106 protein-coding genes and 1 pseudogene (1 of these 107 running past the window's edge) are annotated in these 115343 nt (G+C 68.4%); 43 read left to right on the forward strand and 64 right to left on the reverse strand.

Features of this window, described 5'->3' with window-relative positions; translation table 11 throughout:
- Positions 1-125: 125 nt before the first annotated feature.
- From AB0J66_RS38040 to AB0J66_RS38070, 7 genes are all read right to left on the reverse strand, one after another.
- Complete coding sequence (locus tag AB0J66_RS38040; RefSeq protein WP_364671710.1) at positions 126-1562, reverse strand: MFS transporter; 1437 nt, start codon at positions 1560-1562, stop codon at positions 126-128.
- A 152-nt stretch (positions 1563-1714) separates the two neighbouring features.
- The gene (locus tag AB0J66_RS38045) at positions 1715-4012 is read right to left on the reverse strand and encodes a xanthine dehydrogenase family protein molybdopterin-binding subunit (RefSeq protein WP_364671713.1); all 2298 of its coding nucleotides are present in this window, start codon (positions 4010-4012) and stop codon (positions 1715-1717) included.
- Positions 4009-4494, reverse strand: a complete 486-nt coding sequence (locus AB0J66_RS38050) for a (2Fe-2S)-binding protein (protein WP_364671716.1) — start codon at positions 4492-4494, stop codon at positions 4009-4011. The genes AB0J66_RS38045 and AB0J66_RS38050 overlap by 4 nt, the downstream gene beginning before the upstream one ends.
- Positions 4484-5344, reverse strand: coding sequence for an FAD binding domain-containing protein (locus tag AB0J66_RS38055; RefSeq protein ID WP_364671719.1), 861 nt, complete (start codon positions 5342-5344; stop codon positions 4484-4486). The genes AB0J66_RS38050 and AB0J66_RS38055 overlap by 11 nt, the downstream gene beginning before the upstream one ends.
- 1 nt (position 5345) lies before the next feature.
- Complete coding sequence (locus AB0J66_RS38060; RefSeq protein WP_364671722.1) at positions 5346-5795, reverse strand: ester cyclase; 450 nt, start codon at positions 5793-5795, stop codon at positions 5346-5348.
- Positions 5796-5821: 26 nt separating this feature from the next.
- Positions 5822-6520 carry an AAA family ATPase gene (locus AB0J66_RS38065; protein WP_364671725.1) on the reverse strand — a complete coding sequence of 233 codons (699 nt, stop codon included), beginning with the start codon at positions 6518-6520 and terminating at the stop codon, positions 5822-5824.
- A 50-nt stretch (positions 6521-6570) separates the two neighbouring features.
- Positions 6571-8025: an MFS transporter gene (locus tag AB0J66_RS38070; protein WP_364671728.1), complete on the reverse strand. Its 1455-nt coding sequence runs from the start codon at positions 8023-8025 to the stop codon at positions 6571-6573.
- Between the two features lie 59 nt (positions 8026-8084).
- Between AB0J66_RS38070 and AB0J66_RS38075 the strand changes: the two genes are divergently transcribed.
- The 3 genes from AB0J66_RS38075 (at position 8085) to AB0J66_RS38085 (ending at position 9434) form a co-directional block, all read left to right on the forward strand.
- Positions 8085-8417 (forward strand): helix-turn-helix domain-containing protein, encoded by a 333-nt coding sequence (locus AB0J66_RS38075; RefSeq protein WP_364671731.1) that lies wholly within the window; start codon positions 8085-8087, stop codon positions 8415-8417.
- 146 nt (positions 8418-8563) lie between these two features.
- A complete protein-coding gene (locus AB0J66_RS38080; RefSeq protein WP_364671734.1) occupies positions 8564-8782 on the forward strand; it encodes an alkaline phosphatase D family protein in 219 nt (72 codons plus the stop codon).
- Positions 8783-9032: 250 nt separating this feature from the next.
- The gene (locus AB0J66_RS38085; RefSeq protein ID WP_364671736.1) at positions 9033-9434 is read left to right on the forward strand and encodes a hypothetical protein; all 402 of its coding nucleotides are present in this window, start codon (positions 9033-9035) and stop codon (positions 9432-9434) included.
- A gap of 328 nt (positions 9435-9762) precedes the next feature.
- Here the strand turns inward: AB0J66_RS38085 and AB0J66_RS38090 are convergent.
- Positions 9763-10024, reverse strand: a pseudogene (locus AB0J66_RS38090) (helix-turn-helix domain-containing protein); the annotation flags it as partial.
- Between the two features lie 33 nt (positions 10025-10057).
- Between AB0J66_RS38090 and AB0J66_RS38095 the strand changes: the two are divergent.
- Genes AB0J66_RS38095 through AB0J66_RS38105 form a run of 3 tightly spaced genes read left to right on the forward strand, consistent with a single transcriptional unit; the run spans position 10058 to position 11784 of the window.
- A complete protein-coding gene (locus AB0J66_RS38095; RefSeq protein WP_364671739.1) occupies positions 10058-10309 on the forward strand; it encodes a hypothetical protein in 252 nt (83 codons plus the stop codon).
- Entirely contained in the window at positions 10306-10485 is a 180-nt protein-coding gene (locus AB0J66_RS38100; protein ID WP_364671742.1) for a hypothetical protein, read from the forward strand. Before AB0J66_RS38095 ends, AB0J66_RS38100 begins: the two co-directional genes overlap by 4 nt.
- A 36-nt stretch (positions 10486-10521) precedes the next feature.
- The gene (locus AB0J66_RS38105; protein ID WP_364671744.1) at positions 10522-11784 is read left to right on the forward strand and encodes an EAL domain-containing protein; all 1263 of its coding nucleotides are present in this window, start codon (positions 10522-10524) and stop codon (positions 11782-11784) included.
- Here the strand turns inward: AB0J66_RS38105 and AB0J66_RS38110 are convergent.
- The 3 genes from AB0J66_RS38110 to AB0J66_RS38120 form a co-directional block, all read right to left on the reverse strand.
- On the reverse strand, positions 11771-11974 hold the full coding sequence (locus AB0J66_RS38110; RefSeq protein ID WP_364671747.1) for a hypothetical protein: 204 nt from the start codon (positions 11972-11974) through the stop codon (positions 11771-11773). The genes AB0J66_RS38105 and AB0J66_RS38110 overlap by 14 nt on opposite strands.
- An 89-nt stretch (positions 11975-12063) precedes the next feature.
- Positions 12064-15114, reverse strand: coding sequence for a glycoside hydrolase family 9 protein (locus AB0J66_RS38115; protein WP_364671750.1), 3051 nt, complete (start codon positions 15112-15114; stop codon positions 12064-12066).
- 152 nt (positions 15115-15266) lie between these two features.
- The gene (locus AB0J66_RS38120) at positions 15267-16007 is read right to left on the reverse strand and encodes an SDR family NAD(P)-dependent oxidoreductase (RefSeq protein WP_364671753.1); all 741 of its coding nucleotides are present in this window, start codon (positions 16005-16007) and stop codon (positions 15267-15269) included.
- An 86-nt stretch (positions 16008-16093) separates the two neighbouring features.
- Between AB0J66_RS38120 and AB0J66_RS38125 the strand changes: the two genes are divergently transcribed.
- Entirely contained in the window at positions 16094-18316 is a 2223-nt protein-coding gene (locus tag AB0J66_RS38125) for a helix-turn-helix domain-containing protein (protein ID WP_364671756.1), read from the forward strand.
- A gap of 939 nt (positions 18317-19255) precedes the next feature.
- Here AB0J66_RS38125 and AB0J66_RS38130 read toward each other — a convergent pair.
- The 3 genes from AB0J66_RS38130 to AB0J66_RS38140 all read right to left on the reverse strand — a co-directional run bounded on the left by AB0J66_RS38130 (position 19256) and on the right by AB0J66_RS38140 (position 21564).
- Positions 19256-19474 carry a hypothetical protein gene (locus AB0J66_RS38130; protein ID WP_364671759.1) on the reverse strand — a complete coding sequence of 73 codons (219 nt, stop codon included), beginning with the start codon at positions 19472-19474 and terminating at the stop codon, positions 19256-19258.
- 205 nt (positions 19475-19679) lie between these two features.
- Entirely contained in the window at positions 19680-20192 is a 513-nt protein-coding gene (locus AB0J66_RS38135; RefSeq protein ID WP_364671762.1) for a hypothetical protein, read from the reverse strand.
- 166 nt (positions 20193-20358) lie between these two features.
- Complete coding sequence (locus AB0J66_RS38140; RefSeq protein ID WP_364671765.1) at positions 20359-21564, reverse strand: cytochrome P450; 1206 nt, start codon at positions 21562-21564, stop codon at positions 20359-20361.
- 195 nt (positions 21565-21759) lie between these two features.
- Between AB0J66_RS38140 and AB0J66_RS38145 the strand changes: the two genes are divergently transcribed.
- Both AB0J66_RS38145 and AB0J66_RS38150 read left to right on the forward strand, forming a co-directional pair.
- Positions 21760-22473: an SDR family oxidoreductase gene (locus AB0J66_RS38145; RefSeq protein ID WP_364671768.1), complete on the forward strand. Its 714-nt coding sequence runs from the start codon at positions 21760-21762 to the stop codon at positions 22471-22473.
- A 148-nt stretch (positions 22474-22621) separates the two neighbouring features.
- The gene (locus AB0J66_RS38150) at positions 22622-24175 is read left to right on the forward strand and encodes a GMC family oxidoreductase N-terminal domain-containing protein (RefSeq protein ID WP_364671771.1); all 1554 of its coding nucleotides are present in this window, start codon (positions 22622-22624) and stop codon (positions 24173-24175) included.
- Between the two features lie 386 nt (positions 24176-24561).
- On the opposite strand, the gene AB0J66_RS38155 is transcribed toward AB0J66_RS38150, so the two are convergent.
- The 8 genes from AB0J66_RS38155 to rpmG form a co-directional block, all read right to left on the reverse strand.
- The gene (locus AB0J66_RS38155; protein ID WP_364671774.1) at positions 24562-25698 is read right to left on the reverse strand and encodes a glycosyltransferase; all 1137 of its coding nucleotides are present in this window, start codon (positions 25696-25698) and stop codon (positions 24562-24564) included.
- 79 nt (positions 25699-25777) lie between these two features.
- Positions 25778-27424, reverse strand: a complete 1647-nt coding sequence (locus AB0J66_RS38160) for an AMP-binding protein (RefSeq protein WP_364671776.1) — start codon at positions 27422-27424, stop codon at positions 25778-25780.
- A gap of 61 nt (positions 27425-27485) precedes the next feature.
- Positions 27486-28514: an LLM class flavin-dependent oxidoreductase gene (locus AB0J66_RS38165; RefSeq protein ID WP_364671779.1), complete on the reverse strand. Its 1029-nt coding sequence runs from the start codon at positions 28512-28514 to the stop codon at positions 27486-27488.
- Positions 28515-28578: 64 nt separating this feature from the next.
- A complete protein-coding gene (locus tag AB0J66_RS38170) occupies positions 28579-29331 on the reverse strand; it encodes an MBL fold metallo-hydrolase (RefSeq protein WP_364671782.1) in 753 nt (250 codons plus the stop codon).
- Positions 29332-29354: 23 nt separating this feature from the next.
- Entirely contained in the window at positions 29355-30782 is a 1428-nt protein-coding gene (locus AB0J66_RS38175; protein ID WP_364671785.1) for a mercuric reductase, read from the reverse strand.
- The gene (locus AB0J66_RS38180; protein ID WP_364671788.1) at positions 30779-31576 is read right to left on the reverse strand and encodes an ATP-binding cassette domain-containing protein; all 798 of its coding nucleotides are present in this window, start codon (positions 31574-31576) and stop codon (positions 30779-30781) included. The genes AB0J66_RS38175 and AB0J66_RS38180 overlap by 4 nt, the downstream gene beginning before the upstream one ends.
- An 18-nt stretch (positions 31577-31594) precedes the next feature.
- Positions 31595-32002 carry a hypothetical protein gene (locus tag AB0J66_RS38185; RefSeq protein WP_364671791.1) on the reverse strand — a complete coding sequence of 136 codons (408 nt, stop codon included), beginning with the start codon at positions 32000-32002 and terminating at the stop codon, positions 31595-31597.
- Positions 32003-32198: 196 nt separating this feature from the next.
- Positions 32199-32363, reverse strand: coding sequence for a 50S ribosomal protein L33 (gene rpmG / locus AB0J66_RS38190; RefSeq protein WP_364671793.1), 165 nt, complete (start codon positions 32361-32363; stop codon positions 32199-32201).
- 200 nt (positions 32364-32563) lie between these two features.
- On the opposite strand from rpmG, the gene AB0J66_RS38195 reads away from it, so the two are divergent.
- From AB0J66_RS38195 to AB0J66_RS38225, 7 genes are read left to right on the forward strand one after another with little or no spacing between them, the layout of a single operon-like run.
- Positions 32564-33802 (forward strand): beta-propeller fold lactonase family protein, encoded by a 1239-nt coding sequence (locus tag AB0J66_RS38195; protein WP_364671796.1) that lies wholly within the window; start codon positions 32564-32566, stop codon positions 33800-33802.
- Positions 33803-33857: 55 nt separating this feature from the next.
- Positions 33858-34160, forward strand: coding sequence for an urease subunit gamma (locus AB0J66_RS38200; RefSeq protein WP_364671974.1), 303 nt, complete (start codon positions 33858-33860; stop codon positions 34158-34160).
- 9 nt (positions 34161-34169) lie between these two features.
- Entirely contained in the window at positions 34170-34550 is a 381-nt protein-coding gene (locus AB0J66_RS38205) for an urease subunit beta (protein ID WP_364671798.1), read from the forward strand.
- A complete protein-coding gene (gene ureC, locus AB0J66_RS38210) occupies positions 34547-36265 on the forward strand; it encodes an urease subunit alpha (RefSeq protein ID WP_364671800.1) in 1719 nt (572 codons plus the stop codon). The genes AB0J66_RS38205 and ureC overlap by 4 nt, the downstream gene beginning before the upstream one ends.
- Entirely contained in the window at positions 36265-36978 is a 714-nt protein-coding gene (locus AB0J66_RS38215) for an urease accessory UreF family protein (protein ID WP_364671803.1), read from the forward strand. Before ureC ends, AB0J66_RS38215 begins: the two co-directional genes overlap by 1 nt.
- Positions 36979-36994: 16 nt before the next feature.
- Positions 36995-37690, forward strand: a complete 696-nt coding sequence (ureG, locus tag AB0J66_RS38220) for an urease accessory protein UreG (RefSeq protein ID WP_364671806.1) — start codon at positions 36995-36997, stop codon at positions 37688-37690.
- A gap of 50 nt (positions 37691-37740) precedes the next feature.
- Positions 37741-38625 carry an urease accessory protein UreD gene (locus tag AB0J66_RS38225; protein WP_364671808.1) on the forward strand — a complete coding sequence of 295 codons (885 nt, stop codon included), beginning with the start codon at positions 37741-37743 and terminating at the stop codon, positions 38623-38625.
- 40 nt (positions 38626-38665) lie between these two features.
- Here AB0J66_RS38225 and AB0J66_RS38230 read toward each other — a convergent pair whose 3' ends face one another.
- Positions 38666-39181 (reverse strand): sigma-70 family RNA polymerase sigma factor, encoded by a 516-nt coding sequence (locus AB0J66_RS38230; protein ID WP_364671810.1) that lies wholly within the window; start codon positions 39179-39181, stop codon positions 38666-38668.
- Positions 39182-39470: 289 nt separating this feature from the next.
- Between AB0J66_RS38230 and AB0J66_RS38235 the strand changes: the two genes are divergently transcribed.
- A complete protein-coding gene (locus AB0J66_RS38235; RefSeq protein WP_364671976.1) occupies positions 39471-40418 on the forward strand; it encodes an aldo/keto reductase in 948 nt (315 codons plus the stop codon).
- A gap of 130 nt (positions 40419-40548) precedes the next feature.
- Positions 40549-40725 carry a hypothetical protein gene (locus AB0J66_RS38240; protein WP_364671812.1) on the forward strand — a complete coding sequence of 59 codons (177 nt, stop codon included), beginning with the start codon at positions 40549-40551 and terminating at the stop codon, positions 40723-40725.
- Between the two features lie 8 nt (positions 40726-40733).
- Here the strand turns inward: AB0J66_RS38240 and AB0J66_RS38245 are convergent, their stop codons facing one another.
- Positions 40734-41213, reverse strand: coding sequence for a MarR family transcriptional regulator (locus tag AB0J66_RS38245; RefSeq protein WP_364671814.1), 480 nt, complete (start codon positions 41211-41213; stop codon positions 40734-40736).
- Positions 41214-41565: 352 nt separating this feature from the next.
- On the opposite strand from AB0J66_RS38245, the gene AB0J66_RS38250 reads away from it, so the two are divergent.
- Positions 41566-42456 (forward strand): carotenoid biosynthesis protein, encoded by an 891-nt coding sequence (locus tag AB0J66_RS38250; protein WP_364671816.1) that lies wholly within the window; start codon positions 41566-41568, stop codon positions 42454-42456.
- Here the strand turns inward: AB0J66_RS38250 and AB0J66_RS38255 are convergent.
- Positions 42416-42742 (reverse strand): helix-turn-helix transcriptional regulator, encoded by a 327-nt coding sequence (locus AB0J66_RS38255; RefSeq protein WP_364671818.1) that lies wholly within the window; start codon positions 42740-42742, stop codon positions 42416-42418. The genes AB0J66_RS38250 and AB0J66_RS38255 overlap by 41 nt on opposite strands.
- Before the next feature lie 379 nt (positions 42743-43121).
- Between AB0J66_RS38255 and AB0J66_RS38260 the strand changes: the two genes are divergently transcribed.
- Positions 43122-44687 carry an MOSC and FAD-binding oxidoreductase domain-containing protein gene (locus AB0J66_RS38260; RefSeq protein WP_364671978.1) on the forward strand — a complete coding sequence of 522 codons (1566 nt, stop codon included), beginning with the start codon at positions 43122-43124 and terminating at the stop codon, positions 44685-44687.
- Here AB0J66_RS38260 and AB0J66_RS38265 read toward each other — a convergent pair.
- The 11 genes from AB0J66_RS38265 to AB0J66_RS38315 all read right to left on the reverse strand — a co-directional run bounded on the left by AB0J66_RS38265 (position 44682) and on the right by AB0J66_RS38315 (position 57354).
- Positions 44682-45116: a VOC family protein gene (locus tag AB0J66_RS38265; RefSeq protein ID WP_364671979.1), complete on the reverse strand. Its 435-nt coding sequence runs from the start codon at positions 45114-45116 to the stop codon at positions 44682-44684. The two genes, AB0J66_RS38260 and AB0J66_RS38265, sit on opposite strands and share 6 nt — an antisense overlap.
- Positions 45117-45118: 2 nt before the next feature.
- Positions 45119-45832 carry an SDR family oxidoreductase gene (locus tag AB0J66_RS38270; RefSeq protein ID WP_364671821.1) on the reverse strand — a complete coding sequence of 238 codons (714 nt, stop codon included), beginning with the start codon at positions 45830-45832 and terminating at the stop codon, positions 45119-45121.
- Positions 45833-45877: 45 nt separating this feature from the next.
- Positions 45878-46744: a DUF427 domain-containing protein gene (locus tag AB0J66_RS38275; protein ID WP_364671824.1), complete on the reverse strand. Its 867-nt coding sequence runs from the start codon at positions 46742-46744 to the stop codon at positions 45878-45880.
- Entirely contained in the window at positions 46699-48642 is a 1944-nt protein-coding gene (locus tag AB0J66_RS38280; RefSeq protein WP_364671827.1) for a Na+/H+ antiporter NhaA, read from the reverse strand. The genes AB0J66_RS38275 and AB0J66_RS38280 overlap by 46 nt, the downstream gene beginning before the upstream one ends.
- A 78-nt stretch (positions 48643-48720) precedes the next feature.
- The gene (locus tag AB0J66_RS38285) at positions 48721-51498 is read right to left on the reverse strand and encodes an AAA family ATPase (RefSeq protein ID WP_364671829.1); all 2778 of its coding nucleotides are present in this window, start codon (positions 51496-51498) and stop codon (positions 48721-48723) included.
- 232 nt (positions 51499-51730) lie between these two features.
- Positions 51731-52627 (reverse strand): LysR family transcriptional regulator, encoded by an 897-nt coding sequence (locus AB0J66_RS38290; RefSeq protein WP_364671831.1) that lies wholly within the window; start codon positions 52625-52627, stop codon positions 51731-51733.
- Between the two features lie 25 nt (positions 52628-52652).
- Positions 52653-54566, reverse strand: coding sequence for an anthranilate synthase family protein (locus tag AB0J66_RS38295; protein ID WP_364671833.1), 1914 nt, complete (start codon positions 54564-54566; stop codon positions 52653-52655).
- An 8-nt stretch (positions 54567-54574) separates the two neighbouring features.
- A complete protein-coding gene (locus AB0J66_RS38300; RefSeq protein ID WP_364671836.1) occupies positions 54575-55120 on the reverse strand; it encodes a sigma-70 family RNA polymerase sigma factor in 546 nt (181 codons plus the stop codon).
- Between the two features lie 83 nt (positions 55121-55203).
- Entirely contained in the window at positions 55204-56103 is a 900-nt protein-coding gene (locus AB0J66_RS38305; RefSeq protein WP_364671838.1) for an alpha/beta hydrolase, read from the reverse strand.
- 170 nt (positions 56104-56273) lie between these two features.
- Positions 56274-56567: a hypothetical protein gene (locus tag AB0J66_RS38310; RefSeq protein WP_364671840.1), complete on the reverse strand. Its 294-nt coding sequence runs from the start codon at positions 56565-56567 to the stop codon at positions 56274-56276.
- 13 nt (positions 56568-56580) lie between these two features.
- Positions 56581-57354, reverse strand: a complete 774-nt coding sequence (locus AB0J66_RS38315) for an SDR family oxidoreductase (protein ID WP_364671843.1) — start codon at positions 57352-57354, stop codon at positions 56581-56583.
- 215 nt (positions 57355-57569) lie between these two features.
- Between AB0J66_RS38315 and AB0J66_RS38320 the strand changes: the two genes are divergently transcribed.
- On the forward strand, positions 57570-60137 hold the full coding sequence (locus AB0J66_RS38320; RefSeq protein ID WP_364671846.1) for an AAA family ATPase: 2568 nt from the start codon (positions 57570-57572) through the stop codon (positions 60135-60137).
- Here AB0J66_RS38320 and AB0J66_RS38325 read toward each other — a convergent pair.
- From AB0J66_RS38325 to AB0J66_RS38360, 8 genes are all read right to left on the reverse strand, one after another.
- Positions 60097-60426, reverse strand: coding sequence for a DUF6510 family protein (locus tag AB0J66_RS38325; protein ID WP_364671849.1), 330 nt, complete (start codon positions 60424-60426; stop codon positions 60097-60099). The two genes, AB0J66_RS38320 and AB0J66_RS38325, sit on opposite strands and share 41 nt — an antisense overlap.
- Positions 60423-61178 (reverse strand): ferredoxin reductase, encoded by a 756-nt coding sequence (locus tag AB0J66_RS38330; protein WP_364671851.1) that lies wholly within the window; start codon positions 61176-61178, stop codon positions 60423-60425. Before AB0J66_RS38330 ends, AB0J66_RS38325 begins: the two co-directional genes overlap by 4 nt.
- Entirely contained in the window at positions 61148-61756 is a 609-nt protein-coding gene (locus tag AB0J66_RS38335) for a sulfite oxidase-like oxidoreductase (RefSeq protein ID WP_364671853.1), read from the reverse strand. Before AB0J66_RS38335 ends, AB0J66_RS38330 begins: the two co-directional genes overlap by 31 nt.
- Entirely contained in the window at positions 61753-63222 is a 1470-nt protein-coding gene (locus AB0J66_RS38340; protein WP_364671855.1) for an NAD(P)/FAD-dependent oxidoreductase, read from the reverse strand. Before AB0J66_RS38340 ends, AB0J66_RS38335 begins: the two co-directional genes overlap by 4 nt.
- Positions 63223-63363: 141 nt before the next feature.
- Entirely contained in the window at positions 63364-63957 is a 594-nt protein-coding gene (gene aroQ / locus AB0J66_RS38345; protein WP_364671858.1) for a gamma subclass chorismate mutase AroQ, read from the reverse strand.
- A 71-nt stretch (positions 63958-64028) separates the two neighbouring features.
- Positions 64029-64871 carry a TIGR03621 family F420-dependent LLM class oxidoreductase gene (locus AB0J66_RS38350; RefSeq protein WP_364671861.1) on the reverse strand — a complete coding sequence of 281 codons (843 nt, stop codon included), beginning with the start codon at positions 64869-64871 and terminating at the stop codon, positions 64029-64031.
- Positions 64872-64882: 11 nt separating this feature from the next.
- Complete coding sequence (locus tag AB0J66_RS38355) at positions 64883-65734, reverse strand: menaquinone biosynthesis protein (RefSeq protein WP_364671981.1); 852 nt, start codon at positions 65732-65734, stop codon at positions 64883-64885.
- Positions 65735-65909: 175 nt separating this feature from the next.
- Positions 65910-66530, reverse strand: a complete 621-nt coding sequence (locus AB0J66_RS38360) for an RNA polymerase sigma factor (RefSeq protein WP_364671864.1) — start codon at positions 66528-66530, stop codon at positions 65910-65912.
- Positions 66531-66613: 83 nt separating this feature from the next.
- Here AB0J66_RS38360 and AB0J66_RS38365 point away from each other — a divergent pair, with 83 nt between their 5' ends.
- Positions 66614-68599, forward strand: coding sequence for a BTAD domain-containing putative transcriptional regulator (locus AB0J66_RS38365; RefSeq protein ID WP_364671866.1), 1986 nt, complete (start codon positions 66614-66616; stop codon positions 68597-68599).
- On the opposite strand, the gene AB0J66_RS38370 is transcribed toward AB0J66_RS38365, so the two are convergent.
- On the reverse strand, positions 68553-68882 hold the full coding sequence (locus tag AB0J66_RS38370; RefSeq protein ID WP_364671869.1) for a hypothetical protein: 330 nt from the start codon (positions 68880-68882) through the stop codon (positions 68553-68555). The genes AB0J66_RS38365 and AB0J66_RS38370 overlap by 47 nt on opposite strands.
- 149 nt (positions 68883-69031) lie before the next feature.
- Entirely contained in the window at positions 69032-70135 is a 1104-nt protein-coding gene (locus AB0J66_RS38375; protein ID WP_364671871.1) for a hypothetical protein, read from the reverse strand.
- Between the two features lie 241 nt (positions 70136-70376).
- Here AB0J66_RS38375 and AB0J66_RS38380 point away from each other — a divergent pair, with 241 nt between their 5' ends.
- Complete coding sequence (locus AB0J66_RS38380; protein WP_364671873.1) at positions 70377-70925, forward strand: ABATE domain-containing protein; 549 nt, start codon at positions 70377-70379, stop codon at positions 70923-70925.
- Positions 70922-73675, forward strand: coding sequence for an AAA family ATPase (locus AB0J66_RS38385; RefSeq protein WP_364671876.1), 2754 nt, complete (start codon positions 70922-70924; stop codon positions 73673-73675). Before AB0J66_RS38380 ends, AB0J66_RS38385 begins: the two co-directional genes overlap by 4 nt.
- 39 nt (positions 73676-73714) lie before the next feature.
- Here the strand turns inward: AB0J66_RS38385 and AB0J66_RS38390 are convergent, their stop codons facing one another.
- Positions 73715-74149: a hotdog domain-containing protein gene (locus AB0J66_RS38390; protein ID WP_364671878.1), complete on the reverse strand. Its 435-nt coding sequence runs from the start codon at positions 74147-74149 to the stop codon at positions 73715-73717.
- Positions 74150-74245: 96 nt separating this feature from the next.
- Entirely contained in the window at positions 74246-74923 is a 678-nt protein-coding gene (locus tag AB0J66_RS38395) for a haloacid dehalogenase type II (RefSeq protein WP_364671881.1), read from the reverse strand.
- Between the two features lie 182 nt (positions 74924-75105).
- Here AB0J66_RS38395 and AB0J66_RS38400 point away from each other — a divergent pair, with 182 nt between their 5' ends.
- The 4 genes from AB0J66_RS38400 to AB0J66_RS38415 all read left to right on the forward strand — a co-directional run bounded on the left by AB0J66_RS38400 (position 75106) and on the right by AB0J66_RS38415 (position 80757).
- Positions 75106-77886, forward strand: a complete 2781-nt coding sequence (locus AB0J66_RS38400) for an AAA family ATPase (protein WP_364671883.1) — start codon at positions 75106-75108, stop codon at positions 77884-77886.
- 21 nt (positions 77887-77907) lie between these two features.
- On the forward strand, positions 77908-78873 hold the full coding sequence (locus AB0J66_RS38405; RefSeq protein ID WP_364671886.1) for an alpha/beta hydrolase: 966 nt from the start codon (positions 77908-77910) through the stop codon (positions 78871-78873).
- Positions 78874-78959: 86 nt separating this feature from the next.
- Complete coding sequence (locus AB0J66_RS38410) at positions 78960-79919, forward strand: class I SAM-dependent methyltransferase (protein ID WP_364671890.1); 960 nt, start codon at positions 78960-78962, stop codon at positions 79917-79919.
- A 172-nt stretch (positions 79920-80091) separates the two neighbouring features.
- Positions 80092-80757, forward strand: coding sequence for an alpha/beta hydrolase (locus tag AB0J66_RS38415; protein WP_364671892.1), 666 nt, complete (start codon positions 80092-80094; stop codon positions 80755-80757).
- Positions 80758-81082: 325 nt separating this feature from the next.
- Here the strand turns inward: AB0J66_RS38415 and AB0J66_RS38420 are convergent, their stop codons facing one another.
- The 5 genes from AB0J66_RS38420 to AB0J66_RS38440 all read right to left on the reverse strand — a co-directional run bounded on the left by AB0J66_RS38420 (position 81083) and on the right by AB0J66_RS38440 (position 84635).
- Positions 81083-81442 carry a GMC family oxidoreductase N-terminal domain-containing protein gene (locus tag AB0J66_RS38420; RefSeq protein ID WP_364671982.1) on the reverse strand — a complete coding sequence of 120 codons (360 nt, stop codon included), beginning with the start codon at positions 81440-81442 and terminating at the stop codon, positions 81083-81085.
- Positions 81342-82004, reverse strand: coding sequence for a GMC family oxidoreductase N-terminal domain-containing protein (locus AB0J66_RS38425; protein ID WP_364671894.1), 663 nt, complete (start codon positions 82002-82004; stop codon positions 81342-81344). Before AB0J66_RS38425 ends, AB0J66_RS38420 begins: the two co-directional genes overlap by 101 nt.
- A gap of 50 nt (positions 82005-82054) precedes the next feature.
- Positions 82055-82771, reverse strand: a complete 717-nt coding sequence (locus AB0J66_RS38430) for a GNAT family N-acetyltransferase (protein WP_364671895.1) — start codon at positions 82769-82771, stop codon at positions 82055-82057.
- Between the two features lie 10 nt (positions 82772-82781).
- Positions 82782-83624, reverse strand: coding sequence for a TIGR03621 family F420-dependent LLM class oxidoreductase (locus tag AB0J66_RS38435; RefSeq protein ID WP_364671897.1), 843 nt, complete (start codon positions 83622-83624; stop codon positions 82782-82784).
- A gap of 174 nt (positions 83625-83798) precedes the next feature.
- Entirely contained in the window at positions 83799-84635 is an 837-nt protein-coding gene (locus tag AB0J66_RS38440) for a helix-turn-helix transcriptional regulator (RefSeq protein WP_364671898.1), read from the reverse strand.
- 409 nt (positions 84636-85044) lie between these two features.
- On the opposite strand from AB0J66_RS38440, the gene AB0J66_RS38445 reads away from it, so the two are divergent.
- Positions 85045-85965, forward strand: a complete 921-nt coding sequence (locus tag AB0J66_RS38445) for a TIGR03619 family F420-dependent LLM class oxidoreductase (protein WP_364671900.1) — start codon at positions 85045-85047, stop codon at positions 85963-85965.
- 170 nt (positions 85966-86135) lie between these two features.
- Here AB0J66_RS38445 and AB0J66_RS38450 read toward each other — a convergent pair whose 3' ends face one another.
- Positions 86136-86669, reverse strand: coding sequence for a CGNR zinc finger domain-containing protein (locus tag AB0J66_RS38450; protein ID WP_364671901.1), 534 nt, complete (start codon positions 86667-86669; stop codon positions 86136-86138).
- A 64-nt stretch (positions 86670-86733) separates the two neighbouring features.
- On the opposite strand from AB0J66_RS38450, the gene AB0J66_RS38455 reads away from it, so the two are divergent.
- The gene (locus AB0J66_RS38455) at positions 86734-87606 is read left to right on the forward strand and encodes an alpha/beta hydrolase (RefSeq protein ID WP_364671903.1); all 873 of its coding nucleotides are present in this window, start codon (positions 86734-86736) and stop codon (positions 87604-87606) included.
- A 141-nt stretch (positions 87607-87747) separates the two neighbouring features.
- A complete protein-coding gene (locus AB0J66_RS38460; RefSeq protein WP_364671905.1) occupies positions 87748-88464 on the forward strand; it encodes an SDR family oxidoreductase in 717 nt (238 codons plus the stop codon).
- Positions 88465-88504: 40 nt separating this feature from the next.
- Here AB0J66_RS38460 and AB0J66_RS38465 read toward each other — a convergent pair whose 3' ends face one another.
- Positions 88505-89932, reverse strand: a complete 1428-nt coding sequence (locus tag AB0J66_RS38465) for an MFS transporter (protein WP_364671906.1) — start codon at positions 89930-89932, stop codon at positions 88505-88507.
- Between the two features lie 259 nt (positions 89933-90191).
- Between AB0J66_RS38465 and AB0J66_RS38470 the strand changes: the two genes are divergently transcribed.
- Positions 90192-91223 carry a VOC family protein gene (locus AB0J66_RS38470; protein ID WP_364671908.1) on the forward strand — a complete coding sequence of 344 codons (1032 nt, stop codon included), beginning with the start codon at positions 90192-90194 and terminating at the stop codon, positions 91221-91223.
- Here AB0J66_RS38470 and AB0J66_RS38475 read toward each other — a convergent pair.
- The 5 genes from AB0J66_RS38475 to AB0J66_RS38495 form a co-directional block, all read right to left on the reverse strand.
- The gene (locus AB0J66_RS38475) at positions 91220-92815 is read right to left on the reverse strand and encodes a GMC family oxidoreductase (RefSeq protein WP_364671909.1); all 1596 of its coding nucleotides are present in this window, start codon (positions 92813-92815) and stop codon (positions 91220-91222) included. The genes AB0J66_RS38470 and AB0J66_RS38475 overlap by 4 nt on opposite strands.
- Positions 92812-93576: an SDR family oxidoreductase gene (locus AB0J66_RS38480; protein ID WP_364671911.1), complete on the reverse strand. Its 765-nt coding sequence runs from the start codon at positions 93574-93576 to the stop codon at positions 92812-92814. Before AB0J66_RS38480 ends, AB0J66_RS38475 begins: the two co-directional genes overlap by 4 nt.
- 19 nt (positions 93577-93595) lie before the next feature.
- Entirely contained in the window at positions 93596-94351 is a 756-nt protein-coding gene (locus AB0J66_RS38485) for an SDR family oxidoreductase (RefSeq protein WP_364671913.1), read from the reverse strand.
- 3 nt (positions 94352-94354) lie between these two features.
- Positions 94355-94843: a peroxiredoxin family protein gene (locus AB0J66_RS38490; RefSeq protein WP_364671915.1), complete on the reverse strand. Its 489-nt coding sequence runs from the start codon at positions 94841-94843 to the stop codon at positions 94355-94357.
- A 174-nt stretch (positions 94844-95017) separates the two neighbouring features.
- Entirely contained in the window at positions 95018-97744 is a 2727-nt protein-coding gene (locus AB0J66_RS38495) for a LuxR C-terminal-related transcriptional regulator (RefSeq protein ID WP_364671917.1), read from the reverse strand.
- A gap of 347 nt (positions 97745-98091) precedes the next feature.
- Between AB0J66_RS38495 and AB0J66_RS38500 the strand changes: the two genes are divergently transcribed.
- The 8 genes from AB0J66_RS38500 (at position 98092) to AB0J66_RS38535 (ending at position 107683) form a co-directional block, all read left to right on the forward strand.
- Complete coding sequence (locus tag AB0J66_RS38500; protein ID WP_364671918.1) at positions 98092-98520, forward strand: cupin domain-containing protein; 429 nt, start codon at positions 98092-98094, stop codon at positions 98518-98520.
- Between the two features lie 160 nt (positions 98521-98680).
- Positions 98681-100471 (forward strand): glycoside hydrolase family 15 protein, encoded by a 1791-nt coding sequence (locus AB0J66_RS38505; protein ID WP_364671920.1) that lies wholly within the window; start codon positions 98681-98683, stop codon positions 100469-100471.
- 7 nt (positions 100472-100478) lie between these two features.
- Positions 100479-101903 (forward strand): DHA2 family efflux MFS transporter permease subunit, encoded by a 1425-nt coding sequence (locus AB0J66_RS38510; RefSeq protein WP_364671921.1) that lies wholly within the window; start codon positions 100479-100481, stop codon positions 101901-101903.
- Positions 101904-102254: 351 nt separating this feature from the next.
- Entirely contained in the window at positions 102255-103256 is a 1002-nt protein-coding gene (locus AB0J66_RS38515) for a hypothetical protein (RefSeq protein ID WP_364671923.1), read from the forward strand.
- Positions 103257-103277: 21 nt separating this feature from the next.
- On the forward strand, positions 103278-104096 hold the full coding sequence (locus AB0J66_RS38520; protein WP_364671924.1) for a GNAT family N-acetyltransferase: 819 nt from the start codon (positions 103278-103280) through the stop codon (positions 104094-104096).
- A gap of 87 nt (positions 104097-104183) precedes the next feature.
- The gene (locus AB0J66_RS38525; protein WP_364671925.1) at positions 104184-105566 is read left to right on the forward strand and encodes an FAD-binding oxidoreductase; all 1383 of its coding nucleotides are present in this window, start codon (positions 104184-104186) and stop codon (positions 105564-105566) included.
- A gap of 144 nt (positions 105567-105710) precedes the next feature.
- A complete protein-coding gene (locus AB0J66_RS38530) occupies positions 105711-106418 on the forward strand; it encodes an alpha/beta hydrolase (RefSeq protein ID WP_364671926.1) in 708 nt (235 codons plus the stop codon).
- A 281-nt stretch (positions 106419-106699) separates the two neighbouring features.
- The gene (locus AB0J66_RS38535; protein ID WP_364671928.1) at positions 106700-107683 is read left to right on the forward strand and encodes a zinc-binding dehydrogenase; all 984 of its coding nucleotides are present in this window, start codon (positions 106700-106702) and stop codon (positions 107681-107683) included.
- A 128-nt stretch (positions 107684-107811) separates the two neighbouring features.
- Here the strand turns inward: AB0J66_RS38535 and AB0J66_RS38540 are convergent, their stop codons facing one another.
- Positions 107812-108294 carry a carbohydrate-binding protein gene (locus tag AB0J66_RS38540; RefSeq protein WP_364671983.1) on the reverse strand — a complete coding sequence of 161 codons (483 nt, stop codon included), beginning with the start codon at positions 108292-108294 and terminating at the stop codon, positions 107812-107814.
- Positions 108295-108895: 601 nt separating this feature from the next.
- Here AB0J66_RS38540 and AB0J66_RS38545 point away from each other — a divergent pair.
- From AB0J66_RS38545 to AB0J66_RS38555, 3 genes are all read left to right on the forward strand, one after another.
- The gene (locus AB0J66_RS38545) at positions 108896-109681 is read left to right on the forward strand and encodes a DsbA family protein (RefSeq protein ID WP_364671930.1); all 786 of its coding nucleotides are present in this window, start codon (positions 108896-108898) and stop codon (positions 109679-109681) included.
- 218 nt (positions 109682-109899) lie between these two features.
- A complete protein-coding gene (locus AB0J66_RS38550) occupies positions 109900-110751 on the forward strand; it encodes a helix-turn-helix transcriptional regulator (protein ID WP_364671931.1) in 852 nt (283 codons plus the stop codon).
- Positions 110752-110804: 53 nt separating this feature from the next.
- Positions 110805-111380 (forward strand): NAD(P)H-dependent oxidoreductase, encoded by a 576-nt coding sequence (locus AB0J66_RS38555; RefSeq protein WP_364671932.1) that lies wholly within the window; start codon positions 110805-110807, stop codon positions 111378-111380.
- A 113-nt stretch (positions 111381-111493) separates the two neighbouring features.
- On the opposite strand, the gene hemE is transcribed toward AB0J66_RS38555, so the two are convergent.
- The 3 genes in view from hemE to hemG are tightly spaced (at most 25 nt apart) and all read right to left on the reverse strand, a layout consistent with a single transcriptional unit that may run on beyond the window.
- Positions 111494-112525, reverse strand: a complete 1032-nt coding sequence (gene hemE / locus AB0J66_RS38560; protein WP_364671933.1) for a uroporphyrinogen decarboxylase — start codon at positions 112523-112525, stop codon at positions 111494-111496.
- Positions 112522-113964, reverse strand: a complete 1443-nt coding sequence (locus AB0J66_RS38565) for a M20/M25/M40 family metallo-hydrolase (RefSeq protein ID WP_364671934.1) — start codon at positions 113962-113964, stop codon at positions 112522-112524. Before AB0J66_RS38565 ends, hemE begins: the two co-directional genes overlap by 4 nt.
- Positions 113965-113989: 25 nt before the next feature.
- A protein-coding gene (gene hemG, locus AB0J66_RS38570; protein ID WP_364671936.1) for a protoporphyrinogen oxidase crosses the window boundary here: on the reverse strand, positions 113990-115343 show its 3' portion. 32 nt of this gene lie beyond the right edge of the window; 1354 of the gene's 1386 nt are visible here — the last part of the coding sequence; its start codon lies beyond the right edge, outside the window — the gene reads right to left on this strand; the stop codon is at positions 113990-113992.

Genomic DNA, 115343 nt, shown 5'->3' on the forward strand with positions numbered 1-115343 from the left:
GCCCCTGAAACCGCGCCATCTGCGAACCCACAAACTCGACGCCGGTCCGGCCGACGCGATTCTGGGCCGCCGCCCGCTCATGGCCAACGACCGGGGCCGGGTCCGCCGATCGGCGATCGCGTCGCTCAGCCGGCCACGATGGGCACTTCGAGCATGTCCTCCGGCTTGGCCGAGGCGGTCACACGCTTCGGCAGGGCCAGTGCGAACAGGGCGGTGATCGCGATGAGCGCGGCCGAGACGTAGGTCGCGGCCTGCAGCCCGCCGGACATCTCGGCCGGGGACGGCTCGGCCCCGGAGACCGCGGCGGCCACGGCCACCAGCACCGACAGGCCGACGGCGGCGCCGACCTGCTGGCCGCTCTGAGCCAGGCCGGAGGCCAGGCCCTGCAGCTCGTTCTCCACGCCGGAGGTGGCGGCGGCGAACATGGCCGTCCACACCACGCCCTGGGCCAGGCTGAACACCACGATGCCGGGCGTCATCTGCAGGAACGTGTCGCCGTCGCCGAGGAACATGGCGAACAACGCGGTGCCGGCGGCGCCGATGATCAGGCCGATCAGCAGGGTCGACCGCACGCCGATCGAGGTCGACAGCTTCCCGCCGATCAGCGAACCGATGAGGATCAGCCCGCACGGCAGGATGAACGCGAGGCCGGTGCTCAGCGCGTCCCAGCCGCGGACGGTCTGCAGCGCCAGCGTGATGAAGTAGGCGCTGGCCCCGAAGGTCGCCATGAACATGAAGGTGATCAGGGTGCCGTAGCGCAGGCTGCGGTTCTTGAAGACGCGCAGCGGCACGAGCGGGTCGCCGGTGCGGCTCTCGATGAGCACGAAGGCGCCGAGGAACAGCACCGCGCCCGCGAAAGCGGCCAGCGACAGCGGGTCGGTCCAGCCGGCCTTGGGGCCGTTGACCAGACCGAAGACCAGCAGCAGCGCGCCCGCGGTGACGGTGAAGCCACCGGGGAAGTCGAGGCCGCCGCGCCGCTCGGTGCCGTGGTCGGCCGGGACCGCGTACAGGGCGAGCAGGCCGACGCCGACGGCCAGGGGCACGTTGACGTAGAAGACCGCCTCCCAGCCGAAGGCCTGGGTGAGCACGCCGCCGAGCAGCGACCCGAGCACCATGCCGCTGCTGCCGGTGGCGCCCCAGACGCCCAGGGCGCGGTTGCGCTCCTTACCCTCGGCGAACGCCGTGGTGATCAGCGACAGGGTGGCCGGCGCCAGCACGGCGCCGCCGCAGCCCTGCACCGCGCGGGCCAGGACCAGCAGCGCGGGCGACTCGGCGAGCCCGCCGATCAGCGAGGCGACGGCGTAGAGCACCAGGCCGGTCATGAAGAGCTTGCGGCGGCCCAGCAGGTCGGACAGGCGCCCGCCGAGGAGCAGGAAGCCGCCGAAGGTGACCGCGTAGGCGCCGATGACCCACTGCAGCTCCTGGTCGGAGAATCCGACGCTGGATCCGATCTCCGGCAGCGCGACGAACACGATGCTGTAGTCCAGGGCGATGATCAGCTGGGCCAGGGCCAGTGACATGAGGACCAGCGTGGGGTGCCGCACGGGTTGGGTCGATGTCATGACGTGCCGTGTCCCTTCCGGGTCGCTCGGTGCACCCGCACCGAAAATGTGAAACTCGGATATTGCTAGCTCGAAGCAAATCCTAAAGGCGCGAACGACGCCAGATCAAGCAGATCCACTGTAAACATTTCGAGTCAGAACATTTCTAATTTTTAAGAGTTTCGGAGCAGCCGGAGAACGCGGGACGGCGTGAGCGGAAGCTCGCCGACGTCACCGGCCAGCCCGATGGCGTCGCGTACGGCATTCGCGATGGCAGCCCCGGCGCCGGCGTTGCCACCCTCGCCCGCGCCGCGTACGCCGAGCGGGTTGCCCGGGGCCGGCGCGTCCTCGAAGAGCTCGACCCGCACGTCGGGCACGTCCGTGGCCCTGGGGATCAGGTACTCCCCGAATGTCACGTCCCGCGGGCAGCCGGACTCGTCGTACCGGAACTCCTCGAGCAGGGCCCCGCCGATGCCCTGCACCGTGCCGCCCCGCAGCTGGCCGCGGACCAGCTCGGGATGGACCGCGCGGCCGATCTCGTACGTGACCGCGTACCGCAGGGTGGTGACCCGGCCGGTGCCCGGGTCGACCCGGACCTGGGCGAAATGCGCCCCGTACGGATACGTCATGGTGTCCGCGACGAACGTGCCGCGGCCGATGAGCCCGGTCTCCTCCCCCGTGCGCGCCTCCCGCGGCGAGTAGCACTCGGCGGCGACCTGGCCGAGCGAGACGCGAGCGTCCGGCCGGTCCGGGTCCTCGAAGCCGCCCTGCCGCACGAGTAGCCGACCGGGTGGGACCTCGAGCATCCGGCCCGCCACCCGCCGGGCCCGGGCGATCACCTGGTCGGCCGCCATCTTGACCGCGGAGCCGCCGACGACGGTCGAGCGGCTCGCGTACGAGCCGCCGCCGTCGGGCAGGATGTCGGTGTCCGACAACACGACGGTGACGGCGCCCGGGTCGACGTCGAACTCGTGCGCGGCGATCTGCGCCATCACGGTCTCGATGCCCTGCCCCACGTTGGCGCCGCCCATGGCGACCCGGATCGCGCCGGCCGCGTCCACCTGGATCACCGCGCTGTCGTGGCCGAGACCGGCCTTCTCCAGGATCGCCGCGCATCCGCAGCCGACCAGCTCGCCGGCCGCGCGGGCCTGCTCGGCCTCCTCGCGCCAGGCGGCGTACCCGACCCGGTCGTGGCCCTTGACGAAGTGCCCTCGGTGGTCGGCCCCGTCCAGCAGCATCGGAGCACCGAAGATCTGCATCGGCCGGCGGTGCGGCAGTTCCTGCGCGCCCATCAGATTGCGACGGCGTAGCTCGACCGGGTCGATCCCGAGCCGGCCGGCGGCCACGTCCAGGGCGTGCTCGCGGACGAAGTTGTTCTGGAACCGGCCGGGCGCGCGGTACGTGCCGACCGGGGTCTTGTTGGTGGTCACGATGTGCACCCGGGACCGGAAGGCGGGCAGGCGGTACGGCCCGCCGAGCATCGCACCGGTCAGCACGGCCACGACTGCTCCGTGCGTCCGGATGTAGCCCCCGGTGTCCAGCCAGGCCTCACCCCGCAGGCCGGTGAGCCGGTACCCGCCGTCGAAGGCCAGCTCGATCCGGTGGATCTGCTCCCGCGCGTGGTTGGCCGCGACCATGTGCTCGGCGCGGTCCTCGACCCATTTCACCGGTCGCCCGGTGCGCAGCGCGAGGTACGGCACGAGCAGGTCCTCGGGATAGAACTCGCCGCGGATGCCGAAGCTGCCCCCGGCGTCGGTCTCCGGCATGTGGATCCGGTGCTCGGCCAGCCCGAGCATCCGGGCCGTGACCCGGCGGTTGTGGTGCGGGACCTTGGTGGCGCCGTGGATGGTCATCCGCCCGGTGCGCTCGTCCACGGCGGCGAGCAGGCCCCGGGTCTCCAGCGGCACGCCGCTCTGCCGCCCGGTGCGCAGGTCGACGGCCACCACGTGGGCCGCCGCCTCGAGGGCGGCGTCCACGTCGCCGTAGCCGAATTCCACCGTGCCGACCTGGGCCGGGGCGTCGCCGAAACTTCCCGGGATCAGACCGGCGCTGTCGCGGGCGTCGAGCGCGACGGGCAGTTCCTCGATGTCCAGACCGACCCGGGACGCGGCGTCCTCGGCGAGGTACGGATCCTCGGCCACCACCGCCGCCACCGGGTCGCCCACGTACCGGACGAACCGGCCGGCCAGGGGCGCCTGCAGGTAGGGGGTGAAGTCGAGGCCGGGGGCGAGCTGGCGCACCGGGATGGTCCCGGCCGAGGCGACGTCGGCCGCGGTGATGACGGCGACCACGCCGGGCATCGCCTCGGCCTGCGCGGTGTGCACGGCCCGGATCCGCCCGTGGGCGACCGGCGAGCGCACCACCCGCATCCACGTCTGCCCGGGCAGCTCCAGGTCGTCGAGGAACCGGCCGCGCCCGAGCAGCAGCCGCTCGTCCTCCAGGCGGGGCACGGCCCGCCCGATCGCGCTCACGCCGCGTCCCGCAGGACGGATTCGACCGCGTCGACGATCGGCGTGTAGCCGGTGCAGCGGCACAGGTTCGCGGCGAGGTGTTCGCGGATCCGCTCCCGGTCCGGCGGCCCGCCGGCGCGGACCAGCGCGGTGGCCAGCATGAGGAAGCCCGGGGTGCAGAAGCCGCACTGGAGTCCGAAGTGGTCGGCCAGCGCCTTCTGCAGCGCCGACAGTCGCCCGCCGGCCGCGAGCGACTCCACCGTCTCGACGCTCGTGCCGTCGGCCGACGCGGCCAGCGTGAGACAGGACCGGATCGGGTCGCCGTCGGCCAGCACCGTGCAGGTGCCGCAGACGCCGGTCTCGCAGCCGACGCGCGTGCCGGTCAGGCCGAGCTCGCGGCGCAGGACGTCGGCCAGGGACCGGCGGGCCTCCACCGTCAGCTCGCGCTTCTCGCCGTTGACGCTGAGCCGTACGGGTATGTCGGTCGCGGGTTCAAGCTGCATCGTCGTCTCCCTCCGCGGGCCAGGCCCGCTCGATGGCGGTTCGTACCGCCCGCGCGACCAGCGCCCGGGCCACGTCGAGGCGATAGCCGGTGTCCTCTCCCCCGTCCGCCGGGAAGGCGTCCGGGGGCAGCCGATCGGCCGGCGCGCCGCCGGCGAGAGCTTGCTCGGCCACGCCCAGCCGCCGCGGCCGGTCGCCCAGCCCGCTGACGGCCACCCGGGCCGCCCGCACGCTGCCGTCGGCGGCCAGGTCGACGGCGGCGAAGGCGGCCACGACCGGGAAGTGCCCGGCCTGCGGCGCGTGTTCCACGACCGCCGCCGCGGGCGCCGGCCGCGGGAAGCGCACCTCGGTCAGCATCTCGCCGGGCCGCAGATCGGTCCGGAAGGCGCCGGTGAGGAACTCGACGGCCGGCACGACCCGCGTGCCGCCGGCCGAGCGGAGTGTCACCTGGGCGTCGAGCCCGACCGCGACCAGGCCCCACTCGGCGGTGGGGTCGCCATGGGCCAGGCTGCCGCCGATGGTGCCGCGTACCCGCACCGGGAGATGCCCGATGAGGGCGGCGGCCTCACGCAGCACGCCGTAGCCGGAGCCGATCGCCGGGCCGGTGTGGCGCTCGATGTCGGCGTGCCGGGCCAGCGCGCCGATGCTCAGCGCACCGAGCGGGTCGCGGCGCACGTACCGGAGCCCGGCCAGGCCGGACACGTCGATCAGCGTCGCGGGGGCGGTCCGCCGGCGGTTCAGCTGCGGCAGCAGGCTCTGGCCGCCGGCCAGCACGCGGCTGCCCGGCTGCAGCAGGCGCAGGGCCGTGTCGAGATCCGGCGGTCGCGCGTACGAGAAAGGCGCGGGCCGCATGTCAGGGCCGGTTCTCCGCCGGAACGGCCAGGTGCTCGTGGCCGAGTTGGCGCATCAGGTCGACGATGTCGAAGTGCGCCGACCGCTCGACCACCTTCTCGCCCTGAAAGTGGTCGATGCCGATGGCGGTGAACGTGGCCTTGCGGCCGCTGGGCGGCAGGCCGCGGAACGGGCCGAGCTGGGTGCCGATGCACTCGACCCGGGTGACCACTGTGTCTCCCTCGGCCACCTGCTCCTGGACGAGGTCGCTGATGTCGGGGAAGGCGGTGCGGAACGCGCGGACCCAGGTGCGCACGCCCTCGGGGCCGCGCAGGCCGAACTGCGGCCAGAAGAAGTCGGCGGCGAACAGCTCGTCGGCCAGCTCCAGCCGGTTGTTGGTGATGATCTCTTCGAACAGCAGGGCGATGCGCTGCTTGCGGGCCTGCGGTGTGGTGCCGGACGGGATTCGCATGGCGGTGCCCTTTCGTCGTGCGGGTGTCAGGCGGCGGCGCGCTGGGTCTCCAGTCGCAGGTCCTGCCGGGCGTACTCGGCGTTGGCGCGCTCGACGGCCACCTCGACCGGCAGCACGCGCGGCAGGTCCAGCAGCTCGGTGATGGCGGTGAGGCGCTCCTCGATCGAGCCGCGGACCACGTGGCAGGGGATGCGCAGCTCCTCGAGCGTGGCCAGCAGCATCTGGTCGATCGTGGTGCGGAACGCCTCGTTCATCGGGCGGTGCCCGTCGTCGCGGATCGGCAGCTCGTGCCGCAGGTGGACGAAGACGTCGTAGGTGGAGCTCACGTGCTGCTTGAAGGCTATTCCGAAGCGGGCCACGACCTGCTCGAAGAAGGCCATCTCGCCGGCGCCCGGCTGCGGTGCGGACGGATCGAAGGCCGCGTTGGGGTTCATGCCGTGCACCACGCGGGCGGCGCCGTAGAGCCACTCCTGCAACGAGGAGCCGTCCGAGACGAAGCCGTCGGCCAGGATCGCCTCGTGCGCCACCCGCCCGGCGTGGCGCTGAACCATGAGCTGGAGGAACTCGGCCGGGGTGACCTCGTCGAGACGCTTGCCCGGCACGGCCTCGGGCAGGATCTCCCGGATGGTGCGGGCCAGCGTGCGGGGGATGCCGGTGTAGTGCGACAGCGCCATCACCGTCCGGGTCTTGCCGGACGAGTACGTGCCGGAAACGGAAATCTTCATGGACCTCGGTCCTCTCGGTACGGTCGTGAGGTTGTCGGGCGGAACCGTGATCAGGCCGGCCGTCCCGGCCGCGGCAGGCCGTAGGCGACGACCGCGGTGAGCAGACACAGGGCCAGCGAGCAGACAATCTCCCAGCGCAGGGCGATGGCGTAGGCGCCGGCCGAGACTCCCTCGCCCAGGGCCACGAAGAAGACGGTGCCGAGCACGGCGATGCCCACGGCGCTGGCGAACTGCTGCGAGGTGGTCAGCACGCCCGCGGCGGCGCCGGCGTGCCGGCTGTGCACCCCGGCCAGCACCGCGCCGATGAGCGCGGGGACAGCCAGTCCGTTGCCGGCTCCGACCACGGCCACCGGAACGATGACGCGCAGCGCGCTCGTCTGCTCCCCCGAGGCGGCCAGCACCGCGTACAGGGCCGCGAGCCCCGCCCCGGCGATGAGCGCGCCGGCCACGATGACCAGCGCTCCGTACCGGCGTACCAGCCGCTGGGCGATGATCGAGGCGGTCGCGAAGGCGACGCCGAGCGGGCCGAAGGTGAGACCCGCCTGCAGAGGGCTGAGGCCGATGCCGGCCTGCAACACGAGAGTCAGGCAGAACAGGAAGCTGTGGAAGGCGGCGAACGCGCCGACGTTGACCAGCAGGCCGCGGGTGAAGATGCGGTCGGCGAACAGGCCCAGCTCCAGCAGCGGCTGATCGCCGCGGCGGCTGAGCCGGCGCTCCCAGGCCAGCGTCGCCACCAGCACCGGCACCGACAGCACCAGACACACCCAGCACCAGGCCGGCCAGCCGCGGTCGCGGCCGAGCACCAGCGGGATCAGCGCCAGGGCCAGGCCGGCCGAGAGACCGATCGCGCCCAGCGGGTCGAGCTTCGGCCGGGTGGTGGTCTCGCGCCGGGGCAGCAGCCAGGCCCCGGCCAGCACCGCGGCCAGCCCGATCGGCAGGTTGACCAGGAACGCGACGCGCCAGCCGAGCCCGAGGACGTCGAGCTCGAGCAGACCACCACCTAGCACCTGCCCGGCCACGGCGCCGACGCCCATCGTCACCCCGAACCAGCCCAGCGCGCGCGGCCGTTCCGCGGGCGGGAAGACCGCGGTGATCAGGGCGAGGACCTGCGGAACCATGGCGGCGGCGGTGACGCCCTGGACCAGCCGGGCCGCGACCAGCTGGCCCGGGGACTGGGCGAGCCCGCAGAGCAGGGACGCGATGGTGAAGGCGACGGCGCCCGCGAGGAACATCCGGCGGTGGCCGAAGATGTCGCCCAGCCGCCCGCCGGTGATCAGGCCGCTCGCGTAGGTGAACGCGTAGCCCCCGATGATCAGCACGAGCATCGCCGGACCGGCCCGCAGATCGACAGCGACCGATTCGGCGGCCACGTTGACCACGAAGAGGTCGAACTGGGCCATGAACATGGCGGCCAGGACGACCGGGAGCATCCACCATCGGCGCGGGAACGGGACCGCCTCCGCGAGAGCTGGCGACTGTCCGCTACTCGTCGAAGTGTTCGTCATGCGTCGAACATTATGGGACCCGTCGTACCGGAGCAAGTTGCCACGACTACTATGAAGAGATGGTTGATTCGCTGGAGGTGGACGGCGCCCCCGACCGGGCCGATCTCGACCTGGCGACGGTTCTCGGTGCGCTGGCCGACCCGATCCGGCTCACATATGTGCGGATCCTGGCCCGCACACCGGGCGAGATCCGCTGCGGCGACGTCCTCAAGGACACCGACATCACGATCTCGAAGTCGACGCTGTCCCACCACTTGAAGGTGCTGCGCGAGGCGGGCTTGACCCACACCCGGGTCATCGGCGTCCGCCGGTTCATCACCTTGCGGCGCGACGACCTGTCCGCACGCTTCCCCGGCCTGATCGAGGCGGTCTCCGTCCCGGCGGAGGACTGAGCGCAAGCAAACACCGCACAGCACCTCCGCCGCCGCCGGTTACCTCGATCGGGCGCGCGGCGAACCGCTCGGCGCTGCCGCCACCCGCTCCCACGAATTCGCCGTCCGCTACGAAGTCACCTTGCACATGACGCGACCCGCTCGTGTTGACCGGCGACGTACACGCGGCGTGGGCCCACGACCTGAAAACTGACTACGCCAACCCGAACTCCGCGACCATCGGTACGGAACTCGTCTGCACTTCGATCGCGTCGGGCGGGAACGGCTCGGCGACCACCACGATCCCGAATGCCGCGACGAACCCGCACCTCAAGTTCTACTCCAACCGCCGCGGATACGAGCTCACCACGATCAGCCCGGCCTAGTGAAGGCCGACTTCCGCTCGATTCCCGTGGTCACCGAGTAAGGCGCGGCCGTGGCCGCCCTGCGCTCGTTTCGTCATCCAGGACGGCGTTCCCGGCCTCGAACTGCTTCAGGAGCTACGGATGCCCGCCATCATCTCAGCCCTCGTCGCGGTCGCCCCCGCCGCGACGCCGGTCACCTTCACCGCCGCCAACAGCGTCGCCACCGGCGACCAGAACGCTCGGCACCGGCCGACACGCCGAGGTGCACGTCTTGACCACGACGGGCGCAGCCGCCCCGGCGGTCGGGCTCGACGATCAGGCGCAGGCGGTAATCGGCTGGACGGTGAGCGGCATCGACGGCTGGCTGCGCGGGCTCAACCCGGACGGCAGCTTCACCGGCCGCCTCGGCGCGCAAACCTTCACCAACACGACGACCGGGCGGCAGGACAAGTTCGTGGTGGCCGTCTCCCCCTGGGGCGAAGTGCCGGTCGCCTACACCGACGGCAACCGGTTCGATCAGATCTGCTCGGTCTCGGCGCCACCAACTCCGCCTAAGCGAGCAACCGCACCACCAGGCGCGATCCGTACGGGGTCACGGCCACCACGCTCACCACACCCAGTCCTCGCACCGCGATCCGGCGTGGAACGTCACCCCGTACGGGCGCGACCCTAACCGGCGGGCCCGCACCATCAGCTCCGCGAACTCGGCATCATGCCGAACTTTCCGAACGGCGGCATTCAACAGCCGCTGTCATCAAGCCGCAGCCGCACGAAAACCGCCGCACGCGGCTTGTGCGGCAAGCTTGGCGCACTCTCCCGGCCTGTCGACGGCGAACCGCCACATCCCGGCCGCGGACGGGCCCGCGACAGGCGCCGGCGGTCTAATCGTTGCGGCTCGGAAGTTGCTACTGGGAGTAGTGGAAGAAACCGTGCACCCGGCCTTCGCTTCCCTGTCCCCGCCACCCTAGGGCTGGCAGGTACGGGCCGGGTACGAGCAGCACTCAGGTTTCGAAGCGGCGGCCGGCGGACTCGATGCTGCTGAAGTACTGGTGGGTCCAGTCACAGATCAGATCGACTGTCACGCGTAGGGCCCGCCCCGGCTCGGTGAGGGTGTACTCGACGCGCAGCGGCACCGTCGGGTGCACCTCTCGCACGGCGAGGCCGTTGCGTTCCAGCCTGCGCAGATTCTGGGGTGAGCATCTTGTGGCTGATGCCCTCGACCTCGTTGCGCAACTGGCTGAAGTGAACAGTGCGCTCTCCGAGAAGGTGGGGACAGCTCTGGCCGATTGACAGGATGTGACCGTTCTAACCCGTTTTCGGTTGGGCTGGCGGCTGGCGGCGGCGTTTGCTGTGGTGGTGCTGCTTTTGCTGGTGGTGATGGTGGTGGCGTTAGCGACGTCGTCCCGGCAAGAGCAGGCGGCAGCCCAGATGGAACGCGCCGAGACATTTGTCGCCCTGGTGAAGGATGCGAAGTTCACTGCGGCTGATCTCAACGGGTGGCAGACAGCGTACGCGTCGAAGAACAGACGGCCACCAGCGCCGAGATGAACCGCAGCGTCGCCGACACCGCACGCACCGCCGAGCAGATCGCCCTGAACGTCGCTACCGTCGCACAAGCCGCGCAGCACACCACCGAAGGCGTCGCCCAAGCCCAGCAGGCCACCACCGAACTAGCTCGCATGTCCGCCGACCTGCATACTCTGGTCTCGCGTTTCCGCTACTGAACTCAGATCAGCGGCCCAGATGCCGAAGCAGGAATCATGGGTGCCGTGCACACACAAGACCAGGCGGCAAACCGATCCGCGATCGGGTTGGACGACGTACTACGCGGCGAGTTGCACTGCGTGTATCAGCCGTTCGTCGATGTCGACAGCGGCACGGTGCTGGCCTTCGAAGCGTTGCTGCGCGGACCGGTGAACACCACCTTGCAGTCGCCGATGGCGCTGCTGGACGCCGCCCGAGCGACGGGCCGGCTGGCCGAGCTCGAACAGGCGTCGTTGCAGGCCTCACTCGCCGATGCCGCATCGTTTTCGTCGGGGCGGCCGGTGACGCTTTTCGTCAACGTCGAGCCCTCCACGTTGACACAGCGCCTCGACGTCGTCCTGCAGGCGCTGGCCGGCCGCGCCCAGCATGTTCAGGTGGTTGTGGAAATCACCGAGCGGGCTCTGGCCGAGGACCTGGCGGCCGTGCTGACCGCGGCCGAACGGCTCCGCGCCGCGGGATGCGCGATCGCCTTGGACGATGTGGGTGTGTATCCGGAGTCGTTGGCGTTCATCCCGTTGCTGCGGCCGGAGGTGGTCAAGCTTGACCTGAAGCTGCTGCGCACGGTCAAGGATCCCGCCACCGTCACCGTGGCGGGTGCGGTGCGCGCCTACGCCGAACAGGCCGGTGCCGAGGTGGTCGCCGAAGGCATCGAAACGCCGGAGGATCTCACCCGGGCGCTGGTGCTGGGTGCCACGTTGGGGCAAGGCTGGCTGTGGAGCCGCGGCGAGCGCCAGTTCACTCCGTCGACGTTCCGGCCGGAACGCTTCGCCGCAAAGCCGATCGGCGCAGCTCTCAAGGCGACACCATACGAGTTGATCGGTGCCGGACGGCAGATCCGGCACGCCCCCAAACATCTGCTGGTGCCGTTGTCGAAGACGCTGGAACTGATGGCCTCGCAGGCCGCCGTGCCGCCGGTGTTGTTCGCCGCGTTCGAACACGCCCAGTTCTTCCGTCCGTCAACCACCCGCCGGTTCACTGAACTCGCCGCCCAGCTACCGTTCGTGGCCGCGCTCGGAGTGGACATGCCCGCCCAGCCCGCACCGGGCGTCCGCGGCGGCGCGTTGTCCATCCAGGACCCACTGGCCAGCGAATGGACCGTCGTGGTCCTGGGCGCGCACACCGCAGCCGCGTTGATGGCGCGCGATCTCGGCGACATCGGACCAGACCCCGACCGGCAGTTCGAGTTCGTGGTCAGCTACGACCGAAGCCTGGTCACCGCCGCCGCGCACTCCATGATCGGACGTCTCACCACACCGTGATCGCCCGAGCGATCGCAATCTGCCCCTCGCGGGTCTGCCGAAGGTCCACGCTCAACTCGGTGTCGCCGGCCTGCTGTGGCGCACCGGGCACATAGACGAACGGCGGGACGATCACCTGCGGCGACGCGGACGGCAGGTCCCGGTCCGGTGGCGACAGGCTGCTCTCATCGGTCGGTGGTGTCGTCACCATGCGCAGCAGTCTATGCACGACCGACAACGCGGGTCTTCTCCCATGTTGCCGCCCGGCCGGCTGGCTGCCGGCCGGGCGACACCGTCAGGTCAGGTCAGGCCGCAGGCCGCTCCGTTGAGCGTGATCAGCTCCGGTGACGGGTTCGGGCCGCCCGGTGTGGTGGCGTTGAAGCCGAAGTACACCGTTGCTCCGGGCTGGAGGCGCCGGTTCGTGGTGGTGTTGCCGGCCGTCACCGTGGCGCCGGACTGCGCCGCCTCGGCCGACCAGGCCTCGCGCAGGCGCTGGCCGCCGAGGAAGGCGAAACGCGCGGTCCAGCCGTCGATGGCCGTGGTGCCGGTGTTGGTGATGGCCAGTTGCGCGGTGAACCCGCTCTTGTCCGCCCAGTCGCCGTAGTTGCTGTAGCTCGCCCGGCACGACACCGCCGCGGCCGGCTGACTCCGGCCCTGGTCGGCCAGGAAGGACGCCACCCAGGCCAGGGCGGAATTCCAGTTGATGGCCACCTCGTTGGTCGCGTACGACTCGATGTCGTCGACGTAGCAGAACATCGGCTTGCAGCCGGTGAGCAGGGCCTTGGCGTACGGGTCGTCCAGTCCGGCGTTGGCGCCGCCGGCCAGTGATCCGGCCGGTGGGTGGGGCAGCGTGGCGTCCTTCTGGTGGGCGTAGATCCGGGTGTGCTGGTTCTGCGACGCCTTCTCACCCCAGCCCGTGACGTACGACTGGTTCAGCGCGTTGCGGCCGAAGATGTAGTCGACGCCCTGCAGCGCTCCGTCGCGGTATTTCGCCGCGCTGGTCATGTCGAACGCGGTCGCCAGCACCTGGACGTTGTTGAGGATGTTGCTGTTGGCGCCCCAGAAGTAGCTGCCCGCGTTGCCGGGCATCGGCAGTCCGTAGGCCTGAGCGTTGAGGGTCGCCAGATAGTTGTCGGCGGCGGTCACCACCGACTGGCGGACCCGCTGCCGGTCGGCCGCCGGGAGCGCGCTCGGCACCGTGGCCAGGTCGAGCCGGCCCAGCGCCGCGGTGTTGGCCCAGCCGAAGCCGGTGGCCGCGAAGACGTCGCCGGTGTGGTGCCGGGACGCGGTCACGTCGGTCAGGAACGCCGCCTCGCCGGTGGTCAGGTACAGCTCGGCCGCGGCCCAGTAGAACTCGTCGGAGACGTCGTCGTCGCCGTAGCTGCCACCGCCGCCACCCAGGTCCTGCGCGATCTTCGCCGGGTTGGCCTTGGCCGCGGCGTACGCGGTACGGGCCGCGGTGAGGCACTTGGCCGAGAACGCCGCGTCGTACGGCGCGAACAGCCGCGCGCACTGGGCCGCCGTGGCCGCCAGGTTCAGCGTGGCCGCCGTCGACGGTGGCTGCAGCTCGCGCTGCTCGGGGTCGTCCTGGGGCTGCATCGGAAGGCCGGTCCAGTTGGCGTCGTGCATCTTGTGGTGGGCCATCCCGGCCAGCGGCTGGCCGGCCGGCACCTGCATGCGCATCAGGAACTCGAGCTCCCAGCGGGCCTCGTCGAGGATGTCGGGAACCTTGTTGCCCCGCTCGGGCACCCGCAGGGTGCTGTCGGCCAGGCCGGCGCCGTGCGCGGCGGTGACGGCGGTCTTGGTGCGTTCGAAACTGCTCATCAGCTGCTGTACGGCGATACCGCCGTTGACCACGTACTTGCCCTGGTCACCCGCGTCGTACCAGCCGCCGCGCACGTCCAGCCGGTAGTCGCAGGAGCCGGCCCGGCAGGGCACGCTGGTGTCGCCCTTGTTCGGGGCCACGCCGAGGTGACCGGCCGGCCGGGCGTACTGCTCGCCGACCAGGTTGCCGTCGATCGCGATGCCGCTGCGCTGGATGTAGAAGAACTGCAGGGCGTCCGAGCGCAGCTGCTGGTAGACGGTGGCGGCGATGTCGAACGGATGGCTGGTCTGCCCGTCGGCGACGAGCGTGTAGCCGGTTCCCGCGGTGGTGTAGGCGGAGAAGTCGATGGTGTGCACGTTCTGGCCCGAGGCGGCGTCGGTGCCGCGGGGCGTGCTCCGGCCCGACGTGACCACCTTGCCGGCGGCGTTCTCGAGCCGCCAGTCCAGGGCCTCGGTGGCCTCGGTGACCAGCGTCGCCTTCTTCGGCCCGTCCGGCAGATAGCCGACCTGGTTGACCCGGACCCGCGGCCCGGTCTCGGGCACGTACGGCGGTTCCTCCTCGCCGCCGATCAACGAGACGTTGTCCAGGCACAGCCGGTATTCCCCGGCGGCGCCGCCGACCTGGAAGGCCACCTGACCCGCGGCGGTGTCCTCGGAAGCGGTGAACGTGTACTCCAAGTGCTGCCGGGTGGAGGTCAGGGCGACATCGCGGCTGAAGTACGACGTGTACGGGTCGGCGCCGAGCTGGACGGCCGCCCGTACGGTGGCGCCGGGCGTGGCCGTGGCGTCGAACGACAGCGTGTACGACGACCCGGCCTTCAAAGCGACGTTGTTCTGCCCGATGCCGGCGTCCCAGGGGTTGGCCAGCCCGGACGGCACGGTGGCGCACAGCTGCCCGTCGTCGACCCCGGTGGCCGTGGTGCCGTAGGAGTACCAGCCCGCGGTGCCGTCGGCGAAGTCGCCGTTCTCCAGCTGCTCGGGGCCGGCCGGCGGGGCGGTGGCGTCGCTGGTCAGCGAGACGTCGTCGAGGCAGAACTCGAACGCCTCGGGGCTGCCGCCGAGCTGGAACGTCAGCGTGCCGTCGGCCGAGTCCAGGGCGGAGGTGAAGGCGTACTCGAAGGTCTGTGTCTGGGTGGTCAGCGCGACCGCCTGGGACAGCGCCGTGGTGTACGGCGCCTCGTTGAGCTGCACGTTCGCCCGGACGGTGACCGGCGTGCTGCTGTGGGCGCGGAAGCTGAGCTGGTAGGCGTCGCCGTCCGCGAGAGGAACGCCGTTGTAGCCGAGGCTGACGTCCCAGGGGTTGGTGGTGCCGCCGGGAACCTCGGCGCAGAGTTGCCCGCCGGTGGCGGACAGCGGTGCGTTGTCGGTGGACCACCAGCCGGTCGTCCCGGTGGTGAAGTCGCCGTTGGTGATGTGCTGCGCCGGTTCGGCCGACGCCGGTTGAATCGTCAGGGACGTCAGCGCCAGCGTGGCCGCCGCGGCGGCCGAGACGAGGACGGTGACCCGCCTACGCAGGAGTGGAGTCACGAAGGGTCCTTCCAGGACTCTGCGGGGGAATGGGAGCGCTCCCAGACATTCATTGTTAACAATGAATTACGCCGAGTCAATCAGAAGGCGGATCGAGCCGGCCGGGGCTGCGCCCCGGCCGGCTGTCATCTCGTGCAGGTGTCCCCCGCGGTTCAGCTCTGCTGCTCGGTGCTCCAGAGCTGCCACACCGTCGTACGCACCGAACGAGGCTGCTCGAGCACGACACGGATCGTGTGGGCGACGTCCTCGGGACGCAGGTAGGCGTCCAGGTCAGGGGAGCCTTCGGTGCGGCCCGCGCCGATGGCGAACTCGGTGGCCGTACCGGCCGGGCAGATCAGCGTGACGCGGGTGCCTTCGGCCCGCAACTCGCGGTCGAGGGAGCCGGCCAGCCCCACTTGGGCGTGCTTGGTGCCGGCGTAGACGGCCTCGTCGGCGCCGCCGCGGAATCCCGCCACCGAGGAGACGATGATGATGTCACCGCCACCGTCCTGCGACCGGAACTGCTTGACGGCCGACCGTACGTTCCAGATTGTGCCCAGGTAGTTGGTCTGCACCATTTCGGTCAGGGTGTCGTCATCGAGGTCGAGGATGCCGCCGTAGGCGCCGATGCCCGCGTTGGCGACCATCGTGTCGAGCCGGCCCCACTTGTCGACGGCCGCCTTGACCAGGGCGTCGCTCAGAGCGGGGTCACGGACGTCGCCGACGACGGGCACGACCTTGTCCTCGCCGAGATCACTGATGATCTTGGCGAGACGATCCTCGCGGCGAGCCGACACGGCGACCCGCGCGCCCGCCTCGACCAGCGAGTAGGCGGAGGCCGCACCGATGCCGGCGCTGGCGCCGGTGATCGCGACGACGGTGCCGTCCAGGGAGCGGGTGGTGGCATGAGGCATGAGGCTCTCCCGGCTGATGTAATGATCTTGTCAGGCTCTGCAATACCCAGCTTGCGCCGAAGGACGCCTCGGCGAACGGAGATCCGATGAGCTCGACCGGCCACGTCCCGAACACCTCGTTCGGCAGTCTTCTCCGCCGTCACCGGCATGCCGCCGGGCTCAGCCTGGCCGAGCTCGCCGCCGCGTCCGGGGTCAGCGTCCGCGGCATCGGGGACATGGAGCGCGGCCGCAGCCGCCGCCCGCAGAACCGCACCGTTGTGGCCCTGGCCGACGCCTTACGGCTGGACGAGGCGGCCCGCCATCAGCTGACCGCCGCGGTCCAGGGAGACGCCGGGCCGGCCGCGGGAAGCCTGCCGGCCGGAGCGGACGACTTCACCGGCCGCGACGCCGAGATGGCCGCCCTCGCGCAGTACGCCGCCCGCACCGACGCGGTCGTCGTGGTGATAGCCGGACCAGCCGGAACCGGCAAGACGACCCTCGCGATCGAGGCCACCGGCCGGTTCGGCGACCTGTTCCCCGACGGCGTGCACTTCGCCGACCTGCGCGGGATGGACGCGCAGCCGGCCGGCAGCGGACAAGTGCTGGCCGGGTTGCTCACCGGCCTAGGTGTGCCCCGGCACGGGATGCCGGCGAACGCCGAGGCCCGGGCCGAGCTGTTACGCACCACCCTGGCCGGCAAGCGCGCCCTGATCGTGCTCGACAATGCCGCCGGCGAACAGCAGGTGCGGCCGCTTCTGCCGCGGGTCGGTGGCTCGGTCACCCTGGTCACCGCCCGCCGCCCGCTGGCCGGTCTCGAAGCGGTGCACCGCATCCACCTGGACGCTTTCGACACGCAAGAAGCGATCACCATGCTCGACGTCATCCTCGGTGACGAGACGGACCGCGACAGCGTACGTGCGGTGACCGAGCTCTGCGGGCGTCTGCCGCTCGCCCTGCGCATCGCCGGTAACCGGGCCTCGGGCGGAAACCTGCGGGAGTGGGCTGATCGTCTCGCCGACGAGCGGGCCCGCCTCGCCCATCTGAGCCCGGACGATCAGGGGGTGGCCGCCGCCTTCCAGCTCTCCTACCGGCAGCTCGGTCCCGCCGCGGCCCGGGTGTTCCGGCGGCTCACGCTGGTGCCCGGCGCCGACGCGGGCCTGGAACTGGCCACCACGCTCGCCGGGCTGCCCGCGGACGACACCGAGGACGCCCTGGACGAGCTGTCGGACCTCGGCCTCCTGCGTTTCTCGGCGACGTTGCGCTACGGCTTCCACGACCTGGTCCGGCTCTTCGGCGGCCGGCAGCTGACCGCCGAGGAGGACGACCTCGACGAGCTGACCGCCACGATGGTGACCTGGCTGCTGGACGTCGCCCGCAAAGCCGGTGGCTTCTTCGCCGAATCGGCCACCGAAGCGGACGCCGTGGCCGCCGCCCGGACCCTCACCGGCATCCGCTTCGGCAGCACCGCCGAGGCCGAGACGTGGCTGCGAGCCGAGTCCGGCAACTGGCTCGGCGCGATGGCCCTCGCCGAGCGGACCGGCCGCCATCGCGAGGTGCTGGAAACGGCCGAGGCGATGCACTGGTTCTCCGACCGCTGGCCCTTCTGGGGCCACTGGGGCGAGGTCTTCGAGCGGGGCCGGCGGGCGGCGTCCGCCCTCGGTGACCGGGCGATGGAGGCGACCCAGATCAACTATCTGTCCTGGGTGGCGTACAGCCTGGACGAGCAGCCGGAACGGGCGGCTGATCTGGCGCGGGAGGCCGGCGCGATGGCCGAGACGGCCGGCGACCGTGTCCAGCACGCCTGGTCGCAGTTCTACCTGTCCGGCGCCGAAGGCAACCGGGGCCGCTGGGAAGACGCGTCGGCGGCGGCCGACCGCGCGGCCACCCTGTTCCTCGCTTACGGCGACGCGTCCGGTGCCTGCACCTCCCTCAACCAGGCGGCCTTCGCCCAGGTCTCCCTGGGCCGCCCGCAGGAAGCCCTCACGCGGGTCGACCGGGCCCTGGCGATCATCGACAACGCCGAGCTGCCGAACCCGAACATCGCCGCGATCCTGCGACTCGACAGCAACCGGGCCCGCGGGCGGATCCTGACCATGCTCGAACGCTACGGCGAAGCGATCGAACTGCTCCAAGACGTCGCCCGGCAGTCGCAGGAGATGGGAGCCGGCATGTACGACTCGGTCATCCACGACGTGGCACGCGCCCAGATCGGCGCCGGGCGCACGGACGAGGCCAGGACGAACCTGCGCCTCGCCATCGACCTGGCCGAGAAGAGCGGCGGCAACGAACGCGCGGCGGTCTACCGCGAGCGGTTGGCGGCACTCGGCTGACCCTGACCGAACCTCAGGGTGCTGCGGCTGACTGTGGACCGCCGTTCGACCTCGCCGACGGTGACCGCGTCCCACCCACCCTTCATGAGATGCGCTCGAGCTTCTCGCGGCAGCCTGAAGATCCGCTGGGTCGTGTGCGGCATGGGCGGTTCCCTGCTGGAGGTGGCCGATCAGGGAGTTCATGCTGTCCGGGCCGGCGGCGCCGGGCAGCAGCACTATCGGGTCGCCGTGCCTGGGTTCACGCACTATCAGCATCGAGGATCCGTCCACTTTCAGTGGACTTCGGCGTCGGGGGCGCCGAAGGAGGCGAACATGCCGACCCGCGACTGGGGCGCGTTGTCGTCGAGGATGACCTCGAGACTGTCGGCGGACTCCGGGGCCCGGCCCAGGTGCCAAATCCGCGGCCCAGGCAGCGTCCAGGCCGCGCGTGTCCGCCCCTGGAACTCGCCGCAGCGGGCAGCTAACGGCAGGCCTGGATGCGGTCAGCGATGCCAGCGGGAAGGGTGCGCCGACCACGGCCGTGACGGGTGACGCTATCGGCGGCCGTGCGCACGAGCCGCCACGAAATGGTGCCGATCGGCTGCGATCCCGCGACGGAGAGCTCTCGCCGAGCCGCCTCGAGTCGCACTTTCATAATCCACTGAGTGAGGCTGAGGGCGGGGTGTTGCCATAGGTTGTTGAGGGTGCGCACCGATATGTCGTGCGCTGCGGCGATCTGTGCGGGGTCGGCTCGCCGAGATGCTGGATGATTCAGTGGCGGATGCGGGCCAGCCGGTGGTCCGGGACATTACGGGTTCGTCGGCCGCGGTCATGATCAGTGCGCGGACCAGGTCGGCGGTGGCGGTGCCGACCAACGCCGCCGGGCTGGGCCGGGAAGGGCGTCGATGCCGGCGACGTCGCGGCGTAGCTGGGTGAGGTGGTCGCGCAGCATCCGGTAGGTCACCGGGTCGCGGCCGAGGTGCTGTGCCGCACGTCGGATGCTGGCGGCCGGCAAGCCGAGGCGACTGCGCTCGACCTGGACGGCGAAACATCCGCCCGTGCGCTCCAGCGGTAGTCGTAGGGGGCGGTCAGGTCGACAAGCATGAGCTCGCCGGCTTGTACGGTGCGTTCGGTGTCGTGCTGCCGGTAGTCGCCGCGACCCGAGGTCTGGATGGCCATGGCAACCAGATCGGGCGCGGCCCGGCGCAATCATGAAGTCTTCGTGCACCTGACACGAGGTCGAGGACCCCGCGGGCTGCAGAGAGACCGCGCAGCGCTGCGCTCAACAGTCTTAGGGTGCCGGCCCGGTCATCGAGTGAGGTCCGGGCTGCGCTCGCCCGACCAGGCGGTGGCGCGTACGCGAAGGCGTCCGCATGAGCGCGGGTCAGTTCATATGCGCGGACCAGCTCATGGGTGACGGCCAGCTCGTGCACGTGATGGAGGCCGCCGTGAACGATCCAGTGACCGCCCCCGTGATCACGAACTCCGGCTCGGCAATCAGTTCGGTCGACGCCTCGTACACACGGACGGGGTGGCCGCGCCGGGTCAGCGCCGCGTGCAGATCGGCGCCGATCCCGGTGGCCGACAGCAAGGTGACCGAATCGACCGGGTCGTCTTCGCGCAGGAAAGAAGGGTCGGCTGTAATGCGTTGAGCGGGCTGGTCTGCTCCTTCGTGTTCGCCGGCTTTCACGCCCAGTGTGTGCCTGTCACCGGCCCACGGTGCGGTGACGTCGATGTGACCGCCTACGCCGAGAAGCCGGGTGTGGGCGCGGTCGCAGTCTCGTAGGCGCTGAGCGATGACAGCGGGAACTGCCGCAAGCGACGGCGCGGTGGTAGCGGTCCGACCACCGAAGTTTGCAGGCGTGTTGCGGGCGAGCAGCGGCGCACACCAGGGCACGGCTGGATCATCGTCACCAGCCGGTGTGATCTAGCTGGCCTCTACTCTGACGCGCGATTGCGTTCAACTCCAGCGCCTCGCCGCTGACCTCGCCGTGCATACGGCGGAGTTCACCGGATCCATCTTGGGTGGTCAACTCCGGTCCGGCGGGTGGGAAGTCCACGAGTCAGCCTTGCAGGTGGACCGGAAGTTCGAGGTGGCCATTGCCGAGGATGCTCGGAACAGGCTCAAGTTCGGAGGCCGGCTGAGCCAACCGCATCCGCGGAAAGCGCCCGAAGAGCCCGGCCAACGCGGTCGCGCCTTCGGCGCGAGCCAGCGGCGCTCCGAGGCAGAAGTGCACACCGTGGCCGAGGGCGACGTGTGATTTATCGGCCCGGGTCACGTCGAAGACCCCCGCGGTTCCCTCTGGCTGGTGTCGCGGGTGGTTGGAGGCGGCCCCGAACGACGGCAGGATCGCGTCGCCTTGCCGGATGATCGTGCCCCCGGGCAGTTCGATGTCGGAGACGGCATATCGCATAGGCATGTGGCTGACCGGCGCCGCGAACCGCATGGTTTCTTCGACCACGTCACTCCACGTGGCCCGGCCCTCGTGGACGTGTCCCAATTGGTCGGATTCGGCAAGCAGAGCGGTGATCGCGTTGTCGATCAGGTTGACGGTGGTTTCGTACCCCGCCGCGACTATCAACAGCAGCGTGTCGATCAGCTCTCGGTCGGTGAGTTCGGGTGTCTGTACGAGTCCAGAGGTCAGGTCTTCACTTGGGGCGGCTCGTTTGATGTCGATGAGTCGCCTGAGCATGGCGTAGACGTCCTGGGTGGCGGCCATCGCGTCTTCGCTGGAGGACGTCGTGTTCCAGATACGGTCGATCGTTTGCTTGAACGGCGCCCGCATGTCGACCGGGATGCCGAGGAGGTCGCTCATCACCCGTACCGGCAGCTGCACCGCGTAGGACCGTCGCAGGTCGACGGGGGTATCGGGGCTGGCGGCCAGCTCTTCGAGCAGTTCGTCGGTGTTCTGCTTGATCGACGGGAGCAGAGCGTCCAGCCGCCCTGCGGCGAACACCGGTGATACCAGGCGCCGCAGGCGACGATGTGCTTGCCCGTATGCAGTGAACATGTTGTCCACCGATACCTGCAGGTAAAGCGGCCACTTCCCATCGATGTGTCCCTCGATGAACCTCGGCCAGTGCTGCCGTGGGTCCTTGGAGACGCGCGGATCGGACAGCAGTTGCCTGAGAAGATCGGGATCACCGACCGCCCACGCCAACTCGCCGAGGATGTCGACCAGCACCGGGCCGGCCACCGCATGGAGTACGGCCTCTTCCTGCCCGCGCCGTTGTGCTGTCGGGTCGAGCACCAGTTCCGCAGAATTCACGACTTGACGTTAGTCGGCTTTAATCAAGAATGCACATGCGAATAGTTGATAGATTCCATCGAATTTACTCATCAGACGCACTAATACCGCTGGTTCACCTTCAACCGGGGTCATGGCCTGGGTATTTACGGAAGCGAAGAACCTCATCAGCGGATGACATGTAGTCGTCGAACGACGTTTCGAAGGGAGCAAGAGATGACCTACACCCTCGACGGCAAGACCGTGGTAGTCATCGGACGTCCTAGTGGCATCGCGGCGACGGTTATCGATCGGGCCGTGGCGGCGGGCGGAAACGTCGTTGCCGCCGGCCGGGATGCCGAAGCCATCCGCGCGGCGCTTGGAGACTCCGTCCGCGCCGAGACCCTCGACATCACCGACGACCAGTCGATCAGGGACTTCGGCGCACGCGTCGGTCAGATCGATCATCTCGTCACCACGGCGTCGGCGCGGGCCCGAGGGAAGCTTTCCGAACTGACCCGAACCGCAATCCTTAGGTCTTTGGACACCAAGGTTGTAGGTCCGCTCATGCTCGCCAGCATTCTCGGGCCCTCGATCAGCCCGAACGGATCCCTGACGCTTTTCTCCGGGGTCGCGGCGTTCAAGCCGGCTATCGGTTATCTCGGCGTCGCATTGACCAACGGCGCCGCCGACTTCTTGACACGTTCCCTCGCCCTGGAGCTCGCCCCGATCCGCGTCAACGCCATCTCGCCTGGAGTGGTCGACACAGGCATCTGGGACAATCTTGGCGAAGCGGGCAAGGCCACCTATTTCACATTCCTACGCACCCATAATCCGGCACGGCGAATCGGAACGGTCGAGGACATCGCCGACGCTGTGCTGTTCGCTATGACCAACAGCTTCCTCACCGGAGTAACGCTCCGAATCGATGGCGGCGAACCCCTCACGTAGCCGGCTTTGGTGTCACGCATCACCTCCGTGAACCTGCTGGTGAAACCGGCGTGTCCCCTGACATGGCTGGTGATCTCCATACCCGCCGGTCAGCGGATCGCGCGTCGAGTGAAGGCCCTCAACGGCCGTCTGAAGAGTAAGGAGTTCCGTGGACAAGCCATACAGCGGGTACACCGTCATCAACGACGAGATCGAGGGCTTCACTCCCGAGGTGATCGTTGTCGGCGGCGGATCAGCCGGTGCTGCCGCGACCCGGCGCCTCATCGATCGCGGCGTCAAAGTCTTGCTACTGGAGGCGGGGGCGGCGGACGTCAACCCGGCAATTCACGATCCGGGTCGACTCTTCGAGCTGTGGAACTCGCCAGAGGACTGGGCGTACCACACCGTGCGGCAACGCCATGCGGCCGGGCGCCGCTTGTTCTGGCCGCGCGGGCGAGTGCTCGGCGGCTCGAGCGCCTTGAACGGGATGATCTGGGTGCGTGGCGCCCCCGCCGACTACGACACATGGGCCTACCTCGGCGCGGACGGCTGGTCCTGGAACGACGTGAAACCGGTCTTCGAACGCATCGAACGGCGCACCCCACAGGACGGCGGCATCGTCACCATCCATTCCTCCTACGATCTCGACCCGATACACAAGGCCATTGTCGCCGCCGCCCAGGAATGCGGGATCTCGTTCAATCCCGATTACAACGGCGAGACCCAGGACGGCATCTCAGCCATCCAGTACAGCATCGCCGATGGGGTGCGCAACAGCGTCGCGGCCGCATATCTTCACCCTATCTCCGCGCACCCTAACCTTCGGGTCGTCCTGCACGCACGAGCGCGGCGGCTTCTGCTCGAGCGCGGCCGGTGCATCGGCGTTGAATGGATACGAGACGGGCGGCTGGAAAGCGCTTTCGCCACCGAGGTCGTCGTGTCCGGCGGTGCGATCGGGTCGCCGCAACTCCTGATGCTCTCAGGTATAGGGCCGGCGGAGCATCTACGCGACCAGGGAATCAACGTCGTCGCCGATCTGCCGGGCGTCGGAGAGAATCTGCAGGACCATCTTCTGTCGTCAGTGATCTTCAGCGCTGAACGCGAGATCGGACCTCCGTCCCGCGGGCTCTCGGCCTCCCAGACTCATCTCTTCTGGAGATCGCGTCCTGGCCTGCCTGTGCCCGACATGCAACCCATTCACTTCGCACTGCCGCTTTACGACGAGAACATGACCGGACCGGCCAACGGCTTCACGCTGATGGCAGGTATGATCCGCCCTCAAAGCCGCGGCGCGATCCGGCTCACCGGGCCGTCACCGGAGGATGAGCTCGAGATCGACCCCAATGTGCTGGCCTGCGAGGCCGATGTGGAAAGCCTCGTTTCGGCGGTGGAACTCTGCCGGCGGATCGGAGCCGCTACGCCGCTGAAAGAATGGGGAGCAGTCGAAAGGTATCCCGGGCCTACGGCGATGAGCCGGGACGACCTGCGCCGCTACGTACGCGAGACCGTCGTCACATATCATCACCAGTCCGGCACCTGCAAAATGGGTCGCGACGCGCTGTCGGTGGTCGATCCGGAATTACGCGTGCACGGTGTCGCCGGACTTCGGGTCGCCGATGCATCGATCATTCCCATAGTGCCGACCGGAAACATCAATGCGCCATCGATCATGATCGGTGAGCGAGTCGCTGAATTCATCTCCGGTCCGACGCTACATCCATAGCACGGATACATGAGTGGCGTGATCCACGGGAGTAACTACTCCGGAGGAATCAACTGCCGGTGCCGGTTCAAGCCGTGTCGGCCGGTACCGGCATCACCCTCTTGTAGCAACAGGAACGGCACCGGCGACATACCATTTCCAACCTCGAGAAAAAGTTCGCCATGATTCTCGGCCTTCACGCTTACGCTGGCAGGTCGTGAACGAACCCGGCGGCAACCCTTTGCCAGAGCTGCCCGCTCGGCACAGGCGACGAAGTCCCGGCCACGGCCACTTCCCGGATCCGGTGGAATCAGTGGCGTTATATGCTCATAGCCGTCGCGCCAAGGTCCCCCTCGCACTGCGCATAGACCCGAGCCGGCCCGCAGACCTGCCACGGCACGGACCGATCATCGGCGGCCCCTCCGCCCGGCAAGGGCTTCGAGTCGCGGAACGAGCGCGGCCGGGGTCGGCAGTTGCGCGTTGTTCGCAGAAATCCTTTCGGCGCCTTCCCGGAGTCCGCGGTCGGTCAGCAGCCGATGGATCAGTGGCTCGTCGATCTGCGGAACCGAGCCTGCGCTGACCGCGAAGCCGTGCTCACGGCCGACTCGCGCGTTCCAGAACTGGTCACCGAAGTGGGGCACGATCAGCTGTGGCACTCCAGCGACGACGCCGGCCATAAGAGTTCCGGCGCCGCCGTGATGAATGACGGCGTCGCTGCGGTGCAGCACGTCGGTCAGCGGCGCCCACGGGATCAGCCGTACGTTGTCGGGCAGGTCCTGCAGGCCGTTGGCCTCCGCCCCCGCGGCCAGCAGGAACTCGGCGTCGTAGCGGCCGAGCACCGGGAGCAGGACGGCGAGCTCGGCGTTCCGGATCTCGGCGCTCAGCACCGTGCCGAAGCTGATCAGGACCCGCGGCCGGGCCGATCGCACGGTCAGTTCGGGTGGCAGCATCGCCGAGCCGTGTGCCGATACATACCGCGTCGAGAAGCTGCGGGCATCCTCCTCGCGCAGCCGCGGCGGACCGATCTCGATGCTGACGGCGGGCCTGGGACCGGCCACACCGTACAGTCCATAAAGGTCGCGGAGGTGTTCGGCGAGCAACCGGGCCATCGTTCGGCCGCTGACGATTCCGGTCTGATGTTCCACCGCCGGGATCGCGGTGATCGCGGAGATCAGGGGTATCGCTGCCTGGAAGGGGTCGTAGAGCAGCAGATCAGGTCCCCAGTCGCGGGTGAGCGCGAACAGCCGGGGAAGAGTGCGCCGGCTGAGTTCCCCGTTGGCCAGCGACGGGAGCCGGAAGATTGCCTCTTTGGTCTCTCCCGGATAGCCGAACCGGTGCCCCGGAGCATGCTTCTCGTACATCTCCGCCAGCTCGGTCCGGTCGCCCACGTCCACGGCCGAGAGGCCGAGTTGAAGGTACGGGGAGAGCTGCCCGCCGTAGGCAGCGATGAGAACATCGTGACCGGCGGCGCGCAACGCCTGCAAGGTCGGTAGGACCGGGAGCAGGTGCCCGGCCGACGGCGGAGCCGAAAACAATACCTTCATGTCCTCATATACGCCTCCGGCCAAGCCGGGTTCCCTTGACTGCACGGCAATTTCGACGGCCTTGAGATGCTCTCGATGGTCAGGCGTTCTGCAGGGAGTCCTGGACTCTTTTCCGGAGCAGGTCCTTGCGAACCTTGCCCGCGGAGTTGCGCGGTAGGCGGTCGATCACGAGCAGGTGGGTTGGCTGATATAAGTCCGTCATTCCGCGCGCGCTCAGAAAGGCACGCAGATCAGCCAGCGCCGGCGGGGCGCCACGCGGCACCACGACGGCGCTGCCGGATTCTGCGCCGGACTCGTCCACGTAGCCGACCACGGCCACATCAGCGACTGCGGGGTGCCGCAGTAACTCGCTCTCCACGTCGTTGACCGGAATCATGAAGATCCCGCCTATCCGGTCGGCAGCGCGGCCCACGATGCGGATGCCGTCCCGGCCGTCGGGGATCGCCAGGTCGCCCGTGTCGTACCAGCCGTTGTCGTGGGCCGCGAGCACGTTCAAGGTTCCGCTGTCACGTCCGAGGGTGGCCAGGGCGACTCCGGCCCCGCGTACGTGGAGCTCGGCCGGGTGCTCGCGGGTCACCTCGTGGTCGGCCCGAAGCTGGATCTCCAATCCGGGGCCGGGTGAGCCGTCGCTGCGAGTGGCCCAATCCGGGGGGTCGTCCGCTCGTGTCCAGGTTTGTGCGGCCAGCTCGGTCATGCCCCAGCTCGCGCGCAGAAAAGTGCCGAGCACTTCCCGGACCTGGTCCACCAACGGCTGCGGAATGGCTGTGGCGCCGGCCAGCGCCATTCGCAACCGCAGCGGCATCGTCGGCGGGGTCATGACAAGGTCGCGGAAGAAGACCGGCGCACCGAACATCATCGTGACACCGGCCTCCGCCAACAGACGCGCACCGGTCGAGGCATCCCAGCGGTCCAGCAGCACCGTCGTCGCACCCGAGAGCAAAGTCATGGTGATGTCGGCCTTGAACCCGGCGAGGTGCGTGATGGCGTGCGGTATGAACATCACGTCCTGCGGGCCCATCCTCTCCGCGTCGACGATGGGTTTGATCCCGGCGTGCAGCGTGTTCAGGCTGTGCATCGCAGCCTTCGGCCGCCCGGTGGTTCCTGAGGTGAAGAAGACCACGGCCAATCGATCCGGGTCTTCGTCGGCTTCTCCCAGCCCCATCGGATGCGTCATCTCCCAGGGCGTCCGCTCGAAGAAGTCGGTCAGGTCCAGATCGCCGGGATCGCGGGCGCCGAGGACGACCCGATGCCGCAGCGCCGGCAGCGCCGGAGCGACACTGGCCAGCGCCGCGGCCAGGTCGTAGCCGTCCCAGTCCTGGATGGTCACGCAGACAACCGCTCCCAGGCGGTCGAGCATCCGGGACAACTCCCGTGGCCGGATCGTCGGCATGACCGGTGCGAGAACCGCTTTGACTCTCGCGCATGCCACCATCAATACGCTGGCCTGCCACAGGTTCGGTAGCTGGACGGCGACGACATCGCCGGGACGCACTCCCAACTCGTGAAGCGCGGCCGCGAAACGCTCCACCTTGGCGGCGTACTGCTCGTACGACATCCGCACTGTCTGAACGCCGTCGTTGTACTGGACGATCGCGATGCCATCGGGACGTACCCGCCGCCACCGTTCGAGGTCGGAGACGGGGCCGGTGGAGCGCCACAGTCCAGCGGCGTGATACCGGTCGACGAGTGCCTGGGGGGCGCGGAAGTCACCAAGATTCTCCCTCATACAGGGCCTCACGACCGGGGGCCGCCGATGTTCACGGATGTGTGAATGCTGACCCCGCCGATCAGGACAGCTGGACCTCCTCGGCGATCAACTCGAACGAGCGCGACCGATCCTGGAAGTCACTGATCATCGCGGTGAGCATCAGCTCGTCGGCTGCGGTGCGTTTCTGCAACTCCTCGAGGCGTTCGCGGACCACGGACGGTGATCCGACCACGGCGTCGTCCAGCGAGCCGTTTACGAATCTCTTCTCGTCCGCGGTGTAGTCGTAGTTTTCGGCGGCCTCCGCCGTGGGGATCGTCGTGATGTCGCCTCGGCTGAGGAAGAGCCGGCCCAAAGCTCCAGGCCGGGCGATCCGCAGCGCCGCCTGCTCGGTGTCGGCGCACACCGCCGTCACCGAGACCATGACGTACGGCTTGCTCAGCGCGACGGACGGCCGGAATGTGCTGCGGTACTGATCGATCGCTGCCGTTGCCTGAGCTGCGTTGATGTGCAGCGCGGCGACGAAGGGCAGGCCGAAGGACGCGGCAATTTGCGCGCCGGTCGCACCGGAGCCCAGCATCCACACCGGGACGCCAGATGCCGGAGGCATGGCGAAGACCCGGGCCTGCGCGTACGGGTGATCCGCGGGAAAGCCCCGCCCGAGGAAACCCAACAGGTCCGACACGCGCCGGCTGAACGCCTCCGGGCTGTCGTCGGGGCTGCGTTCGAGTGCCTGCGCCATGGCCGGCAGGGTTCCTGAGGCTCGTCCGACGCCCAGGTCGACACGTCCGGTGAGGAATGCGTCCAGGACGCCGAACTGCTCGGCCACCACTAGAGGCGCGTGGTTGGTCAGCATGACGCCACCGGAGCCGAGCCGGATCCTGCTCGTGCGGTGGCCGAGGTGGGACAGGAGCACAGCGGGCGACGAAGTGGCGGAGGCGGGGAAACTGTGGTGCTCGGCCACCCAGTAACGGTGGTATCCCCAGCGGTCGGCCGATTCCGCGAGGGCCGCGGTCTCGCGAAGCGCGTCGGCCGGCTTGGCCCCGTCACCGACGACGGCCAAATCCAGGATGGACAGAGAAAGCGGTGTATTGACCATGGGACTCGTCATGGCTGTCCTGTGATCATTGCTTGCATCTGATGCTCCTCGGTGGCGATGGGGACTGCGGTCGGGTTCAGGGCACCTGGCCGTCGTGGGCGAGGTTGTCGACGACGGCGCGCAGAGACCCCCGGTATACGGGGCCGTGGCCCGGGACGAGGGTGTCCGCCGGTAGCGCGCCCAGGATCGGCAGGCTGGCGGTAGCCTGGGCGCCGTTCTCGGTGAAGACGTCCGGCAGCAGGCGTGGGCGTGACGGTCCGGTGAGCAGGGGGTGGTCGGTGACGAGCGCGTCGCCGCTGAACACGATCCCGGCCGACGGCATCAGGTAGGCGGTGTGCCCGCTGGTGTGACCGGGGGTGACGACGGGCACGAGGCGCCCCGGGACGTCGAGGGGAACTCGCTCGGGGACCGGTGCCGCTTGCGGGATCGCCATGGCCACGTGCGGGAGCACAGCCCGCAGTGTCTGGGCGACCCAGACAGCGCCGGCCCATCGGCGGCACTGACCGAGCATCTGGACCGGGGAGATCTGTTCCAAGTAGTCGCGATGAGCGTGGCGGGCCTCCTGCTCGCCGGTCAGCACGGGCACCTGGTGCTGCTTGAGCAAGGTGGGGATGCCGCCCATGTGGTCGAGATGTGCATGGGTGAGCACGACGGCGCGCACGTCCTGCGGGCGACGGCCGATGCCGGCGAGTGAGGCGATCAAGGCCGCTCCGTCGTTGGGATAGCCGGCGTCGACGACGGTGACCGCGGTCCCCTCGGTGATCAGGGCCCAGTTGACGTTGGTTCCGGTGACCAGATGGACGTCGTCGGAGACGGTGGTGATGCGCATTGCCCAGCCCTTCCGGCCGCCGATCAGCTGTCGAACTGGGCGAACAGGCTGTTGAGGCCCTCGGCCAGCAGCGGGTGCGTGAAGATGGCATCGGCCATGTCGCTCCAGGTGAGCCTACCGAGCATGGCGACCTGGATGATTGTCATGATCTCGCCGCCCTCGGCGCCGAGAACGGCGCAGCCGAGGATCCGTCCGTCGTCCGCGTCGATGACAGCCTTCATGAAGCCGCGCGTCTCCCCCGTCTCAATGGCCCGGGGCACCGCGCCCATCGACAGTTTGGCCACGCGGACCGCACGTCCCTGCTGCCGAGCCTCGCGTTCAGTCAGGCCGACGCGGCCCAACTGCGGGTCGATGAAGACGGTGTACGGGACGACACGGTCACGGATGCTCGCGTGCTCGTGCTTGACCAGGGCCGCGTGCAGCACGCGGTAGTCGTCGTAGGAGGCGTGGGTGAACGCGGGGCCGTTGCGCACATCGCCCATCGCGTAGACGCCCCTGACGGAGGTCTCCAGGTGTTCGTCGACCCGGATGTAGCCGTCGTCGTCGAGCTCGATACCGGCTGCCTCGGGGGTCAGCGCCTCCGTGTTCGGAATGCGGCCGCCGGCCGACAGCAGATGGGATCCCTCGACCTGCTGCTCACCGTCCTCGGTGCGTACGGTCAGCCGCACGCCTCCGGTCCCGGTCGGCTCCACCCGCACCGGCACCGCCGAGGTGAGGACGTCGATCCCCTCGTCCCGCAGCACCGCGGCCACCTCGTCGGCGACATCGTCGTCCTCCAGCATCAGCAGCCGCGCCCGACGCTGGACGATCGTCACCCGGCTGCCGAACCGGCGGAACATCTGGCCGAACTCCAGCCCGATGTAGCCACCGCCGATGATGACCAGATGCTCCGGCACCTCGGTCAGATCCAGGATCGACGTCGAATCGAGCACGGCCACGTCGCCGGTGCCGGGGATGTCCAGTGGCTTGGGCCGACCGCCCGCGTCGATGACCACAGTCGGGGCGCTGAGCTGCCTCGTACCGCCGCCGGTCAGGGCGATCTCGACCTTCCTGGGGCCGGTGAAGTGAGCCTCGCCGGCGATCACGTCCAGGTTGTCCGGCGTCAGCCGGCTCACGTAGTTCTCCCGGGCACCGCCCACGATGGCGTCCTTTCGCCGGCGCACGGCGGCCAGATCGACCGAGACCGTCCCTACGTGCACCCCGAACTCTGCCCCGCGGCGGCTCTGATATGCCAGGCGAGCGCTGGCAAGCATCGTCTTGGTCGGTGTGCAGCCCGTGTTCACACAGACACCGCCGAGGCTGTCACGCTCGACGAGCGCCACCCTCTTGCCCGCCTTCGCCAACTCGAGAGGCAGCAACCGGCCTCCCTGGCTGGTCCCGATCACGATTGCGTCGTACTGCTCTTCGACCATGGACTTTCTCCTGTCGTGGACGGCCGTGCGTTCGGTCATTGCGCGCGTTCTGGTCGCCGGGGTTCCACGGGCTTCGCTGAGGGCAGGCCGACATTTCCGCTGCGGCCCAGAGTGATCAGCTCGACAACCTGCGCGTGCGTCAGCTCGGAGGTCTTCACCTCGGCTGCCATACGGCCGAGGTAAAGCGCGGCGACGCGGTCGGAGACCGCGAACACGTCGTTCATGTTGTGCGAGATGAGTAGGACTCCGAGGCCGTTGTCAGCCAGGCGGCGCACCAACTCGAGGACCTGAGCGGTCTGTGATACGCCGAGGGCGGCCGTCGGCTCGTCGAGGACGACGAGCTTGGAGTTCCAGAGCACGGCCTTGGCGATCGCCACGGTCTGCCGTTGCCCGCCGGAGAGGCTGGCGACAAGCTGCCGCAACGACTTCACCGTCCGCACCGACAGCTTGGCCAGCGTCTCGCCGGCCAGCCGTTCCATCGTCGGCTCATCGAGGACGATGCCGCGCTTGCTTTCCCGGCCGAGAAACATGTTCTGGACGATGTCGAGGTTGTCGGCGAGCGCGAGGTCCTGGTAGACGACTTCGATACCCAGCGCGGCGGCGTCACGGGGACTGTGCACCGCCACTTTCCGACCGTCGAAGGTGATCGTGCCGGAGTCGATCGGATAGATGCCGCTGATGCATTTGACCAGGGTCGACTTACCGGCGCCGTTGTCACCGACGAGGGCCGTGACCTCACCGGCGTAGATGCTCAAGTCCACGTCGTGCAGAACCTCGACCGGGCCGAAAGCTTTGTTGATCCCTTTGAGCTCCAGCAGGGGTGTCGCGGCCATCAGGTTCTCCTTCGGTGTTCAGGGACCGGTCAGCGACTCGACGTGCCCGACCCCGAAGTAAAAGACCGCATGACCACCGTTGCCGGCCATCAGCCGGGCCAGCTCCTCACGGTCCTCGTACGACGCCGGAACGACGACCAGCGACTCGCCCCGGCGCAGTCCTTCGTCGAAGAGCTTGATGATCTCGGACTGATAGCCCCAGCTCTCGAAGAACTTCTGGACCCGCTGCCCGATCCCCCGCGGCTCCGGATCGAGGATGCGCAAGCCGTCGGCGCCGTGCAGAACCCCGACAACCTCCGTGGCGAGACCCAGAACGGGAAGACCCTCCATGACCGACACACAATGCGTGCCGCCAGGGAGCAGGCCCGCCACCGCCTGCACCGGGCGAAGGCCGAAGATCTTCACATTTTCGCGTGGCGCCGTCATGGCACAACACCTAACCGATAGAGGAGACATCAATGGCAGCCCTTCACCCCTAGACACGAGGCGAAGAAGGGATTGTTCGCGCAACCGTGGTGACGTCGATCACCAAGGCCGCGGATCGCCACCGCACACGGCACAGCGGCCGCCACCAGTGGGGTGACGGCCGCTGTGCGGACGAACTACGAGGAAGACGCCGGCGTCATCGCTCTTCACGGAACTCGGTGTGCCGGCGCAGAACAGCGTCGTACTTGCGGAGCTGGATCCGGTCGGGATCGTTACGACGGCTCTTTCGGGTCACATAGGTGTACCCGGTTCCGGCCGTACTGCGCAGCTTGACGATAGGGCGGAGGGCCTGGCGAGCCATGGTCTTTCCTTTCCGGGCATCGCAACGATGCACGCCCTGATAGAAGGAGCGCGACGGCGCGGAAATTCCTGAGCCTCAGCCGGACCGATCGCTACCACCCCCGTGAACCGGACCCGGGCGCGTCCCCAGGGCATTTACTGACGCGAGCCACCGGAGGTCATGGCCAAGCTCCGAGCATCCAACGAAACGGAGAGGCAGTAATGGAGCAGGACATGCGGGCCGGTGGCCACCTCTACACTCAGACGAACGAGGTCAAGAACTTCGTCATCCACTTCGCCCGTAACGCTGACGGCACGATCCACGAGGTGGAGCGGATCGCCACCGGCGGAGCCGGTTCGGGCGTATACAAGCCGATCAGCGGCCAGGAGAGCGCTCCGAACGCGTTCGAGGCCGCGGGCAGCGTCATCGTGTCGAAGGACAAGCGGTTCCTGTTCGCGACCAACGGCGGCGACAACTCGGTGTCGAGCTTCGCTGTCGGCGAGGACGGCAAGCTGACGCTGATCGACGTCAAGCGGACCGGCAACATCGTCGACGGCCGTAGCGGCACGGCGAAGTCACTGGCGTACGTGCCGGGCACGGGCACCCTTTACGTGCTGCATTCCTTCGGCCCGGACCACGTCCGGCTGATGACGGTCGACGCCAACGGCAAGCTCAAGGCCCGTCCCGAGGGTTACACGATCAACACCCCGGACAAGCAGCGCCGGGTGTCGACGATGGTCGTGCTCTCGCCGGACGAGAAGTACATCATCGTCGGCACCACTTTCGACCAGCCGGCCGCGGCCAACCCGGACGGCTCGCCGATCCTGTGGGCCGACCTGCCCGACGGCTCCAAGAAGTCGGTCGCGTCGAACGCCCCCGACCCCGACGGCCTGATCGTGTTCCCGGTGCAGCAGGACGGCTCGCTCGGCGAGGGCCTGTTTCAGGACGGTGGCGGCGGTTCGCCGTTCTACCCGGCCTTCCTGCACCACCGTTCCCAGCACTTCGTCATCGGCTACGCCGTGGCCGACGGCGTCGCGCTGGCCACCCTGGGCGAGGACGGCAAGATCGCCACCGGGCCGGTGGTGAAGATCGACACCAGCGCCGGCCTGCCGTCCGAGCTCTGCTGGGTCGCCGTCTCGCCCGACGACCAGTGGATCTTCGCCACCAACTTCGGCTACAGCAACATCAGCAGTTTCCGCATCGACGGTGACGTCATCTCGCTGGCGCACACCTCGGCCTGCCCTAAGGTGCCCGGCGACGGTCGCTTCCGCGCGCTCAACGGCACTGTCAGCAGCGGCCCGAGCGACAACTGGCTCAGCCCGGACGGCGGGTTCCTTTACCAGATCTACGCCAACGCGTCCAAGCTCGTCGGATACGCGGTGCAGCCCGACGGCACGCTGAGCGAGGTGACCAGCGCGCAGATCCCGTACAACAGCCCGCAGGGCCTCGCCGGGATCTGACGAGATGACCGACAACGGCTCCGGGCAGCCGCGCGTCGAGACGTGGTTGTCGTCGCTGATGCTGAGCCCCCGGGAGACCGAGAAGCTGGTGATCTATCAGGTCGCCGATCTGGCCCGCCGGCGCCGCGAGCGTGGCCTCAAGCTCAACTTCCCCGAGTCGATCGCTCTGATCACCGAGGCGCTGCTGGAGGCGGCCCGCGACGGTAAGTCGGTCGCCGAGGTGACCGAGTTGGGCAAGCAGGTGCTGGCGCGGGAGGACGTGCTGCCCGGGGTGCCCGAGATGGTCAACGTGGTCCAGGTCGAGGCGACCTTCCGGACGGGCACCCAGTTGGTGTCCGTGGCGAACCCGATTCCCTAGAAGGACGAAATGATTCCAGGCGAGTGGCTGCTGTCCGACGAGCCGATCGAGATCAACAGCGGCCGGCGCACCGCGCGCCTTTCCGTGCGCAACACCGGTGACCGGCCGATCCAGGTCGGCTCGCACTATCACTTCTTCGAAGTCAACCGGGCCCTGGGCTTCGACCGGGCGGCGGCGCTGGGAATGCGCCTGAACGTCCCGTCGGGCCAGTCGATCCGTTTCGAGCCGGGCGACGAACGTGACGTCGACCTGGTCGAGTTCGGCGGATCGGCCCGCGTTGTCGGGTTCAGCGGCCTGCTCGACGGGGCGGCGTCCAACCCGCGTTCGAGGGCCCGGGCCATCAAGCGGGCCCTCGAACGCGGCTTCACCGGCACGGAGGAACAGTCATGACGACGGTGTCGCGCAGGCAGTACGCCTCGCTGTACGGCCCCACGACCGGCGACCGGTTCCGGCTGGCCGACACCGAGTTGATCGCCCGGGTCGAGCGCAGCCTGATCCGGCCCGGCGAGGAGGCGATCTACGGTGGCGGCAAGTCGATCCGCGACGGCATGGCCCAGATTCCGGGCCTGCGCAACGCCGACGGCGCGCTGGATCTGGTCATCACGTCGGTGATCGTCATGGACGCGGTGATCGGGATCGTGAAGGCCGACATCGGCGTCAAGGACGGCCGGATCGTCGGGATCGGCCAGGCCGGCAACCCGTTCGTGCAGGACGGCGTCTCGGCCGACCTGCTCATCGGGCCCGGTACCGAGGTGATCTCCGGCGAGGGTCTGGTCGCGACGGCCGGCGCCATCGACACGCACATCCACTTTCTGACGCCGGCGCAGGTCCCGCATGCGCTGTCCAGCGGGACGACCACTCTGTTGGGGGGCGGGACCGGCCCGGCCGACGGCTCCAAGGGGACGACCTGCACGCCGGGTCCGTGGAACATGGCCCGAATGCTGGAGGCGACCGCGACCCTGCCGGTCAACGTCGGCTTCATGGGCAAGGGCAACAGCAGCCGTCCCGAAAGCATGCGGGAGCAGATCGAGGCGGGTGCCTTCGGGCTCAAGGTGCACGAGGACTGGGGCGCCACCCCGGCCGCCCTGGACTGTGCGCTGACCGTCGCCGACGAGTACGACGTCCAGGTGGCCCTGCATGCCGACACGCTCAACGAGGGCGGCTACCTGGGTGACACGCTCGACGCGATCGACGGCCGGGCGATCCACAGCTATCACACCGAAGGCGCGGGCGGGGGGCACGCACCGGACATGATGGCCATCGCGTCGCTGCCCAACGTGCTGCCGTCGTCGACCAACCCGACCCGGCCGTACACCACCGACACGACCGACAACCTGTTCTACATGACGATCGTGACGCACCACTTGAACCCGGACAATCCCGAGGACGTGGCGTTCGCCCAGTCCCGGATCCGCGCCGAGACCGAGGCCGCCGAGGACGTGCTGCACGACATGGGTGTGCTCAGCATGTACTCGTCGGACTCGCAGGCGATGGGCCGGGTCGGGGACACCGTGGCGACGTGCTGGCGGACCGCGGACAAGATGAAGCGGGTGACCGGCGCTCTCGAGGGCGAGACGGCCGGTGACGACAATCAGCGGATCCTGCGCTACCTGGCCAAGCTGACCATCAACCCGGCCCTCACGCACGGCATCGGGCACGTGGTCGGTTCCCTGGAGCCGGGCAAGCTGGCCGACATCGTGCTGTGGCCGACGAACACGTTCGGCGTCAAGCCGAAGTACGTGATCAAGGGTGGCATGGTGGCCTGGTCGGTGATGGGCGACGCCAACGCGTCCATCCCGACGCCGGAACCGGTGCTGCTGTCGCCGATGTTCGGCGGCCTGGGCAAGGCCGTGGGGCAGACCTCGGTCACCTTCGTCTCCCAGGCCGCGGCCGAGTCGAAAGTGATGGAGCGGCTCGGCGTGGACCGCCGGACCGAGGCGGTGCGTGGCTGCCGTACGGTCGGCAAGGCGCAGATGATCCGCAACAACCTCACGCCGGACATCAAGGTGGACAGCGAGACCTACCAGGTGACGGTGGACGGCCGTCCGGCGGTGGTGCCGGCCTCCAGCGAGGTGTCGATGTCCCAGCTCTACTACATCGTCTGATGCCCGCCCATCTGGCCGGCTTTCTGTCCGTGCTGCAATTGAGCGACTCCGCGTTCCCGAGCGGGCGCTACACACTGTCGTACGGCCTGGAGACCCTGGCGCAGTCGGGCCGGCTCACCATGCCGAGCGATCCGGCGGTCCTGACCGCGCTGTTGCGGGACTACCTGCGGCTTGCGGTCGGGCCGTCGGAGGGCGCCGGTCTGGCCTGCGCGCATCGCGCCACCAGCGGCCCGGACACGATCGACCTGGAACTGGCCGTCCGGGCCGATCAGCGGCTGACCGCGGTCAAGCTGTCGCGGGAGGCCAGGGAGACCTCGGCTCGTACGGGACGGGCCTTGTTGCGAGTGGCGACGACGGCTTTCGGCCCGGGGGCGCTCGGGCAGTACGCCCGGGAGGTCACCAAGAAACGGACGCCGGGCAATCACGCTGTGGTTCTGGGCGTGCTGAGCGCGTGCCTGGGCGTACCGCGGCTGGAGGCGGTGGCCGGGGAGCTGTTCGCCTTCGCCGCCAGCTGGATCGCCGCCGGGGTCCGGCTGGCCGTCACCGATCACGGCACCGCCCAGGCGGTGCTGCACAACGTGCGGGACGACCTGGACGCGGCCGCCCACGATGCCGTCGATCGGGATGTCCCCGACATCAGCAGCTGCACACCGCTGCTGGACATCATGGCGATGCAGCACGAGGAAACCGAGCTTCGGCTGTTCGCCAGCTGAAAGGAGAGACAGCTTCATGCAGGCCCATACACATCCGCACAGCCACGACCACGACCACGGGTTCGGCCAGGTTCGGGCGCCCGGAATCCCCCGCATCGGCATCGGCGGTCCGGTCGGCTCGGGTAAGACCGCGCTCATCGAGGCACTGGTACCGATGCTCATCGCGGCCGGCCACCGCCCGCTGGTCGTCACCAACGACATCTTCACCAGCGAAGATGCCAAGCATGTACGCCGTACGCTGGCCGGCGTCCTCGCCCCGGAACGGGTGGTCGGGGTCGAGACGGGCTCGTGCCCGCACACGGCAGTACGCGACGACCCGAGCATGAACCTCGACGCGGTCACCGAGCTCACCGACCGCTTCCCCGACGCCGACGTGGTGCTCGTCGAGTCCGGCGGCGACAACCTGACCCTGACGTTCAGCGCCGCGCTGGCCGACTATTTCATCTTCGTGATCGACGTGGCCCAGGGCGACAAGATCCCGCGCAAGCGTGGCCCGGGCGTGACGCACTCGGATCTGCTGGTCATCAACAAGGTGGATCTGGCCGATCTCGTACGCTCCGACCTGTCGGTGATGGACCGCGACGCAAGTGCGGTCCGCGAAGGCCGCCCGTTCGTCTTCACCAACTGCTTCACCGGCGACGGGCTCAGCGAGGTTGTCAGCCGCATCGCCGAGGTCATCGCCCGGCCCGCCCTGGCCGCCGGCCCGGCATGACCAGGCGGGACGACCGGGCCTGGTGCACCCCGGCCGCCCTGCCCCGCGAGGTGCTGGCCCTGAGCGCGGAGGTACGCGACGCGCTGGGGGTCGGCGCCGCCGGAAAACTGGGCGTGCTGGATGTGGAGCTGGCCCCGCGCGCGGGCAGCACCCGTGTCGTCCGGCAGTACCAGAAGTCCCCGCTGTACATCTACCGGCCGGTCTATCTGGATGCCGCGCGACCCGACATGGCATTCGTTTTCTTGCAGCAGCAAGGGGACGGCCTTGTGCAAGGCGACCGCTACCGGATAGACATCGACTGCGCACCTGGCTCGGCCGTCCACATCACGACTCAGGCCGCTACTAAGGTGTTCCGGGCTCGTGATGATTTCGCGACGCAACTGGTCAATCTGCGGGCCGGTTCCGGCACGATCCTGGAGTACCTGCCGGATCCGATCATCCCGTTCAGCGGATCTCGGCTTTTTCAGCGGACGACCGTCACGATGGCCGATGACGCCACGGTGATCCTCGGCGAGATCTTGCTGCCGGGCCGGGTGGCGCACGGCGAAGCGCACGCCTATGACCTGTTCTGGGCCGAAACCGAGGTCCGCGATCCCGGCGGGGCGCCGATCCTGGCCGACACCTTGCGGCTACGGCCGGGACAGGCCGACGACCCCCGGTCGCCGGGAGTGCTCGGCGGGTACGACGTTCTCGGCAGCCTCTACGTGATCGCGCCCGGCTCGACCGGGGACGAGTTGGTCGATCTGCTGCGGAAGGCGCTGGCCGGGGCACCGGACGTGCTTGCCGGGGTGACCGAGCTTCCCGCCGGCCGCGGCGCCGGGCTGCGGCTGCTCGGCCCTTCCTCGAAAGCCGTGCAAGCCGCCATGCGCCTGGGCTGGGACCGAATCCGGACCCATTTGCTCGGTTCGCCGACACCCGAGCTGCGCAAAGGCTAAGGGCAGCGTCGGCGTCTTCCCCGGGAACTCACCGACCTGTTCACGGCATTTCGGCCGCGGCGAAGTGCCGGGCGTGACGGTCACGCAGTGCGCGTAGCGCGTAGAACGAACGCGATTTGACGGTGCCCGCCGGTATGCTCAACGCCGCCGCGGTCTCACGGACGGTGTTGCCGCGCAGGTAGATGTGCTCGAGGACTTCGCGATGCTCCGGCGACAACTGCTGCAACGCCTCGTACACGACCATCGCACTGGTGACCTGCTCGGCAATGTCGCCCTTCGAGGGCAAGTCAGGCGGCTCCGTACGACTCTCCCGCGCACGCGCGTTTCTCGCCCTGACCTGGTCGGTGACGATGTTTCGAACGACGGTCAGCAGCCAGCCGCGCACGGACCGGCCGCCGCTGTGCAGGCAGCCGCCGTGCAGACTGCCCGAATGAAGCCAGGCCCGTACCAAAGCCTCTTGGACGGCGTCCTCGGCCGCCATCCGGTCGTGGGTCAGCTGGGTCGCGTACGCCAGCATGACCGTGCCGTGCTCTCTTGACAGCGACTTGATCAACACTGCCTCTGCGGTCTCCGAACGCCGCCGGCTCCTCAGTATCGCCATCCCGCCCCGTCTTCGGTATCGCAGCGACAGCGTTGTCGCCTCAGCCCGCCCCTGTCCGTTAACACGCCAGCCAGGTGGCCGAGTTCAGAACGGTGAGGTGCCTGACGGAGGTGCCGCTCCCCTGATGTGAGCCGATCTACTTTGCTGAACGAAGTCGCCAACGCGACGTAGCCAGTTTTGGGAGTACGGCGGCGAACCGATCGCCCGGGACCGGTTCGGATACGACGGTGGAAGGGTGACAGGAATGGAGCGGATCGGCCCGGACGGACCGGCAGTTTTCCCTTTGGCTCTCAGCGGCAACAGATTCGGCTGGACCAGCGATGAGAACGTCGCTGTGAAGATCCTCGACGAGTACGTAGCGGCGGGCGGCAACTTCATCGACACCGCGGACGGCTATTCGGCCTGGGCTCCTGGAAACCTCGGAGGTGAATCGGAGTCCATCATCGGCCGCTGGGTCGCGGCCAGGAGGAACCGGGATCGTGTTGTTCTGGCCACGAAGGTCGGCACGCATCCGCGACACCCGGGATTGGCGCCGTCCGGCATCCGCGCGGCGGCGGACGCGTCCCTCGCCCGCCTGCAGACCGACCGCATCGACATCTATCACGCCCACTCCGACGATCCGAGAGTGCCGATCGAGGAGATCGCGGCCGCCTTCGACGCCCTGGTCAAGGCAGGAAAGGTACGTCTGGTCGGAGCGTCGCAGTTCCGCGCCGAACGGATCCGCGAGTGGATCCGGGTCGCACGCGACAACGGCTTCACAGCGCCGACGGTCATGCAGCCGCGGTACAGCCTGGTGCGACGGGACGCCGACGAACAAGACCTCGTCGACCTCGCCGCGGACGAAAAGCTCGCCGTCGTTCCGTACTTCACGTCGAGCAGCGGATTCCTGCTGGGTCATTACCGCCCGGCCCCGGCCGCCGACGTGGTCCCCCGGCCGCCTCGTGCCGGGGCTTACTTCTCGCACAACGGTCTGTGGGCGTTCGACACCCTCGAGACCATTGCCATGGCTCGTGGCGTGCGGCCGGCGACAGTGGCGCTGGCCTGGGTGAAAACCAGGCCGGGAGTCGTAGCGCCGATCATCAGTCCGCGCACTCCCGAACACTTGGCCGGCCTGGTCGAGGCGATCTCGTTCCGGCTCGAGGACAAGGAACGGGCGGCCCTGGACGAGATCTCGACTCAGGTGCTCGACTGATCACGTTCAGGATCGGTCCGGGCGCGCATCCGTCCAGCCGGCCGTCTTACCGTCTCCTGCAGAATGGTGAGTAATCAGTCGATCCATCGCGTCCCTGTTTGGCGCCGGCGCAGCCGGAAACATTGATGTCATGTCTTTTTGGAGCAAGCTCAAGCGCAAGCGTGACGAACAGCTCGAGCGGACACGCCAGGAGGCGTACCTCAAAGCGACCGCGCGAGGCGCCACCCCGGAAGAGGCCCGCAAAGCTGCCGATCGCGCTGCACGAAGCGGAACCAACTCGGCGATCAACGGCGCGATCAACAGCTGACAGACCACTCAGATCTTCGGGTGCTCGAGGCCGCCGGCATCGACGTCAGCCATGGCCTCGAACGCCCCTCTCAGCCGGTTCAGGCTTATCCCCTCCAAGTTGGCCAAGACGGTGCGCCGCAGGCAGGACGTCTGCGCGGCGTGGCCGGCCCGAACCACCTCGACACCATCGTCGGTCAGACTGACCAGGACCCCCCGGCGGTCCTCGACCGAATTTTCGCGGCCCACCAGTCCCTGCCGAAACAACCGATCGACCAACCGCGATACGCCGCTCAGAGACAGCGACCCAGCGGCCGCGAGATCCGTGACGCGGCAGGTCCGGGCCGGGGATGCGGCCAGGACGCTGAGAACGTTGTACTCGTTCAGACTCAGATTGGTCGAACGCACGAGTTCGGCGTCCAACGCCCGGGGCAGGCTCACCAGGGCTCGGGCGAACGCCTGGCACGCGGCCTCCTCATCGGGCAAGGAGTGCCCGTCGACCAGCTCCATGAACTTCTCCTCAACCTCGGCCGGCTCGATCCGGCCAAATTAACCGCGGCGACTATTGCTGTCATATCTATCGCTCTACTATCCGGGTTGCACGGGAGGGAGTAGTAAGTCACATTAAAACGACATCATGAGTACCGATCATTCATTTTCTGAATGACGGCGATAGATAGAGCGACGGTCGCATGTGGCTCACGTCATGATGTCGGTTCGGAAGAACGTGAGCCGCCATGTCGGCACGGGGTGATCCTTCGCACCTGATGAACTCGGCAGTCCGCCCGGCGTATCCCTGATCGTGACCAGCTCAGTACTAATGTCCGAAAGCCGCAACCGGACGAGCCGCTTCCTTGTCCTGATGTGGATAGCCGTGGCCGTCGACGCGGTCGCCAACCTCGTCCCACTCCCCCTGACTGGCAGCCTCGTGACGGCGGTCAGCGTGCTCGCTGAACTGACCTTCGCACTGGTGCACGGCGCCGTGGCGTACCGCTGGCGGGGGACCTTGATCTTTCTCGGCCTGGCTCTGGTTGTCAGCAACGTCATCGAGGACATCGGCGTGCTGACCGGAGTTCCTTTCGGTCATTACCACTACACCGATGTTCTCGGCCCGAAGGTGTTCGAGGTTCCTCTGCTGATCGGGCCTGCATACTTCGCCGTCGGGTACATGGCGTGGACGATCGCCACGATCCTGCTCCGCCCCGTGCACCGGCACAGCGAGTGGCCGGCGGTACTCGGCACACCCGCGGTCGCCTCGTTCGTCATGGTCGCCTGGGACCTGGCCCTCGACCCGTCCTCGGCGACCCTGCGCGGACGCTGGATCTGGGAGCACGGCGGCGGTTACTTCGGCGTGCCGCTCACGAACTTCCTCGGCTGGAGCCTGACGGTCTACATCATCTACCAGCTCTTCGCCCTGTACCTGCACAGGTGGGGACCCACCGCGGACACGCTCGAGTCGCTGCCACGTCGCTACTGGGCCGTGCCCGTGGTGGCCTACGTCGTCGTGGCCGGCGACTACGTCGTCACCTGGCTCAGTGGCGGCCATGACGGTGTGCCGGCGCGGGTGACCGACGCGACCGGCCACCTGTGGCGGGCTGCCGACGTCTACGCGAGCTCAGCCTTGATCGCCGTGTATGGCATGGTCTTCCTGGCCCTGCTCGCCGGGCTGCGTCTAACCGTCCGGCGGCCTTCTCACCTACGCCGGCAAGCGATCAATTCTCGAACCAAGCCTCGGGCGATGCCGGGGAATTGATGGTCAGTTCGGTCAACTTCCCGAGAGTGTTCATCCACAACGCGAGGCCGACAAGATGATCAGTCGTCGCCAGGTCGGTGCCGTAGTACTCGCACATATCGTGGACAATGCATACGTTCGCCCGTACCAGCCCGGCCTCGTACCTCAATAATTCATCGACGGGCAGCAGACCCGCTTCGAAGACGTCGATCGGCCGCTTGCGCGCCTGGAGTCGCAGCTGCCGGAGACGGTCACCCAAGGCTTCCTCCGGCGGCAATCGCCCACTCACCACGTCACGCCCCTCCATCGAAGTCTCGGCCGAGCCAGGTGGAACAGCTCGCCCGGATGGTCGCTCAGGGCAAGCCCTCGCCTACCTTCACGTCACGACCGACCCCGTGTTCACGGCACCGACAGAATTCTCCGCCGGTCGGCCGGAACGCCGCAATGCCATGACGCGTTCGGGTGAGTTGTTGCACACCCGAAGACCGACGGCAACCGGAACGTTCATGCCGATCAGGCGTATGACCTGTTGAGAGGGGCGTTCGTCGAGGATCGGAGATGTGGTGAGTCCATCCGCTGGGCCCAGACTGCTGTCAGTCAACGTGGGTCTGCCCAAGGACGTGCTGTGGCAGGGCCGGACGGTATTCACCGGGATATTCAAGACCCCGGTCGACGGCCCACGGTTGGTGCGCCGGCTCAATGTCGACGGCGACGGCCAGGGTGACCGGGACGGCCACGGGGGCGAGCAACGCGCGGTACTCGTCTATCAACGCGAATCCCTTGAGCACTGGCGGCGGTTCCTGGGTCGCGACAGCTACGAGTACGGCCAGTTCGGCGAGAACTTCACCGTCGAGGGTCTGCCCGACGACGAGGTCTGCATCGGCGACCGCTACCGCATCGGTGAGGCGGAGTTCGAGGTCACTCAGCCCCGGGTCACCTGCTACCGCGTCGGCCTTCGTTTGGACGCTCCCGCCATGCCCGCCCTGCTGGTCGCCCATCGCCGTCCCGGTTTCTATCTGCGGGTGATCGTCGAAGGCCGAGTCCAGGCCGGTGATGAGATCATCCGGATCCGTCACGGCCGGCATGCCATGACCGTCGCCGAGATCGACGCGCTGCTCTACCTCCCCGGCCGTGACATCGCCCGGCTCCGCGACGCCGTCGACATTCCCGCGCTCAGCCCTGGTTGGCAACAGTCCTTCCGCGACCTGTTGGCCGGCGGCGCCTCGCCACCCGTCGGCGTCGAACCCGGCTGGAAGGGATTTCGCCCGCTGACGGTCACCGGAATTCATCAGGAGAGCTCCACGGTCATCTCCGTCCGGCTGGCCGCCGCTGAGGGTGCCGCTCTTCCGGACGCGTTGCCCGGCCAATACGTGACGGTTCGTGTTGCCGGGGCTGCCGAACCGGCCCCGGTTCGGAGCTATTCCTTGTCCTCGGGCCCTAGCGAGACAACGTACCGGATCAGTGTCAAACGCGACGGCCTGGCCAGCACTCACCTCCACACCAAGCTCAGTGTCGGGGACGTGCTGGAAGTCGCGGCCCCCCGGGGCGACTTCGTGCTGGCCCCCGGCGCGGGGCCCCTGCTGCTCGTCTCGGCCGGTATCGGTGTCACCCCCGTGCTGGCCATGCTGCACCGGCTTGCCGCCGACCGTTCGCCGCGCGAGATCTGGTGGCTGCACGCCGCTCACGACGCCGACGAGCAAGCCTTCGCCGCCGAGGCCCATGACCTGCTGTCGTCGCTACCGAATGCCCATGAGCAGATCTTCCTGAGCGATTCCCGCCGGTTGACCGCCGACTGCCTGACCGGCCTCGGGCTGCCCCGCGACGCGACGGCGTACGTCTGTGGTCCCGAGGCTTTCATGGCCGACATCGGCCGAGCGCTGACCGATCACGGCGCCGACGTGCACACCGAGTTGTTCGGCGGCCGCGAGCGCCTCAACCCGGGCGTCGCCGGCGCTGCAGGCGCCCTGCCGCATCAGCCCGGCGGAGAGCCGGGACGCGGACCTCTGGTGACCTTCGCGCGCAGCGGTCTGGCCGTGCGCTGGCGTGACAACGAGACGTCGCTGCTGGAACTGGCCGAGGCGTCCGACGTTCCGACTCGCTGGTCGTGCCGCACTGGCGTCTGCCACAACTGCGTCACTCCCCTGCTGAGCGGGGAAGTCGAATACCGGCCGGAGCCGTTGGAGTCGCCGGCCGGAGGCGAGGTGCTGATCTGCTGCTCGCGCCCGGCCGGCGATGTGGTTCTCGACCTATGAAGCCGAAGCCGGGAAACCGCGCTCCTGCAGCGTCCAGCGGTTGCCGTCGGGATCCCGCAGGTCGGCGAAGCTGGCGTAGTCGCGCCGATCCGGATCGAGACCCGGGACGAAATCGCCCTGCCAGTCGACCGACTTCTTGTGGCGGATCGGTTCCACCGGCACACCGGCGGAGCTCCACCGCCGGTGAACCTGGGCGAGGTCGTCGACGACGAGGCTGAGCCCCTGGAGCGAGCCCGGTGACGCCGTCGTCAGGCCGACGCCGATCTGTATCGAGCAGGAGGAGCCGGGCGGGGTGAGCTGGACGACCCGGAACCGGTCGTTCGGACGGTAGTCGACGTCGAGGTGGAAGCCGAGGCCGTCCCGGTAGAACGCGAGGGAACGGTCGACGTCGCTGACCGGGACTACGACGACCTCGAGCCGGATGTCCATGTTCACACCAGCACTTCGCCGCCGTCGACGGCCAGCGTCGTACCGGTCGTGAAGGTGCTCGTCAGGGCGTAGAGGACAGCGCGTGCGGCGTCGCTGGGATCGCCGACCCGGCCGGCCGGGTTACGTCCCGCGCGGGACGCGAACAGCTCAGCCTTGCGCTGCTCACCCAGGGCGTCGTAGGCGCCGCTGTCGATGGTGCCGGGTGCGATCGCGTTCACCCGCAGCGGGGCGACCTCGACGGCCAGGGCCCGGGTGACGGCGTCGACCCCACCGTTGGTGGCGGCGACCGCCAGCATCCCGGGCGCGGGCTTACGCGCGGTGGCCCCGGAGAAGAAGACGAAGCTGCCGTCGCGGGGCATCCGCGGCGCGAAGTGCTTGGCCAACAGGATCGGGCCGAGCACCTTGGTCGACAACGACTGCAGGACGGCGTCCGGCTCCAAATCCCCCAGGTTCCCCCGGGCCCGGGCCGAGGCGGTCGACACGACGTGATCGACGTGGCCCAGTCGCTCGGCGAGCGCGGCCACACTCGCCTCGTCGGTGACATCCACGCTCTCCAAGCTCAACTCATCGCCGTAGGCGGAGATGAGCGCGTCACGGTTGCGCGAGGCGGCGATCACCGTGGCACCCGCCTCGCGGACACCGGCGACGACGGCGCGGGCGATGCCGCTGCCCCGTCCGATCACCAGTACGGTCCGGTCCTTCAGTTCACTGTTCATTATTCGGTTCCTCTCGAGAAGTTGCTCGTGAGCGGCAGGTGCGGCTCACTCGCGGGGCCGCTTGATCTCATCGACATCGAGCCCGCGGTCGAGGCCGTGCGGGATCACGTTCTGGCCCGGCTCCAGATGCAGGCGCTCGCCGTCGAGATAGACCTCGATCTTGTCGGGCTCGAAGGAGAGATGTCCGGCGATCCGGGCGACTTCAGGCCACGCCTCGGGATAGCTCCACGCGGCGCCCGCCCGCGCGCCGATGTCGTAGTAATTGGCCAGGCCCTTGTAGGGACAGAACGTCTGGACGTCGGTCTCGGTCAGGGCGAAGTGGCTGACGTCTTCCCGGGGCACATACCAGCGCGGCGCGAATCCCGACTCGTACAACACCAGCGGCCGCACGCTGTCGGCGATCACCTCATCGCCGTCGACCACCCGCAGGTGACGCGACGTTTGACGAATGTCGATGCGGTGATAGGGATCGGCGGCATGCCCGACGATGCGCTCGTCCTCTTCGTAGAAGGCGTCCATCGCCCGCCAGCCGAACGCGATCCGTCCCTTCAGCTCGCCGGCGTGTCCCGGTGGCTCGGTGTGCTCCCAAGCCGCTCGCTCCGCGCGCTCGCCGCCTGCTTCGACCGTGAACCAGGAGGTGTCGCCGAGCTCGCGGTGCCGGGTGCTGCGGGTCGTCGGGACCAGCACTCCGTCGCGAACCGAGGCGAGCGGGAAATAGGCCACCGGGTAACGGCCGGGTTCGTGCAGCAGCAGAACGTCCTCGCTGTCAGCGATCCAGGCACCGCCGAAACGAACTCGCATGCGACGGCGCAGCCGCTCGGCGAACAGCATCCGTTCGGGTAGTGGCTGCGGAACCAGGAATCGTCCTACCGCGTGCCCGGACAGCGGGCCTTGTTGCCACGCGAGTCCCATGTCGTCCCCTTAAGGTCGTCGGATGTGATGGCCAGGGCCCGGGCCTCGCCGATGACCCGGTTGAGGGTGGCGAGGTCCTGAGGCCCGTCGTGGCGCCGGCCGTTGATGAAGAAGGTGGGCGTGCCGGCCACGCCGCTGCGGTCGGCCGAGTCCACGTCGCGGCGGACCCGAGCGGCGTGCCGGTCGCGGGCCAGGTCGTCGCGGAACTGATCGACGTCCAGGCCGAGCTGCTCGGCGTAGCCGGTCAGGTCGTCGGTCGTGAGCTGGTCCTGCCGGTCGAGCAACAGGTTGTGCATGGGCCAGAAGGCGCCTTGACCGGCGGCGGCCTCGGCCGCCTCGGCCGCCTTCTGCGCATAGGGATGGACGTCGGGCAGCGGAAGATGCCGCCAGACGTACCGCAGGTCGGTGTTCTCGACGAGCAGCTCCTGCGCGGTAGGCCCGACCATCGCGGTCCACGGGCATTCGAAGTCGCCGTACTCGACCACGGTGACAACAGCTCCGACGGGGCCTTGGACGTGGTCGCGTTCACCGTCGACCGGCTCGGCCAGATCGACCAGCCCGCCGGAGGTGCCCAGCAGAGCACGTGCCCTCCGGTCGGCTGGAAGGGCTTCGATGACGCGGTAGATCACGAAGCTGAGCAGCGCCGCGGCGAGCGCGGCGGCCAGCGTGCCGATCTTGGCCTGGTCGAGCGCGGCGCCGGTGAAGGCCAGGTTGGCGATCAGCAGCGAGACGGTGAAGCCGATGCCGGCGATGCTGCCGCTCTCGAGCACAGCACCCCACCCGACCGGGGGCCGCAGCGAGCCGCCGCTGAGCCACCGGGCCAGCCAGGACGTGACGACAATGCCGACCGGCTTGCCGACGACGTAGGCGAGGAAGATTCCGATCGTGATCGGCGACCGCGCCGCCTGACGCAGCAGATCACCGTCGATCACGATGCCGGCGTTGGCCAATGCGAACAGCGGAACGATGACGTAACCGGTCGCGGCGTGCAGAGTGTGCCGCAGCCGCGAGTTGGCCGACAGCGCACCGGTCAGGCTGCGGGTGGCCGAGGCCGCCAGCTTCGCCGTCGGCTGTTCCCGGAACAGCCGGACCAGCCGGATCGCTTCCTCCAGTTCGCCCCGGCTGGGGGTGTAGGCGGTGGTGGCCAGGCCCGCGGCCAGCCCGGCGACCACCGGGTCGATACCTGCCGCCAGCAGCCCGGCCCAGGTCACCATCGTCAGGACGGCGAAGCTCCAAGCCCGGAAGCGTTGCGGAAGACGCCGCCCGGCGAGCAGAGCGGTGTAGGCGACCACCGCCACGATCAAGCCCGGTGTCTCGATGTGCTCGCTGTAGGCGAAGGCGATCACGACGAGGGCGACGAGGTCGTCGACGACGAAGACAGTCAGCACGAAGGTGCGGATGCGTTCAGGCGCGTGCGCGGCGACCAAGGTGAAGGCGCCGAGGGCGAGGGCCGTGTCGGTGGACATCGCCGCGCCCCAGCCCGCGGCGCCGGCGCCACCCCGGTTGACGGTCAGATAGATCAGCACCGGTACAGCCATCCCGGCCGCTCCGGCGAGCACGGGAAGGGCCAGCCGGCGCCGCTCGCGGAGATCACCGAGGTCGAATTCGCTGCGCGCCTCGAGGCCGACGACGAGGAAGAACAATGTCATCAGCCCGCTGTTGACCCAGTCGCGCAGCTCCAGGTGGGCCGACCACGGGCCCAGTTGCACGGTGCCGACCCAGGACCAGATGAGGTCGTACTGCAGCGCAGGAACGTTCGCCCAGAGCAGGGCGAGAACTACGGCGGCGATGAGAAGGACGGCGCCGCCGGACTCGGCGCCCGGCCAGGTCCGCCGCCGAACGTGCGGACGTCTCGCCGACATCGCCATGTCCATGGGCATGGTCTGAACCTCTGGCATCGCCTCTCCTCGTCAACAGTCACGCCGGCTGCCAGCCTGGCTGTTCGGAGTGTCGGTTCGCCTCCGCAAGTCCACGGGTCAGCCCCAGGGCAAGGCCCCGGTGCCACCCGTGGTCGAGCCCGGGGTCCCGGCCCGGCGAAGCTGACGACGGGAGATGATCCCGAGCTTGTTGAAGATTTTGCTCAGGTGCCATTCCACGGTGCGGGGGCTGATGAACAGCCGAGCTGCGATCTCGACGTTCGACAGGCCGTCACGGGTCAGTTTGACGATCTGGGTCTCCTGAGCGGTGAGTTGGCCCGACGAATCCTCGGCCCGCCGGCGGCTCGTGGGTCCCACCCGGACAGCGGCCAGGGCCGCGAAAGCATCCATGCCCATTGCCGTGAACATCTCGTGGGCGGTGCGCAGCTGTTCCCGGGCCGAGCTGTGGCGTCCGGCGTGCCACAGCCACTCACCGAAGTACAGGACGGCGCGAGCCAGATGGCTGCGTATCCGGGTTCGTTCCAGGCGCTCGATCGCCTCGCGGAAGGCGGATTCCGCGCTGTCGCGGTCGCTGAGCAAGGCCCGGCAGTACGCCTCGACGCCGAGCGCCCAATCGGTGCCGCACGCCTGCGTCATGGAGGTGAGGCGTTCCAGCGCCTCGGCCGCTGTGTCCGCGCGTCCGGTGCGTGCGGCGGCCACCACCAGTTCGGCCAGCGGCGCCCAGGTCAGAATGCCCAACTCCTGGCTCGACGAGGTCGCCTTGCGGGCGGCCTCCAGCGCCTCCTCGAAACGGCCGGTCCCGTTGCAGAGCACCGCCCATGCCCAGCCGGACGTGATCGGGCTGATCCCCTCGCCGCGCCGGCCGGCTGCGTTCCCATCGACTCGGACGAGTTCAGCCGTCCGCTCCTGCTGCCCGGCCGAGGCAGTCAGCAACTGGGTCGCGTAGGCGGACCAGCGAGTGCCGGTGCTCTGCCCGACGTTCTCCAGCTCGTCGGCGAGCGCCGTGGCGTCGGCCAGGTCACCGGTGAGCACGAGCATGATGATGCGTTCGATCAGGGCCAGTGGAAGCGCGGCCATGTCACCGGCTTCGCGGGCCGATCGCAGGAAGTTGGCCGTCAGCTCGTCGGCGGCGACGTCGTCGCACAGGTCAGCCGCGACCGAGCAGGCGAACCAGGACCACCGCCGGGCATCGTCGGGTGACAGTTGCGGGTCGTGGAACGCCCGCAGCACCGGCTTCAGCATCGGGACCCCCGCGGCGAAGCCCTTGGTGTAACGCACTGTCAGCCCTTCCAGCAGTAGGTCGGACGGGCGTGGTGGCGTGACAGTGGCCGGTGCCGGAGTGGCGGCCTCGGCCACGTCGCGCAGCGTCGCGCTGCCGGCCTGATCAGTGGCGTACCACGCGGCCCGCATGGCCTCGAGGTAAGTCGTCCGGGCCAGCGGCGGATCGATCGGCCGCAGCCGGGCCGCAGCCCGGAGCAGCAGGCCCGGGACGTCGTGCCCACTATCGACGGCAAAGGCTATACGCGCCCGCAACAGATCGGCCCGAGCATGCGACAACTCGTCTAACGGCCCCGCGTCGGCCAGCGAAACCAGGCGCAACCCGGCGTGCGGCATCCCGGCCATGTGCTTGGCCCAGGCGGCGCCGAGGAAGCGCCGCCCACGACGCTGCGGGTCGGAAGTCAGTTCGGCCGCCCGTTCGAGGAAGGCAGCCGCCGCGGCCGGCCCGCCCCGGGCTCGAGCTTGTCCGGCGCGTTCCTCCAGTTCCGCGGCGACTTCCTCGTCGAGGCCGCAGATGGCCAGGGCACGCTGCCACGCCCGGCGGTCTGGATCGGTGACCTGGTCGATGACTTCGGCCAACGCGGCGTGTACGCGGCGGCGCTGCGCACCGGTAGCGCCGTGATACACCGCCGAGCGCAGCAGCGGGTGGCGAAACCGTACCCGGGCGTCGAACTCGACGAAGCCGGCCTGGGCCAGAGCGGTCGCAATGGCGCCATCGGACTCGATGCCGAGCCGGTCGACCGCTCGCCAGACAAGCACCGGGTCGCCGGTCGGCTCGGCCGCGGCCACCAGCAGCACCTGCTGCGCCGATGGTGTCAGGGTGGCCATCTGACGGCGGTAGCTCTCCTCGATGCGTCGCGGCAAGGCCGCCCCGCTGAGCAGGCCGAAACCACCGGCCAGCTCGGCGGGGGTGAAGCCACGAGGCAGTTCGAGCAGAGCCAGTGGATTGCCGTAGCTCTCGGCGACCACCCGGTCGAGTACCGGACCGTCGATCGGGCCGATGAGCGTCGAAGTCGCCAGCAGCTTGCGAGCTTCGACGTCGGGCAGACTCTGGACCCGCAACGTCGGCAGGCCGGCGAAGTCCGAGTGGTCGGTGTCGGTACAACCGCGTGTGGCCAGCACAATGGCCAGCGATTCCGCCCGCAGCCGGCGAGCGGCGAATCCGAGAACTTGAGCCGACGCCCGGTCCAGCCATTGAGCGTCGTCGATCAAGCACACGACCGGCTGGTCCCGGCCCAGGTCGGCGAGGAGCCCGAGAACAGCGAGGCCGACCATGAACGGGTCCGGGGGCGGGCTGCCTCCGTTCATGCCGAACGCGGTGCGCAGAGCTGTGCGCTGCGGGCCGGGCAACTGAGTAAGCCGGTCGAGCATGGGGGCGCAGATCAGATGCAGGGCCGCGAAGGCGAGCTCCTGCTCCGCCTCGACACCGGAAGCGCGCACGACATGGCACCCGGTCGCCTCCGCCGCCACATGGTCGAGCAGCGCCGTCTTACCGATGCCGACCTCGCCTCGCAGCACCAGCGCCGCACTTTCACCGGTGCGGACGGCGGCGAGCAGCCGGTCCAGTGCGGCGCGTTCAGCGTTGCGGTCCAACAGCATCTAAAGAGAAACCGATCCGTCATGGCGATCAAACCCGGCGCCGACGCTGGACAAATGAGGATCGCCTACACGTCCCGGGATCGAAGCGAGCTTAGATCGGACATTCCCGCATTCCGCTCCAACTGCCATGCAATTTCCCGCGTGCCAACAATAGGAAAAACGAATAACTGATGGCCGGGCCGCCCGGCTTACCGGCGGTGGCTCGCCTCACACCATTGGGGGATAGCGCAGATCACACGAAGGCGGCCCGGCCATCATCGGGCAGACCCCGAGCGTGCAGGTCGGTGACGAAGCGCTTGCTCAACTCGTCGGTCGGCGAAGCCACCGTGACTATGATGTCGCGCAGATTCCGCGGACGCAGTGGCCGGATCGTGCCTTCGTTCCGCCCGGCGAGGGCGGACACCGGCACCAGGGTGACACCGATGTTCGCCGCGGCCAGGCCGGCGGCTGTTCGCGGACTACGCGTCCGCAGCACCGGCTCGAAGACGATGTCGTGGTCCAGCGCCAGCTCGTCGGCCCAGACGGAGAGGCCGTTCTCCGCCACATAGTGGATGAACGGCTCCTTCGCCACCTCGGCCAAGCTGATCGACGCCTCATCGGCGAAGTGGTGACCGGAGGCGGCCACGACCACCATCTCCTCACGGCCGAGCAGCTCGACGTGGTGATTCGTCGCCGTGGGCCGTGGCCCCACGACCAGATCGGCATTTCCACTGCCGAGGAACCTGTCCATCGCATCAGCGCTGATGAACTCGCTCAACTCGAAATGAACCTCGGGATGCTCCAGCCGCCACTGTCGCATCGTCGGCGTCAGCAGCCAATTGGTCATGGTCTCGGCGCAGGCGATCCGTAAGCGACCGAGCTGACCTCGCCCGACCCTGCGGCCGAGCGAGACGGCCAGACTCGCATGATGCAGAGCGCCCCGCGCTTCCTGAGCCACAGCCTGTCCCGCCGGAGTGAGGCGGACCCCTCGCGCCAAGCGCTCCACCAGCGGTGCACCGATCTCCCTCTCCAAGGAGGAGATCTGGTGAGACAACGCCGGTTGCGACATGTGCAAGGCGATGGCGGCCTGAGTCACCGAGCCGGACTGGGAAAGAGCGACCAAGCACTGGAGCGCACGAAGTGTGGCCATAAGTCCTCCCGTGACTTGGTCATGGTTACCCGTTCGAGGGTCGATTGCGGGCGTAGAGCAGACCCCCGATCAGCTCTTCCAGCACCACCAGGCCGTCCTGGCTGAGCACCGACTCGGGGTGGAACTGCACCCCGGCGAAGCCCGGCCCCTTCATGGCGTGCAGGGAGCCGTCCCGGCCGTCGCGCGAGTAGACGACCTCGCCGTAAGGCGTGCTCTCGCCGTCGCGGTCCGTGACTGCCGTGTAGGTCGAATAGAAGCCGAGTCTGCGCACCTGGCCGAACAGGTCGACGTCGCGCTGCATGCCCTGGTAGGGCGATTCCCTGCGATTGAGGGGCAGACCGAGCATCCCGCTGAGCAGCTGATGCGACAGGCACACGGCCAGGGTCGGCCGATGCTCGATGAGAAGCCGGCTCAGCAGTGCGCGCAGCGCCGTCATCTTCGGGTCGCCGGCGTCGGTCGGGTCGCCGGGCCCCGGTCCGCACACCACCAGGTCGTACGCGTCGAGGTCCTGACCGGTCCGCCGCCACGAAGTCACCGTCACCCGGAGTCCGAGACTGCGCAGCTGATGGGCGAGCATGCTGGTGAAGGTGTCCTCGCCGTCGACGATCAGCGCCGTGCGCCCCGCGAACGGCTGCCGGGCGGGAAGGCTCCGCCGGTCGTCCAGCCAGAACCGGGCCAGGTGCGCGTTGCGTCCCGCCAGAGCACGCTGCACTTCGGGAATCTCGAAGACGGCGGCGCCGGCAACCTGGTCCGGGGCCGCGGACGCACGCTGCGGGCGCAGACCGAGGGCGGTGAGCACACCGGCGGCCTTGGCGTGGGTCTCGGCGACCTCACCCTGTGGTGTCGAGTGCCGCACGACCGTGGCGCCGACGGACACCCGCACCGATCCGTCGAGGCCCATCTCCGCCGTGCGGATGAGGATAGGGGCATCCAGGGTCTGCGCTCCCTGGCTGTCCCGCCCGAGCAGCGCCAGCACGCCGGCGTAGTAGCCGCGGCCACGCTGCTCGCGGCGCGCGATCACGCGGCACGCGTTCTCCAACGGGCTGCCGGTGACCGTGGGCGCGAACATCGTGTGCCGCAACACGTCCCGAACGTCGAGGCTGGTGGCGCCGGCCAGCAGATATTCGGTGTGGGTCAGGTGCGCCATCGGCTTGAGGTACGGCCCGACGACCTGACCACCGGCCTCGGCGACCTCGGCCATCATTTTGAGCTCCTCGTCGAGCACCATGAACAGCTCGTCGGTCTCCTTGCGATCGCCCAGGAACTCGAGCAGTTCGAACGCCGAGGGCAGGCGGCCGGGGTGCCGGAGGGTACCGCTGATCGGATTCATCATCACCATGCCGTCGGCGACGCTGACGTGCCGCTCCGGCGTGGCACCGATCAGGATCCGCTCCCCGGTGAAGACAGCGAAGGTCCAATAGGCGCCCTTACCCGACAGCAGCAGCTGACGGAAAGCAAGAAGGGCTGCGGTGAGCGGGCTGCCCTCGATCGACGCACCGAACGTCCGCGCGATCACGAAGTTGGCGCCCGCGCCGCGTCCGATCTCCTCGTGAACGACTCGTTCCACCAGGTCGGCATAGTCATCGTCGGAGACGTCGAAGCCCTCCACGGACGCGATACCGACGGATCCGGCCGGCAGCGCCGCCACCACGTCGGCCAGGGGCACGCTCGATGACCGCTCGATCCGCAGACACTCCAGCGGAGCGCCGTCATCGTGATGGGCGAATCCCCGTTCGGCGATCTGACGGTAGGGGATCAGCGCGAGTGTCTGAGGCCCGTGACCGTCCGCCGGCAGCGGAATGTCGGCCAGTCGATCCACGACGGTGACGGTGCCGGTGAGCACCTTGACGTTTTCCGCGTCCTCGTCGCGGATCAGGGCGAAGGGACCGGGGTCAGTCCCAGCAGCGACCGCCGCGAGAATGTCGGTGAGGGTGTTCATTCGGTTCGTCAATGGGAGAAGACCGCCGTTCGAAGGGAGTCCATCGCATAGAAGGCCCGCGACTTCGCGGTGCCGATCGGGACGGACAGAAGGTCTGCCGCATCGCCCGCGCTGCGGCTCTTCAGATAGATCTCCTCAAGTGCACGCCGGCGCTCAGGACTCAGTTTGCGAAACGCGTCGAGCATCGTCTCGGTCGCGATGACGACATCCATCGGATCGACCGGGGTGGAATAGTTCTGCAATTCCCGCTCACCGTGATATTCCTGCGGCCGGCGGCCGCGCTTGCGCGCCTCATCGGCCGAGACATTGCGCGCTACGGTGAACAGCCAGGACTGGATGTGGTCTTCGTCGGACGGCACCTCGTCGATGTGCCGCCAGACTTTCAGCATGGTCTCCTGCAGCAAATCCTCGACAATCTGGGGCCGACATGAGTTGATTCTTTTGAGGAAACGCAACAGTGAACCGGATCGTTCCTCGAATATCTGTCGCAGTTTCTCCACGTCGCTGCGCGGGGAACCGTCCGGACTGTCGATGTCGGCGGTGCGAAAGGCCATCACATGCTCCTAGCGGCGTTGTGAAGTAAGCGGCCGGCCGCCGCCGACGTGAAACCCGTGGCGGCGGCCGGCTGGCTCGCCGGTCAGGCCGAGGCCATGGCATCGGGCGAGACGTTGCCGGGAAGCCTGCGACCGAGGAAGTCGCGGATGATCGACGTGACCGCCTCGCCCGCGTTCTCGAGGAGGAAGTGACCGCCCTCGAGCAGGTGGATCTCGGCATCGGCGGCGTCGGCGGCGAACGCCTTCGCCCCGGCCGGGCCGAAGATCTCGTCGCCCTGCCCCCACACCGCCAGGACCGGCACGCCGCTGCTGCGGAGGTATTCGTGCAGGCGCGGGTAGATCGGCGGGTTGGTGGCGTAGTCGCGGAACAGGGCGAGCTGAATCCGGTCGTTGCCCGGCCGGCTCAGCAGCGCGTAGTCGTGGTGCCAGGTGTCCGGGCTGACCACGGATTCGTCCGGCACCCCGGTGACGTACTGCCAGCGAGTCACGTCGAGCGTCAGAGCCGCGCGGATGGCCGCCTCGTTCTCCGGCGTCTGGGCCTTCTGGTAGTTCCAGACCGTCTGCCAGAAGGACTCGACGAAGCCCGCGTCATACCCGTTGCCGTTCTGAGTGATGATCGCGGTGATGGCCTCCGGGTTCCGCAGGGCGAGCCGGAAACCGATGGGGGCGCCGTAGTCCTGGACATAGATGGCGTACCGCGCGACGCCGAGCTGCTTGAGCAGCCCGGCGGTGAGGTCGGTCAGCGCCTCGAAGGTGTAGTCGAACTCGTCGGCCGACGGCGCGTCCGACAGCCCGAAGCCGAGGTGGTCGGGAGCGATGACGTGATAGCGGTCGGCCAGCGCCGGGATTAGATTGCGGAACATGAACGACGACGTCGGGAAACCGTGCAGGAGCACGATCACGGGCGCGTCGTCCGGGCCGGCCTCCCGGTAGAACAGGCGCTGCCCGTCGATGGAGGCAAACCGGTGGTGAACGTTCGGCATCGCCCCTCCTTCATATTGGTGGATGAACCGTCGGGACGGTCTTGAACTCTGGGTGTGAGCTTTTCTCGACATCTGGTGGCTTCGCCTCCGAATGACCACGGGTCGACCCCCGGCCCGTTCCCCGGGACGACCGGGGCACCGTCCGTCCCGGCCACGGGCCGGGGCCGCCGTCACCCGGCCTGTCGGTGGATCGCCCGCACGTCGAAGCCGAGCGCCGCAAGGACCTTGACCGCGCCTGACCTGCCACCTTCGAAGTCGGCCGAGGCCAGCCGGTGGCCGGTCGCAAACTCGTAAGCCACGCCGAGAATCGCCTTCGGTGGGTAGCTACGGCCCTTGACAACCAACTCGTAGGTCGTGGTCGGCGCGAACCCGTGCCGGGCGAAGAAGGACTCCGGCCCCAGCCGGTCGTACTCCGCCACCGCTCGTTCGACGTCGGCGCGGTTGACGTTGTCCCACTTCGGCATCGCAGCGGCCGCTCTAGTTGCGGCCGGCCATGACGCCGCCGTCGACGTTGAGAATTGTCCCGGTCACCCAGCTCGCCTGGTCGGAGAGCAGGTAGTTGATGGCGGCGGAGATGTCCTTCGGCGTTCCGACGCGACCGAGCGGGTGCAGGCCGGCGAAGCTCTCGATCGTCGCCGCGATCTGGTCGTGCGGGATGAAGGCTTCGTAGATCGGTGTCGCCACGACAGCGGGAGCCACCGCGTTGACCCGGATCTGGTGGGGGGCGAGCTCCAGGGCCAGATTATGGGTGAGGGCGTGCAGGCCCGCCTTCGCCATGGAGTAGGCGCTGGAGGGCGTCGCACCGATCGCCTGGTGTGCCCACATGCTGCCCACCGTGACGATCGCGCCGCCGGAGCCTCCGTCGATCATGCCGCGGGCGACGGTCTGGGTCAGAAAGAAGATCGCGCGATTGAGCTCGTGGTACGAGTCGTAGGCGTCGCCGTCGTGGTCGAGGAAGGGCTGAGGCCGGAAGACCCCGGCCGCGTTGACCAGCAGGGTGGCGTCGGAGTGCTCGGCGGCCAGCTGTTCCTGGACCCGGCGGACATCGTCACGGTCGGTGAGGTCGGCGGTGATACCGAAGACCTTGCCCTGAGTTCCCAACACCATCGTGGTTTCGTTTACTTTGTCGGTATCGCGGCCGATGATGACGGCACTACCCCCGTCGGCCACGAAGTCCGCGGCGACCTGCCGTCCCATCCCGCTGCTGCCGCCGACCACAATGAGTTTGCGGTCACCGAAGCCTGCAGTCATGATTGTTCCTCCCTGGGTACGCCGGTTATGCGGGTGCACACCCGACCGGCTCACTGGTCACTTTCGCCCCAGGCCCAGATCCGTCGCGTCAGAGAATCGACCGGTTGGACCCCGGGGTCCCGGGTCATCGGCCCGGGGTACGCCGGCCGATACCGGGGGTGTCACCGGGGGTCGACTCGGGCGTCGTTCGGCCCGGCGGAGGGCACGATCGGCACATGGGCGTCAACGCATCCGCCGAAACCGCGCCGCCGGTTCTGTTTCCCTGCCTGCTGGGAGTCGACGAACGCGCCCGGCTCGACGAACTCGCGCGCCACGCCACGGGTGGCCGTGGCGTGGCATTGCGCATCGAGGGGGAACGCGGCATCGGGAAGTCCTCGGCTCTGGACTACGTCATCGACCGGATCACCGAATTCCGCGTTGTGCGCATGCGAGCGGTCGCGGCCGAACAGGAGATCGCGTACGCGGGCTTGCACCTGCTCTGCGGCGACCTGCTCGACGACCTCGCATCCGTGGCCGACATCCGGGCCGGCTCGCTGAGCGCCGCGTTCGGCCTGACCGACGAGCCCCGGCCGGACGCCGCCGCGGTCGGTTCGGCCGTGCTCGAGCTGTTCGATGGCCTCACCCGAGCACAGCCCATGTGCCTGGTGATCGACGATGCGCAGTGGCTCGACCGGGCCACTGCCGAGGTGTTGTCCTACGTCGCCGCCCGGGTGGACAGCCGGCCGCTGATGATCCTTGTGGCCGGCGACGGCATCGAACAGCCGGGCACGCCGGCCGGCTTCCCGTCCATGCGCCTGCGCCCGCTGAGCCCCAGCGAGGCGCGCACCCGGATCGCCTCGATCTCGGCGGGACCGATCGACGACGTGGTCACCGACCGCCTCCTCGCCGAGTGCCGCGGCAACCTCCGCCGGCTGGCCGAATCGCTCGAAAGCTTCGCCGGCGCCGAGCCGGCCGGAGGATTCGGCGTCCCGGCCATGCGGCCCGGCCATTCCTGTACGCACGCGCCCACGCGTCCATGTCGCAGCCGAACGGCGCGTCTCGCGTCGCAGGCGCGGCGGCTGCTCCTGGCCGCCGCGGCCGACATGACCGGCGACGTCGCCCTCCTCGAGCGCCTCGCCACGGAATTCGGGTCGAGCGTCGAGGAGCTCACCACCGCGGGTCTCGTCGCGACCGGCGACCGAATCACCTTCACCTGCCCGGAGTTGAGGTCGATCACCTACTACTCCGCCGCGGCCGCGGACCGGCGGCTGGTCCATCGCATGATCGGCGAGAACACCGTCGGCGATCCGCCGCGGCAGGCGTGGCATCTCGGCCTGGCCGCGCCCCGCCCTGACAACCGCCTCGCCGATGAACTCGAAAGGCACTCGGCGGCAGCCCGGTCCCGTGGCGGCGCCCCCGCACATGCGGCGTTCCTGGAGCGGGCAGCCCTGCTCACCGGCGACCCTGAGAAGCGCTACGACCGGGCGCTGACCGCGTCGACGGCCATGTACGACATCGGCGATCTCGCCGCGGCTCAGCGGCTGCTGGCGATCGCGCCGCCGGACCCGCAGGACACCACGCGTTCGGCCCGTCAGCGATGGCATCGGGCCCGGATCGACACCGTGATCCGGCCCGGTGCCGAGTCGGCACGGTACCTACTCGAGTCGGCTCGGCAACTGCGACCACTCGACCCGGCCGACGCCCGCGAGGCGTACCTGGAAGCCCTGCTGGCAGCGATGTCCGCGGCCAAGCCCGCGGACCGCAGTCTGCTGATCGTCACGGCCACCGAGGCCCGGGCGGTCACCGCCGGGGGCACCGGTGATCCGGCCGATCAGATTCTGCACGGCCTGACGATCCGGATTCTCGAGGGCTATGCCCCCTCGGTGGAGCCGCTTCGAGCCGCCGTCGCGGCATTCGACGATCAGCGTCTCGCCCCTCGGTCGGCCCGATGGGTGGGGCTCGCCGGTCTGATCGCCGGCGATGTCTGGGACAGCCGGGCCTGGCACGAGCTGGCCCGGCGTCATCCGGTCGCCGGGCGCGGTCCTGGGCTCGAGGACCTGCTCATGCAGATCTCTCGACGGGCCCGCAGCCACGACTCCGAGATCGCCGAAGCCGTCGCGGCCGCGATCCTGCACAACGCGGCCGGGCTTTACGATCAGGCTGTCGACGCCGCCCGCACGGCGGTACGGACGGAACACCCCTGTTTCACCGGCTGGGCATTGGCCGAGTTGGTCGAGGCGGCGGTACGGGCCGGCAACGACGGCCTTGCCGCTGAGGCGGCGACCCAGCTCTTCCGGCGCACCACGCCGGCCGGAACCGACTGGGCCCGGGGTGTTCAGGCCACGGCCGAAGCGCTGCTCAGCGACGGGCCGGAGGCCGAAGACCTCTACCGGGAAGCTGTCCAGCGGCTCAGCCGCACCGGTCTGCTCTACCGACTGGCGCGAGCGGAGCTTCTCTTCGGCGAATGGCTGCGCCGGCGGAACCGCCGCATCGACGCGCGCACCCAGCTCCGCTCCGCGAGCGAGCACTTCACCGAGCTGGGTGCGGCGGCGTTCGTCGAGCGGGCCCGCCGCGAACTGCTCGCGACGGGCGAGGCTTCGCGCAAACGCAGCTATGCCAACCGCCACGAGTTGACCCCTCAGGAGGCCCGGGTGGCCGCCCTGGCCCGCGACGGGTCAACCAATGCCGAGATCGCCGAGCGGTTGTTCGTGAGCCCTCGTACAGTGGAATATCACCTCTACAAGGCCTTCGCCAAGCTCGGGGTCAACTCGCGGGCGAAGCTCCAGCGGATCCAGGAGCTGTGACACCGGCGTGGTTCAGGTCGGCCACCAGCATCGGCTGCGGAACCCTGACCGCGAGTGCGGAGAAGCCTTCCGCGTCGACGCAAGCGACGCCTTCGCGGTCCACGATGACCATCAGCCGTCCGTCGCAGCCGGAGCAGAGCAGCACCGTTCCGGCCCCTCGGAACACCTTCACCCGGGCCAGAACAGACTTCTTTGCGCAATGCGCGCATGTGGCCGCGACCCCGGTCATCTCCTGCCCGAACAAGTCGTGCAGCAAAGTCGCCACGGCGTTGCCGTCCAGAGCGTTCATCTTGCTCCTCCTGTACCACCGAATCTCTCTGTGTGGATGCGTTCCGGCGCGTGTCCAGCGGTGACGAGCAGTGACGCCGCCGTCTCTACGAACACAGTCGGACCACATATGAAAGTCAAGGGTTTATCCGCCGGCGCCCAACTCACATCCGCGAGCATCATGTCGTCGAGGCGGCGGTGGTAGCCGTTCCAGCCGGCCGGAGCCGATCGCGTATAGGTCAGGCTCACGTCGATCTCGTCCGACGTCGCGAACCGCATGATTTCATCGCCGTAGATGAAGCTGTCCGGGCTCCGCATCGAGTACAGCAGCCGCACCGGCACCCGACTATGCATGGCCCGGTGATGACGGAGCATCGAGCCCAGTGGCACGATGCCCGACCCACCGGCGATCAGCAGCAGCGGACCCCCCAGTGATTCCTCCCAGACGAAGTCACCGCCCACCGGCCCCCGCAACTCCAGCTGGTCGCCTTCACGCAAATCCTCGACGAGGTAGGGCGACACCTCACCGTCTGATATCCGTTCAACCGTCAGCTCCAGGTAGACCGAACCCGGCGCGGAGGCGATCGAATAGCTGCGCTCGGCCTGGTATCCGTCCTCCGCGGTCAATCTGATGTCGACGTGCTGGCCGGCACGATGCCCCGGCCAGCCCGGGACCTGCAGACCGATCGTCCTGGTCTGGGCGTTCTCCCGCACCAGTTTGACGACACTGCCGGTCAGCCAGTTCAGTCGCCGGAGTAACGCTGTTCCTGCCATGGGTCTCCGTAGTTGTGATAGCCGTACCGCTCCCAGAACCCCGGCGCGTCCTCGTCGCGCAGCTCCAGTTCGCGGATCCACTTGGCGCTCTTCCAGAGATACAGATGGGGTACGAGCAGCCGGGCCGGTCCGCCGTGCTCGGGTTCGAGCGGCTCGCCCTCGTAGGTGTACGCGATCATCGCCTGATCGCCTCGGAGGTCGGCCAGCGGCACGTTGGTGGTGTATCCGCCGTCGCAGTGCGCGAGCGCGTAGGTCCCGGTAGCGCCCACGAAGCGCAGCAGCGTGTCGATGCTGACGCCGGTCCACGTGGTGCCGAGCTTGGACCACTTGGTGACGCAGTGGATGTCGACGGTTCGGGTCGTGCTGGGCAGTGCCCGGAACTCCTCCCACGTCCATGACATCGGCTGCTCGACGGCGCCGCCGACCCGGAAAGTCCAGTCACGCAGTGGCGTCCGCGGCGTCGGGCCGGCCGACAGCACCGGAAAGCTCGTCGTCACATGCTGTCCGGGCGGAATCCGCGCGGAGTCGTCGCCGACCGGTCGCCGGCCGTGGAAGCCCCGTGCGATCGGGGAGGTCATCCCTGGGTCCTGCTCTGGTACGCCTCCAGGAGCCGCAGCCACACCTCACTGATGGTCGGGAACGACGGAACAGCATGCCACAGCCGGTTGACGGGCACCTGGCCGGCGACGGCAACAGTGGCGGAGTGGAGCAGCTCGGTGACGCCATAGCCGGCGAACGTCACGCCGAGCACTGTCTGGGTCCCGTTGTCGACGACCATGCGGGCGCGTCCCTGATAGTCGTCGGCGAACAGCTGCGCCCCGGCGACCGTCGCCGCGATGTCGACGTCGACGACCTCGACGTCGTGACCCCGGCGGCGCGCCTGGTCAGCCGAGAGCCCGACGGCGGCGACCTCGGGGTCGGTGAAGATGACCTGCGGCAGCGCGTCCACGTCGGCGGTCGCCGCGTGCTGACCGTAGTGGGAGGTGTCCAGCGTCTGGCCGCCGGCGAGGGCAGTGATCGCGGCGCCGACGATGCGGGCCTGGTATTTGCCCTGATGAGTCAAGAGAGCGCGATGGTTGACGTCGCCGATCGCGTAGAGCCAGTTGCCGTCGACCCCTCGCACTCGGCACGTGTCGTCCACGTCGAACCACGAGCCGGGCGTGAGTCCTACCGTCTCCAGACCGATGTCACCGGTCAGCGGGACCCGGCCGACGGCGACGAGCACCTCGTCCGCCTCCAGATCGCTGCCGTCCTCGATCACCAGTGTCACGGGACCCGACGGTGACGGCCGGCGCATGGCGGTGACGGCGGCGTTGTGCCGGACGTCGATGCCGGCCTCCTCGAGCGCGGCCCCGACCATATCGCCGGCGAACGGCTCGAACTGCGGGAGCAGCCGCGACTCGCGAGACAGCAAGGTCACCGCGGCACCCAGGCCCTGCCAGGCCGTCGCCATCTCCACACCGACCGCGCCGCCGCCCACAACGGCCAGGCGGGCGGGCACCGTGGAGGTGTCGGTCGCGGTCCGGTTCGTCCACACACGCGCCTCGGCGATGCCGGGCATGTCAGGCAGCGCCGCGCGGCTCCCGGTGCAGACAACGACGGCGTGCCGGGCGGAAAGCACGATGATCTGGTCCTGCGCTGTGTCGACGGCCACACGGCGCGCACCGTCGATCCGGCCGTGACCACGGAACAGGTCGGCTCCGATGTTCTTCACCCACTGCGCTTGCCCGGAGTCATCCCAATCAGTGACGAACCGGTCACGTCTGCGAAAGACCCCTGAGGCGTCGACCGGGCCCGTCACGGCCTGCCGGGCACCGTCGAGCCTGCGGGCCTCGCCGACGGCCACGACCGGGCGCAGCATCGCCTTGCTGGGAATGCACGCCCAGTAGGAACATTCGCCGCCGACGAGTTCCTTCTCGACCACGGCCACGGAAAGACCGCCCGCGCGGGCGCGCGCGGCGACGCTCTGGCCGACCGGACCGGCACCGATGACAATCACGTCATAGGTGGTGTCCTTGGGAAACTCTGGTGCGGAAGTGCTCATCGTTCTCGCCTCTCGAAATCGCGTGCGGGCCGGCTTCCCTCACGGTCGCAGCCGATCCGGTCGAGCGAGTCCGTATTCACCCCGGGCCCACCCCGGGATCCCCGGGAGTCCCGGCACCTCAGCCGGGGAACCCCCGGCACGTCAGTCATCACAGGAACTGTCGCCACGGCTTCCGAGCGCCGGGTCGGCGCCGGCGCCCTCCCGGATCGGCTTCAGAGCGATCCGAAAGGCTTCCTCGTGCAGATCGTGCAGCGATTCCCGCAGCGGATTGCCGAGGCGATCCACCGCCTTGCGCGCGCACTCGAGCGCCTTCAGCCGTTGGAGCATCTCCTTCGTGAGCGCGTCGAGCTGAGGGCGCACCTCCGACTCCAGATCCGGCCGGTGCCGCGGCTGCAGTTCGGGGTGAGCCATCCACAGGTCGTGCAGACGCCGCTGCAGTACCTTGTTGGCCTCGATCTGGGCCCGGAAGAAGCGACGGCTGAGCACAGGATCCAGCCCGATCTCCCGGGACCGGGCGACGACGTCGGCGAGCAACTGCTCCTCGCGGGCCTCGTCGTTGATCGGAGCGGTGCTTCCGTATTTCGCGGCCGCGACCTTGTCACCGAGTGCGAGCCGCTGCGCGGCGAGGGCCGTGAGCAGCGACTCTTGTTCGTCCACTTCAGCGGCGGACACGGTCGTCCGTGCGCGGCTGTTCGCGTCTGACCATTCCATATCCGACTTCACGTCAGCTGACATGTTCGGTTCTCCCGCAGGCCGCCTTGTGCTCAGCGCCACCCTTTCGGCGGACTCCCGGATGCACCGGCGCCTCAGCGCAGGAGCGGAATGACTTTCGAGAAATCGTGCATGTCCTTCTCGAGGACGCTGATGTAGCTGATCCCGAACTGCTCGCGATAACGAAGCAGACGGTCGGCGACAGCGGCCGGTGACCCGACGAGATAGGCCGGCATTCGAGCGACTTCATCGGCCGGCATGCCGGACATCTGGATCCCGAGCGTGAGGTCCACCTTCGACGGGTGCGTCCCCACCCCGGCGACGAAGAGGTTCAGTTCGATGTCGTCGATCCGCTCCCCCGCCACGTCACGGACGTGATCGACGCGCTTGGCGAAGGCATCCTCGGGTCCGCCGGGGCCGAAATTCGTCACGATGGAGAAGCTGATGATGTCCGCGTTGCGGGCGCCCAGTTCGAGTACCCGGTTCCCGGCCCCCGCGATCATGATGGATGGTGCGGGCCGGTCACGTTCGGCCCGCAACCTCTGCTGAACGCCCGTCAGCACTTCAGCCAGCCGGCTCACTCGCGAACCAGGGGTTCCGAACGGTTTGCCGGCAGCGGCGAACTCCTCTTCCACATAGCCCGCGCCGAGACCGAGCTCGAGCCGTCCGTCGGTGAGCCGGTGCATGTCAGCGATGTCGCGTGCGAGATAGGCGGGCTCGACGACACCCGCATTGATGACATAAGTACCCAGACGCATCCGTGTCACGTCGGCGGCGGCCGCCAAGGCCGGAAATGGCGCGAGCATGCCGAGGTGGTCGGGCACCTGAAGGACGTCGTAACCCAGATCCTCGACCTTACGCACGCGGGCACGCCACTGCGCCCGGGAGTCACCGGTCATGAACAGGTTGGCGCCGAAGCGGAACGGGCGATCTTTCATGGCGGACCTTCTCAGAGATTGACGAATTCCGGGCCGTCGGCCGGAAGCGCGGGCACGGCGCCGCGGGCGGCGGCGCGGTGGGCGAACTCGCGGATGCCGGCGATCTGCCGCTCACCCAACGAGAAGTCGAGGGCCCGGAAGTACTCGGCCAGGGTGGCGGCGTCGAACGGCTCCCAGCGCGAGGCCGTCACGGCGACCTCGTCCAGCTCGGTCAGGCAGAGCTGCTTCGACCGCTGGAAGGCATCGTGAACTTCCTTGACCTGGCCCGGGTGAGCCGCGGCGAAGTCCTTACGAACGGCCCAGACGGCGAAGACCATCGGCAGCCCGGTCCACTCCTTCCAGCCTTGAGCCAGGTCGAACACCTCCAGACCGAGCTCGGGCGCCTCGTAGAGGGCGCGCAGCGCCACATCCCCGATCAGCACGGCGGCGTCGGCCTGCCGAAGCATCTGGCTCAGATCCGGCGGGGTACGCACGTATTCGGGCTCGACCCCCCACCGATCGGCGAGCTGCATCTGAGCCAGCAGCACCCCAGTGCGCGAAGTGGAGCCCAATGCGACAGGGCGGCCGTCCAACTCTGGCAGAGGGCGCTCAGAGACGAGGTTGACCGACAGCACGGGCCCGTCGCTGCCGACCGCGATGTCCGGCAGCAGCAGGAGCTCGTCAGCGTGCTTCAGATATTCGACGAGCGAGATCGGGCCGATATCGAGGTCACCGCGAACCAGCGCATCGTTCAGCTGATCCGGAGTGTCCTTGTGCAGATCGACATCGAGCAAAGCGCCGGAGCGCATCAGGCCCCAATAGATCGGCAGGCAATTCAGGAATTGGATGTGTCCCACCCGGGGCCGCCGTGAACCTTCGGTCACCAGTCCTCCATGAGTCGCGCCGCCAGAAGGCCGGGCTGTCCGCACCCCGCTGAGAACACGCGATACTGGCAGGGACACAAAACCGGCCCGGTTCACCAGGTGATACGCCCGAACGGCGGACGGGTTCCGAGACGGAGCAAATGGTGATCTCGTACACATGCGCCCCGGACGTCACTCATCGGCCGGCGCCGAGGAATCCTTCGGCCGTCAGTCTCAGCCGAATTTTGCGGCGGGCGTCGAAGAGCGCCTTGTAGATCGTGTTACGGCTTACTCCTCGCTCCTGGCCGAACGAGTGCGGGGAGACACCGCGCAGCACGAGTGCGACAAAGGCCGAGCGCTGATAGCCGGTGAGATCCTCGGCCAGAGCACGCTGCACCGCGTCCATGAAGGCTCCCGACTCGGCCGCCCGCAACGGGTCCTCAGCGACAGAGGCCACGGGCCACTGACCCGTTTCCACCGGAACCGGGCCGTTGCGCCACACGTGACGGCTCGCCTTGTGCATGACCTCCAGTTCGACGAACCGGTGGGCCCAGGTGGTGAACCTGCTCTCCCCGCGAAACTCATCGAGCTTGCCGATGATGGTCATCATCGCGTCGGCGGTCGCCTGATGGGCCAGGTCCTCACGCTCCGGTCCCGTGATCTCCCCGGCGCGCCGGCTCACCAAGCTGCGAGCCACCCGGAGCAGGTCGGCGTGCAGCCGGCGACTGACAGTTTCATAGCTTCCGCTGTCGGCACGCAGGCCGGCGATCCATTCGCGCGACTCCGGATCGAGGTTCGGGAGGTTTCCTTTCTTCATGCCGGTGACGCTAGGACTGATCACTTATGAATTTGTTAAACGACGCCCGGCGGACGACAGCCCCGCCTTAAGAAAAGCGCTTCATGCAGGTCTTCGATGGCGCTCATAGGAAAAATGGATGGTTCCAGCCGGAGAGAAGGCCCACACCCAGTGGCCGTGCGTGCGGTCCGGGGAACATGTTCTTACTGGTGCGGACACGGGGGCACCGATCACGGCGAATTCGATTTCGGAGCGATATGTCCAAGGAAGACATGGATGTGGCGCGATTCAGCGTGCTGGGGCCGGTGCGAATGTGGCGAGGCGCTCAAGAGATGCATTTGCGGTCCCGCCATCGCCGGCTGATGCTGGCCTACCTTCTCGTCCGAGCCGGCGAACCGGCCGGTTTCGAGGAGTTGGTGAATCTGCTCTGGCCGACCGACCCGCCCGCCAACGCGACCAACATCCTGTACCAGCACGCCGGCGCTCTAAGGCGGCTGGTCGAACCCGGCCTCGCCCGTAACGATCCCGGCCTCTGGCTGACCCGGCACGGCGCGGCCTACCAAGTCGGCGCGGACGCCGGATCGCTCGATCTGCTGCGCTTCCGGGAGCTGTGCCGGCAGGCTCGTGGGCGAGCAGCACGCGGCGATCACGTGCTCGCGGTCGAAATGTGGGCCCAGGCCCTGGATCTGTGGCGAGGAACCTGCGGCGAGGGACTGGACTCGGTCAACGGGATCCATCCGGTTTTCGTCGCGATCGACAACGAGCGCATCGCGGCGGCACGGGAAGCGGCCGATGTAGCCCTGCGCTGCTCGGCGGCGAGTGTGATGCTGCCCGGGCTGCGGCGCACCGCCGAGTCCCACCCACTGGATGAATCTCTGCAGGCGCGCCTTCTGGCCTGCATGGCCGCCGAAGGCAACCGAGCCATGGCCTTGGTCGCCTACGAGGACTTTCGTGCCCGGCTGAGCGAGGAGGTCGGCGTCGAACCGGGAACGGAGATGTCGACGATCCATGGCGAGTTGTTGCGCGACCCCGCTTCGGTCGCCCCGGCTCAGTTGCCTCCCGACCTGAGTGTCTTCACCGGCCGACGTGCGGAGCTGGCCAGGCTGACCGCGCTGCTCGACACCGAGCGGCCCGGCCCTCTGATCGTCACCGTCGACGGCATGCCGGGCGTCGGCAAGTCGAGCCTCGCCGTCCACTGGGCCCACCATGTCGCGACCCGGTTCCCGGACGGCCAGGTCTACCTCAACCTGAGAGGGTTCGGCGCACACAGCCTGCCCATGACAGCGGACGAGGCGGTGCGGACCCTGCTCGAGTCCCTCGGTATCAGCGACGAGCGAACCCCACGGCACTACGACGCCGCCGTCGGCATGTATCGCAGCATCCTCGCCTCGCGCCGGCTCCTCCTCATCCTGGACAACGTCCGCGACGCCGGGCAGGTCATCGACCTCCTGCCCGGCTCGCCGGCATGCACCGTGATCGTCACCAGCCGCGTACGACTCGGCTCCTTGAGCGCCAACGGCGCCCACGTGCTGAGTCTGGGACTGCCGAGCCACTCGGACGCACGCGAACTGCTGCGCCGCCGGATAGGACCGGGCGACATCGAGATGGACGGGCCGGCCCTCGACGAGATCGTCAACCGATGTGATCGCCTTCCGTTGGCCCTCGCTCTGGTCGCGGGGCGTACGGTGGCCGGCCCGGAGTTCTCCCTGCCGGTCATCGCGAAAGAGCTGCGATCGGCCGCGGACGCCTTGGACGCGCTGGGCAACGCCGACATTCACAGCGACCTGAGAGCCGTGTTCTCCTGGTCCTACCAAGCGCTCTCCACGCCGGCACAGCGGCTGCTCCGGCTCAGCTCGATGATCGGCGGCCGCACCTTCTCGTCCGCGGAGGCCGCCGGCGTGACCGGCGGGAGCCTGCGCGAGACAAGGGTGCTGCTGCTGGAGCTGGCCGACAGCAACGTCGTCACCGAGGTCGCGCCGGGACGGTTCTTGCTGCACGACCTGTTGCGGGCCTACGCCGCGCAGCTGCGCGGCGTAGGCCAACCTACTGGTAGCGCCCTTCGAAGCGGCGACCACTCGCACCCTCGATGAACGTGAGTCCCACCGGTGCGGCGCCTTCCACGACCCAGCGAAGCGTGTAGGTCGCGCGGTAGTCGGGCGGCCAGAACGACGAGAACTTGCCGTTCTCGATCGCGGACCACTGACCCTGAGTGGGACGGCCGCCCTCGACGTACGTCGTCCGGCCGTCGGCGGTGAAGGTTTGAGTCGAGCCGTCGGTGAAGACGAGCGGACGGGCGGTCAGGGCGGCCGTCATGTCGTCGGTGCTGACCAGGTCGCCGTCGGCGACCGGGGCGGTCTCGGATGATCGGGTCATCGGAGCTCCTTCGTCGTAGTTTCCTGATTCCCAGCCTTTGTGTCCTTGACCTCCGGGATTCTTACCAACCGCTGACGCGATCCACAGTGCGTGTCCATTCACCGCCGGGGACCGAGGCCCGGCTCCAGCGGAACCGGGCCTCTGGTGACTCAGTAGGCGGCGATGCCCTCGCTGTTGACGCCGCCGGGGATCGACGCTGATCCGGCTGGGGTCAGTTTGCCGTCGTGGCCGATCCGGAAGGCCTCGACACCGTCGGGCGTCGCGCCGGTCTCGGCGTACAGCGTGCGGCCGTCGGCCGACGTGGCCGTGTCGATCGTGCCGCCGCCCACCGTGTGGGTCGTGCCCAGGTTCTGCAGCGATCCGTCGGCCTTGGTGCGGAAGGCGGAGATGGTGCCGGTGGCGGCGTTCGAGAGGTAGAAGGTGCCGTTGACGCCGGTGACCCAGCACGTCGCCGTGCCCCCGGTGCCCACCTCGGCGAGCGGGACGAGCCGGCCGTCGCGGCGCAGGTCGAAGGTGGCCGCGGCATTGGTCCCGGCCTCCGCGACGACGACGTGGCCGAACCGGTCGAAGTCCAGGGCGAACGGGGTCTTGCCGGGCGCCTCGTACCGAACCGGCTTGCCCGAGATGCCGCCGGACGCGGTGACCGCGAAGACATCGATCCGGCTTGCGCCCTTGATCGTGACGAGCACGTGCCGGCCGTCCGGAGAGAACGCGACCTGTCCGGGCGAGTCCGTCGTGGCCTTGAGGGCGAGCTTGCGGTGGGTGCCCGGCAGGGCCACGAGCCGGTCGCCGTACCGCCGGAAGCCCTGGATCGAGCCGCCGTCGTGGGCGTTGAGCACGTAGACCAGGTGGTCGTGCACGGCCACTCCGACCGGGAAGCTGCCGCCGCTGCCGATCACCTGCAGGCGAGTGAGCCGGGCGCCGTGCACGCCGAACACCGTGATCGTGTTGCTGCCGGCGTTCACGGCGTAGAGCAGTCCGTGAGCGCGGTCGAGGGTCAGGCCGCCCTGCGAGGCCAGCGGGTCGACGGCGGTGGTGGCCGGCGTGCCCAGCCCGCCCGTGGCGTAGGTGCCGACCTGGTGCAGGTTCCGGTCGTACGAGACGATCTTGTTGCCGCCCGTCCCGTTGGTCTGGACGAACACCGCTCCATCCGCCGTGTGATGTGTGCCGGATGCTGCCGCCGGGCCGGCGGCGGCCGTCGTGGCCGCAAGGGCGACGCCCGCAATGGCGGCCGCGCGAGTGGTGGTGCGCATGAGTGACTCCTTGTCAGTGACTTTCGTCGGACGCGATGTTGGTGCCGGGCCGGCCCAGGGGTCTTACGTCGCTGTGGGCAAACGTGGCCCAGGTCAACTGACCGGGTGGGGCAGCGTGCCGACGGTCGAGACCCGCTCCGGAGCCCGCTCATGCTCGTATGCGAGCCCGCCGGCTAATGGGTATTGTGGCTTCGTGAGCGTTACACCATCTCTGCGTCTTCTCCAGCGGGCGGGATTCCCGATGGGCGGTGAGTCGCTGCCTTCGCTCGATCTCGCGGACACCGTGATGCTCGCCGTCGACCCGCCTGTCGATCTGCTGGCCAGCGAAGATCAACTGGCGACATGGTGGAACCTGCAGTCGTCGCGGCTACCAACCGCGCCGGTACCATCGCTCACGGCTGTCCAGCGGTTGCGGGCCGCCGTGCGCGAGCTGCTCGACGCTCACCTCGCCGGCCAGGCCATCGAGCCGGGCGCGGTCGAGATCCTCAACGCCGTCGCCGCGTCGGCATCGCCCAGTCCTCGTCTGCTCGTCGCGGATTCCGTAGCTCAAAGGGAGATCTACTGGCAGGTCAAGCGGGGCGGCAACGCCGGTCTGGCGGCTCTCGCCCAGGACGCCATCGGCTTGCTGTCGTCGCCGGAGAACCTGGACCGTGTCCGGCGTTGCGCGAACCCCGCCTGTTCGATGCTGTTCCTGGCCTCCAGCGCCCGTCGCCAGTGGTGTACCGCCAACATCTGCGGCAACCGCGCTCGGGTCTCCCGCCATCACGAACGCCACAGGGGGCGAAGATGACCATCGCACCCGAACCACCGACGCTGTTCGGCCGGCACGACGAACAAGCGGAGCTCAACCAACTCCTGGCCGACGTCCGGACCGGCGCCAGCCGGGCTCTGGTCATGCACGGGGACGCCGGAATCGGCAAAACCGCTCTGCTCGACCATCTGCTCGCGCAGGCCGCCGGATGCGAGATCATCCGCACGGTCGGAGTGGAAGCCGAACGGGAGCTCGCCTTCGCGACATTGCACCAGATCTGCGCTCCGATGCTCGACCGCATGGCTTCCCTTCCCGCCCCGCAGCGGGAGGCGCTGAACACCGCATTCGGCTTTGCTTCCGGGAGTCCGCCGGACCGGTTCATGCTGGGTCTGGCGGTTCTCGGCCTGCTGGCCGATCTCGCCCGGGACCAACCGGTCATCTGCGTCATCGACGATGCGCAGTGGCTGGACCGGGCTTCGGCACGAGTGCTCGGCTTCGTCGCTCGTCGTCTGCGAGCGGAATCAGTGGCGATCATCTTCGCCGTCCGCGATCCGGCTGGGCCGGATCTGGTCGGCCTGCCGACCATGGCCGTCCGGGGCTTGCCGATCGGAGACGCCCGATCGTTGCTGTCGTCGACCAAACTCGGTCCCGGCGACCCCGAGGTGGTCGATCGGATCATCGCGGAAAGCCACGGCAACCCTCTCGCGCTGCGCGAGCTGCCCCGCGGGTTCACTGCCGAAGAGCTCGCTGGTGGGTTCGAGGCCCGCGGCGCGGGCAGCCTGCCCTGGCGCATCGAGAAGAGCTTCCAACGGCAGATGGCCGAGCTGTCGACCGCCACCAAGCTGGTCATGCTGGTCGCGGCGGCGGAGCCGGTGGGCGACCCGAGCCTGCTCTGGAGGGCCGTCGACGAGCTGGGGCATACCCCGGATACCGGCACGGTCCTCTCCGAGGCGGCCGGCAATTTCCTCGACTTCGGGACGAAGATCGCCTTCCGGCACCCGCTGCTGCGCTCGGCCGTCTATCGAGCGGCCACACCTCAGCAACGTCGCCGCGCCCATCACGCCTTGGCCCAGGTGACCGACGCGGAGAACGATCCCGACCGGCGGGCCTGGCATCGGGCGCTGGCCACCAGCGGTCACGACGAGCAAGTCGCGGCCGAGCTGGAGAGCTCGGCCGGCCGCGCTCGAGCCCGCGGCGGGCCGGCCGCGGCCGCCGCCCTCCTTGAGCGCGCCGCGGAACTGACCCGCGACCCGGTCCTGCGGGGACGACGCCTGCTGGCCGCGGCGTGGGGCAAGCACGACGCCGGGCTGCCGGACGCCGGCCTTCACCTGCTGGCCATGGCCGAGGCCGGCCCCATGGGCCCGATGGAGCGCGCGCAGGCCGACCTGCTGCGGGCCCAGATCATCTTTGCCGTCCACCGGAGCGGCGAGACGCCGGCCCTGATGCTCAAGGCCGCCGCCCGCATGCGGACGCTCGACGTGCGGCTGGCGCGCGACACCTACCTGGATGCCCTGCGCGCGGCGTGGTACGCCGCCAACCGCACCGGGCCGGCGACCCTGCGCGACATCGCCGAGGCGGCGATCCAGGCACCCTGCCCCACTGAGAAAGCGCCCCAGGATCCGCTGCTCGACGGGCTCGCGTTGCGCTACACCGCCGGCTTCGCGGCCGGGGCACCCGAGATCAACCGGGCGCTGAAGGAGTTCCGGATCCGCGACATGCCCGATGATCAACGGCTGCGATGGCTGTGGTTCGCCGCCTCGGCCGCGGTCGACCTCTGCGACGACGAGACGGCGAACGAACTGAGTGCAAGCTACGTGCAGGTGGCCCGCGACACCGGCACGCTGGCTGCCCTGCCGATGGCGCTGACCACCCGCATCGTGTTCACCATCTTCGCGGGAGATCTGACAGCGGCCGGGACACTCGTCGCCGAGCTTCGCAATCTTTCCGAAGGCAGCGGCCACCTCGGCGCCGGTTACACCAGCCAACTGCTCAGCGCGTGGGAAGGCGACCACGACCGTACCGCCGAGCTCATCGAGGCGAGCACCGCCGACGCCCGCCGTCGTGGTGAAGGCCTCGGGCCGATCACCTCCGGATGGTCCCGGGCGGTCCTGTACAACGGGCTCGGCCGGCACGAAGACGCAGTGCGCCCCGCCCTGGAGGCCACCGCCCCCTCTCAGGAGCAGGGCGTCCTGACGTGGGCGTCGCTGTTCGAGCTGGTTGTCGCAGCGAGCCGAGCGGGTCGCACACTGACCGCCGAGGAGGCGTTGCACCGGCTCACCGTGATGACACGAGCGTGCGGCACCGACTGGGCCCATGGGCTGGAAGCCTGTGCCCGGGCGCTGGTGAGCGACGACGCAACCGCCGACGATGCGTTCCGGCAAGCCGTCGGTCTCCTTGGGCGCACCCGTATTCGCAGCTATCTTGCTCGCGCGCATCTGTACTACGGCGAATGGTTACAGCGTCGCCATCGGCGATCCGACGCCCGGGACCAATTGCGGATCGCCCACGACATGCTCGCCGGCATGAACATGACAGCCTATGCCGCAACCGCGGCGCGTGAGCTCTCCGTCTGCGGCGAAAAGGTGAGCAGGAGCGCGGAGCCGGTCGCCTCCAGTCAATTCACGACTCAGGAGACCCAGATCGTGCGATTGGTGCGCGAGGGGCTGTCCAACGCGGACATCGCGACACGGTTGTTCATCAGCCCGCGCACTGTCGAGTGGCATCTGAGCAACATCTTCGCCAAGCTGGGCATCACATCCCGCCGACAGCTGCGCCGCCATGATCGCTGATTGGCGGTCGATGAAACGATGCGCTGACCCTGACGGGGCTCACGCCGGTGCCGGCACCGGCCGTGTCAGCTCTTGAAGGTCCTCGAGCGAGCGGCCGGTGATCGGGGCCGGGCGCATCGTCGCCGGGTCGATGCTGACCAGCACACGATGGCCGTGAGCGTATTCCTCCTGGCCGGACGCGGAGAGAATGCGAAAGCCCATGACGTAGCTGGTCGTGCCGACGCGCTCGATCCACAGATGGATCAACACCCGCCCATAGTTGCGGATCGGGCGGTCGAAGGTGATCGAGAATTCCCGGACCAGGATGAACGTCTCCGATTCGGGCTTGTCGGGGTCGTGGTGATAGCCCTTCGACTCCCAATAGGTGGCCGCCGCGCGGTCGACCAGACGCACGTATTCTCCGTGATAGAGCGTCCGGGCCGCGTCGAGCTGGTCGAAATAGACGTCGATGGGCTGAATTACGCCGTATTCCATTGTGATTCCCATGCCTTAGGTTTACGCCCCGCCCGGTTCATGGTTCGGCGATGTGAGCCGGCACGCTTCCTCCGTGCAACCCGGCCGTCAGCCGCCTCAGCCCGCCACCGCCGGGTAGGCCAGGATGCGGTCGACGACCTGGGTGACCGTCGGCTCGACGATGTCCGGCTGGGGACCGAGCGGACTGGCCACCACTCCCGGACGCCGAACGAGCGCCGCGCGACAGCCCGCCGCCAACGCGCCGGAAACATCCCAGGCGTGTGCGGCGACCAGCCGTACCTGGGAGCGAGCGACGCCGAACCGGTCAGCGACCGCGTGATAGGGCTCCGGGGCGGGCTTCAGCCTCTTCACCGAGTCGGCCGAGATGACCGCGTCGAAGTCCGGGCGCAGGCCGGCATGGGTGAGCTGAGCCTCCGCCACGGCCTGCGTCGAGTTGGTGAGGGCGACGACGGTGAGGCCGCTACCGCGCAGGCGGGTGAGCGCCGCCGGTACTTCTCGGTGCGGCGGCAGAGTGGTCATGCCGTCGACGATGGCGGTGGCCTGTGCGACGGTGAGATCGGTTCGCGTCCGTTCGGCCATCATCTGCAGCGCGGCGTGCTGGGCCTTCGTGAAATCGACATACCGGCCCGTGAGCCCTCCGATGAAGGACAGCTGCAACATCTGGGCGAACCATTGCGAACGCGCCCCGGGATCACCGAAGACCTGCCCGAAGACCTCGTCGAGAGCCCGCAGGTCGAGCAGAGTCTCGTTGACGTCGAAAGCGATGACCTTCACCATCTGCACCTTCACCTCTTCACACCACCGAACCATCCACATGTCCTCGTTCAGGATTACGCCCACCAGAGTGCCGAGTTCGTGGAGGTGAGCCTGCCGGTCGCGGGCGAGACCGGAGATCCGGGGCACTATCGCGCCCCACTAGGTCACCGATCGTGGACACCCGCACTAGGGTTCAGGTGATGCTTCCCCACCGCGGCCCCGAACCCGCTATGACCTCGCACAAGCGGCACAACGACGTGCTGCTGGGCCGGCATGCCGAGACGGCGGCGATTGAGCAGCTCCTCAACGCCGCGCGCGCCGGCGCCAGTGGTGCTCTGGTTCTGCGGGGGGAAGCGGGGATCGGCAAGACGGCGCTGCTCGACCATGCTCTCATCCATGCTGCGGACTTCCACATCATTCGCGCCGCCGGTGTGGAGGCCGAGCGCGAACTGGCGTTCGCCGGCCTGCACCAGATTTGCGCGCCGGTGCTCGACCGCCTGGCTCGCCTGCCGGCTCAGCAGAGCCGCGCGCTGAGCATCGCGTTCGGATTGAGCGCGGGTCCGGCGCCGGACCTTTTCATGGTCGGCCTGGGAGTGCTGGGCCTGCTGGCCGAGCTTGCCGGCGAGCGGCCCGTCGTGTGCGTCGTCGACGATGCTCAGTGGCTCGATCGCGCCTCGGCCAAGGTCCTCGGCTTCGTGGCCCGGCGGCTACGGACCGAGTCGCTGGTCATGATCTTCGCGACACGGGGCGGCCCGGACACTCCGGGCCTGCCCGAGCTGGGCGGCGTGCCCGCCCTGACCGTTCCGGGGCTCGCCGACGAGTACGCGAGGGAGCTGTTCGCCTCCACGTTCCTGGGCCAGGTCGACGAGCGGGTGCTCGATCGCATCATCGCCGAGTGTCACGGCAACCCGCTGGCGTTGACCGAGTTGCCTCGCGGCTTCACCCCAGCCGAGCTGGCCGGCGGCTTCGGCTTCCGCCACCCGGGTGCCCTGCCGCGCCGAATCGAGCAGAGCTTCCAGCGCCAGATCGCCGCGGTGCCCCCGATCGGCCGTTCGCTGCTGTTGGTCGCCGCAGCCGAGCCCCTCGGCGACCCCGTCCTCGTGTGGAGTGCCCTCAACCATCTGAAGGTGCCGGTCGATAGCCAGCTCACTGCTCTGCAGACCGTCGCCGAATTCGTCGATTTCGGGTCCCGTGTCCGATTTCGGCACCCTCTGCTGCGGTCGGCGGTCTACGAGGCCGCGAGCGACGCCGAGCGACGCCAGGCCCATGCCGCGCTGGCCGAAGTCACCTCGGCCGTCACCGACCCGGACCGCCGGGCCTGGCACCGGGCGCAAGCAACCGCGGCCCCCGACGAAGACGTGGCGACGGAGTTGCAGACCTCGGCCGCCCGGGCACAGACCAGGGGCGGGTTCGCGGCCGCCGGAGCCTTCCTGGAACGGGCGGCGGAGCTGACCCCCGACCCGGTCCGGCGGGCGTCGCGGATGCTGGCCGCGGCCCAGGCCCTCTACCTCGGCGGTACACCGGACTCCGCGCTCCGGCTGCTCGCCCTGGCCGAGGCCGACCACGCATCCGAGCTCGACCGGGCCCAGGCCGATCTCCTGCGGGCTGACATCGCCTTCATGGTTGATCGGGGCAGCCGTACGGCGGACCTCTTCCTCAAGGCAGCCTCACGGCTCGCTCCGCTTGACGTCGGTCTCGCCCGCAGCACCTACCTCGACGCTTTACGGGCTGCTTGGTACGCGTCCGACTCCGGCAGCAGTGGCAACCTGCGCGATGTCGCCCGAGCCGCCGTCGCCGCGCCCGCCGCCGACTCCCCGGTGCGGCCTTCAGATCTCCTGCTGGACGCGCTGGCGGTGCGGTACACCGCCGGCTTCCCGGCCGGCGCACCCAAAATGCGGGAGGCGCTGACGGCCTTCCGCGAGCCGCCGGCGGACGACCCGCCGGGTCTGCGGTGGATGTGGTTCGCCAGCTCGATCGCCACCGACCTGTGCGACGACGACGCGGCCGACGAACTGACCGCCAACTACGTACGCGTGGCCCGCGAGACGGGAGCCCTGGCCGCTCTCCCGCTCGCCTTGACCACACGCATCCTCAATCATCTGTTCACCGGCGACTTGTCGGCGGCCTCCGTGCTCATCACCGAGCTCGACAACGTCGCGGACGGCACGGGGATCCCGGTGCCGGGCTACATGGCCCTGCTTCATGCGGCTTGGCGCGGTGACGAGCGCCGGACGGCGGAACTGGCCGCCGTCAGCGGCGCCGATGCCCAACGCCGCGGGGAGGGCCTCGCACCGGCCATCGCAGGCTGGGCCCAGGCGCTCCTCTACAACGGTCTGGGCCGGTTCGACGACGCTTTGACAGCAGCCCAGCAGACGATCCAGTCGAGCGTGGAGCCCGGTGTGCTGACCGGCGCGCCGATCTTCGAGCTGATCATCGCGGCCGCCTCCAGCGGCCGGGCCGAGATCGGAGCCGAGGCGCTGGAGCGTCTGTCGACATCGACGCAGGCCTGCGGCACCGACTGGGCGCTCGGCATGGAGGCTTGCGGCCGCGCTGTGCTCGCCCCTCCCGCCAAGGCGGAGGATCTGCACGTCGAGGCGTACGAGCGCCTGGGCCGCACCAAAATCAGGCCGCTGGCGGCCCGCGCGCACCTGTACTACGGAGATTGGCTGGCCCGGTCCGGCCGGAACGCCGATTCCCGCGACCACATCCGGACCGCGTACGACATGTTCACCGACATGGGCATGGAGGCCTACGCCGCGTCCGCGGCCCGAGGACTCGGGATGTCGGCTCGCCCGCAGGCCGCCGACGACGCGGGCCCTCTGACACCGCAGGAGACCCACATCGTCAGGCTGGCCCGCGAGGGACTGTCCAACGCCGAGATCGGGACCCGGCTGTTCATCAGTCCCCGGACGGTCGAGTGGCACCTGAGCAAAATCTTCGCCAAGCTCGGCATCACGTCAAGGCGTCAGCTACGCCGTTGACCTCATGGAGGTGATCCGCCCATGCCGCAGCGCCGACTCGTCACGGTCAACGACATCGAGCTGATGATCACGGAGGAGGGTGAGGGGCCACTGGTACTGCTGCTTCACGGCTTTCCGGAGGCCGCACATTCGTGGCGGCACCAGATCGGCCCGCTTGCCGCAGCCGGCTACCGCGTTGTCGCCCCCGAGCAACGCGGATACGGCCCCAGCTCCCGTCCGGCAGCGATCGGCGACTACACGATCATGCACTTGGTCGCGGACATGACCGGCCTGATGAAGAAGTTGAGAGCCCCTGATGCCGTGGTCATCGGACACGACTGGGGTGCGACGGTCGCCTGGCACCTCGCTCTGATGCGCCCCGACCTGATCCGAGGAGTCATCGGGCTGAGCGTCCCGCCCTACCCTCGGGGTGTCACCGGCCCGCTGGCGGGCATGCGGGCGCTGTACGACGGCCGCTTCTACGTGAACTACATCGAAGAGCCGGGCGTCGCTGAGAGGGAGTACGAACGCGACCCGATCACCAGCCTGCGCCGCACCTTCTACGGCGTCAGCGGGGACAACCCGGCGAACCGTTCACCGAGGAACATGCTGGTCCCCCGCGGCGGTGGATTGCTGGACGCGATCGACCCGGAACACAGCGCGGCGATGCCCGGCTGGCTGACCTCGGAGGACCTGGACATCTTTGCCGGCCAGTTCGCCGACGGCTTCAGCGGGGCGTTCAACTGGTATCGCAATCTCGACCGCAACTGGGAGCTCACCGCCGCCTTCGACGGGGTACGGCTGCCGATGCCCGCGCAATTCATCACCGGCGACCTCGACACGGTCCTGGCCTTCCACGGCATCCGCGAACACGTGATGGCCCTCCCCCGCCGGCATCACCACTTCGCCGAACCGGTCATCCTGCCCGGCTGCGGCCACTGGATCCAACAGGAACGTCCTCAGGAGACCACCGAATTGCTGCTGCGGTTCCTCGCCTCGTTGCCCTAGCCGGCGTTCTGGGCAGGTGACGTGAACAGAGCCGCTCGGGCGACGTACGTCAGGTTGTGAACAGATTCGCTCTCGCCCGTACCGCCATGAACCACCTTGATGCCTGGTCCACAGGCGCGCAGGCACTCACGCTCCTCAGCGCAGCACACAGGCTGGGATGGATTCAATTCCTTGTACGTCCCCGGAAAACGGCCGAACTCATCCAGTTCACCGGTCTGCGACAAGAACGGCTCAAGGACGCACTTGGTGCCCTCGCCGCTCTGGGCGTCGTCGAGCTGACCGGTGACGACGTCCGGCTCAGCGCACCGTTCGCCGAGATGATGACGCCGGACGGATTCGCGGCGTTGCGCGACACCCTGGAACTGGCCCACCTCACCACAAGACTGGTGGCCGAAGTGGTCGAGGGTGACGAGTCACCGGTGCTCAGTGGTGCAGACTCGTTGACGGTGGCTCGGGGAGTCACGTTCCAGCCGGCCGAGGTCGGCCGTGACATATTCCGGCAGACCATGGACAGCCTGCCCGAATACACCGACGCCATCCGCCGGGGCCGAGTACTGGACGTCGGCTGCGGCGTAGCCAGCGGCCTGCTCACCACCGCCTCGATCTTCCCGGAGATGCAGGGGCTGGGAATCGAATTGGTTCCGGCCGTGGCCGAAGAGGCCAGCCGGCGAGCGAGCGAGCAGGGCGTCGCCGAGCGGATCGAGATCCGGTCCCTGGATGTGCGGGAATTCGATGAGACGGCCGCCTACAGCGCCTGTTTCTGGGCTCAACCGTTTTTCCGGAAACAGGACCGCCTTCCTACGCTCCGGGTCATTCACAAGGCGCTGGCGCCCGGCGGTGTACTGCTCGAGCAGGAGCTGATGAGTGAACCGGCTGATCCCGCGGACCAGGCGGCCTTCGCTCTGAGCCGCTTGACCTTCCAGGCCCAGGGCATCGCCTTCGCGCCGACAGCCGAGTCCCTGGCTCAGGAGGCACAATCAGCCGGGTTCACGCTGGTCCGCATCGCCTCCACGAACCTGGGACGCATGGTCGTCCTCCGACGCTAGGACGCCGCGCCGGACACGAGACGTCCACCACATCAGTGGCGGCCGGAGAATCGCGGGCCCGGCCGCACGTGAAACAGACCGACGCGGGCCACACCGGCCTGCGACTTCATAACACGATCACCGTTGGAGCCGAATCATGTCCATCCCTGTTGATCGGCCGTCATTCCTTCTGGTGCACGGCGGCTACCACACAGCGTCCTCCTGGTCTCCCGTTCAGGAGATCCTGTCGGCCGAAGGATGGAATTCCGAGGCCGTGAGCATGCCGAGTGCGGGAGATCAGCCCACTGCGGGGCTGTACGACGACGCCGAGGTGCTGGCCGAGCGACTGCGCCAGATCGACGGGCCCGTCGTGGTAGCCGGCCATTCACACGCCGGCCTGACGATCACTCAACTCGACGACGAGCACCCCAACCTTCGCCGTCTCATCTACATTGCCGCCTTCATGCCGACCGAGGGTGAGTCAGCCGCGACCGCCTTCGGCATTCCCGCGCCCGACGATCCCAGTGGCGTTGCCCCGCGCGAGGCTTACGGAGACCCGCGCCAGACGTTCTACTCCGATCTCACGGATGCTGACGCGGACGCTGCCATCGACCGGCTGGTCGACCAGAGCCTGCTGTCGTGCGTCCAGCCGACGACACGAGCGGCCTGGCGCAAGACCCCCTCGACCTACGTGATCTGCACCGAGGACAAACAGTTCCCGGTCGCCCTGCAGGAGAAGTACGCCGCGCAGATCGACGACGTCGTGCGGATTGCTACCGGCCACACACCGCTGCTCTCCGCGCCCGACAAGGTGGCGGAGATCCTGATGTCGCGCGCTACCGGCCCGATCGGGATGTAGCAGCGGCCGGGCAGTCCCACAGCTGTGCGGCGACGGAGCTGATCTCTTCGTCGTCGCACAGAACCTGCTGAGGCGCTCCGGCCTTGCGCGCGTAGTCGACCAGACGACTGAGCGCGCCGGATCAATGGTGCACGATCCGGACGACCGGACGCTCGTACCAGCTGAGCGGGTCTTGCCCGGCCCTCCGCCGAGGCCGAGCAAGACCGCCACGTGCCACGGACGGCTTCAGCACGTGGCCCGGCCGGGAGCTCTTGTGTCAGGTCCCTCCACAGCCGACATCAGCATCACGTCAGCCGGCCATCGAAGTTCCGCAGTGTGACCGCCGTCACGTTCGACAAACGATCGTCCGGATAACACCATGGCCCGCCGCCACTCGCCGAGGTCCGTGCCGGGCAGGGGACGCCATCTCAGGATCCGCCGAAGGCGACTGCAAGCCGGTCCCCACCCCGGGAAGGTCGTGGATGACAGGCACCCCGGCTGTATCGAGGTCGTTCGCCGGGCCGATCCCTGAGACCAGCAACAGTTGGGCCGAGCCGATGGCGCCCGCTGCGAGAATCACTTCGCGGTTGGTGCGAACCGTGACTTCAACGCCTCGAGCGGCATACGTGACGCCTGTGCACCGGGTCGAACCAGCCGAACCGCTCTTCCAACCCTCCGCTCGGATCCGCGATGAGTGTGTGACCAGCTTGAGCTGCTGCCTCGAGCCCGGCGTACACGAGGGCCGGGCGTTCACCGTCGGGCACCGGGCTGACCACGATCGGTCCATTCGCACCACGGACCGATGCCTGTCGGTGTGGTGCGTGTTCGCTGCGCCGGAGGTCGGGCAGGAGATCCGGGTAGGCCCATCCTTTGGCGCCGGACTCGGCCCACGCGTCGTAGCTGGCGGGTGTTCCTCGAGCGAACAGCATCGCGTTGACCGTGGAGGTGCCCCCGAGTCCTCGACCGTGCGGGAGGAAGACTGGTGCTTGAGTGCTCGATTGCGCGACGGTGAAGTCCGGATAGACAGCGTCCGTCGCCAGCTGCGCCGGCCACGCGGCCGGCGGTGCGTCCGCGGCCGCCGTCCGGGAGGGCCCTGCCTCCATGAGGAGCACGCTGGCGTGGCCTTTCTCCGAAAGGCGGGCCGCAAGGACGGAACCTGCTGATCCGGCCCCCACCACGATGTAGTCGTACGCCTGCTCGTCCGTGTTCACATCAAGCCTTCCCTTGATGTCGCGACCGGAGCCAGGCGTTGTGGCGCCCAGGGCCACGCATCCGCTCCCGTACCGCCGGTCTCACGGCCCCTCATGGGGAGAAATCTTTAGTGTGACGCGGCGCACTCTGCAAGCGTCGACTCGCCGGCGTGGGCGTAGAACCCGAGGATCATTGAGGTTCGCACGGTGAACCCCATCTGCTCATAGAGGCGGCGGGCGTGTTCGTTCGAGGTGTGCAGGAAGGCAAGCTCTCCGCGAGCATGAATGGACTCGACGAGCGTCTGTACGAGACGTGTGGCCAGACCCCGGCGCCGGAAGCCCGGATGTGTGGTGACCGAGCTGATCTCCGTCCAGCCGTCGACCCGGAAACGCTCACCGGCCATCGCGACCAGCCGGCCCCCGTCGCGTAGCCCGAGGTAGCTGCCCATCTCGTGGGTGCGTTTCTCGAACGGGCCGCCGGGCGGCGAAAGGTGCAGAAGTTCGACCATCGCGGGCAGGTCTCGCGAGCCGAGAACTTCGACCTGCGGGTCGGCCATCCCCTCGACGCCCGCGTCCACCATCTGTGCGACCCTGGCCTCGTTCAACCGTGTCCAGTCCGGCGGGGGCGCGACTGACCGCGCTCCCAGCGCCAGCGCCTGTCCCACTTCGCTGATCTTGGCTAGGGCATTCCAGGAATCCGGATCCGTCGGGTCATCCAGAGCCCACAGCGGAAGCACCTCGGGTAAGAATCGACCGGCTCGGCCGTGAACTTCGCCGAGTCTGCCCAACGGCCCGAGGAGAGAGTGCCAGATGACATTGTCGAGAAGAGTGTCGTTCCGCGCCATCGGCTGACCCCTATCGCAGATGTTTGATGACTCGGGCAAAAAAGTTCATGTGCGGTTCCAAGACGCTGATGTAGCTGACGTCGTGCTGTTCGCGATATCGCTGCAGCCGATCGGCGATCTCGCGTGGCGACCCGACCAGGACGGCGGGTAGCTGACCAAGTTGCGTGTCGTCGAGACCGCTGGCCTTGCCGATGACTTCGAGGTCGAGATCGTCAAGGGACTCGGCGACTGCGGCTGCACCCAGATTGAGCTCGAGGTCAGCGAATCTATCTCCCGCCGCCTCTCGAAGGATCTCGATGCGGTGCGCGAAAGCTTGATCCGGAGTCATACCCTCGGTCAGCCCGGCCCGAATGTTGAAACTGAAGATGTCAGCCGCGCGAGCGCCCAGGCGCAGCATGCGATCACCGGCACCGGCCAGCATGATTCGCGGCTGGGGTTTGTCGGGTTCCTCCGCCAGCAGTTGGCGGGTGGTGGAAAGGACCGCCTCCAACTTTTGTAGACGCTCACCTCCAGTACCGAACGGCAGTCCGACGGCCTCGAACTCGGCCGGAACGTATCCGGCGCCCAATCCCAATTCCAGGCGTCCTTCGGTGAGCCGGTAGACGTCGGCGACGTCGCGAGCCAAATACTTCGGGTTGACGATGCCCGCATTCATGACGAACGTGCCCAACCGCATCGAGGTCGCGTCGGCGGCCGCGACCAGCGCCACGAGCGGGGACGGGGTCTCGAGGTGGTCGGGCACGTGCAGGACGTCATATCCCATGTCCTCTGCCTGGCGCACCCGGGCCCGCCATTCAGAGCGAGAAGTGAGCTTCAGAAGGCTGACTCCAAAACGAAACGGGGCCGTGGTCATGAAATCCCTTCCTCGCGAACCGGAACCTGGAGCTCCGGCATCGGAAGCAACCATGACCGGGTAGCTGGTGGCTTCGCCTCCGAAGCACCACGGGCAGGTCCCCAGCCCTGTCCCGGGTCGGAGCGATATGCAAGCCGACGCCGGCGCGGGCACCCCTCGCGCCTGACCCGCAGGTCATGCCGGTTCACCTTGCACCGTCTGCCGCCAGGTGCGCTCGCCGGCGGAGCCCGGCAACAGCGGGAACACGATCAGAATCTGTTCATCGGACTGCCTGACCGTCAGGCTTTCCACCGCGACCTCGATCCGGCCGGCTTCCGGATGGTGGAAGGTCTTGCGGCGGCGGTCGGCGAGCGACACTGTCTGGTCCTGCCAGACCCGGCGGAACAGGTCGCTCGAGTCAGCCATGTCCCGGATCAGGCGACGCGTGCTGTCCTCGGGCCGCCGGCCGCAGCGTAGCCGGAGAATACCGATCATCTCGGCGGCAATTGCCGTCCAGTCGTCCCCGTGCAGCTCACGCGCCTGCGGGCTGGTCAGCATGTAGCGGATCGCGTTGCGCTCGTGTGTGGGCAGCGCGTCGAATCCGGTATAGAGCCGGCGACCGGCCGGGTTCATGGCGAGCACGTCCATGCCGGCATCGATGAGAACGGCCGGTGTCGGACCCAACGCTTGCATCAGGGCGTGGGTCTCGGGACGTACGGAGGCGGGTCCACTCGGCGGGTCCACCGGGTGGGCCAAGCGATGCAGGTAGGCCCGGTCGGCATCGGGTAGCTGCAGTACCCGGGCGATCGCGTCGATCACAGCGGTCGACGCGGTGAGGTGCCGGCCCTGCTCCAACCGGGCGTAGTAGTCGACACTCATGCCGGCCAGCTCAGCGACCTCCTCGCGCCGCAGACCGGGAACCCGACGACGACGGACGCTGACCACTCCGGCCTCAGCGGGGTCGAGCCGGGCTCGGCGAGACCGCAGGAAGTTGCCGAGTGCGGCATTCGGACGAACCGTGCTGTCGCTCATCCCTCCAGCTTCCTTCGGCGGGGACAGAAGGCAGACAGACGGCCCGGACAAGGGCTGGAAATCACAGGAAACAATGGATTCTGAACGGCCGCGCGAGCGCTGCAACACATTCGGTAACCGGCAGCGCCAGGACCCATTCCGCTTGTTCAAGACTTTTATGGGTGATCTCCATTTTTTCTATCACGAGCCGCGGAACTCCTGTTCACCGTCATTCCTCGACAGGCTCGGCGAGCACGGCCCGGTGCCCAGCCGTCGAGCATCTCCCGTATTGTGGAAGCCTTTCGCCAAGGGCAGAGTGGTCACTCGGTTGTGGTTTCCGTCGCATTACCGAGGCCGATCGGTAAGAACGGGCGCGATTCCCGGCACTGATGAGCACCCCACGCATCTCTGCTACGTTTCGGGAGCGCCCGTGCCCTTGAAAATCGGCTTCAATCTGCCGCAGACAACCCAGTACGACCTGGCCGCCGACGTGCCGACCTTCGCCCGCGAAGCGGAGCGCATCGGGTATGACAGCCTGTGGGTGCTCGAGAGAGTGCTCACGCCGATCGACCAAAGCGGCATTCATGGCCTGTACGGCGTGCCCGGGCTGGCCTGGCCCGACGTCTACCACGACGTTGCCGACCCCCTGATCACTCTCGCTCAGGCGGCTGCGGTGACCACCCGGATCAGCCTGGGCACCGGAGTACTGGTCGCACCGCTGCACCACCCGGTGCGACTGGCCAAGTCCTTGGCGTCTCTGGACGTTGCGGCTGGCGGCCGGTTGATCGCCGGGCTGGGCTCCGGGTGGTCCGTGGACGAGTACGCAGCCACATCGCGACGGCCGATGGCCGAGCGCGGAGCGGCGCTGGACGAGTTCCTCGACACGACGGCCGCGTTGTGGGGCGCCGACCCGGTGAGCGCGTCCGGTTCCGGGTTCGAGGTCGCACCGTCCTACTTTAGCCCGAAGCCGGCCGGGAACGTCCCGATCTATCTGGCTGGGGCTTCCGAGCCCGCGCTACGGCGTATCGTGCGGCGCGGTCTGGGCTGGTTTCCGACCGGACTGTCGGTCGAGCAGACGACGCAGACGCTGAGCCGGCTGCGCGACCGCGCTGGTGCCGATGTTCCGTGCATCGTGCAGGTCAGCTACCTCAGTACGACCCGGGTGCCTGCCGACGGCCGTCAGGAGTTCACGGGAAGCCCAGATCAGCTGATGGAGGACGTGGCTGCCCTCGCAGCAGGCGGTGTGAAGCACGTCTATCTGACCATGTCCGCTGCCGCGTTGGGGCTGACCGAACTGCTCGATGCGGCGGAACAGGTCTACGAGGCGGCCCGGCGCGCGCAGCTGGTGTAGCGCGCACGCCCGCGGGTCGTCCCAGCCGTCGCTGACCGGCATCCATCGACGATCCGCGGGCGTCTTCGTTCGTGCTCGGCCGCGTTCTCACGTTCCTCGTTGTGTATTGAGCGCGCAAGCGCGGCGAGAGAACAGGGCCGTCAGGCCGCCGCGCTCGTACGGCGGTGATGTCATGCATCGTGGGTCGAGGACTGCCGAACTCGGTTGTAGTGCCGGCGCGCTTTCATCCGGTTTCCGCAGACCGCCATCGAGCACCAGCGGGCCCGGTTGGGTTTGCTGTGATCGATCAGGAAGAGCCGGCACTCCGGGTTTGCGCAGGGACGCAGCCGCCCCGGGTTCGATGTCAGCAGGGCGCTCCAGGCGAGAACCGCCGCCGTCGCCGCGGTTCGACCGGCCGGAGCTTGCACCGCCCAACGGACGTCATCACCGTCGAATTGTGGTTGCCAGGTGAGTCCCTCCAACCAGGCGGAGAGCTTGGCCGGGGTGGTGTCGCCGCGGACAACCGACTGAAGATCGTTTCGGGCGGCCCGGACCGCTCGCCACTCCCGCGCCGCCCCGTCGCGGCCTCGGGCGCTTAGCCAGTCGCGGCCGGCATCAGCGGTGGCCAGTTCATCGACTGCGTTCCCGTCGATGGTCGGTGTGGTGTTCAACAGCTCGAGGAGGAACTGCTCGTCCGCGTGATCTGCATCTAACCGCCATTCCATGCTTGACAGGTTACACCGCCGCATGATGTTGTCTAACCCTCAAAGTGATTTTAAGGAGTTAGAGATGGCTCAAGTGCATCACCGCTACGCGACCGTCGGCGGCCACCGGTTGTTCTACCGGGAGGCCGGGCCGGCTGACGCGCCCACGCTCGTGCTACTGCACGGCTTCCCCACCAGCTCGTTCATGTTCCGCAACCTGATCCCGGCGCTGGCCGACCGTTATCACGTCATCGCCCCCGACTACCTCGGCTTCGGGTTGTCCGACGCCCCCGCCGCCGGCGATTTCAAGTACACGTTCGACGCGCTGACCGACCTGACGGCAGGGCTGCTGAGCCAGCTGGGGGTGACGCGATACGCCATCTACGTGCAGGACTACGGCGCGCCGATCGGCTGGCGGCTCGCGCTGGCCGACCCGGCCGCGATCACCGCGATCATCAGCCAGAACGGCAACGGCTACGACGCCGGCTTCGTCGAGGGCTTCTGGGAAACGGTCTGGGACTACCAGCAGGAACAGAACGCCGAGACCGAGGCGAACATCCGCACCGCCCTGACCAAGGAAACCACCCGATGGCAGTACGTCACCGGCGCTCCCGAGGAGAGCTTGGTGAGCCCGGACACGTGGGAACACGATTTCGCGCTGCTCTCGCGTCCGGGCAACGACGAGATTCAGCTGGCGTTGTTCCGCGACTACGCCACGAACCCACCGATGTACCCGGATCTGCACGCGTATCTGCGACGGGTCCAGCCGCCGGTCCTGGCCGTCTGGGGCAAGGACGATCCGATCTTCGGCCCGGCGGGAGCGCAGGCGTTCACCGCTGACGTGCCGGAGGCCGAGGTTCACCTGCTGCCCGGCGGTCACTTCCTTCTGGAAACCGCCGGCGACCAGGTGGCCGCCATCATCGGCGCTTTCCTGAGCCGCGTTCAGCCGCAAGCCTGAGGTACCCACCTCAAGCCTCTCCCGAAGAGGCCACCGGCTACTCGCCCAGCAGATGCCCGGGTCCCCGACCGCCAAGTCCACGGCCGGGGACCCGGCGCGACACCGACCACATCCCATAGGCACCGGACAAAGGAACAGACCATGACGGGAACACTGCAAGGCCGGACAGTTCTGGTGATCGGCCGCGGCAGCGGCATCGCCCGCGCCGTCACCCTGGCCGTGCGCGCGGCCGGCGCCGAGGTCGTCGTCGCGGGCCGCAACCCGGCCGACCTGACCGCCGCGTACGACGATCCGCACATCATCGCTGAGCGCATCGACCTCACCGACGAGGACAGCGTGGCGGCGCTGGCCGAGCGTCTCGGCCACGTCGACCACATCGTCTCGACGGCGTCAGCCCGGGCGCGCGGCACGGTGAGCACTCTCGATCACGATGTCGTCCTGGCATCCTTCAACGTCAAGGTTCTCGGCCCCATGCTGCTGGCCAAGCACTTCGCGCCCAGGATGCCGGCCGACGGATCGTTCGTGCTGTTCTCCGGCTCGTCGGCCCGCAAACCGGCAGCAGGCATGCTCGCCGTCGGCGCCACCAACGCCGCGGTCGACGTGGTGGCCCGCGGTCTCGCAGTCGAGCTCGCGCCGATCCGCGTCAACGCGATCTCGCCCGGAACCATCGACACCGGCGCGTACGACGCGCTCGGCGAGCAGGCCAAGACCCAGCTCTTCGAGAAGCGGGCGGCAACCAGCCCAGCCCGCCGCATCGGTACGCCGGACGACATCGCGGACGCCGTCCTGTTCGCGCTGAGCACTCCGTTCGTCACCGGGACCTCCCTTGCCGTTGACGGCGGCGAGCCTCTCGTCTGACCCCGGCCGCGACGTCGACGGAAGCCAGCTCAGCGAGCCCTCAGCCCGCGACCGTCGCGGGCCCAGAACGGGTTGCCGGGCGGTGGGCGAAGGCGGCAAGCGCGGCGGTGGCCAGCACACAGATCAGGGCGAGGTACATGTACAGCTCAGTGCTTCGCGCATAGGCGGCCGGGCCGGCGCCCGAACCGAGCGAGGCGAAGAAGGCCGAACCCAGAACCGCCACGCCGGTTGCGGCCGCGAACTGCTGGGTGGTGTTCAGCACACCGGCTGCGGCGCCGGCCCGGCTGGGCTCGACATTGGTCAGCACCGAGCTGATCAGGGACAGGTAAGCAACGCCGCTGCCCAGCCCGACGATACTTGTCCCCGGGAGCAGCCACCCTACCGTGATGTCTCCGCGCAGCACGTGAAGCACGACCGCCAGCCCGATCAGGCCGACCGCGACGATCAAGCTGCCGACCGGTACCGCGCGGGCTCCCAACCGAGTCACGGCACCACGGCCCACCAGCGAGACCAGCCCGAACACCACGCCCAAGGGCAGGTAGGCCAGGCCGGCCCCGAGCGCCGAGAGCTTCAGGCCGCCCTGCCAGAAGACGGTCAGGATCAGGAAGAAGCTGTTGAAGAACATCATGAAAGTGGCGGTGGCCGGCAGGCCGACCGCGAACGCCCGGCTGCTGAACAGCCGAAGGTCCAGCACCGGCTCGGTGTGGCGGTGTTCCCACCACAGTGTGGCCGCGAAGACCGGAACGGCCGCTGCCATCAGAGCGAAGATCCACGCGGGCCAGCCCTGTTCACGGCCGAGGGTGAGCGGGACCAGCACCAGCCCGAGCGAGCCGGCAATCCCGAGCGCCCCGAGCACGTCGAACCGGTGACGCGAGCCACCACGCAATTGACGCGGCAGCAGCCGGGCCGTGGCGATCACCGCGGCGACACTGATCGGCACGTTGATCAGGAAGATGGCCCGCCAGCTCAGCCCGAACAGGTCGGCTTGCACGAGCATGCCCCCGAGGACCTGTCCGGCGATGGCGCCGAGCGCGAGCGTCACACCGAACCACGACATCGCCCTGGGCCGCTCAGGCACGGGAAACACCGAATTGATCAGTGCGAGGACCTGCGGGACCATCATCGCGCCGGTCAGGCCCTGAAGGAGACGGGCCGCAACCAGCTGGCCCGGCGACTGAGCGAGACCACACAACAACGAGGCGATGGCAAACGTGGTGATCCCGACGAGAAACATGCGCCGGCGGCCCACCTGGTCACCGAGCCGTCCGCCGATCACCATCCCGGCGGCGTACGTGAACGCGTAGCCCCCGACCACCATTTGCAGCGCGGCCTCGCCCGTGTGTAAGTCGTGCTGCAACGCCGGGGCGGCGACGTTGACAACATTGAAGTCGAACAGCGTCATGAAGCTGGCGCTCAGCACCGCCGGCAGCATGGCCCAACGGTGCGGGAACGGTTGGTCGATCGTCACTCAAGCGACGCTAGGCAGGGATTCTGCTCCCTGCCTGGCCCAGTAATGGCCATGATCGGGGTCACGCCCCGATCCCCGACCGTATCGGGTGCTGCTCGGCCGCCCGCCTCAACTGAGCAAGACCGCCTTTCCCTGCTGCCTTGACGTGCCGGTCAGCGCGACATTGGCCACGTCTCGTCGAGCGGGGCGTAAGACCCCCGGGTAGGTCCGGCACCAATATCGCGTCCGACGACAGCCGGCTAGCCACTAGGAGGCCATCATGACGGACATCGGGCGGAACACCGCGTTCACGGAGACGATTCTGATCAGCTCGGACGCCGCGGCGCTGGCCGGCTCCTACACGGCCGGGCTCGGCGCATCCAGAGAGGACGAGCGACCACTCGACCCGGCACGGGCCGTGGCTCTCGGCGTCCCGCACGCGCAGGGCCGGGTGCACCGAGTGCTGTTGGGTCAGCACGCCGTATCGATCGTCGAATTCCGCGGTCTGCGCGGACGGCCCTACCCGCGTCACAGCTCGGCCAGCGATCTCTGGTTCCAGCATCTCGCACTCGTCGTGGACGACATCGGCCAGGTGCACGAGCAGCTCCTCCGCACCGACCGTTTCACCCCGATCAGCCGAGGTGGGCCCGTCCGCCTGCCGCCGACGTCCGGCGGCGTCACCGCGTTCAAGTTCCGTGACCCCGAAGGACACCCGCTCGAGCTGCTGCAGTTTCCGTCCGGTGCGGCGCCGCGGCAATGGCGACGCACGACTGGCACGTCGGGGCCGGCAGTGCTCGGCGTCGACCACAGCGCCGTATCCGTCAGCGACACCGGGCGCAGCGTCCGGTTCTTTCGCGACGTCGTCGGACTGCGAGTCACCGGGGTCAGCACGAACGAGGGCCCAGGGCAGAGCGAACTGGACGACCTCGACGATGCCCGGGTGACGGTGACTCAGCTGAGGTCGGGTACTGAAGGTCCCGGCATCGAGCTTCTCGAATATCACACCGGCCGGCGACGAGCGATCGACGCGCGCACGAGTGCGGGCGACGTCGCCGCTACCCATCTGGTCCTAGCAGTCGAATCTCTCGACCGCGTCGCCCAGGTCCTGGCCGACCATGGGGTGAGCGCCGAACAGCGCGTTGTCTCGATCACCGGCATCGCCGGACCGATCCTGCGGATCACCGACCCGGACGGGCACCGCCTATTGGTGGAAGAGCGCCCAGTCAGGGCCATCTCGGGACACGAGCCTGACGAGCGCCGCAGTGCGTGGATCACCGATGAGCGCGTGGTCCGCGATGCGTTTCATGCCTAGGTCGCCGGCCCGGTCAGAGCACCGAGCCGCTCGGCGAGGTGGTCGCCGACCCGCAAGGCGTTCGCAATGATCGTGAGGGTCGGATTGACGGCGCCGATCGAGGGCATGAAGCTCCCGTCCACCACATAAAGATTGTCGAGATCGTGGGTCCGGCAGTTGAGGTCCAGCACCGAGGTCGCCGGGTCGGTGCCGAAGCGGGCGGTGCCGGCCTGATGGGCGGTCGCCGCTACGTCGAACGCCTTGTGCAGGTAGAGGCTCCGGACGGCGTGCGTGTCGACGATGCCGAGGCGGCTCAGAACCCGCTGAAAGGTCACCCGCAGACGATCCAGGCTCTTGGTGTTGTTGCCGGGCGACAGCGCCAGCTTCACCGCACCGTCGGACCGCACTGTCACCCGGCTCTCCGGCACGGGCAGGTCCTCGCTGGACAACCAGAAGTCCAGCGAATGCCGGGCCACCTGTTCGTAGGGCGCGGCGGGCGCCCAGCCCAGCCCGCGTGGTGCGGCCGCCTTGATCTGCCAGCTGTCCGACTTGCCGAGCATCTGGATGTTGCCCATCGGATAGTCCCAGTACGAGCTGGGACCGTAGAAGTCGTTGAGGGACAGCGTCTTCTGGAAGACGGTCGGGTTCGGCTCCCGGGAGAAGGCGATGAGTGCCAGATTGTTGTGCCGCATGTAGTTGCGGCCGACCTGGTCGGACGAGTTGGCCAGCCCGTGCGGATGACGTTCGTTGGCCGACTTGAGCAACAGGGCGGCGGAGAGGATCGACCCGGCTGACAAGATCACCACATCGGCCGTGAGCCGTTGGACCGACCCGTCGGCCAGCAGCGCGGTGACGCCGGTGACGGATCGGCCGGTCGGATCGGTGTCGATCCGCTTGACCGTGGTGCCGGTCATCAGGGTCAGGTTGGGGTGCCGGGCGAGCGCCGGTCGCAGCACCGCCGTCTCGGCGTCGGCCTTCGCCCCGAGCAGGCAGGGAAAGCCGTCCACCCGGTCGCAGCGGATGCAGTGCGAGTCGGTGGTCGCCCGGCCCGCCTCGTCCTGGGCCAGCGCAACGCCCATCGGCAGGTGAAACGGGTGCAGCCCGGAGCGTTCGAGATCGTCGGACAACTGCTGGATGCGGGGCTCGTGACGCACGGGCGGGTGCGGGTAGTCGCGTCCGGCCGGTCCCGCGAACGGATCCTCGCCGTGCCGGCCGTGCACCCAGAACAGGTGCTCGGCCCGGCTGTAGTAGGGCTCCAGGTCGGTGTAGTCCAGTGGCCAGGCCGGTGCGACGCCGTCGGCGTGGACGACGTCACCGAAGTCGTGAGGGAGCAGACGGAACAGCGCGGCCCCGTAGACCTTGGAATTGCCACCGACGTAAGAGTGCAGCTCGGGGCGGAAGGGCCGGTCGTACCGATCGTAGAACGTCTCGCGGGCCGTGTACTTGGCCTGGCCGAAGACAGCCTCGGAGTTCCAGTTGTCCCGCTCGCGGGGCAGGAACTCGCCGCGCTCGAGGATCAGGACGCGCCGGCCGGTCTCGGCCAGCCGGGCAGCGGTCGTGGCGCCACCCGGCCCACTGCCGATGACCATGACGTCCCAGTGGTCGCCGCTCACAGCCCCGCGCTCCACTGGGAGAGGCCGCCGTCCACGGTCACCGTCGTCGCGTTGAGATAGCCCGCCTGGTCGGAGGCAAGCAAGACCACAACGTCCGCGATCTCGCGGGCCAGCGCCAGCCGGCCGAGGGGGATGGTGTCCTCCAACCGCATGAGCGACCCCGGATCGGCCTCGGTAACTGCGTTGATCGGCGTGCTCACCGCGCCCGGCGCGACATTGATCATCCGGATACCCAGCGGCCCCAGCTCGACCCCACCGGTGCGGGTGAGCATCTTGACGCCGCCCTTGGAGACGCAGTAGGCCGCGTTGCCTGGCATCGGCCAGTCCTCGTGGGTGGAGGAGATGCTGATGATCAGACCGCCGCTGCGCTGCGCCACGAACTGCTTGGCGGCGAACTGGGCACCGAAAAAGGCACTCTTGAGGTTCACGGCGATCGTATTGTCGAAGTCGGCCTCGCTGGTCTCGATGAGCGATGTCCGCGTCTCGATCCCGGCGTTGCTGACGAGGACGTCCAGCCGGCCGAAGTGCTCCACCGCGGTGTCCACAACCCGTTGCAGGTCGTCGACCTGGGACACGTCGGCCTGAACACCGACGGCCTGGCCGCCCGCCTGCGCTGCCTCGGCAAGCACGGTTTCGGTCTCCTCGGGGTGCAGCAGGTAGTCGACGACGACGTTCGCGCCCTGGGCCGCGGCGGCCAGCACGATGGCACGGCCGATACCGGAGTTCCCTCCGGTGACCGCGATGGACTTGCCCTTCAGCATGGGAGTTGTCCTTCCTCGCTCAAATGACGCCGCCGTTGGCGTGCAGAACCTGCCCGTTGATCCATCGCCCGGACGGGCCGGCCAGGAAGCAGACGACCTCGGCGATGTCCTCGGGTGTGCCGAGGCGGCCCAGCGGCGACAGATCGGCGAGCTGTCGCCGCTCGTCTTCACCGGTGGCCGCCAGGAAAGCCCCAGTCCTGGTCGGACCAGGCGCTACCGCGTTGACGGTGATGTCGCGGTCGCGCAGCTCCTTGGCCAGGATCCGGGTCAGCGCGGCCACTGCCGCCTTGGACGCGGTGTAGGCGCTCAGCGCGGGCGGAGCCAGGCGGATGGTCGTGGACGCCACGTTGACGATGGCACCACCGGCCCGCAGCCGCCGGGCTGCCTGCTGGTCGACCACGAAGGTGCCGCGGACGTTGACGCGCTGAATCTCGTCGAAGTCGGCCAAGTCGAGGTCGACCAACGGCGCCGCCCGGTTGATCGCGGCGGTGTGGACCACGACGTCGGGCTGCCCGAGGCCGCTCTCCACGGCCTCGAACAGGTCGTTGACGGCCGGCTCGTCGCTGACGTCAGCCGCGACGGCCAGTGCCCGCCGTCCCGTGTCCCGGAGCTCCCCGATCAGATTCTCGGCCTTGCTGGTTCCGGCGGCGCTGTGCGCGACGGCGACGTCGAAGCCCGCTTGCGCGAGCCTCTTGGCGATCGCCCGGCCCATTCCCCCGGTGGCACCGGTGACGACAGCCGTTCTGGTCCTGGTCTGATCGGTAGCTCCGGTCATGGGTCAGGCCGCCGTTTCCTGGTGGCTCTGCGCGTACTCGACAAGCCCGATGACGTCCTCGGGGACGAGCCGGCCGATGGCGCCGTTGGACCATACGCCGACGATGACCTTGCTCTCGGGGTCCAGCACGAAGCCGGTCGACTGGAGGTAGACCGGATCAGGGTTTACGAAGGCGCCGATCCCGTCGGCGATGGCGTGGGCGTCGGCGCTGTGCCCGACCGGGAAGTCGAGGCGAAGCTTGTCGATCAGTGCCTGCGTGGTCTCCTCGTCGTCGACAGAGAGGGCCACGACCTTGATGTTGTGGGCCCTCAGGTTTTCCTGCGAACGCTGGAAGGCGCGCAGCTGCGTCCGGCAGTACGGGCAGAAGGAGCCGCGGTAGAAGAGCACGACGCCATAGCTGCCGGCCAACGTCTCGTGCAGCGAAGCCGTGGCGCCGTCGCGCTGATTGATGGTGAGATCCGGGAACGCGTCGCCAGGCTGAAGCAGGGCCATACGAAACTCCTCGACATGATGAACGAGAGACGGCGACGTCGCCGTCGGGCAACCCTTGGTGCCGTACGGCCTCGCCGCTCTTACCGGCGAGTGATGCGGGCCACGTCCATCAATCACGCAAGCCGGTGCGAGTTTCCCGATCGCTCACCAGGCCGGATTCGGTGTCAGCCCGAATCAGCGGCGCAACTGCCGCCTGGACGTGACGCCGAGCTTCGCGAAAACCTTGCTGAGGTGCCACTCGACCGTACGAGGGCTGATGAACAGACGGTCAGCGACTTCCGCGTTCGACAAGCCGTCACGTACCAGCCTGACGATCTGTCTCTCCTGGGGCGTGAGCGTGCTCGACTCCGCTTTCGGCCCTATGTCAACCTTTTCGCCGATGCCGCCGAGTCCGCGCGTGGCGAGCACATCGAAGGTGCCCATACCCATCTCTGTGAACATGGTGTGGGCGGTGTGCAGCTCACGGCGCGCGTCGTCTTGTCTGCCGTTCTCCTGTAGCCACTCGCCGTAGTAGAGATGGGCGCGGGCCAGTTCACCGCGGATTCGGGTACGGCCGAGCCGGGTGATCGATTCTCGGAAGTGCGGCTCGGCCGACTCGGATTCGGCGAGCATCGCCCGGCAGCGGGCTGTCACACCTTGCGCCCACTCGGTGCCGCTGGCCTCCGTCATGCTGGTCAGCCGAGCCAACGCCGGGGCGGCTGTCTCGGGCCGGCCGGCACGTGCGGCCGCGGTCGCCAGCTCGGCCAATGCGCACAACGTGATGAAGCCCATCTCGCGCTCCGGCTCGGTCGCCTGGACGGCGGCCGCGGCTGCTTCCTCGTAGCGGCCCAGGCTGTTCAGCAGCAGGGCACGCATCCACGCCACGGCGATCAGGGTGACCCCTTCACCACGCATGTTCGCATCGTCGGTCATAGCGGCGAGAAGGTCGGCCGCCTTCTCGGTGCGTCCACGCCAGATCGCCAACAGCAATTCCGCGTACGGGGCGTCGAAGATGCCCGTTGCCTGGCGAACCGCGTCGAAGTCTTCCAGCAACGACTCAGCCGCTGACAGCTCACCCTGAACAACCAGGCTGACGGTACGCATGGTGAGCGCGATAGGCAGCGACGCGATGCTCTTGTCCCGAGCCAGCTGTACGAAGCGCCGGCTGATCCGGTTCCAGGCGTCGTCGTCCCACAGGTCCACAGCGACGGTGCCCGCGAACCACTCCAGGAGCAAGCCGATCTCACCGGCGGGCGTCGTGGCACAGAACTCGGCCAAGGCCCTTTTCAGAATCGGCGCACTGGCCGCGTAGCCATCGCGGTACCGGATGGCGAGGCCGTGGATGAGGACGTCACTGGTCGCCTCCGCACCTGGAAGGGGGGAGTTGTGCGCGGCCTCGGCCATCGTGCGCAGCGTAAGTCCGGGCGCGTGGTCAGCGAGGAACCACCTCGCCCGCATAGCCTCCAGATGCGTGTACCGGGCGGCCTCGGCGTCGATCGACTCCAGTCGCGTCGCCGCTTGGAACAGCGACCTTATCGCGTCCCTGCCCCGTCCCAGGGCAAAAGCGCTCCTTGCATACAGCACATCGGCCTGGGCCTTTTCGAGGAGATTCAAGGGGCTGGCCTCGGCCAGTGCGATCAGGCGCGGTGCCGCCATCGGCATGCCGCCCTCGTAGGTCGCGTGCGCTGCCGCGAGAAGCCGTTGGCCGCGCCGCTTCGCATCAGGGGTCAACGCGGCGGCCCGCTCGAGAAATGCCGCGGCGGCGGCTGCTGCTCCCCGGGCGCGCGATCGCCGGGCACTCTCCTCCAACTCGGTGGCGATGACCTCGTCAGGTGTCTCGGCAGCCTGAGCAAGATGCCACGCGCGACGATCAGGATCCGTCAGCCGATCAGTGACCTGCCCCAGGGCCTCGTGAGCGCGGCGCCGCTCCTCGCCCGTCGCTGTGCGATAGATCGCCGACCTCAGCAAAGGATGACGGAAACGCACCCGTGGGGCGAAGTCAACGAACCGCCCCACTGCCTCACGCGACGCTGTTTCCGCATTCACCTCGATCCCGAGGCGATCGACTGCGCGCCACACGAGTACCGGATCGCCGATCGGTTCAGCCGCCGCGACCAGCAAGACTTGCCGGGTTGTGTGCGACAGGCTCGCGATCTGCCGGAGGAAGCTCTCCTCGATCCGCTCCGGCATGACGATCGCGCTGAGCGATCCGAATCCCCCCGCGAGCTCAGCTCTCGTGAAGCCGCGTGGAAGCTCCAGCAGGGCAAGCGGATTGCCACGGCTCTCGGTGACAACGCGATCGAGTATTCGCTGGTCCGTAGGTCCGGGGTAGGCCGATTCGAGCAGCAGCCGGGCCTGGTGGTCGGAAAGTCCGCTGACCCGCACAGCAGGCAGGCCGTCCAATTCGGTGACGTCGCCACCGCTGGTGGGCTCACGAACGGCGAAGATCATCGCAACCGACTCGGCACGCAGCCGCCGCGCTACGAAGCCGAGGACCTGTGCTGACGCCCGGTCCAGCCACTGCGAGTCGTCGATGAGGCACAGCAGCGGCCGGTCTCGTGCGGCCTCCCCGAGCAGTCCCAATGCGGCCAGCCCGACCAAGAACCGGTCGGGCGGCTCGCCGGAGGCCATGCCGAACGCGGTACGCAGTGCCGCCTGCTGCGGTACGGGCAAGCTGGACAGGTGCTCCAGGAGAGGAGCACAGACCTGGTGCAGGCCGGCGAAGGCCAGCTCCTGCTCGGACTCGACGCCACCCGCACGTACCGCCCGCCAACCGCCGACTCTGTCCAGGACGTACTCGAGCAAACAAGTCTTGCCGATCCCGGCTTCGCCGCGTAGGACCAGAGCGCGGCTTTCACCGGACCCCACGGCTTCGATGAGACGATCGAGCAGGACCCATTCGTCACGCGGTAACCTCAACATGAGATCAGGGATCCATAGGGGTCGGCGTCATCAACTCGCCGCCCCGAACGTTGTCGTCCACATCCGCGGCCGAGCCGCCCGGCTGCGCCGCGCATCTCATCGCACGGCCCCTGAGCTGCGTCGGCGTTCGTCCATCGGCGCATGCTACCCGGCTCCTACCGGCGCGGCACCCGGGCCGACTCGCAGGTCACCCGTGCCCGTGGCGTCCGAGACCTGAACCACATCGGCGACGGTCCGAGAATTCCGGCCCGTCGACGACGTCAAACGGAGTGACACGGGCGAAGTGACCCAAGTGGTCACCCCCCTGACCGGAACGAAAGGAATGAACGTTGTCCAACCACCGGAGAATGATCGGGGCCTCGGCGCTCGCTGCCCTGACAATCGGCGCAAGCCTGGCGACAGGAACCGCGGCCCAGGCGACGCCGCCCGGCTCCGGCGTGACCGGAACGATCGAGTGGCAGAAGACCATCGGCCACCGCGATTACATCTATCGCGAGATCACCATCCCGCCGCACCAGTCCACCGGGTGGCACTATCACCCGGGCACCCTGTATGGGCAGGTCAAGCAGGGCACGCTGAGCCACTTCGACGCCACTTGTCAATCGGACGGCGTCTACCGGCAGGGCAGTTACATCGTGGAGCCGAGCGGGGCCGACCACGTGCATATCGGCGTCAACCGCGGCAACACGCCTGTGGTGCTCGACGTCCTCTACGTGCTGCCGGCCGGTGCGCCGCTGTCCGAGGATGCCCCCAACCCCGGGTGTGACTTCCAGTAAGAATCAGCCGTACCGTGCCGTGCCGGCCGGTGGCAGCGCACCGCCCGCACGGCACGGCGTAGTCGCGACGCAGTCGGCTTCGACACGAGATGAGAAATGAATTGAGCGCCGTCGACACCATCGATCAGCTCGGGGCACCGGTCGCCGGAAGCGCACTCGCATGAGACGCATCGAGGACTACGCGATCATCGGCGATTTGCGAACGGCGGCTCTGGTCAGTGACACCGGTGCGATCGACTGGCTCTGCCTTCCGCGGTTCGACTCCCCGGCGGCGTTCGCCGCGCTGCTGGACGACGAACGCTCGGGGCACTGGACAATCGCACCGCGATCGGGTGGACGCTGCAGCAGCCGCCGATACCTGGACGACACTCTGGTCCTCGAGACGACCTGGGACAGCCCGGACGGCCAGGTGCGGGTGGTGGACTTCATGCCCCGCCGCGAGGGCCATCCCTATCTCGTCCGCATGGTCATCGGTGTGCGGGGCTCGGTGCCGATACGTTCTGTCCTGCGGCCGCGTTTCGACTACGGACAGGTAGCTCCGTGGCTGCGGCACCGCGGAGGCCGGATCGAAGCGGTGGCCGGTCCCGACTGCGTCCGGCTGACCGCCGACGTCGCCTCCCGCTGCGAGGACTGGGACATCGTCTCCGACCTCACTGTGACGGCGGGCGACCGCGTGCCGTTCGTGTTCTCCTGGCGGCCCAGCCATGAGGACGGCGCCGCTGAACTGGACGCCGAACGCGCGCTGACGGAGACCATCGACTACTGGCTGGACTGGACCGGACGGTCAAGATATCCGGCCGGCCCGTACCGGGAAGCGGTGATCCGGTCGGTGATCACTCTCAAGGCTCTGACCTACGAGCCGACCGGAGGCATCATCGCCGCGCCGACCACCTCGCTGCCGGAGGAGATCGGCGGCGTACGGAACTGGGACTATCGCTATTGCTGGCTGAGGGATGCCACCTACACCTTGCAGGCGTTGCTCGCCGGAGGCTGCACGGCCGAGGCGGCGACCTGGCGCGAGTGGCTGCTGCGCGCGATCGCCGGCAAGCCGGAGGAGCTGCAGATCGTCTACAGCCTCGACGGAGGCCGGCGGCTACCCGAGACGGAACTGCCCTGGCTGCGCGGATACGAGTCGAGCAGGCCGGTACGGGCGGGCAACGCCGCCTCGGACCAGCTGCAGCTCGACGTATGGGGAGAGACGCTCGACGCGCTCTTCCTGGCCCGCGAGGCCGGGCTGCCGAGAAGCGACGACGCCTGGGCGCTGCAGGTGCAGCTGATGAATCACCTCGAGTCGGCCTGGCGGGAACCGGACAACGGGCTGTGGGAGGTACGCGGGGACCGGCAGCATTTCACGCATTCGAAGGTGATGGCCTGGGTCGCCGCCGACCGGATGGCGCGCTCCGTGCGCCGGCACGGCCTGCCCGGTCCGGCCGAGCACTGGGAACAGGTGCGTGACGAGATCCATCGGGAGGTCCTGGAACGGGCCTACGACCCGGAACGCAACACCTTTACCCAGGCGTACGGGTCCGGATTGCTCGACGCCAGCACCTTGCTGATCCCCCGGGTCGGCTTCCTGGCCCCCGACGATCCACGGGTGATGGGGACGATCGAGGCGATTCAGCGGGAGCTCACCGAGGACGGGCTCGTGAAGCGCTACCAGACGGGCGCCGTCGCCGACGGTCTGCCGGGTGGCGAGGGCCTTTTCGTCGCCTGCTCGTTCTGGCTGGTCGATGCCCTGCACGGGGCTGGCCGGAGGGATGAGGCGGTGGCGCTGTTCGAACGCTTACTGACCCTGCGCAACGACGTCGGCCTGCTCAGCGAGGAATGGGACCCGGTCAATCGCCGGCAACTGGGTAACACGCCCCAGGCGTTCAGCCACTTCGGTCTCGTCGTCAGCGCCACCCAACTCGACGGCGGTAGCAGGGCGCGCAGCGACCGTCCAGTGTTCTGAGTCGGTCATGCCCGCCACGACCGCCACATCGCGCTCTTTGGCGCCGGTGCTCATCGCCGTCAGCATCCCGCTTTTCATCGTCGCCCTGGACAACATGGTGGTCGGCGTGGCGTTGTCGCGTATTCGCGCTGACTTGCACGCCTCATCGTCCGGCGGGCAGTGGGTGGTCATCGCGTACGCCTTGCCGTTCGCGGCTATTCTGCTCACCGCCTGCACACTCGGCGAACGCCTTGGCCGTCGGCGGGTCTTCTTGGCCGGCATCGTGGTCTTCACACTGGCATCAGTCGGGTGCGCCCTGTCCTGTCGGATCTGGCAACTCGACGTCGCCCGAGCCGTGCAGGGCGTCGGCGGTGCAGCCGTGCTTCCGCTGTCGCTCACATTGCTTACCCATGCGGCGCCGGACAGGACGCGGAGCGTCCTCGCCGGCGTCTGGGGAGTCGTCCACGCCCTCGGCCTGGCGGCCGGTCCCGTCGTCGGGGGCGCCGTTGTCGAGGCGCTGCACTGGCAGTTCATCTTCTGGTTCAACGTGCCTGTAGGCGTCCTCGCCGTGTTGCTGGGCCGGGCTTTGTTGCCTGAATCTTATGGCGATGCTCGCCGGTTCGATCCGCTCGGCGTCGTTCTCTTCGCCGTCGGCCTGTTTCTGGTGGTGTGGGGCGTCGTCCGCGGGCCCGAGGAGGGCTGGGTCTCGGGCCCGGTCCGAAACGCGCTGATCGGCGGTGGGGTCGCGCTGGCCGGCTTTGTATGGAGGCAAGCCCGCGGCGGCGCTCCGGCGGTGCCACTCTCCCTGTTCCGGTCCCGGGGCTTCGCGTTGACCAACGCGGTCACTTTCACCTTCAGCGCCGGTGTGTACGGTCCGATCTTCCTCACCGGCCAGTACTTCCAGGCCGTCCGGGACGTCAGCCCTCTGACGGCAGGTACGCGGCTGCTGCCCTGGACCCTGCTGTCTACCCTGGCGCTCCCCCTGGCCACCCGATTCGGTGAGCGGCTCGGCTCGCAACGGATCATCGCAACCGGTCAGGTCCTTCTGGCCGCGGCGCTGATCTGGACCGGGTTGATTGCCGGGCTGCACACTCCGTACACGCAGTTCATCGGCCCGTTCGTTCTCGGTGGGCTCGGCATGGCGTTGACCGTAGCTCCGATCACCGGCTGGGCGGTTTCCACGGCCCCGGCGAACGGCCTTGCTGTCGCTTCCGGCGTCAACAACGCGGTCCGGCAGACGTCGGTCACCGTCGGTATCGCCGTCGCCGTCGCCGTCTTCAGCAGCTTCGGTTCGTATGCCTCTCCACAGTCCTTCGTCGACGGCCTGCGCCCGGCAGACACCTCCGGCGGGCTGATCGTCGCCGCCGGGGCTCTGTTTGCCTTCTCAGCCGCTCTACGGGCCGATCCGTCCCGGCCGGCCCCTCCACCCTCAGCACCGGAAGAATCGCGCTGACCCGAAAGCCTCCACCGTCTTGACCACCGCGTCGAAGATCGCCGGTCGGTCACAGACCTCCACCGACAGCGGAAGGACGTCGTCACCGTGGCGCACTGCCGGGCATCCAGCGCCGAACTCGCCGCACAAGACTCACCCATCGGAGAACGCATGCCAGGCAATCCTTCACAGTCGGAGCCGATTGGCTCGCCACCGTCCGTGTCAGCTCCCGAAGGCGCCGGTCAAGCCTCCATCGGCACCGCTTGCGTCATCGGCGGGAGCTTCGCGGGTCTGCTGGCAGCCCGGGTTCTCGCTGTTCACGCGGAGCGAGTCATAGTGCTCGAGCGAGACCCACTCGCCGAGGGTGGGCAGGTGCGCCCCTCGGTCCCGCAGAGCGAACACGGACATTTTCTCCAGCCCGAGGGACTGGCCTTGCTCGAAGGCTGGTTCCCCGGCTTCACGAGCGACGCCCTGTCGCAGGGAGCGGTGCTGGCTCCACCGGGGCACCATCGCCTGTTCACCGACGGCGTTCCCGCCGATTTTCCGGACGTGACCATGCTGATGGCCGGGCGGCCTTTTCTGGAGGACCAGATCAGACGCCGTATCACAACGATGCCGCATGTCGAGATCCGTCAGGCGCGAGTGACCGGCCTTCGGTTCCGCGGGGACGCGGTCGGTGGAGTGGCCTATCGTCCGGCCGATGCCGCCGAAACCTCTACGGAACGCTCGCTCGACGTCGATATCGCGGTCGACGCGACGGGTCGAAGCACCAAGATCGCCCGATGGCTTCGCCCCGGGGGCTTCGAGGTTCCCCTCGTCGAGCGCGTGCCGGTCGGCGTCAGCTATGTCACGGCGCTGTTCGACCGGCCCGGGAAACCTGAGATCGCCTGCGCGCTCGATCAGTTCGCCGCCTCCGACCACCAGCCCTCGACGAGCGATGAAGCACCCGGCGGTATGGCCGTCTACGCGATCGAGGGAAACCTTTGGCAAGTAGTGACGATGACCTACGGGCGAGACCAGCTCGCGGCGACGGTGCAGGATCTGCGAGACATCGCGGCCCAGCGCCCCGCGGTCTTCCAGGAAGCCACACGTGGCAACCCTGTCGGCAAGCCGGTCACGTACTACTACCGGGAGAGCGTGCGCCATTCGGTGCCGTCTCCCGAATCGTATCCGACCGGCCTCCTGAGCCTCGGAGACGCAGTTGCGAGCTTCAACCCAGTGCTCGGCCAGGGAATGCTGTCAGCGGCGAAGCAGGCCTCCGTCCTGGCCGACTTTCTCTCCAGCAGCAGGAATCCCGCCGCCGAGACCAGGAAGTTCATCCGCCTTCAGGACGCGGCCGTCGACGAGCTGTGGCACAACCAGACCAACTCTTGAGCGCAAGGATCCGATCTACACATGCACAGCCCTTCCGCCGCACAGGTCGAAACGACCGAGGCCGAATTCATGTATCAGCTCGAGGCCGGAGCACCCGACCCGGATCAGGAGCTACTCGGCATAGCCGTCGAACGGCTCGCCGGGGGCGTCGTGCTCTCCGCGCATAACGACCCGACCTCGTACTGGAGCAAGGCTTTGGGATTCGGGTTCGGCGAACCCGTCACCGAGGGCCTGATCGACCGGGTCCTGGACGTCTGGCGCGATCAGCAGAACCCCATCGGGGTGTTGCAGATCGCACCCGAGGTGACGCCCCACAACTGGAATCAGATTCGCGAGTCGCGCGGGCTCCAGCCCGCCGGGCGGATCGCGAAGATGGCCGCGCCGATCGGCGACGTCGTCACCACCGGCGTCTCCGACCTCAGAATCGCTCCCGTCGAACGGCAGGACGCCGAGCGGTGGGCCCGCGTAGTGCTCGATGGCCTGGGCATGCCGCACGACGGCCTCGGCGGCATGTTCGCGGCGATGGTGTCACACCCCCGGTTCTATCCGTATGCGGCCTGGGACGGCGATACCATCGCGGGCGGCGGGACGCTGTTCGTCCACGACGACATCGGGGAGATCGTGGCCGGAGCGGTGCTCGAGCCCTACCGCAACCGCGGCGCGCAGACGGCCCTGATCGGCGCACGGGCGGCCAAGGCCCGCGCTCTCGGCTGCCGCTGGCTGATCGGGGAGACCGGCCAGCCCGCCGAGGGCCGATCAAATTCTTCGATGAACAACATGATCCGGGCCGGCCTGAAGCCGCTCTATGTCCGTCAGAACCACACCTGGCGCCCGGCCTGATCCTCACAGGAAAGGTTCCGCGCCAACCGGACGGATGGCGCGGATCACGACCACGAACTCCGCCTTCGTGCCGTCGTACCCCTTTACGTGACCGACGAGATTGTGAAGCTGCGCACCGAGGTAGACGGCTTGGTCCTGGAGCCGGGTGACCCCGGATACGAGGCCGAGTGTTACACCTACAACCTGCTGACGCCGCTGCGTCCCGCGGTGGTGGTCGGTGCGGCGAGCCCCGCCGATGTCCAGGCGGCGGTTCGCTTCGCCGGGGCCCGCAGAATGGCTGTCGCCGTCCGTGGCGGCGGGCACATGCAACCATATGCCGCCGAGGACGCGCTGCTCGTCACGCTCGATCGCTTCAGCGCGGTGACGATCGACGTCAAACGAGCAACGGCCAAGGTCCTCGGGTCAGCCCGCTGGGCCGAGGTGATCGACGCTGCGGCCGTTCACGGGCTGGCGCCGATGAGCGGATCGTCGGGGACCGTCGGTGCCATCGGGTACGTCCTTGGCGGAGGCCAGGGCCCCATCCTCAGCCGGCTCTATGGCTACGCCTCGGATCGCGTGCGGTCGTTCGACGTCGTCACCGCCGACGGCGTGGTCCGGACGGTCAGCACCGACGCCGAGCCCGAGCTGTTCGCCGCGCTGCGCGGAGGAAGGGGAAATCTTGGTGTCGTCACCGCGATGGAGATCGACCTGTTTCCGGTTCGGTCCGTCCTCGCCGGAGGCCTGTACTTTCCAGGCAGTCGGGCTGCCGAGGTGCTGAAAAAGTGGCGCCCCTGGGCCGCGCTGCTGCCGGCCCGCGCCACCACATCGGTCGCCATCCAGAATCTTCCGCCGATCGACTCGCTGCCTGAGGTGCTGCGAGGCGCGCACGTGGTCCATCTGCGGTTCGCGTGCCTCGGGCCGTTCGAGACCGGCCAGGCGCTGTTCGAGCCGATGCGCCAGCTCGGCCCGGTGTTGCTGGACACGGTGAACGAAAAGCCTTACCGCGAGGCCGCCATGCTGCACAACGACCCGATCGACGTCATTCCCTACCAGGACCGCAGCCTCGGCCTGGCCACGCTGCCGGACGAGGCACTGGCTCGGTTGGCCGAGCTGACCAACCCGGCGACGGGTAGGGCTCGGTTGGCCAGCGTGGAGGTGCGCGCGCTGGGCGGAGCCCTGGACCGCCCTCCGGCCGGCCCCGACTCGGTGCCCAGTCGCGGTCTAGCGTTCCAGCTCTTCGCGTTCGGTGTCGGCGACGGCGACCAGATCCCCGCGCTCCGTGTGGAGCTGGAACGGCTGATCGACGGCATGCGGCCGTGGGCCGATCCGAGGCACCGGCGCATGCTCAACTTCTTGTCGCCCGAGGAGGCTTTGGAACCGCACTCGCTGCGCCAGGTGTACGGCAAGGCGATCTACGACCGCCTTCTGGCGGTCAAACAGAGATACGACCCCGACACGATGTTCCGCATGAACCACACCGTGCGGCCCTGAAGGCCGAGCCCAGGCCCCACATAGCTCATACATTCGCATTTTCTATCGCCGCCATAAATAAAGCTTTTTCGGTGAGCATAACCACACCCGCGTTTCCTCACCGGATAGATAAATACGAGCTGCCGAACGGTTAAGTTATTTGCCATGTCCGATATCACTATCATTCTCGTACACGGTGCCTTCTCCGAATCAACCAATTGGGCCGGCGTCATCCCGCCGTTGCGGGCCGCCGGCCACCGGGTGATCGCCGCGCCGAATCATCTGCGCAGCCTGTCCGGAGACGCCGCCTCGGTGTCCAGCCTGATCGGGACCATCACCGGCCCGGTCGTGCTCGTCGGTCACTCGTACGGCGGCTCGGTCATCACGAACGCGGCGCGAGGCCACGACAACGTGCGCGCGTTGGTCTACATCGCCGCTTTCGCGCCCGTCGAGGGAGAGAGCGTCGGCGACGTCCAGGGCCCCGGGTCGGGCAGCACCCTGGCCGAGACCCTGATCGCGGTGCCCCTGAGCGATGGCACCAGCGACCTCTACATCCGCCCCGAGCTGTTCCATCAGCAGTTCGCCGCCGATCTGCCGGCAGACGAAGCCGATCTGCTGGCGGCCACCCAGCGCCCGGCCCGCGACGTCCTGCTCACCGAGGGCTCCGGCACCCCCGCCTGGGAGTCGCTGCCGACGTGGTTCCTGCTCGCCGGCAAGGACCGGAACATCCCGATCGCGGCTCAGCGGTCCATGGCCGAGCGGGCCGGCGCCAAGAAGGTGGTGGAGATCGAGCACGCTTCGCACGCGGTCACGCTGTCGCATCCGGCCGAGATCACCGAGCTCATCCTCGACGCCGTCGACGCTGTGGCCTGAGGCCGCAGCAGGATTCGGCTTCCCCGGCCAGAACATTGGCCGGGGTCACCGGCAGCGTGCAGAACGCCGCTCTGGTCGGTGACCGGCGCAAGATCGTCGAGGGCTCGTGCAGAAACTCGCCAACGTCTGACCGCCCTACTCAGTCGAGGAGAAGCTCGGTCTCGCCGCGGCCACCGATGGCGCACGCTGTGCGACCAGACACAACTGCCGTCGGCTGCGAACTCGGCCTCTCCCACGGCGTGAACCACCACATGGGGCTTGTTAACGGCAACGCATGGCGGGTGACCGCATTCGGGGATCCGAAGATCGGAGTGCGGCGAGAGCGGCTGACCTACGACGCGCCGCAAGCCGGCCAGGTTCTGGTACGCGTGCTGACGGCCGGCGCGGGCCTGCCGGACGCCATGATGGCGGCTGGAGCGTACCCGCTTGTCGGCGATCCGCCCTTCGGTCTCGGCGAGGAGGTCGCGGGTGAGGTCGTCGAGGTCGCGGACGGGTCGAAGTTCTCCGTCGGAGACCGCATCATGGGGATCACGGCGTTCCTGGCCGGGTGGGGCGGCTACGCCGACTACACGTACGTGGTGGAGCAGTCAGCCGTGGTGATCCCGGAGGCGCTGTCCGACGAGCAGGCCGGCGGTTTCCCCATCGCCTACCGGACAGCGTTCGCCGGACTCGTCGAGCGTTCGAACGTGCAAGCCGGCGAGACCCTGGTGGTCCTTGGTGGCGGGGGCAGCTCCGGCCTGGCCGCCATCCAGATGGGCAAGGCGTACGGAGCTCGGGTGATTGCCGTGGCCGGCAGTGCGGAGAAGCTGTCCCTCGCATCGGCCGCCGGCGCCGACGCCGTCATCAACTACCGGTCGGTGGATCTTGCTGAGGAGCTGCTGGCCCGTACGGACGGTCGTGGGGTTGACTTGATCTTCGACGTGGTCGGCGGTTCGACTGCTGCCGCCGCCGTCAAGGCGCTGGGCCGCGACGGCCGGATCGCGATGGTGGGTCTGGCCAGCGGCGCCCCCGTCGTTCTCGATTCGCTAGACATGATCTTGCGGAATTACACGGCCGTCGGGGTGCTCGCCGTCGCGACGCCGGAAGCGGACGCGATCGCGTGGGCCCGGCTGGTGGAACTGGTAGAGGCTGGGTACCTGTCCACCCAGGTCGGCCGCGTCTGGTCTCTCGACGACGTACCAGCGATGATCACGCAGCAGACCGCGCCGGTCCCCGGAAAGTCAGTCGTCAGGGTCGCCGCCCCGAGCATCCCGATCCAACCCTGATCGACGAGGCGAGTCGTTCCAGAACCGTATCGCCGGCCATTCAGTTGCGCCCTTGGTGGAGGGCGCCTCACCAGACAAAGCGAGAGCGCCGCTCCGTAATATGCGAGCAGTCACGTCAATGGGCTGCCTCACGACATGAGAGTGACCGTGTCGATGTCGATGCTGCGCGAGCCGGTGAAGACGATATACAGAGCTCCGGACCCGGAACTTGCCAGTTTCGCCGTGACTTGGCCAAAAGTGTTGGCACTGGCGGTTCGCGGGAGATTGACGGTTCCCAGGAGACGCCCGGACGCTGATCCGGCCCGGACCTGCACCCCTGCGTCTCCTTCGCCCGCGGAGTAGCGCAGGCGAATCGCCCGGACTCCGTCCAGTGGGTGATGACGATAGCCGGCCCAGCCGACCGCCTCGGTGGGACCGACTGCCGTTCCGCCTCGGGCCTTCGTGTGAGACGTGTTCCGGGTGCCCTGGTGGGACGTGTAAGACTCCGCCTCGAAGGTGAGGTCGGCTGGCCTGGCCGCTGAACTGGGAGTGGGTCTTGCGGTGGGGGTTACCGGAGTTGTTGTCTTGTGAAATGGTCCCAGGCCGTACAGGGCGAGTATTCCGGTCACCATGGCCCCCAAGAAGAGAACGAATAAGAAGTCGCCGCCGGTAGGCGTTGCCCGGCCGGGTGCGCGCTCCGTACGCGGCCGGACTCCCGTCACCGGGCGGGGATTCTCGGTACGCTCCTCGGCACAGATCTTCGTCGCGGTCAGCCGAGGCGTCGGATGCGGTGCGGTTTTCGCAACCACCACGGCGGGGGGAACCGGCGCCGGCGCCGGACTCGCACGCACGTTGTCTTCGCCAGCCGGAACCCGGACAGCGTCCGAAGCCGGCCCGGCACCAGGATCATCGGGGAGCGGTCCCGCCAGGCCGTCCGCGGGAACCGCCTTCAATCGTTCGAGCCAGACCGAATACTTCTCGACCTGGTCGGCCGACGACTCCGCGTCGATCCCGTCCGTCCAGCGGTGTGCGTTCTTCCGGACCCACCACGTGGTGCGTTTACTCGAGCGGGTCACGAGACCGGGGTGCCACACGGGAACGGCGTGAGGCTACCGCGCATGCGGGTATCAGAGCCGAGTCTCATGCCGAGTTGCCTTTGCTGACGGGTGCCGGGGCGTCATCGGGGGTTTACGCCCACGGTGAGCTCACGTTCCGCGACGTGACAGAGACCACGTGCGGCTCGAGCTACCCGTCATCGCGTGTCGCTTTTTCACCATCGCCGGTCATCCGCATACCTGGGAAGCACCCTGTCCTGCTTCTAACTTTGCGGTGGCACCACATGATGTCCACGCCTACCGACGGAAAGGGGCGACAGCAATGACGCGTCGTGCTCTGCTGACCTACGCCTTCGATGCCTACTGCGGCTGGTGTTACGGCTTCGGGCCGGCCCTGCATACCTTCGCGATCGCCAACGCCGATCGCATCGAGTTGCGAGTCAGGTCCGGTGGTTTGTTCACCGGCCCGCGCGCGCTGCCGATCGCCGCCTACACGCACATTCCCGACGCCAATGCCAGTATCACCCGGTTGACCGGGGTCACTTTCGGCGACGCCTACAACCATTTGGTCGACGAAGGCCACACGGTGATGGACTCCACCGACGCCGCCGTCGGACTCGTCGCGCTGCGCCGTCAGGACCCGGCCCGCACATTGCACGCCGCCGAGGCGATGCAGCGGGCGTGGTACCTCGACGGGCGCAGCCTGTCCGACGCCCGGGTCTACCGCGACCTCGCCGGCGACCTCGGATATGACCCCGACGCCGTCACCGCCGCCCTGGCTGAGCCCGGCACCCTCACCGAGGCCCGCGCCGACTTTCAGCAGGTGCGCCGGCTCGGTGTGCCGGAATATCCGACATTGCTGCTGCACACCAGCAACGGCAGCCACCGTCTGGGTGGTCCACTCTCGACCGCCGACACGCTCACCCGTGCCCTCGACGAGCACTTCGCCGCCGTCGACGCCTGACGTGGCCGACCCCCATCGGAGGATGGCTCGGGTACTCCACTGCCGTGTTCCGGGCCGCCCCGGAGCGACCGGCTCGCGGATCGTCCAGAAACCATCGACCGCAGCCATCAGGTGACCGCCGTGGTCCGCGGCTCTGCGGGGCCGCCCACCGCGCCACCGTCAACCCGGCTGCTTTCCTGGCACGATCGTGGCATGGCACCAGGTCTTGGAGGACACCCTTGACGATTTCGACCGAGTCGCGCCGCGGCGAGATGGCCGACTTCCTGCGCCGCCGCCGGGATGCCCTGTCGCCCGGCGACGTCGGCATCGCCGTCCGCGACCGGCGGCGGACCCCCGGGCTACGCCGGGACGAGGTCGCCGCGCGGGCGCACATGTCGGCGATCTACTACGAGCGGCTTGAGCGCGGCCGTGGCCCGGTGCCCTCGGCTGCTGCCCTGGGCGGACTCGCCCGCGCGCTGTGCCTGACCGTCGACGAGTGTGACTACCTTTACCGGCTGGCCGGTCAGGTGGCACCCGCCCTGCCCGAGCCGGCCGGGTTCATCGACGCGGGCCTGGAGTCCGCGATGGCCGCCGTCTCCCCCACGATCCCAGCCATGATCACTGACGAGCTCGGCACTGTCGTGGCGCAGAACTCGATGACCACAGCCCTGTTCGGCCCGATCGCCGGTCGCGACATCGACACTGCCAACATCGTGTGGCGCTGGTTCACCGACCTGCCGTGGCGGCACTGGCTGGAAGAAACCGACCAGCACGAGCTGACCAGCCGGTCCTACGTCGCCGATCTGCGCGCGGTGCTGGCCCGGCGCGCCGAGGATCCCGCCGCCCTCGCTTTCGTGGCCGCCTTGCACGCGGCCAGCGAGGAGTTCACCGGGATGTGGCGCGAGCATGCGGTGTCCGCGCTGCACTGCTCACGCAAGAGGATCGACTACGAGCGTGTCGGCCGGCTCGAGCTCGACTGCGCGGTGATGCTCAGCCCGTACTCCAGCCAGCGGCTGCTCCTGTTGCAACCGGTCCCCGAAACCGGCACCGACGAACGCCTGGTCCGGTTACACGACCTGCGGTCCGCCTGACTCATACCATTTGTACGTGGTTACCGCTCCGAGCCGCTCGTAGCTTTGGGGCCGTGACTCAGACACTTCCGAAAATCGGCATCATCCTCGGGAGCACCCGGCCCGGCCGCAACGGCGAGCCGGTCGCCAGGTGGGTGCTCGACCGGGCCGCCCAGCGCGACGACGCCGAGTTCGACCTGATCGACCTGCTCGATTATCAGCTTCCCCACCTCGACGAGGCGCTGCCGCCGGTCACCGGGCAGTACGCCAACGCCCACACCAAGGCCTGGTCGGAGCGGATCGCCCGCTACGACGGCTTCGTCTTCGTCACCCCGGAGTACAACCACAGCACTTCGGGGGTGCTCAAGAACGCGATCGACTTCCTTCACAGCGAGTGGAACAACAAAGCTGCCGGCTTCGTCAGCTACGGGGCCCAGGGCGGTGTACGTGCGGTCGAGCACCTGCGGCTGGTGATGGGCGAACTCCAGGTCGCTGACGTGCGCACCCAGGTCAGCTTCGGCCTCTACGCCGACTTCGTGGACTACACGACCTTCCAGCCGGGCGAGCAGCACGAGCCCGTCCTGACCATGATGCTCGACCAGGTTGTCGCGTGGTCCCGAGCCTTGCGGACCGTACGCCTCTCCGTCTGACGAGCCACGCGTCTCTTCCTCTGACCGGTCGACCGGGGTCGGGTGGAGGCCCGACCCCGGTCGACCAGAATTCCGGTATCGAGCGGCTCGCTCTACTCCGGTCAAGGGCGCGATCAGACCACGCTGGTCTTGTGCACGTAGTCGACCAGACGAGTTAGCGCGTCGGGATCGGTACCGGGCAGTACGCCGTGACCCAGGTTGAAGATATGGCCCCGGGCAGCGCGGCCCTCGGCGAGGACCCGGGTCGCCTCGCCCTCGATCACCGCAGGGGGCGCGAACATGACGGCGGGATCGAGATTTCCCTGCACGGAGTGGCCGCGGCCGATTCGCTCGGCTGCCTCGTCGAGTGGGGTGCGCCAGTCGACTCCGACTACCTCGGCACCGGCCTCACCCATCGCCGTCATCAGCACGCCGGCGCCAACGCCGTAGTGGATGCGGGGCACGCCGGACGCGGCCAGTCCGCCCAGCACGGCCGAGGAGTGCGGCAGCACATAGCGCCGGTAGTCGGCCTCGGACAGGGCGCCGGCCCAGGAGTCGAACAGCTGCACGGCACTGACTCCGCCGTCCACCTGAGCGCGAAGGAACTCCAGGGCGATGTCGGCCAGTCGGCCCATCAGGGCGTGCCACAACTGGGGATTGCCGTACATCATCGTCTTGGTCTTCACGAAGTTCCGTGACGGCCCGCCCTCGATGAGGTAGGTGGCCAGCGTGAACGGCGCTCCGGCGAAGCCGATCAGCGGGGTTGCGCCCAGTTCGGCGACGAGCATCCGCACCGAGTCGGTGACGAAGCTGACGTCGCCGGCTGTGATGGGTCGCAACCGTCGCAGGTCGGATTCCTCGCGGATCGGCTCGGCCACCACCGGACCGGTGTCAGGGACAAGGTCCACGTTGATACCGGCCGGCATCAACGGTACGACGATGTCGCTGAAGAGGATTGCCGCGTCCACCGCGTGCCGGCGTACAGGCTGCAAGGTTATTTCGGTGACCACATCCGGCCGCCGGCACGATTCCAGCATGTTCAGGCCCCGTCGGGCCTGGTGGTACTCCGGCAGGGACCGACCGGCCTGGCGCATGAACCAGATAGGTGTGTAGGGCACCGGAAGCCCTTGGCACGCCTTGATGAAGACGGAATCGGCGGGCGTCATGCGCTCCTCCTCGAAGTTTCGGTGTTGCGCCTCGCGTGGCTGTCCATGAGCAACGCGATCGCCTCGGTCAGCTTGTGGGCGAAGGAGAGGCTCAACCATTCGTCCGGGGCGTGGACGTTGGAATCGGAACGGACAGCGCCGGTCACGACGAACTGCGCTTCCGGGTATCGGTTTCCCAGCATCTCCAGGAAGGGGATGCCGCCACCGAGACCAATGGCGGCTGAGGGACCGTCGAAGACCTCTTGTTCAGCTGTTTCGAGCGCGGCGGTCAGCCAGGACGCCGTCGGCCGGGCGTTCCAGCCGTTGATCAGCATCACGTCGGTGACGTCGACCTTCGCGCTATAGGGCACATCGGTCGTCAGCACGTCGATCAGCGCGCGGGCCGCGTGGTCCGCCTTCACCGTCGGCGGGAGACGGAAACTCAGCCGCACCGAGGTCGCTTGCCGTACCACCGGGACCGCCGCTGCCGGCTCGGGCAGTCCGGCGGCGGCGGTGACGGTGAGCGAGGGCCTCCACGTGTTGTTGAGAATCAGTTCCACCGCCTCGTCGGACATTTGCCGGGTGCCGGCGGTAAGCGGATATCGGGGCTGCTGCCGATCGGGAAGGCCGGTCAGCGCGGCCACCTCGGCCCGCCGGTGGCCGGGAATCGGCGCGTTCATCTCGGGCAGCCGAATCTCGCCGGTCGTCGCGTCCTCCAGCCGCTCGAGGAGCTGACGCACGATCCGGAAGGAATCGGGCACGATGCCGGCGGCCAGACCGGAGTGGACCGGGGTGTCGAGCACCTGAACGGTCAGGGTGGCCGAAACAAGCCCTCGCAAACTCTTCGTCAACCAGAGGCGCTTGTGGTCCTCGCCGCCGGAATCGAGGCAGATCACCAAGGAGACGTCCTTGAGGCGGTTCTGCAAAAGGTCAAGATAGGCGGGCAGGCTGCCGCTGGCCGACTCTTCCTCGGTCTCCAACAGCACGATCGAACGAGCGTGGACACCACCCGCAGCGGCCAGCGCGACGATTGCGCTGATCGCCACGTACGCGGAGTAGCTGTCGTCGACCGAGCCGCGACCGTACAGGCGGTCCCCGTCGAGCACGGGGGTCCACGCGTCACGGCCCGGCGACCACTCGCCCGTCGGCGGTTGCCTGTCCAGATGGCCGTAGAGAAGAACGGTGCCGAGGTCCACTCCCTCGGCGGTCGGCTGTGCCTCGACGACCAGCAGCGGCGGGCGGCCGTCGAGCTCGAGGACCTCGCACCGTACGTTCGGCAGTCCTCGGCCCTCCACCCACCGCTTGACATGCTCAGCTGCCGCGCGCAGATGCCCGTTGTCGGCCCAAGACCTGTCGTACGCAGTCGTTACGGCCGGTATCCGGATGAGCTCGGCGAGGTTCGGTACGGCCTGCTCGTCCCACTCGCGCGTGACAGCGGCGCGTAGTGATTCCGTGTCCATCGCGGACCTCCTCCACTTGTGGTCGCTAAAGGTGTTCGAGGATCAGGTCCGCGGCGGTCTCACCGCTGGTCACACAGGCAGGAATGCCGACACCGTCGAATGCCGCGCCGGCCAAGGCGATCCCCGGCCGCGGGGCCAGCGCGGCCCGAGCCGTGGCGATCCTTGCCAGATGTCCCGGCTCGTATTGCGGTAGGCCTGCGTACCATCGATGGACCCACGAGTCTTGCGGAGCCGGCACCCGTATCCCGATCAGCGCGCCCAAGTCGGCGCGGGCACGATCGGACAAGTAGCCGTCGCCGAGTCGAAGTTTGTCCTCGTCACCGGCTCGGCCGATCGACATCCGTACGAGCGCGGGGCTGTCAGGCCGGGTGGTTCCGGGCCATTTACGGCTGACGAAGGTAGCCGCCTTGATCAAGGTTTTCTCCTCGGCCGGCACAAGGAACCCCGACCGCTCGGGCAGGTCGGTGCCGGCGGGAAGCGCTATGCCGACCAACGCCACGTCGGCATAGCGCAGTGAACCGACCGCCTCCGATGCGTCCCGGTCGACGTCGGCCAACAACCGAGCAGCCTCAGCGGCCGGCACGGACAGGATCACCGCGTCCACCTCGTCGGCCCGCGGATCAGACGACGACCCGACCAGCAGACGCCATCCTCGTACCGTCGGCTGCAGGGACTGCACCGGCGTGCCCAGGTGCAGCCGGGCTCCCGAGGCGGTCAGGGCGGCGGCTACGAGCCGTTGCATACCGCCCCGGACCGCAGCGAAGACAGGCCTGCCCGGCGCTCGCACAGCTGCGGTCTGCACGGCACGCACGGCACCCGCGAGCGTGTGCTCGACCCGCGCCGCTTTCGCCAGCGCCGGGATCGTCACGGCCAGCGACAGTTGGTCGGCGCGGCCAGCGTAGACGCCGCCCAGCAGCGGATCGACCAGGCGATCCACAACCTGGTCGCCGTACCGCGCGCGTACCAGGGCGCCGACTGACACGTCCTGATCCGGCGACAGCAACGGGTGGCCATCATCGTGATCCAGCGACGTGTCCACCGCCGCCACGGCCGTGACCTGTGCCGGGTCAGCCGGGATCCCCATCAGCGTTCCGCCGGGAATGGAGACAAGCTGCCCGCCGAGCGCCAGGGCAGACGGCACCGAGGCCGGATGCATCACGTCGTCGCCCAGACCGACTCGCCGGACCAGCCGGACGGCGGACGACTCTCCTCCGGGACCGCCGTACAGGAACGCGTCGGGTCCGAATTCGACCGCCGTCCTGTCCAGCGCGCCGGTCTGCAGCTTGCCGCCCAGCACGGCACCCCGCTCGTACACGACGATCTCGGTGCCGTCGGGGGTGGTGTCTCGAAGTTTGACCGCCGCGGCCAAACCGGCAATG

This window comes from Actinoplanes sp. NPDC049598 (genome assembly GCF_040675435.1).
Lineage (GTDB): Bacteria > Actinomycetota > Actinomycetes > Mycobacteriales > Micromonosporaceae > Actinoplanes.

Coding starts and splice junctions, on each gene's coding strand:
- AB0J66_RS38040 (WP_364671710.1), bottom strand. CDS start 1,562: ATGACATCGACCCAACCCGTGCGGCACCCCACGCTGGTCCTCATGTCA.
- AB0J66_RS38050 (WP_364671716.1), bottom strand. CDS start 4,494: ATGCAGCTTGAACCCGCGACCGACATACCCGTACGGCTCAGCGTCAAC.
- AB0J66_RS38055 (WP_364671719.1), bottom strand. CDS start 5,344: ATGCGGCCCGCGCCTTTCTCGTACGCGCGACCGCCGGATCTCGACACG.
- AB0J66_RS38060 (WP_364671722.1), bottom strand. CDS start 5,795: ATGCGAATCCCGTCCGGCACCACACCGCAGGCCCGCAAGCAGCGCATC.
- AB0J66_RS38065 (WP_364671725.1), bottom strand. CDS start 6,520: ATGAAGATTTCCGTTTCCGGCACGTACTCGTCCGGCAAGACCCGGACG.
- AB0J66_RS38070 (WP_364671728.1), bottom strand. CDS start 8,025: ATGACGAACACTTCGACGAGTAGCGGACAGTCGCCAGCTCTCGCGGAG.
- AB0J66_RS38075 (WP_364671731.1), top strand. CDS start 8,085: ATGGTTGATTCGCTGGAGGTGGACGGCGCCCCCGACCGGGCCGATCTC.
- AB0J66_RS38100 (WP_364671742.1), top strand. CDS start 10,306: ATGAACCGCAGCGTCGCCGACACCGCACGCACCGCCGAGCAGATCGCC.
- AB0J66_RS38105 (WP_364671744.1), top strand. CDS start 10,522: ATGGGTGCCGTGCACACACAAGACCAGGCGGCAAACCGATCCGCGATC.
- AB0J66_RS38110 (WP_364671747.1), bottom strand. CDS start 11,974: ATGGTGACGACACCACCGACCGATGAGAGCAGCCTGTCGCCACCGGAC.
- AB0J66_RS38120 (WP_364671753.1), bottom strand. CDS start 16,007: ATGCCTCATGCCACCACCCGCTCCCTGGACGGCACCGTCGTCGCGATC.
- AB0J66_RS38125 (WP_364671756.1), top strand. CDS start 16,094: ATGAGCTCGACCGGCCACGTCCCGAACACCTCGTTCGGCAGTCTTCTC.
- AB0J66_RS38130 (WP_364671759.1), bottom strand. CDS start 19,474: ATGGCCATCCAGACCTCGGGTCGCGGCGACTACCGGCAGCACGACACC.
- AB0J66_RS38145 (WP_364671768.1), top strand. CDS start 21,760: ATGACCTACACCCTCGACGGCAAGACCGTGGTAGTCATCGGACGTCCT.
- AB0J66_RS38155 (WP_364671774.1), bottom strand. CDS start 25,698: ATGAAGGTATTGTTTTCGGCTCCGCCGTCGGCCGGGCACCTGCTCCCG.
- AB0J66_RS38160 (WP_364671776.1), bottom strand. CDS start 27,424: ATGAGGGAGAATCTTGGTGACTTCCGCGCCCCCCAGGCACTCGTCGAC.
- AB0J66_RS38165 (WP_364671779.1), bottom strand. CDS start 28,514: ATGACGAGTCCCATGGTCAATACACCGCTTTCTCTGTCCATCCTGGAT.
- AB0J66_RS38170 (WP_364671782.1), bottom strand. CDS start 29,331: ATGCGCATCACCACCGTCTCCGACGACGTCCATCTGGTCACCGGAACC.
- AB0J66_RS38175 (WP_364671785.1), bottom strand. CDS start 30,782: ATGACCGAACGCACGGCCGTCCACGACAGGAGAAAGTCCATGGTCGAA.
- AB0J66_RS38180 (WP_364671788.1), bottom strand. CDS start 31,576: ATGGCCGCGACACCCCTGCTGGAGCTCAAAGGGATCAACAAAGCTTTC.
- AB0J66_RS38185 (WP_364671791.1), bottom strand. CDS start 32,002: ATGACGGCGCCACGCGAAAATGTGAAGATCTTCGGCCTTCGCCCGGTG.
- rpmG (WP_364671793.1), bottom strand. CDS start 32,363: ATGGCTCGCCAGGCCCTCCGCCCTATCGTCAAGCTGCGCAGTACGGCC.
- AB0J66_RS38195 (WP_364671796.1), top strand. CDS start 32,564: ATGGAGCAGGACATGCGGGCCGGTGGCCACCTCTACACTCAGACGAAC.
- AB0J66_RS38205 (WP_364671798.1), top strand. CDS start 34,170: ATGATTCCAGGCGAGTGGCTGCTGTCCGACGAGCCGATCGAGATCAAC.
- ureC (WP_364671800.1), top strand. CDS start 34,547: ATGACGACGGTGTCGCGCAGGCAGTACGCCTCGCTGTACGGCCCCACG.
- AB0J66_RS38215 (WP_364671803.1), top strand. CDS start 36,265: ATGCCCGCCCATCTGGCCGGCTTTCTGTCCGTGCTGCAATTGAGCGAC.
- ureG (WP_364671806.1), top strand. CDS start 36,995: ATGCAGGCCCATACACATCCGCACAGCCACGACCACGACCACGGGTTC.
- AB0J66_RS38235 (WP_364671976.1), top strand. CDS start 39,471: ATGGAGCGGATCGGCCCGGACGGACCGGCAGTTTTCCCTTTGGCTCTC.
- AB0J66_RS38240 (WP_364671812.1), top strand. CDS start 40,549: ATGTCTTTTTGGAGCAAGCTCAAGCGCAAGCGTGACGAACAGCTCGAG.
- AB0J66_RS38245 (WP_364671814.1), bottom strand. CDS start 41,213: ATGGAGCTGGTCGACGGGCACTCCTTGCCCGATGAGGAGGCCGCGTGC.
- AB0J66_RS38250 (WP_364671816.1), top strand. CDS start 41,566: ATGTGGATAGCCGTGGCCGTCGACGCGGTCGCCAACCTCGTCCCACTC.
- AB0J66_RS38255 (WP_364671818.1), bottom strand. CDS start 42,742: ATGGAGGGGCGTGACGTGGTGAGTGGGCGATTGCCGCCGGAGGAAGCC.
- AB0J66_RS38265 (WP_364671979.1), bottom strand. CDS start 45,116: ATGGACATCCGGCTCGAGGTCGTCGTAGTCCCGGTCAGCGACGTCGAC.
- AB0J66_RS38270 (WP_364671821.1), bottom strand. CDS start 45,832: ATGAACAGTGAACTGAAGGACCGGACCGTACTGGTGATCGGACGGGGC.
- AB0J66_RS38275 (WP_364671824.1), bottom strand. CDS start 46,744: ATGGGACTCGCGTGGCAACAAGGCCCGCTGTCCGGGCACGCGGTAGGA.
- AB0J66_RS38280 (WP_364671827.1), bottom strand. CDS start 48,642: ATGCCAGAGGTTCAGACCATGCCCATGGACATGGCGATGTCGGCGAGA.
- AB0J66_RS38285 (WP_364671829.1), bottom strand. CDS start 51,498: ATGCTGTTGGACCGCAACGCTGAACGCGCCGCACTGGACCGGCTGCTC.
- AB0J66_RS38290 (WP_364671831.1), bottom strand. CDS start 52,627: ATGGCCACACTTCGTGCGCTCCAGTGCTTGGTCGCTCTTTCCCAGTCC.
- AB0J66_RS38295 (WP_364671833.1), bottom strand. CDS start 54,566: ATGAACACCCTCACCGACATTCTCGCGGCGGTCGCTGCTGGGACTGAC.
- AB0J66_RS38300 (WP_364671836.1), bottom strand. CDS start 55,120: ATGGCCTTTCGCACCGCCGACATCGACAGTCCGGACGGTTCCCCGCGC.
- AB0J66_RS38305 (WP_364671838.1), bottom strand. CDS start 56,103: ATGCCGAACGTTCACCACCGGTTTGCCTCCATCGACGGGCAGCGCCTG.
- AB0J66_RS38310 (WP_364671840.1), bottom strand. CDS start 56,567: ATGCCGAAGTGGGACAACGTCAACCGCGCCGACGTCGAACGAGCGGTG.
- AB0J66_RS38315 (WP_364671843.1), bottom strand. CDS start 57,354: ATGACTGCAGGCTTCGGTGACCGCAAACTCATTGTGGTCGGCGGCAGC.
- AB0J66_RS38320 (WP_364671846.1), top strand. CDS start 57,570: ATGGGCGTCAACGCATCCGCCGAAACCGCGCCGCCGGTTCTGTTTCCC.
- AB0J66_RS38325 (WP_364671849.1), bottom strand. CDS start 60,426: ATGAACGCTCTGGACGGCAACGCCGTGGCGACTTTGCTGCACGACTTG.
- AB0J66_RS38330 (WP_364671851.1), bottom strand. CDS start 61,178: ATGGCAGGAACAGCGTTACTCCGGCGACTGAACTGGCTGACCGGCAGT.
- AB0J66_RS38335 (WP_364671853.1), bottom strand. CDS start 61,756: ATGACCTCCCCGATCGCACGGGGCTTCCACGGCCGGCGACCGGTCGGC.
- AB0J66_RS38340 (WP_364671855.1), bottom strand. CDS start 63,222: ATGAGCACTTCCGCACCAGAGTTTCCCAAGGACACCACCTATGACGTG.
- aroQ (WP_364671858.1), bottom strand. CDS start 63,957: ATGTCAGCTGACGTGAAGTCGGATATGGAATGGTCAGACGCGAACAGC.
- AB0J66_RS38350 (WP_364671861.1), bottom strand. CDS start 64,871: ATGAAAGATCGCCCGTTCCGCTTCGGCGCCAACCTGTTCATGACCGGT.
- AB0J66_RS38360 (WP_364671864.1), bottom strand. CDS start 66,530: ATGAAGAAAGGAAACCTCCCGAACCTCGATCCGGAGTCGCGCGAATGG.
- AB0J66_RS38365 (WP_364671866.1), top strand. CDS start 66,614: ATGCAGGTCTTCGATGGCGCTCATAGGAAAAATGGATGGTTCCAGCCG.
- AB0J66_RS38370 (WP_364671869.1), bottom strand. CDS start 68,882: ATGACCCGATCATCCGAGACCGCCCCGGTCGCCGACGGCGACCTGGTC.
- AB0J66_RS38375 (WP_364671871.1), bottom strand. CDS start 70,135: ATGCGCACCACCACTCGCGCGGCCGCCATTGCGGGCGTCGCCCTTGCG.
- AB0J66_RS38380 (WP_364671873.1), top strand. CDS start 70,377: ATGGGCGGTGAGTCGCTGCCTTCGCTCGATCTCGCGGACACCGTGATG.
- AB0J66_RS38385 (WP_364671876.1), top strand. CDS start 70,922: ATGACCATCGCACCCGAACCACCGACGCTGTTCGGCCGGCACGACGAA.
- AB0J66_RS38390 (WP_364671878.1), bottom strand. CDS start 74,149: ATGGAATACGGCGTAATTCAGCCCATCGACGTCTATTTCGACCAGCTC.
- AB0J66_RS38400 (WP_364671883.1), top strand. CDS start 75,106: ATGCTTCCCCACCGCGGCCCCGAACCCGCTATGACCTCGCACAAGCGG.
- AB0J66_RS38405 (WP_364671886.1), top strand. CDS start 77,908: ATGCCGCAGCGCCGACTCGTCACGGTCAACGACATCGAGCTGATGATC.
- AB0J66_RS38410 (WP_364671890.1), top strand. CDS start 78,960: ATGAACCACCTTGATGCCTGGTCCACAGGCGCGCAGGCACTCACGCTC.
- AB0J66_RS38430 (WP_364671895.1), bottom strand. CDS start 82,771: ATGGCGCGGAACGACACTCTTCTCGACAATGTCATCTGGCACTCTCTC.
- AB0J66_RS38435 (WP_364671897.1), bottom strand. CDS start 83,624: ATGACCACGGCCCCGTTTCGTTTTGGAGTCAGCCTTCTGAAGCTCACT.
- AB0J66_RS38440 (WP_364671898.1), bottom strand. CDS start 84,635: ATGAGCGACAGCACGGTTCGTCCGAATGCCGCACTCGGCAACTTCCTG.
- AB0J66_RS38450 (WP_364671901.1), bottom strand. CDS start 86,669: ATGGAATGGCGGTTAGATGCAGATCACGCGGACGAGCAGTTCCTCCTC.
- AB0J66_RS38455 (WP_364671903.1), top strand. CDS start 86,734: ATGGCTCAAGTGCATCACCGCTACGCGACCGTCGGCGGCCACCGGTTG.
- AB0J66_RS38460 (WP_364671905.1), top strand. CDS start 87,748: ATGACGGGAACACTGCAAGGCCGGACAGTTCTGGTGATCGGCCGCGGC.
- AB0J66_RS38470 (WP_364671908.1), top strand. CDS start 90,192: ATGACGGACATCGGGCGGAACACCGCGTTCACGGAGACGATTCTGATC.
- AB0J66_RS38480 (WP_364671911.1), bottom strand. CDS start 93,576: ATGCTGAAGGGCAAGTCCATCGCGGTCACCGGAGGGAACTCCGGTATC.
- AB0J66_RS38485 (WP_364671913.1), bottom strand. CDS start 94,351: ATGACCGGAGCTACCGATCAGACCAGGACCAGAACGGCTGTCGTCACC.
- AB0J66_RS38490 (WP_364671915.1), bottom strand. CDS start 94,843: ATGGCCCTGCTTCAGCCTGGCGACGCGTTCCCGGATCTCACCATCAAT.
- AB0J66_RS38495 (WP_364671917.1), bottom strand. CDS start 97,744: ATGTTGAGGTTACCGCGTGACGAATGGGTCCTGCTCGATCGTCTCATC.
- AB0J66_RS38500 (WP_364671918.1), top strand. CDS start 98,092: ATGATCGGGGCCTCGGCGCTCGCTGCCCTGACAATCGGCGCAAGCCTG.
- AB0J66_RS38505 (WP_364671920.1), top strand. CDS start 98,681: ATGAGACGCATCGAGGACTACGCGATCATCGGCGATTTGCGAACGGCG.
- AB0J66_RS38510 (WP_364671921.1), top strand. CDS start 100,479: ATGCCCGCCACGACCGCCACATCGCGCTCTTTGGCGCCGGTGCTCATC.
- AB0J66_RS38520 (WP_364671924.1), top strand. CDS start 103,278: ATGCACAGCCCTTCCGCCGCACAGGTCGAAACGACCGAGGCCGAATTC.
- AB0J66_RS38530 (WP_364671926.1), top strand. CDS start 105,711: ATGTCCGATATCACTATCATTCTCGTACACGGTGCCTTCTCCGAATCA.
- AB0J66_RS38540 (WP_364671983.1), bottom strand. CDS start 108,294: ATGGTGACCGGAATACTCGCCCTGTACGGCCTGGGACCATTTCACAAG.
- hemE (WP_364671933.1), bottom strand. CDS start 112,525: ATGACGCCCGCCGATTCCGTCTTCATCAAGGCGTGCCAAGGGCTTCCG.
- AB0J66_RS38565 (WP_364671934.1), bottom strand. CDS start 113,964: ATGGACACGGAATCACTACGCGCCGCTGTCACGCGCGAGTGGGACGAG.